The sequence below is a fragment of the Deltaproteobacteria bacterium genome (assembly GCA_016177765.1).
Lineage (GTDB): Bacteria > UBA10199 > UBA10199 > JACPAL01 > JACOUP01 > JACOUP01.
Map to the genome: position 1 here is coordinate 57672 of JACOUP010000001.1, position 89374 is coordinate 147045.

General features: G+C 53.1%; 84 protein-coding genes and 7 tRNA genes (1 of these 91 running past the window's edge). 25 read left to right on the top strand and 66 right to left on the bottom strand.

Translation table 11 applies throughout. The features are described 5' to 3' along the window. From HYS22_00255 to HYS22_00275, 5 genes are all read left to right on the top strand, one after another. Window positions 1-416 carry the 3' end of a dihydroorotase gene (locus HYS22_00255; protein ID MBI1908594.1) on the top strand. 862 nt of this gene lie to the left of the window's left edge, so only the last 416 of its 1278 coding nucleotides appear in the window; its start codon lies off the left edge, out of view; the stop codon is at window positions 414-416. Next, window positions 413-1582 (top strand): glutamine-hydrolyzing carbamoyl-phosphate synthase small subunit, encoded by a 1170-nt coding sequence (carA, locus tag HYS22_00260; protein ID MBI1908595.1) that lies wholly within the window; start codon window positions 413-415, stop codon window positions 1580-1582. Before HYS22_00255 ends, carA begins: the two co-directional genes overlap by 4 nt. Beyond that, complete coding sequence (gene carB / locus HYS22_00265) at window positions 1575-4895, top strand: carbamoyl-phosphate synthase large subunit (protein MBI1908596.1); 3321 nt, start codon at window positions 1575-1577, stop codon at window positions 4893-4895. The genes carA and carB overlap by 8 nt, the downstream gene beginning before the upstream one ends. 30 nt (window positions 4896-4925) lie before the next feature. Continuing rightward, entirely contained in the window at window positions 4926-5078 is a 153-nt protein-coding gene (locus tag HYS22_00270; protein ID MBI1908597.1) for a hypothetical protein, read from the top strand. Between the two features lie 115 nt (window positions 5079-5193). Further along, on the top strand, window positions 5194-5763 hold the full coding sequence (locus HYS22_00275) for an MEDS domain-containing protein (GenBank protein MBI1908598.1): 570 nt from the start codon (window positions 5194-5196) through the stop codon (window positions 5761-5763). Between the two features lie 31 nt (window positions 5764-5794). Here HYS22_00275 and speA read toward each other — a convergent pair whose 3' ends face one another. The 7 genes from speA to HYS22_00310 form a co-directional block, all read right to left on the bottom strand. Then, complete coding sequence (speA, locus tag HYS22_00280) at window positions 5795-7822, bottom strand: biosynthetic arginine decarboxylase (GenBank protein ID MBI1908599.1); 2028 nt, start codon at window positions 7820-7822, stop codon at window positions 5795-5797. 69 nt (window positions 7823-7891) lie between these two features. After that, window positions 7892-9094, bottom strand: coding sequence for a hypothetical protein (locus tag HYS22_00285; GenBank protein MBI1908600.1), 1203 nt, complete (start codon window positions 9092-9094; stop codon window positions 7892-7894). A 201-nt stretch (window positions 9095-9295) separates the two neighbouring features. Then, window positions 9296-9369, bottom strand: a tRNA-Met gene (locus tag HYS22_00290). A gap of 17 nt (window positions 9370-9386) precedes the next feature. Beyond that, a complete protein-coding gene (gene scpB / locus HYS22_00295) occupies window positions 9387-10145 on the bottom strand; it encodes an SMC-Scp complex subunit ScpB (protein ID MBI1908601.1) in 759 nt (252 codons plus the stop codon). A gap of 5 nt (window positions 10146-10150) precedes the next feature. Further along, window positions 10151-10876 (bottom strand): segregation/condensation protein A, encoded by a 726-nt coding sequence (locus HYS22_00300; GenBank protein ID MBI1908602.1) that lies wholly within the window; start codon window positions 10874-10876, stop codon window positions 10151-10153. Further along, window positions 10873-11883: a tryptophan--tRNA ligase gene (trpS, locus tag HYS22_00305; GenBank protein MBI1908603.1), complete on the bottom strand. Its 1011-nt coding sequence runs from the start codon at window positions 11881-11883 to the stop codon at window positions 10873-10875. The genes HYS22_00300 and trpS overlap by 4 nt, the downstream gene beginning before the upstream one ends. Further along, window positions 11880-12512 (bottom strand): site-2 protease family protein, encoded by a 633-nt coding sequence (locus HYS22_00310; GenBank protein ID MBI1908604.1) that lies wholly within the window; start codon window positions 12510-12512, stop codon window positions 11880-11882. Before HYS22_00310 ends, trpS begins: the two co-directional genes overlap by 4 nt. Window positions 12513-12792: 280 nt before the next feature. On the opposite strand from HYS22_00310, the gene HYS22_00315 reads away from it, so the two are divergent. After that, window positions 12793-15378 (top strand): hypothetical protein, encoded by a 2586-nt coding sequence (locus HYS22_00315; GenBank protein MBI1908605.1) that lies wholly within the window; start codon window positions 12793-12795, stop codon window positions 15376-15378. On the opposite strand, the gene HYS22_00320 is transcribed toward HYS22_00315, so the two are convergent. Both HYS22_00320 and xerD read right to left on the bottom strand, forming a co-directional pair. After that, the gene (locus HYS22_00320) at window positions 15370-16305 is read right to left on the bottom strand and encodes a thrombospondin type 3 repeat-containing protein (GenBank protein ID MBI1908606.1); all 936 of its coding nucleotides are present in this window, start codon (window positions 16303-16305) and stop codon (window positions 15370-15372) included. The two genes, HYS22_00315 and HYS22_00320, sit on opposite strands and share 9 nt — an antisense overlap. Window positions 16306-16353: 48 nt before the next feature. Further along, window positions 16354-17277, bottom strand: coding sequence for a site-specific tyrosine recombinase XerD (gene xerD, locus HYS22_00325; protein ID MBI1908607.1), 924 nt, complete (start codon window positions 17275-17277; stop codon window positions 16354-16356). Between the two features lie 56 nt (window positions 17278-17333). On the opposite strand from xerD, the gene trmB reads away from it, so the two are divergent. Beyond that, window positions 17334-17897: a tRNA (guanosine(46)-N7)-methyltransferase TrmB gene (gene trmB / locus HYS22_00330; GenBank protein ID MBI1908608.1), complete on the top strand. Its 564-nt coding sequence runs from the start codon at window positions 17334-17336 to the stop codon at window positions 17895-17897. 9 nt (window positions 17898-17906) lie between these two features. Further along, window positions 17907-18269: an NADPH-dependent 7-cyano-7-deazaguanine reductase QueF gene (gene queF / locus HYS22_00335; protein MBI1908609.1), complete on the top strand. Its 363-nt coding sequence runs from the start codon at window positions 17907-17909 to the stop codon at window positions 18267-18269. Here the strand turns inward: queF and folE are convergent. Further along, a complete protein-coding gene (folE, locus tag HYS22_00340) occupies window positions 18262-18870 on the bottom strand; it encodes a GTP cyclohydrolase I FolE (GenBank protein ID MBI1908610.1) in 609 nt (202 codons plus the stop codon). The genes queF and folE overlap by 8 nt on opposite strands. Before the next feature lie 9 nt (window positions 18871-18879). After that, entirely contained in the window at window positions 18880-20415 is a 1536-nt protein-coding gene (locus HYS22_00345) for a thioredoxin family protein (protein MBI1908611.1), read from the bottom strand. 64 nt (window positions 20416-20479) lie between these two features. On the opposite strand from HYS22_00345, the gene HYS22_00350 reads away from it, so the two are divergent. Both HYS22_00350 and HYS22_00355 read left to right on the top strand, forming a co-directional pair. Continuing rightward, window positions 20480-21370: a DNA integrity scanning protein DisA nucleotide-binding domain protein gene (locus HYS22_00350; GenBank protein ID MBI1908612.1), complete on the top strand. Its 891-nt coding sequence runs from the start codon at window positions 20480-20482 to the stop codon at window positions 21368-21370. Window positions 21371-21386: 16 nt separating this feature from the next. Next, a complete protein-coding gene (locus HYS22_00355; GenBank protein MBI1908613.1) occupies window positions 21387-21566 on the top strand; it encodes a hypothetical protein in 180 nt (59 codons plus the stop codon). Here the strand turns inward: HYS22_00355 and HYS22_00360 are convergent. The 4 genes from HYS22_00360 to dnaE form a co-directional block, all read right to left on the bottom strand. Next, window positions 21563-22633 (bottom strand): metallophosphoesterase, encoded by a 1071-nt coding sequence (locus HYS22_00360; GenBank protein MBI1908614.1) that lies wholly within the window; start codon window positions 22631-22633, stop codon window positions 21563-21565. The genes HYS22_00355 and HYS22_00360 overlap by 4 nt on opposite strands. Further along, window positions 22623-23207 carry a CDP-alcohol phosphatidyltransferase family protein gene (locus HYS22_00365; protein MBI1908615.1) on the bottom strand — a complete coding sequence of 195 codons (585 nt, stop codon included), beginning with the start codon at window positions 23205-23207 and terminating at the stop codon, window positions 22623-22625. The genes HYS22_00360 and HYS22_00365 overlap by 11 nt, the downstream gene beginning before the upstream one ends. A gap of 183 nt (window positions 23208-23390) precedes the next feature. Next, a complete protein-coding gene (gene hflX, locus HYS22_00370; protein MBI1908616.1) occupies window positions 23391-24635 on the bottom strand; it encodes a GTPase HflX in 1245 nt (414 codons plus the stop codon). Further along, window positions 24616-28083, bottom strand: coding sequence for a DNA polymerase III subunit alpha (gene dnaE / locus HYS22_00375; GenBank protein MBI1908617.1), 3468 nt, complete (start codon window positions 28081-28083; stop codon window positions 24616-24618). Before dnaE ends, hflX begins: the two co-directional genes overlap by 20 nt. 104 nt (window positions 28084-28187) lie before the next feature. Here dnaE and HYS22_00380 point away from each other — a divergent pair, with 104 nt between their 5' ends. Next, on the top strand, window positions 28188-29288 hold the full coding sequence (locus tag HYS22_00380) for a hypothetical protein (protein ID MBI1908618.1): 1101 nt from the start codon (window positions 28188-28190) through the stop codon (window positions 29286-29288). A 112-nt stretch (window positions 29289-29400) separates the two neighbouring features. Further along, entirely contained in the window at window positions 29401-30477 is a 1077-nt protein-coding gene (locus tag HYS22_00385; GenBank protein ID MBI1908619.1) for a hypothetical protein, read from the top strand. 19 nt (window positions 30478-30496) lie between these two features. On the opposite strand, the gene guaA is transcribed toward HYS22_00385, so the two are convergent. From guaA to HYS22_00405, 4 genes are all read right to left on the bottom strand, one after another. Next, window positions 30497-32029 carry a glutamine-hydrolyzing GMP synthase gene (gene guaA, locus HYS22_00390; protein MBI1908620.1) on the bottom strand — a complete coding sequence of 511 codons (1533 nt, stop codon included), beginning with the start codon at window positions 32027-32029 and terminating at the stop codon, window positions 30497-30499. Continuing rightward, a complete protein-coding gene (guaB, locus tag HYS22_00395) occupies window positions 32026-33498 on the bottom strand; it encodes an IMP dehydrogenase (protein ID MBI1908621.1) in 1473 nt (490 codons plus the stop codon). The genes guaA and guaB overlap by 4 nt, the downstream gene beginning before the upstream one ends. Before the next feature lie 61 nt (window positions 33499-33559). After that, window positions 33560-34807: a PQQ-binding-like beta-propeller repeat protein gene (locus tag HYS22_00400; GenBank protein ID MBI1908622.1), complete on the bottom strand. Its 1248-nt coding sequence runs from the start codon at window positions 34805-34807 to the stop codon at window positions 33560-33562. Next, entirely contained in the window at window positions 34786-35262 is a 477-nt protein-coding gene (locus HYS22_00405; protein MBI1908623.1) for a hypothetical protein, read from the bottom strand. Before HYS22_00405 ends, HYS22_00400 begins: the two co-directional genes overlap by 22 nt. A gap of 102 nt (window positions 35263-35364) precedes the next feature. Here HYS22_00405 and HYS22_00410 point away from each other — a divergent pair, with 102 nt between their 5' ends. After that, window positions 35365-36126, top strand: a complete 762-nt coding sequence (locus HYS22_00410) for an alpha/beta fold hydrolase (protein ID MBI1908624.1) — start codon at window positions 35365-35367, stop codon at window positions 36124-36126. 27 nt (window positions 36127-36153) lie between these two features. Here HYS22_00410 and der read toward each other — a convergent pair whose 3' ends face one another. The 4 genes from der to meaB all read right to left on the bottom strand — a co-directional run bounded on the left by der (window position 36154) and on the right by meaB (window position 40083). Continuing rightward, window positions 36154-37476 carry a ribosome biogenesis GTPase Der gene (der, locus tag HYS22_00415; protein MBI1908625.1) on the bottom strand — a complete coding sequence of 441 codons (1323 nt, stop codon included), beginning with the start codon at window positions 37474-37476 and terminating at the stop codon, window positions 36154-36156. Window positions 37477-37488: 12 nt separating this feature from the next. Continuing rightward, window positions 37489-37560: transfer RNA gene (locus HYS22_00420), tRNA-Met, on the bottom strand. Between the two features lie 37 nt (window positions 37561-37597). Beyond that, a complete protein-coding gene (locus HYS22_00425; GenBank protein MBI1908626.1) occupies window positions 37598-39145 on the bottom strand; it encodes an aldehyde dehydrogenase family protein in 1548 nt (515 codons plus the stop codon). After that, a complete protein-coding gene (meaB, locus tag HYS22_00430; GenBank protein ID MBI1908627.1) occupies window positions 39142-40083 on the bottom strand; it encodes a methylmalonyl Co-A mutase-associated GTPase MeaB in 942 nt (313 codons plus the stop codon). The genes HYS22_00425 and meaB overlap by 4 nt, the downstream gene beginning before the upstream one ends. 57 nt (window positions 40084-40140) lie before the next feature. On the opposite strand from meaB, the gene HYS22_00435 reads away from it, so the two are divergent. The 3 genes from HYS22_00435 (at window position 40141) to HYS22_00445 (ending at window position 42800) form a co-directional block, all read left to right on the top strand. Further along, window positions 40141-40800, top strand: coding sequence for a hypothetical protein (locus HYS22_00435; protein MBI1908628.1), 660 nt, complete (start codon window positions 40141-40143; stop codon window positions 40798-40800). A gap of 174 nt (window positions 40801-40974) precedes the next feature. After that, window positions 40975-42120 (top strand): hypothetical protein, encoded by a 1146-nt coding sequence (locus HYS22_00440; protein MBI1908629.1) that lies wholly within the window; start codon window positions 40975-40977, stop codon window positions 42118-42120. Window positions 42121-42191: 71 nt separating this feature from the next. Next, complete coding sequence (locus HYS22_00445) at window positions 42192-42800, top strand: hypothetical protein (protein ID MBI1908630.1); 609 nt, start codon at window positions 42192-42194, stop codon at window positions 42798-42800. Here HYS22_00445 and HYS22_00450 read toward each other — a convergent pair. From HYS22_00450 to HYS22_00495, 10 genes are all read right to left on the bottom strand, one after another. Then, complete coding sequence (locus HYS22_00450; protein ID MBI1908631.1) at window positions 42750-43118, bottom strand: bZIP transcription factor; 369 nt, start codon at window positions 43116-43118, stop codon at window positions 42750-42752. The genes HYS22_00445 and HYS22_00450 overlap by 51 nt on opposite strands. Beyond that, complete coding sequence (locus tag HYS22_00455; protein MBI1908632.1) at window positions 43115-43615, bottom strand: HIT domain-containing protein; 501 nt, start codon at window positions 43613-43615, stop codon at window positions 43115-43117. The genes HYS22_00450 and HYS22_00455 overlap by 4 nt, the downstream gene beginning before the upstream one ends. Before the next feature lie 5 nt (window positions 43616-43620). Continuing rightward, the gene (locus HYS22_00460) at window positions 43621-43917 is read right to left on the bottom strand and encodes an integration host factor subunit beta (GenBank protein MBI1908633.1); all 297 of its coding nucleotides are present in this window, start codon (window positions 43915-43917) and stop codon (window positions 43621-43623) included. A 21-nt stretch (window positions 43918-43938) separates the two neighbouring features. Beyond that, window positions 43939-44823 (bottom strand): signal peptide peptidase SppA, encoded by an 885-nt coding sequence (gene sppA / locus HYS22_00465; GenBank protein ID MBI1908634.1) that lies wholly within the window; start codon window positions 44821-44823, stop codon window positions 43939-43941. A 14-nt stretch (window positions 44824-44837) separates the two neighbouring features. Beyond that, on the bottom strand, window positions 44838-46496 hold the full coding sequence (locus tag HYS22_00470; GenBank protein ID MBI1908635.1) for a 30S ribosomal protein S1: 1659 nt from the start codon (window positions 46494-46496) through the stop codon (window positions 44838-44840). A gap of 107 nt (window positions 46497-46603) precedes the next feature. Beyond that, window positions 46604-47938: a 3-phosphoshikimate 1-carboxyvinyltransferase gene (aroA, locus tag HYS22_00475; protein MBI1908636.1), complete on the bottom strand. Its 1335-nt coding sequence runs from the start codon at window positions 47936-47938 to the stop codon at window positions 46604-46606. Further along, window positions 47935-48942: a prephenate dehydrogenase/arogenate dehydrogenase family protein gene (locus HYS22_00480; GenBank protein MBI1908637.1), complete on the bottom strand. Its 1008-nt coding sequence runs from the start codon at window positions 48940-48942 to the stop codon at window positions 47935-47937. Before HYS22_00480 ends, aroA begins: the two co-directional genes overlap by 4 nt. 19 nt (window positions 48943-48961) lie before the next feature. Beyond that, a complete protein-coding gene (pheA, locus tag HYS22_00485) occupies window positions 48962-50062 on the bottom strand; it encodes a prephenate dehydratase (GenBank protein MBI1908638.1) in 1101 nt (366 codons plus the stop codon). A gap of 81 nt (window positions 50063-50143) precedes the next feature. After that, on the bottom strand, window positions 50144-50809 hold the full coding sequence (locus tag HYS22_00490) for a DedA family protein (GenBank protein MBI1908639.1): 666 nt from the start codon (window positions 50807-50809) through the stop codon (window positions 50144-50146). A gap of 19 nt (window positions 50810-50828) precedes the next feature. After that, window positions 50829-50900 (bottom strand) — tRNA-Gly (locus tag HYS22_00495). Window positions 50901-51085: 185 nt separating this feature from the next. Between HYS22_00495 and HYS22_00500 the strand changes: the two genes are divergently transcribed. The 4 genes from HYS22_00500 (at window position 51086) to HYS22_00515 (ending at window position 53062) form a co-directional block, all read left to right on the top strand. After that, window positions 51086-51571, top strand: coding sequence for a nucleoside deaminase (locus HYS22_00500; GenBank protein ID MBI1908640.1), 486 nt, complete (start codon window positions 51086-51088; stop codon window positions 51569-51571). Between the two features lie 57 nt (window positions 51572-51628). Then, window positions 51629-51700 (top strand) — tRNA-Arg (locus HYS22_00505). Window positions 51701-51829: 129 nt separating this feature from the next. Continuing rightward, window positions 51830-51904, top strand: a tRNA-Arg gene (locus tag HYS22_00510). An 84-nt stretch (window positions 51905-51988) separates the two neighbouring features. Next, a complete protein-coding gene (locus HYS22_00515) occupies window positions 51989-53062 on the top strand; it encodes a hypothetical protein (GenBank protein MBI1908641.1) in 1074 nt (357 codons plus the stop codon). A 40-nt stretch (window positions 53063-53102) separates the two neighbouring features. Here HYS22_00515 and HYS22_00520 read toward each other — a convergent pair whose 3' ends face one another. From HYS22_00520 to HYS22_00600, 17 genes are all read right to left on the bottom strand, one after another. Continuing rightward, window positions 53103-53627, bottom strand: a complete 525-nt coding sequence (locus HYS22_00520) for an adenine phosphoribosyltransferase (GenBank protein MBI1908642.1) — start codon at window positions 53625-53627, stop codon at window positions 53103-53105. A 131-nt stretch (window positions 53628-53758) separates the two neighbouring features. Next, complete coding sequence (locus HYS22_00525; GenBank protein ID MBI1908643.1) at window positions 53759-54379, bottom strand: peptidoglycan DD-metalloendopeptidase family protein; 621 nt, start codon at window positions 54377-54379, stop codon at window positions 53759-53761. Window positions 54380-54422: 43 nt separating this feature from the next. Continuing rightward, window positions 54423-55064, bottom strand: a complete 642-nt coding sequence (locus HYS22_00530) for a protein-L-isoaspartate(D-aspartate) O-methyltransferase (protein MBI1908644.1) — start codon at window positions 55062-55064, stop codon at window positions 54423-54425. Between the two features lie 5 nt (window positions 55065-55069). Beyond that, window positions 55070-55828 carry a 5'/3'-nucleotidase SurE gene (surE, locus tag HYS22_00535; GenBank protein MBI1908645.1) on the bottom strand — a complete coding sequence of 253 codons (759 nt, stop codon included), beginning with the start codon at window positions 55826-55828 and terminating at the stop codon, window positions 55070-55072. A 3-nt stretch (window positions 55829-55831) separates the two neighbouring features. Next, window positions 55832-55905, bottom strand: a tRNA-Pro gene (locus HYS22_00540). An 86-nt stretch (window positions 55906-55991) separates the two neighbouring features. Further along, on the bottom strand, window positions 55992-56342 hold the full coding sequence (locus HYS22_00545) for a MerR family transcriptional regulator (GenBank protein MBI1908646.1): 351 nt from the start codon (window positions 56340-56342) through the stop codon (window positions 55992-55994). Between the two features lie 18 nt (window positions 56343-56360). Then, window positions 56361-56642: an integration host factor subunit alpha gene (locus tag HYS22_00550; GenBank protein ID MBI1908647.1), complete on the bottom strand. Its 282-nt coding sequence runs from the start codon at window positions 56640-56642 to the stop codon at window positions 56361-56363. A 38-nt stretch (window positions 56643-56680) separates the two neighbouring features. Next, a complete protein-coding gene (locus HYS22_00555; protein MBI1908648.1) occupies window positions 56681-58756 on the bottom strand; it encodes a phenylalanine--tRNA ligase subunit beta in 2076 nt (691 codons plus the stop codon). Then, on the bottom strand, window positions 58756-59868 hold the full coding sequence (pheS, locus tag HYS22_00560) for a phenylalanine--tRNA ligase subunit alpha (protein MBI1908649.1): 1113 nt from the start codon (window positions 59866-59868) through the stop codon (window positions 58756-58758). The genes HYS22_00555 and pheS overlap by 1 nt, the downstream gene beginning before the upstream one ends. Then, complete coding sequence (gene rplT / locus HYS22_00565) at window positions 59869-60219, bottom strand: 50S ribosomal protein L20 (protein MBI1908650.1); 351 nt, start codon at window positions 60217-60219, stop codon at window positions 59869-59871. A 14-nt stretch (window positions 60220-60233) separates the two neighbouring features. Continuing rightward, window positions 60234-60431, bottom strand: coding sequence for a 50S ribosomal protein L35 (gene rpmI / locus HYS22_00570; GenBank protein MBI1908651.1), 198 nt, complete (start codon window positions 60429-60431; stop codon window positions 60234-60236). Between the two features lie 13 nt (window positions 60432-60444). Beyond that, window positions 60445-60957: a translation initiation factor IF-3 gene (locus HYS22_00575; GenBank protein MBI1908652.1), complete on the bottom strand. Its 513-nt coding sequence runs from the start codon at window positions 60955-60957 to the stop codon at window positions 60445-60447. 24 nt (window positions 60958-60981) lie between these two features. Next, window positions 60982-62727 carry a threonine--tRNA ligase gene (gene thrS / locus HYS22_00580; protein MBI1908653.1) on the bottom strand — a complete coding sequence of 582 codons (1746 nt, stop codon included), beginning with the start codon at window positions 62725-62727 and terminating at the stop codon, window positions 60982-60984. Window position 62728: 1 nt separating this feature from the next. Next, window positions 62729-62802: transfer RNA gene (locus tag HYS22_00585), tRNA-Val, on the bottom strand. A 105-nt stretch (window positions 62803-62907) separates the two neighbouring features. Beyond that, on the bottom strand, window positions 62908-64161 hold the full coding sequence (locus tag HYS22_00590; protein MBI1908654.1) for a glutamyl-tRNA reductase: 1254 nt from the start codon (window positions 64159-64161) through the stop codon (window positions 62908-62910). Further along, window positions 64161-64964, bottom strand: coding sequence for a cytochrome c biogenesis protein CcsA (gene ccsA, locus HYS22_00595; protein MBI1908655.1), 804 nt, complete (start codon window positions 64962-64964; stop codon window positions 64161-64163). Before ccsA ends, HYS22_00590 begins: the two co-directional genes overlap by 1 nt. 1 nt (window position 64965) lies before the next feature. After that, on the bottom strand, window positions 64966-65718 hold the full coding sequence (locus tag HYS22_00600; protein ID MBI1908656.1) for a bifunctional precorrin-2 dehydrogenase/sirohydrochlorin ferrochelatase: 753 nt from the start codon (window positions 65716-65718) through the stop codon (window positions 64966-64968). Here HYS22_00600 and trxA point away from each other — a divergent pair. Next, window positions 65712-66044: a thioredoxin gene (gene trxA / locus HYS22_00605; protein ID MBI1908657.1), complete on the top strand. Its 333-nt coding sequence runs from the start codon at window positions 65712-65714 to the stop codon at window positions 66042-66044. The two genes, HYS22_00600 and trxA, sit on opposite strands and share 7 nt — an antisense overlap. A gap of 4 nt (window positions 66045-66048) precedes the next feature. Here the strand turns inward: trxA and HYS22_00610 are convergent, their stop codons facing one another. The 8 genes from HYS22_00610 to HYS22_00645 all read right to left on the bottom strand — a co-directional run bounded on the left by HYS22_00610 (window position 66049) and on the right by HYS22_00645 (window position 73902). Then, on the bottom strand, window positions 66049-67776 hold the full coding sequence (locus tag HYS22_00610) for a hypothetical protein (GenBank protein ID MBI1908658.1): 1728 nt from the start codon (window positions 67774-67776) through the stop codon (window positions 66049-66051). A gap of 41 nt (window positions 67777-67817) precedes the next feature. Beyond that, window positions 67818-68090 (bottom strand): type II toxin-antitoxin system RelE/ParE family toxin, encoded by a 273-nt coding sequence (locus HYS22_00615; protein ID MBI1908659.1) that lies wholly within the window; start codon window positions 68088-68090, stop codon window positions 67818-67820. Then, window positions 68087-68356, bottom strand: a complete 270-nt coding sequence (locus HYS22_00620) for a type II toxin-antitoxin system Phd/YefM family antitoxin (GenBank protein ID MBI1908660.1) — start codon at window positions 68354-68356, stop codon at window positions 68087-68089. Before HYS22_00620 ends, HYS22_00615 begins: the two co-directional genes overlap by 4 nt. A gap of 61 nt (window positions 68357-68417) precedes the next feature. After that, a complete protein-coding gene (gene rodA / locus HYS22_00625; GenBank protein MBI1908661.1) occupies window positions 68418-69530 on the bottom strand; it encodes a rod shape-determining protein RodA in 1113 nt (370 codons plus the stop codon). Next, window positions 69527-71440 (bottom strand): penicillin-binding protein 2, encoded by a 1914-nt coding sequence (mrdA, locus tag HYS22_00630; GenBank protein MBI1908662.1) that lies wholly within the window; start codon window positions 71438-71440, stop codon window positions 69527-69529. The genes rodA and mrdA overlap by 4 nt, the downstream gene beginning before the upstream one ends. Continuing rightward, on the bottom strand, window positions 71441-71953 hold the full coding sequence (gene mreD, locus HYS22_00635) for a rod shape-determining protein MreD (protein ID MBI1908663.1): 513 nt from the start codon (window positions 71951-71953) through the stop codon (window positions 71441-71443). Continuing rightward, entirely contained in the window at window positions 71950-72852 is a 903-nt protein-coding gene (gene mreC / locus HYS22_00640) for a rod shape-determining protein MreC (protein MBI1908664.1), read from the bottom strand. The genes mreD and mreC overlap by 4 nt, the downstream gene beginning before the upstream one ends. A 15-nt stretch (window positions 72853-72867) precedes the next feature. Beyond that, on the bottom strand, window positions 72868-73902 hold the full coding sequence (locus HYS22_00645; protein ID MBI1908665.1) for a rod shape-determining protein: 1035 nt from the start codon (window positions 73900-73902) through the stop codon (window positions 72868-72870). A 101-nt stretch (window positions 73903-74003) separates the two neighbouring features. Between HYS22_00645 and HYS22_00650 the strand changes: the two genes are divergently transcribed. The 3 genes from HYS22_00650 (at window position 74004) to HYS22_00660 (ending at window position 77221) form a co-directional block, all read left to right on the top strand. Beyond that, on the top strand, window positions 74004-75014 hold the full coding sequence (locus HYS22_00650) for a SurA N-terminal domain-containing protein (GenBank protein MBI1908666.1): 1011 nt from the start codon (window positions 74004-74006) through the stop codon (window positions 75012-75014). A 3-nt stretch (window positions 75015-75017) separates the two neighbouring features. Further along, entirely contained in the window at window positions 75018-76454 is a 1437-nt protein-coding gene (locus tag HYS22_00655; GenBank protein ID MBI1908667.1) for an HD domain-containing protein, read from the top strand. A 62-nt stretch (window positions 76455-76516) separates the two neighbouring features. Further along, complete coding sequence (locus HYS22_00660; protein ID MBI1908668.1) at window positions 76517-77221, top strand: dephospho-CoA kinase; 705 nt, start codon at window positions 76517-76519, stop codon at window positions 77219-77221. Here HYS22_00660 and pnp read toward each other — a convergent pair. The 7 genes from pnp to nusA form a co-directional block, all read right to left on the bottom strand. Then, window positions 77218-79422 (bottom strand): polyribonucleotide nucleotidyltransferase, encoded by a 2205-nt coding sequence (gene pnp, locus HYS22_00665; protein ID MBI1908669.1) that lies wholly within the window; start codon window positions 79420-79422, stop codon window positions 77218-77220. The genes HYS22_00660 and pnp overlap by 4 nt on opposite strands. 70 nt (window positions 79423-79492) lie before the next feature. Then, window positions 79493-79762 carry a 30S ribosomal protein S15 gene (gene rpsO / locus HYS22_00670; protein ID MBI1908670.1) on the bottom strand — a complete coding sequence of 90 codons (270 nt, stop codon included), beginning with the start codon at window positions 79760-79762 and terminating at the stop codon, window positions 79493-79495. Continuing rightward, window positions 79759-80472, bottom strand: a complete 714-nt coding sequence (truB, locus tag HYS22_00675) for a tRNA pseudouridine(55) synthase TruB (protein MBI1908671.1) — start codon at window positions 80470-80472, stop codon at window positions 79759-79761. Before truB ends, rpsO begins: the two co-directional genes overlap by 4 nt. A 4-nt stretch (window positions 80473-80476) precedes the next feature. Further along, window positions 80477-81442 (bottom strand): bifunctional oligoribonuclease/PAP phosphatase NrnA, encoded by a 966-nt coding sequence (locus HYS22_00680; protein MBI1908672.1) that lies wholly within the window; start codon window positions 81440-81442, stop codon window positions 80477-80479. Next, window positions 81432-81776, bottom strand: a complete 345-nt coding sequence (locus HYS22_00685; protein MBI1908673.1) for a ribosome-binding factor A — start codon at window positions 81774-81776, stop codon at window positions 81432-81434. The genes HYS22_00680 and HYS22_00685 overlap by 11 nt, the downstream gene beginning before the upstream one ends. Before the next feature lie 14 nt (window positions 81777-81790). Beyond that, window positions 81791-84067 carry a translation initiation factor IF-2 gene (infB, locus tag HYS22_00690; GenBank protein MBI1908674.1) on the bottom strand — a complete coding sequence of 759 codons (2277 nt, stop codon included), beginning with the start codon at window positions 84065-84067 and terminating at the stop codon, window positions 81791-81793. 8 nt (window positions 84068-84075) lie between these two features. Next, window positions 84076-85467 carry a transcription termination/antitermination protein NusA gene (gene nusA, locus HYS22_00695; GenBank protein ID MBI1908675.1) on the bottom strand — a complete coding sequence of 464 codons (1392 nt, stop codon included), beginning with the start codon at window positions 85465-85467 and terminating at the stop codon, window positions 84076-84078. Window positions 85468-85700: 233 nt separating this feature from the next. Between nusA and HYS22_00700 the strand changes: the two genes are divergently transcribed. Next, entirely contained in the window at window positions 85701-87836 is a 2136-nt protein-coding gene (locus HYS22_00700) for a hypothetical protein (GenBank protein ID MBI1908676.1), read from the top strand. A 122-nt stretch (window positions 87837-87958) separates the two neighbouring features. Here HYS22_00700 and HYS22_00705 read toward each other — a convergent pair. Further along, window positions 87959-89374, bottom strand: a 1416-nt coding sequence (locus HYS22_00705; GenBank protein ID MBI1908677.1) for a LamG domain-containing protein, incomplete at its 5' end; no start/stop codon positions are given.

The window sequence follows — 89374 nt, forward strand, 5'->3', positions numbered from 1 at the left end:
TGAAAGCCCTGAAAGAGGGTTTTCAAAAGAACCTGATCCAGGCGATCGCGACCGATCACGCCCCTCATGCCTCGTTTGAAAAGGAGGTGGAATTTCACCTGGCGACGAACGGCCTGGTCGGCCTGGAAACGGCCTTTTCCCTTTCACTCAAACTGGTTGAGGAAAAATTAGTGAGTCTGCCCGAACTGATCCACCTCCTTTCGACAGGGCCGGCCGGTATCCTTGGGCTCCAGAAAAAAGGGACACTCAAGGTCGGGGCCGATGCCGACATTGTGATCTTTGATCCAAAGGCCTCGGTCACGGTAGATGTCAACCGATTCCACTCCAGATCGAAAAACTCCCCCTTTCATGGATGGCGTCTGAGGGGAAAAATTCAAAAGACAATCGTCGCCGGTAAGGTGGTCTACGAGGCATGACCCGGGCGGTCCTGATCCTCGAAGATGGCACCCTCTTTGAGGGGCGCTCCTTTGGGGCGGAGGGCGATTCGCCCATGGGGGAATCGACGGGAGAGGTGGTCTTCAACACCAGCATGACCGGCTATCAGGAGATCCTCCACGATCCTTCCTACCGATGTCAGATCGTAACAATGACCTATCCGGAAATCGGTAATTACGGGGTTAATCCGGAAGATATCGAATCGAGCCAGGTTCATGTTGCCGGCTTCGTGGTCAAAGAGTATCACCCTTACCCCAGTAATTTCCGGTCCCAAAAATCGTTGGGGGATTATCTCAAAGAGCATAACATTATTGGTCTTGAAGGGATCGATACCCGCGCCTTGACAAAACAGTTGCGGGACAAGGGGTCACAGATGGGGATCCTCTCCACAAAATTGAAGGGGGCGGGTGATAAAAAGATCCTCTTGAAAAAGTTGAGACAGGCTCCAGGGATGATCGGCCGGAACCTGGTTGGTGAGGTGACCTGTCGGAAACCGTACCATTGGACCGAAGGGATCTGGAAGTTGGGGGCAGGGTATGAAAATCCCCCTTTGGCAAAGGGGGGTAAGGGGGGATTTAAGGTAATTGCTTACGACCTCGGCATCAAGTACAACATTCTCCGTAATCTCGTAAATGCCGGCTGTGATGTCACGGTTGTCCCTTCAAAGACCACTGCCCAAGAGGTGTTGAAATACAAACCGGACGGGGTTTTCCTTTCGAACGGCCCCGGCGATCCGGCCGCGGTCACAGACGTAATTGAAAATACCCGTCGGCTGATCGGCAAGGTCCCGATCTTTGGCATCTGTCTTGGTCATCAAATCCTTGCCCTCGCCCTCGGCGGAAAGACCTACAAACTGAAATTCGGGCACCGGGGAGGAAATCAGCCGGTGATTGACCTGGGAACCAGAAAGGTTGAAATCACGACACAGAACCACGGCTTTGCGGTGGATGAAAAATCTCTGAAGGGGAAGGGTGATTCACCCGAGGCCGATGTTTCGCATCTCAACCTCAATGACAAGACGGTCGAGGGGTTAAGGCACCGAAAACAGCCCATTTTCTCCGTACAGTACCATCCAGAATCATCACCCGGACCGCATGATAGCCACTATTTATTTAACCGATTTGTGGAGATGATGAAAAATGCCTAGACGCACCGATCTAAAAAAAATCATGCTGATCGGTTCAGGTCCTATCGTGATTGGTCAGGCCTGCGAATTTGACTACTCCGGGACGCAGGGCTGCAAAGCGCTTAAAGAAGAAGGGTATCGGGTCATCCTGGTCAATTCCAATCCAGCGACGATCATGACCGATCCCGATTTTGCGGACAAGACCTATATTGAACCGGTCGTCCCTGAAATAGTCGCCAAAATTATCGCCAAGGAGCGGCCGAACGCCCTGCTCCCAACCCTTGGCGGCCAGACGGCGCTTAATGTTGCCGTTTCCCTCGCTGAGGGCGGCGTTTTAGAAAAATACCACGTGGAATTAATCGGCGCCAAACTCCCCTCGATCAAAAAGGCGGAAGACCGAGCCCTCTTCAAACAGGCGATGCAGAAGATCGGACTGGAGGTCCCTCAAAGCGATACCGTTACCGGTCTGGAGACCGGAAGGGCACTTTTGAAAAAATTGGGTCTCCCGATCATTATCCGTCCTTCATTCACCCTCGGTGGGACGGGGGGAAACATCGCCACTACCGAAAAAGAATTTGAAGAACAGCTCCATTGGGCGCTCTCCACAAGCCCGATCCACCAGGTACTCCTCGAGGAATCGGTCCTCGGCTGGAAGGAGTTTGAACTGGAGGTAATGCGCGATCTCAAGGATAATGTGGTCATCGTTTGTTCCATCGAAAATTTTGACCCAATGGGGATCCATACCGGAGATTCCATCACCGTCGCACCGGCCCAGACCCTGACCGACAAGGAATATCAGATCATGAGGAATGCGGCGATCGCGATCATCCGGGAGATCGGGGTCGATACCGGCGGTTCCAACATCCAGTTTGCGATCCAGCCCAAAACGGGGCGGATGGTGGTGGTGGAAATGAATCCCCGCGTCTCTCGAAGTTCGGCCCTCGCCTCCAAGGCGACCGGGTTTCCGATCGCCAAGATCGCGACAAAACTGGCGGTGGGCTATACCTTGGACGAGATTCGGAACGATATCACCCAATACACCCCCGCCTCCTTTGAACCAACCATCGATTACGTCGTCACCAAGATCCCGCGCTTCACCTTTGAAAAGTTCCCCGAGGCGGATGATACCCTCACCACACAGATGAAGGCGGTGGGGGAGGTAATGGCGATCGGACGGACCTTTAAGGAGTCGCTCCAGAAGGCGATCCGTTCGTTGGAGACTGACAGATATGGATTTGAAAGCCTCTCCCCCTCACCCCAACCCTCTCCCACAAGGGGAGAGGGAGTTAAAAATTTGGTTCCCCCTCCCTTGATGGGAGGGGATAAAGGGGAGGGTGAAATAAAAACGCTCCTCATGGAAAAACTTCGTAAACCAACGGCCGATCGTCTCTGGCTGATCGGGGATGCCTTCCGGCAACGGTTCAGTGTGGAACAGATCCATGAAATCACCAAGATTGATCCGTGGTTTCTCTACCAAATCCGGGAGATTATTCAGGAGGAGACCCGGCTCAAAACAGGCTCTTTCCTTAAAGACAGATTGGTGATGAGACGGGCCAAGGAGATTGGCTTCTCCGATCGGCGTCTTTCTAATCTTACGAACCTTCCCGAACAGAAAATCCGTCAGATCCGGAAGAAGATGAAGATTGAACCGGTCTATAAGACCGTCGACACCTGTGCGGCGGAGTTCAAGGCCTACACCCCCTACCTCTATTCCACCTACGACGCCGAAGATGAATCGAACGTCACCAAGAAGAAGAAGATCGTCATCCTCGGCGGAGGACCGAACCGGATAGGGCAGGGGATCGAGTTTGACTACTGTTGTGTCCATGCGAGCTTCGCCCTGAAGGAAGAGGGTCTCGAAACAATCATGGTCAACTGTAACCCGGAGACCGTTTCGACCGATTACGACACCTCCGATCGCCTCTACTTTGAACCACTCACCTACGAAGATGTTTTGAATATTATAGAAAAAGAAAAACCGAAAGGGGTTATCGTCCAGTTTGGGGGGCAAACACCCCTGAAACTGGCCTTGTCCCTCGCCAAGGCGGGGGTCCCGATCATCGGGACCTCTCCTGAGAATATCGACAGGGCCGAAGACAGAGGGCTTTTTTCGCAAATGCTCCGCAAATTGAAACTCAGGCAACCGGAGAACGGCACGGCCCATTCCTCGGAGGCGGCGGAAGTGATCGCCAACAGGATCGGTTACCCGGTTGTGGTCCGCCCCTCGTACGTCCTGGGGGGGAGGGCCATGAGGATTGTTTACGACGCCGAAACCCTCCGCCATTACATGAAAAGTGCGGTGACCGCCTCTTCGGAACGGCCGATCCTGATTGACAAATTCTTGGAGGCGGCCATTGAAGTGGATGTTGACTGCATTGCCGACGGCCGTCAGGTGATTATCGCCGGCATCATGGAACATATTGAAGAGGCGGGGATCCACTCCGGGGACAGCGCCGCCTGCCTTCCGCCCTATTCTCTCAAACCGGAACTGGTGGAAGAGATCAGGAGACAAACCGGCCTGATGGCAAAAGAGCTCTCCGTGGTCGGACTGATGAATGTCCAGTTTGCCGTTCAGGGAGAAATGATTTATGTCCTGGAAGTGAACCCGAGGGCCTCACGAACCATCCCGTTCGTCTCCAAGGCAACCGGCATCCCGTTTGCCAAACTGGCGGCCAAGGTGATGGCCGGGAAGGGAAACCTGAAACAGTTGGGGTTCATCAAGGAAGTGATACCGGCCCATCTCTCCATCAAGGAGTCGGTCTTCCCTTTTAACAAGTTTCCCGGAGTAGACACCCTCTTGGGCCCGGAGATGAAATCGACCGGCGAGGTGATGGGAATCAACCATTCTTTTGGGGCCGCCTTCGCCAAGTCCCAGCTCGCCGCCTTTAATGCCTTGCCAGCCAAGGGGAAGGTTTTCCTGAGTATCCGAAATTCGGATAAAGGGGAATCGATCCTTCAAACCGCCAGAACTTTTCACAAACTCAACTTTGCAATCACAGCAACCCGCGGAACGGCCAAATTCCTCAAAACCAACGGCATCCCCTCCGCAACCATGAACAAGGTGAAAGAAGGAAGCCCGCACATCGTGGATGCCCTCAAAGGGGGAGAAATAGCGATGGTCATCAATACCGTCGAAGGGAGGGAATCGGCCGAGGATTCCTATTCCATCCGGAGGACGACACTTCTCTGCAACATCCCGTATTTCACAACCACCTCAGCCGCGCACGCCGCCTCCGAGGCGATCCGCGAGCTGAAGAAAACAGGATTGGATGTCCGGTCCTTGCAGGAATATCATTTAAAAAAGAAGTTGAATTCAAAAGAGATTCATAGTTAGACTCAGGGCCTCAAACACAAGGAGGGGGAAATGGGCGAAAAAGGATATTGCGTCAAATGCAAGGCGAAGCGGGATATGGGGGATGCCAAGAAGGTGACGATGAAAAATAAGAGGCAGGCCCTCAAGGGGAAATGCACCAAATGCGGCACCGGGATGTACAAAATTCTCGGCCTCAAGAAGTAAGAATTTAACTTCTTAGAAGTTCATCAATCGGATTAAATAACTTCTATAAGTCATTTAGATTTAGTATTAATTTTTAGTTTGCGGCTTAGCCTTATCTTCAGTATAATGGCGAGGCTTGACACCGCCATCCCGCCACGAATCATTGGATCGCCTGAGCTGGGGGGCTCATCTCTGCCAGTTCTACCACGGTTCTTCTGACTGGCTGGATCTCTTGACCCGTTTTTTTCTGAACGGTTTAAACCAAAACCAGTTTTGTCTCTGGATCCTGCCACCGGTCATCAAACGTCGGGACTTTGACGAGATGATCAATAAAACCAGGGTCTTTAAAGAAGCGTTCACTTCAGGGCAGATGGAAGTAGCGACAGCGACTCGTTGGTATTCCCTCAAGACAGGGTTTGATCCCCACAAGGCCTCTCAACGGCTCCACCTCAAGTATCAGGAATCACTCAAGAGGGGGTTTGAAGGGATACGGGTGGCAGGGGGACCCCATCATATCAAGGAGAAGATGGTTTGGAAACGGTTCGCCGATTACGAAAAGAGGGTCCATCAGGAGATAGGGTCCCGCAAGATCATCGCCCTCTGCACCCACTCCTTCACAGAATGCCCGTTGGGCACCATGAACTCCCTCATTCAGTCCCACGACCGGACCCTCATCCAAAGGAGCGGGCAGTGGGAAGTCCTCTGACATAACGTCGTATAATATATATTATGTAATGTTAGCTATTAGGAGGAAGGAGGTCACGGTCTGACAGATAGGTATAATCCGACAATGCCTTCCGGTAGTCATCCAGGAGCTTCATCCCGAGTGTCGGCTTGATCCGATCCTCCTTAATAGCGGTATCCACCACCCTCTTGAAGTTCCGGATCAGATCATTCGGGTCATACTGGGTACTCTGAAGGACCTGTTCAATGGTAGAACCCCGGATCACCTCTTCCAGGTAAAACCCGGATTCCTCGTCCGGATCCAGAAAGACATGGACCTCATTGGTCCGGCCAAAAAGGTTGTGTTCGTCCCCCATGATATCCTGATAGGCCCCGGAGAGAAAAATCCCCAGGTAATAGGGATCCTTGCCGATCGGATGGAGCGGCAGGAACTCCCGGACATCCTTGAGGTCGATAAACTCATCGATTTTCCCTTCGGAGTCGCAGGTAATATCCACCAGCGTCGCCCGATTGGAGGGCTCCTCATTCAATCGGTGGATCGGGATTATGGGAAAAAGCTGACCGATCGCCCAGTTATCCAGTAAGGACTGAAAGATGGAAAAATTGCAGACATACTGGTCCGACAGGCTGTTTTCCAACTCCAAAATCTCTTCCGGAATATGCCCGTTGGCCCGGAACTTGTTCACAATCTGTTCGGCAATCTGCCAGTAGAGATTTTCCACCTTCGCCTTGACCACCAGATCGAGCAGGCCGACATCAAAGAGACGGATCGACTCCTCCTTGATCTGTTGCAAGGCATGGTAGACCTCCAGCAGGTTCTTTTTATGGGGAATCTTTCTCCTCAGTGACAAGATGTCCCGGATGATCTTGTGTTCCTTGTCCGAATCGCTAACCTTCATCAGTTTTGATTCGTGACTCTTCTCCACATTGGCAAATGCCTCAACCACCAGCACGCTGTGATGGGCCACGGTAGACCGGCCGCTCTCCGAAACAATCACCGGTGGAGGAACCTTCTCATCCTCGCAGATATCCTTGATGTTATAAACGATGGTACTCGCATATTCATCCAGCGAGTAGTTCATGGAGGAATGAAAAGAGGTCCCGCTCCCGTCGTAGTCGATCGCCAGCCCCCCTCCCACATCCAGGTATTCCAGTTTTGCGCCGAGTTGAATGAACTTGGCATAGTACCGGGTCGCCTCACGGGTCGCCTGCTTGATGTTCATGATATCCGGTACCTGAGAGCCGATATGGAAATGGATCATCTGGAGACAATGCTCCAGCTTGTTTTCCTGCAGATACTCCCAGGCCTCCAGCGCCTCCGAGGCGGTCAGCCCGAATTTGGCGTCGTCTCCGCTGGAGTCAGCCCATTTTCCGGACCCCTTGCTGGAAAGCCGGACCCGGATGCCGATGGTTGGCTCGATCTCCATCTGTTGGCTGATCTGGATGATCCGCTCCACCTCATCCACCTTCTCCACCACCAGAATGATCCTCCGTCCCACCTTCTGCCCGAGCAAGGCCAGACGGATAAAGGCGTTATCCTTATAACCGTTGCAGATAATCAGGCTCTCCGGATTGTCATTGAGGGCCAGACCGGCCACCAGTTCCGGCTTGCTCCCCACCTCAAGCCCATGGGAAAACTCCCTGCCGGCATCCAGTATCTCATCCACAACCTCTCTTAACTGATTAACTTTTATAGGAAATACCCCTTTAAAATGGCCCTTGTATTCGTGTTCCTCGATCGCATTCTTAAAAGCCAGATTGATCGATCGAACCCTGTGCCGGATGATATCCTGAAACCGGATCTGAAGCGGAAACCCAAGCCCCATCTCCTTGGCCTCCTGAATGACCGCCATCAAGGAGAGACTCGCCCCCTCCTGGGGCAACGGGGAACAGATCACCTCCCCTTTTTCATTGACTGAGAAATAACCGGAACCCCAGCTGTTGATGTTATAGACCCGGAGGGAGTCGGCCACCGTCCAGACTTTTTCCGGCTTTGCCGAAGAATCGTTTTTTGTCGTGCCGTTTTCGACGTTGTTCGCAGAATGACGGGCAGGAACTTCCTTCAAAATCGGCTGTGCCATGGAACTTGAAAAACCATCTAGAACTTTTTTGGCCAGCCGTCAAACAATTTCGATCTTTAGAGGAGAATTTTATTTGGCCACAAGCATCATGTCTGTTGAATAGTCGGCAGAGGTGATGTTTGGCGCCCCCGACGCAAAGGTATTTCCTGATGGAGCCGGATCGGTTGATATTTTTTTGCACTTGAGTTGCGTCGTCTGGTTGAGCACCGTTAATTGGGGCATGCTGAACTCCGCCGCATAAGTAGTCCACTTGTTATCGGTTGGGACTGCCCAACCTAAAACACCATTAGAATCCAGCCCCAAGTACCCACCCAAGGTATTATCATTGGGGGGGCCGTTGATGGCACCAGAGACTCCAATAGGGCTACAACTGTCAGGGGTGCCATTGAGTCCCAAAACGAGAAATGTGGGGGTGGTCGCTGATGAAAAATAGGTGCTAACCGATGTGATCCCTGTCGCCCCTGCCGTACTGCTATTATAACTAAGGGCTGTACCAATCTTGGGGGCGACATAAAAACCGAGGCTGGCTGGGGCCGTGACGGAAGCGGTCATGTCGGGGCGAAATGGGTCGCTCGAGCCGGAAGAGCCGAGACCGACAGTGCCACCACTGACATTCACACGGAAGAACTGAAGACCGCTGATGACAATACTCAACGTCACTGTATCCCCTTTCGCAATCGTGAGAGGCGATGCCAAGTAACTGGTGTTTCCAAACGTGCTGCCAGAGCTGGTGGTTGTCACCGTCAAATTTTGAGCTCCTCCGGATGGAGACGCACCGGTTGTTATACCAGACGATGTGGTATAAAATCCGTTGGTAGAGTCACTGATCAAAATTTGGTAAGTCGCATCGAAATACAGAATAATCGATGCGTAAGTTCCCGGGTCTACCGTAAAGGGACAATCGACAAGTTTCGCCAGACCAACCTGGCTTCTGTCATACGTGATGGTGCAGGTCGTATTTGAAAGAGCACCCGAGTTGGAGCCAGAACTTGTGACTAAACCGATTGAGGTGAGCGTGAGGATCATTTTGTCCGGTGAAAGGAGCCAGTTTCCATCGCTCGGAGTCACCGCCGCCTGGCCCAGAGTGACACCTGTTAAAGCTCCGGCCGAACCAGTAGCAGGTGTAGCGCCATTTAAGAAACTGGCAGTGCCACTGATTGTATCTACACTATCATCACTACTGCTACTACTCGATCCACATCCGCCTGATGTAAAAAATAAAACGGCTAAAAACAGGCCGCTGACCCCCAGCAATCCGATTTTGCCCTTCATGCTTCCTCCTTTTTTGTAGCGGGGGTGGGATTTGTTTCTCCCCCGTCGCTTCGCTCCTCCTCCGAAACCCGGCCGTCCTTGCTGTCGTTCTCCGCCTCAGGCGGATCACTTCTCGTCCGCTGGCGGCGCTTCGGATCGGCTTCAAATCCCACTCACACCCATAAAATAGCAAAGGCCCCAATGGGGCCTTTGCTATTTTTGTAGCGGGGGTGGGATTTGAACCCACGACCTCGAGGTTATGAGCCTCGCGAGCTACCGGGCTGCTCCACCCCGCAGTTTAGGTTCGCGAGGTTTAAGGGTTCCCCTCCGCTTTGTCAAGGGGTGTTCCACCCGAGGGCGTTCCACCCGCCGGCTCCAACCCCTTCTCTACCTCCTTCAACTCCTGCAAACCTTTCTCCAAGAGATCAAGCGCCTCCCTCTCCTCGTCACCAAGATCGGCGAGCCGAAGCGCCATTTCAGCCGTATCTTCAAACAACCCCTCCCCCTTTTCCTCCCTTTCCTCCGCCGCGGCGGCATTTTCTGCGGCGGCCTTCTCCTCAAAATCCTTCAGTGACGGCATGTCGGAGAGGTCCCTCAAACCAAAGAGGGCCAGAAATTCCGGTGTTGTGGCGTAAATCAAAGGACGCCCCGGTTCATCCTTCTTCCCGACCACACGGATGAAACGACGCTCCAAGAGCCCCTTCAACACCGCCCCGGAATCGACCCCACGGATATGCTCCACCTCCGGGCGGGTCACCGGCTGGCGATAGGCGATGATCGCCAAGCTCTCCAGCGCTGGTGAAGAAAGCCTCGGCGGCCGTCTCTGCTCCAGCTTCTGGACCCATGCGGCAAATTCGGGCTTCGTCCGAAGCTGATACCCCCCCGAAATCTCTTCGAGCCCAAACCCCCTCCCCTGTTCTTCATATTCCTTCTTCAGGGAGTCCAGGACCTCATGGATGACCCCGCCGGAGATCTCCTCATCAAAGACCGCCTGGATCTCTTTAGCCGTCAGCGGTCTGCCGGAGGCAAACAAGAGGGATTCAATAACCTTCTTCAGCTCTGTATGTTCCATAGATTTTAAGCCTCCATTAACTGCGAGTGGATCCAAATTTCGCCATAGGCACTTTTCTGGGCAACGCGGATCATCTTTAGCTTTGCCATCTCCAAGATCGCCAGAAATGTCACGACAAGGGTTTCCCGTGTCTTGGCCTCGTTAAAAAAAGCCCTCCACTCGATCTCTTTCTTCCCTTTCAGTTGATCGACCAGCTCCACCATCCGTTCCGAAACCGAGAGCCGATCCACCTTCACCTCATGCATCCTGTCCTTGGGGAGACGGTTCCAGACCCTCTGAAAGGCGGAGAGCAACGCTGAGAGATCAACCTCGAGCTCCTCCTCATCCTCAGTCCCAGCCTGAAACCGTTCGGTCGGGTGCCCAAAAACTTCGCGGTCCAGGAGCGGTTTCTTCTCAAGCCACTGGGAGGCCCTTTTATATTTTTCGTATTCAATCAGCCGCTGGACAAGATCGGCGCGCGGGTCCGGTCCCTCATCCTCCTCCTCCGAGGCCTCCGGAGGCAAGAGCATTCTGGACTTGATGTAAGCCAGTTCGGAGGCGGTATAGATAAACTCACCGGCCAGATCGACATTCAACTCTTCCGCCCTGGAGAGGTATTCGAGATACCGGTCCAGAATGAAGGCGATCGGGATATCATGGATATCGATGTCACTCTTGCGGATCAGGTGGAGCAGGAGGTCCAGCGGCCCTTCAAAACGATCGACTTCAATGGTGTAGTTCTCCATCTTCATACCTTCATCGCCTTTCGGACCTTCTCCATCGTATTCTGGGCAAGGGCCCTCGCCTTCTTGGCCCCCTCATCGACCATTTCATCCAGACGGCTCCCCTGTTTCAAGACTTCTTCCCTTTTTCTGCGTATCGGGTCCAGAAATTGATTGATCGTGGCCACCATCCTCTTTTTATCCTCCACGCAACCGATCTTGGCCTGACGACATTCGGCATCCACCTTCTCCACAACATCCTTGGGGGAGTGGAGTTTGTGATAATCAAAGATAAGGCAGATATCCGGGTTCCCGGGATCTTCACGCCTCATCCGGGCCGGGTCGGTAACCGCCGACATTACCTTTTTTTCAATCGTCCCGGCATCATCAGAAAGGTAGAGACAATTGTCATAACTCTTGCTCATCTTCCGCCGATCCATCCCCAACAGTTTGGGGGCCTCTGTCAGAAGCGGTTTCGGTTCGACAAAAGTTTCACCATAAAGATGATTGAACCGCCGGACGACCTCGCGGGCCAGTTCGATATGGGGGACCTGATCGATCCCGACCGGGACCTTGCCCGCGTTATAAAGAATAATATCGGCCGTCTGCAGGAGCGGATAACCCAAAAAGCCGTAGGTCGAGAGGTCTTTCGTGGTCAGCTCCTGTTGCATCTCCTTGTAGGAAGGGACCCTTTCCAGCCAGGGAACAGGGGTTATCATCGAGAGCAACAGATGAAGTTCGGCATGCTCCTTGACATCCGACTGGACAAAAATTGTCGCCTTCTTCGGGTCCAAACCAACCGCCAGCCAGTCGGCCAGGATTTCCCGCCGGGATTGTCTCAATCCCTCGGGGGAGCTGTATTCCGTGGTCAATCCGTGCCAGTCGGCGATAAAAAAGAGACAGTCGTACTGGTCTTGCAGTTTCAGCCAGTTTTTCAGGACGCCATGGTAGTGACCCAGGTGGAGTCTCCCTGTTGGGCGCATCCCTGAGACGATTCTTTCTTTGGGTGTAACACCCTTGGGTGTAACACCCTTCATGAGAGTAGAACCCCTGCCAAGAGTTGAACTGGTATCATCAGAAATCGCAGCACCCCCAGATAAAAGGCGGCAATCAGGATCAGAAACCCATAACGCCCGATCTTATGGTAGGTTTCAAGATATTTTTCAGGCAGGATCCCCTCAAGGACTCCGCCGCCATCCAATGGGTGCAAAGGGATCAGATTAAAGAAACAGAGCATCAGATTCAGATAAACTCCCACCTGCAACATTTCGCCGATAATCAGAAACGACTTGCCGGGTGAAGGGATTTGTAAAAGAAGTTGAAAAAAACCGGCAAAGAGAAAAGCGAGAAGGAGGTTGGATAAGGGGCCAGCCGCCGCCACACGAAGATGCCCTTTTCTCCCTCCCCTCAAATTCCGTGGGTCGACCGGCACCGGTTTGGCCCACCCGAAGGGGATCAGCCCCGGGACCAGAAACATCATGAGGGGAAAAAGGATCGTCCCGACCAGATCGATGTGGGCCAAGGGGTTGAGCGTGAGCCGCCCCATCAGCCTGGCAGTATTGTCCCCCAGTTTGTTGGCCATAAAGGCGTGGGAACTTTCGTGAAACGAGAGTGAAAAGAGAAAAACGGGGAGAAAAACGATAAAAAGCCTGATTTTTTCCGTCATTTCGGGGCAATATAACGGTGCCCCTGCCGCTTGTCAAACCGGATTAATGTGTCAAAACTCCGACGCTTGAGTCTCTCAAAATGAGAAAAACCGGTCTGTCACAGGGGGACAGCCAGACGGCCAGGAATTGCCTGAGGTCTTAGACTTCTTTGTAATTCAACAAGTTATACGCGTACCTGGCACGAATCAGGGATTTCTTTCCAATGGCACACCACTTGCTTGTATAATAGGGGGAGGTGGTCACTCGCAACTTAAGGGATCTACGGGAACGAAAATAACCATGGTGACAAAAAATAGAACCCCCCTGATTTTGGCCTTTTGCCTCTCCCTCTTTCTCCTCTCCTGTTCGGATGACAAGAAGGAGGAAGGAACGCCGGGACCGAAACCGGTTGTCCCTGGTGTTGTCGTCCCTTCCCCTCCCGGCGGTGAAGGAGATGATGATTTGTCTCCGGGAGGCGGTGGTGGTGGAACAATCCCCCCTCCCCCTGTTGAGGATTGCGAAATTGAGGGGGATGAAAACGGCAACGGTCTTGCCGATTGCGCCGATCCGGCCTGTACTGCAAACATTGTCTGCCAGAACCCTGGTGACGAACCGGGTGACGGTGGTGAAGGGGATGGGGGTGATGGAGATGATGGGATCGCCGGGGATGGACCCGCTGTCCCAGGACTTGGCAGTTTTGCCAACAGTTTCGCAAGCCAGTTTCAAAATATCGCCAATCAGTTTGCCAGCATCTTTGGAGTGGGCCAACCGGGTGGTGGAGCTGGGGGTGGTGGAACCCCGGCACCGCATGATTGCGATGCCCCCTTAAGTTTAGGAACCGAGTTTGAGATTGTTAACGGTGAGGCAAGCGCCATCACCCAGGGGGGAGCCAACTCCTCTGTCGCCGCTTCCCCCCCCCTCTCGATCATCATCTGGCCCCTTCTGGACGGGGAGAGGATCGCCAGGGCAGACTCACAATACCAATATCAATGGAGTCAGAACGGCGCCGTCGTCAGCACGATGAGGGCCCCCGGTTTTAGTTACACCGACAGCCATGTCGGCCATTTTGTTTACAATCTGCAAATAACCGACACCGCCTGCGGTAACAGGATCGCCACGGACACCCCAACTGTCGACATCTATGGAGTGGGTGGTGCGGCAGGACAAGGGGGGGCTGGCGGAGGAGGAATCCCCCCCCCTGGAGAGGCGGCGGTGTGTGACGTCCTGAACGGTGTTGACCTGAGGGCCGAGGTTACCAGCGGGACGCCACTGGATCCCGATCCCGGATACACTGTCGGCTCGGGATCGATCAGAGTCCGGTTCGACGCCTACGTGAAAAAGAACGGCTCTTCCAATTGGACCCTCAACCAGGGGAATTTCAACTACGTCTGGAGGAGAGCCGGCAGGACTATTCAAAACAACCCTGCGGCTCAATACGAGAGTCTGTTTTCCGATCCGGGAACCTATGAGATCGAGGTGACCGTTTCTGATCGATGTGCCCGACCAACAACAAAGTGGATGCGACGTTTTGTCATCGTCCGGGAGCCACAGACCGGGGCCGGTGGTGGGACAGGATCCGGAAGCAGTCGTGGTTCTTCCCAGGAAACCGGGGAGACACTCGACTTCGGCGGCGGCCCTGTTGATGAATTTGCCGGGGCCACCGGCGGAGATATCGCTGTTGCGGTCAAGATCCGCAACTCCATCGTCTCTTACAAAATTTACCAGACGGTCCCTCAAAGTTTCCGTGACGGTTGGACCCGCTTAAGCGAACTCCACGAGCACTTAGGGGGGTGTGGTCGCGGAGAAGACCTGAAGCTCACCTCCCCTTCCGTGGCGATAACCCCGAATGGCCAGAGGATCCTCATTGCGCTCCATAAAAAATGCCTTAAAAATAATGAGGTCAAATCCCAAAATGTCGTCCACCAGGAGATCTGGTACAAAGATGGCCAATTTAGGGAGCGTTATGACACCGATCGGGGGATCACGATGGATCAGACCGGCCAAAAATGGTCCCCCAAGGCGATCTGTCTTGCCTCCGGAGACTGCGCCATCGGTTACGTTCGTTACAAGGACGAGGGGAGGCTCCCGGCATGGGAGGAACAGTCCATCTTCGGAGACACCAGGAGAGCCGGTTCCTATTTCAAGCATCTGACGACAAAAAAGGTTTACTACAAGATCTTCCCGAAAGAGGGAGATGCCCGAGGTCCCTTCAGGGTTAATGCGAGCCAAGACTCCATCCCCGGTGAATGGAGACAAAACATTATTGCGAGGGACCGGGAAACCCAGCTGACAGCCGTCTCCTGTGGCAACGACTTCTGCTTTAGCTTCATCCGGGAGCGGAGAGGTGAAGCAAACGACGTTCTCAGTCAGTCTGAATGGTTCCTCCGGATGGGAACGAATGGCGAGAGACGAAAGGACACAATTGAACATGATGTTTTAGAGGCCCCCGATGCGATGTTTGAATTGAAATTCACAAGCGGCGACAATCTGGTAAAGGTTTACAGGATCCCACCGTCCCAAGAAAGGTCGTTTGACGGGTCGTTAGTCGTCACACAGGTCACCTTGAATAATACAGAAAGGTTCAGGTATGATATGCCAAGTGGCACGGAGTGGTTGGCTCACGACCGTTTCTTTTTCAGTGTCAATGGCCAATTATACGAGATTCAGGAAACAGGGAGTTTCAGTGTAACCGTTTCCCGCGTCACCTGGAATGGAAACTTACTCGTCGAATCCCCCTTGGAATCCTTTGTCACTAATTGGGGGAGTCGCCAGAACAACTCTTTTTCCTACATGAACACCACTCCTGATAACAGCACCGGGCACTATTTCATCCTTTGGCGGGGGACAGACGGAGACCTGCACGGGGTTATCAGAGACCTACCATAATTCCTCAGGGGCCAAACTACACCCTCCCCCACCGCCGCCAACCTGGTCAATACTGCTTCCGGAACCTGAGGGGTCCTCAACAACACCACCGCCGTTAGGGGTCTCCCCCGCACCACTCCCCTCTTCCGGGCCCTTCGAGGAGGTCGTTGAGGCCGACCCACAGACCCCATCCCCATCCTTGTCATTGTCAGGATCCAGGACACAGGCGTCGCAGGCATCCCCGATCCCATCCTGATCGGAATCTTTCTGATCGGCATTGGCCACAGCCCGGCAATTGTCCAGATTCCCGCAGACCCCGTCCCCCTCCTGATCATTCTCTGGGTCGGAGGGACAACTGTCGCAGGAATTCCCCTGGCCGTCACTATCCAGATCGGCCTGATCGGCATTGGCCAAATTCAGGCAGTTGTCGCCGCCGTCACAAACGCCATCCCCATCCGAATCATTGAGGGCATCCACGGGACAAACGTCACAGTCATTACCAAAGGTATCACCATCGTCATTGGCCTGATCCGCGTTGGCATTTGTCGGGCAGTTGTCAACGTCCCCACAGACCCCATCCCCATCGGCGTCGTTGGCCGCATCATTCGGGCAGTCGTCACACTCATCCCCGATACCATCGCCATCCGTATCGGTCTGATCGTCGTTCCAGTCGTCATCACAATTGTCACAGGCGTCTCCCAGATCATCCGTATCGTTATTCGCCTGATCCTGATTGGAAACAGTCACACAATTATCACAGAGATCGCCGCGGCTATCGGCATCGGAGTTGGCCTGATCCGGATTGGCTTCACTGGGACAGTTATCGACGTTGTTGGCAAAGCCATCCCCATCAGTATCCGGGGGAGGGGCAAACGCCTTTGGCAAAAAGAGAAACTGAAGGGAAAAAAAGACGACAACCGCTGGCTTTAGGCAGTTCTGTTTCAACAAGTTAACAACCTTTTACACTAAACCGGCTGATCTGACAAGATTAATCCATTACGCCCGTGGGTGAAACTTTTTGTAGAGATCCTTGAGGTGCTTCATGCTGACATGGGTGTAGATCTCCGTTGTGGCGATATCGGCATGGCCGAGCAAGGTCTGGACCGCCCGGAGATCGGCCCCCCTTTCCAGCAGATGGGTCGCAAACGAGTGGCGGAGGGTGTGTGGTGAAACTTTTTTGTGGATCGAACTGACCAGGGCATACCTTCTCAAAGACTGCCAAACCGCCTGACGGGTCAAACCTGTTCCCCTTTTTGAAAGAAAAATGTACGGGGACGTAGGGGCGGTTCGCGAACCGCCCTTACACTTAGCCCACCCGGTACGAACCTGTTCCAAGTAGAGCCGAACCGAATCCAGTGCCTTCCGTCCCACCGGGACAAGCCTCTCTTTATTCCCTTTTCCCAAAACAATGAGATACCCTTTTTCAAAATTGATGTCGGTCATTTTCAGGTGGACCAGTTCGGAGATCCGGAGACCGCAGGCGTAGAGGAGTTCCAGCAAGGCCCGGTCCCGGATCCCCTCCTTTTTCTGATCGGGAGGGAGGGCCAGCAATTCCTCCATTTCCGGATAAGAGAGGAGGTTCGGCAGGCGGCGGCCAATTTTGGGGAAGAGGATCGACTCGGCCGGATTTTTCTTTAAAAATTTTTCGGCGATACAATAATCAAAAAACTGACGGAGGCTAACCAGCTTTCTTGCCAAAGAACGGGACTTGATCCCCTTTCTGGAAAGCCCAAGGAGGTATTCGGTCAGTTTTTTTTCCCCAACGGCCACGATGGAGCCAATTTTTTTGGCCTTGGGTGAATCACCCTGGAGGAAGGAAAAGAAATGGACAAGGTCACTGGAGTAGGAGGAAACAGTATTCCAAGAGAGCCCTTTTTCGACCCGGAGATGATTGAGATAACCGTCGAGAAGAGTATCCATAGGGCTCGGGTGAATCACCCTTGAAATTGGGTTCATCCTACTCTAAGTTCTCTGCCATGTCTATGGTTTCGACCGAACCGATTTTTGAGTTTTACCCAAGCCAGGAATTCCGTAATCACTCCTCCCTTCTTCTGGAGATCGGCCCGGGCCGGGGGGATTTTTTGTTTCACCTCTCTCAAGAAAACCCAAACCAGCCGATTGTGGCGATTGAGTACAAACGAAAGCGGTTTGAAAAATTGATCGAAAGGACACGGAAAAAAGAACGGGGCAACATCTCTCTGATCCTCGGGGATGCCAGGGAGGCCTTGCCCCTTTTCTTTCACGAAGAGCAGTTGGAGAAAATCTTTATCTTCCATCCGGATCCCTGGCCGAAGAGGCGCCATGCCAAACACCGGTTGATCCAGCCGGACTTTTTAAAAATTCTGGCGGGAAAGATGAAAAAAGGGGGGCTCCTCACCATCCAGACCGATGACGCCCCTTATGCCGCCTGGATCGAATCCTCCCTGAAAACGATTGACTGTTGGGTTTCCTCAGAAGCCCCACAAAGATCGGTCAGGACCCTTTATGAGGAAAAGATGCAAGGGAAACTGATCTTTACATTTACATTAAAGAAATGTTAGGGGGCACGGGTGTCCACTAAACCTTCCAAAGAATTGGAAACCTTCCCAAACCCAAAACCGGATCGGGACTATGAGATCTTTTTCGATTGCCCGGAATTCACCAGCCTTTGCCCCAAAACCGGTCAGCCTGATTTTGCAACAATCCGGATCCGCTATATCCCGGACAAACTCTGCATCGAAATGAAATCCCTCAAGCTCTACCTCTGGTCCTTTCGGAATGAAGGGCATTTCTACGAGAAGGCCACGAACCGGATCCTCGATGATCTCGTCCAGGCCTGCCAGCCGCGCTGGATGGAGGTGATTGGAGATTTCAATGTTCGGGGTGGAATGAAGGGGATTGTCACGGCGACGTTCGGAAAAAAACCTACCTGATCAAATTCATAAATTCCTGCCGGGTTTCCTGTCTCTTTCGAAAGGCGCCGAGCATGGCGGAGGTCACCACTACCGATCCCCTCTTCTGGACCCCTCGCATCTGCATGCAGAGGTGCTCCGCTTCAATAACAACAGCCACCCCCATCGGGTCCAGGACCTCTTGCAAGGTATCGGCAATCTGATTGGTCATTCGTTCCTGGACCTGAAGACGTCGGGCAAACATATCGACCAGCCGGGCGAGTTTGCTAATCCCCAGGATTTTTTTACTGGGGATATAGGCGATGTGGCATTTTCCAAAAAAGGGAAGGAGGTGATGCTCACACAGACTGTAGAGGGCGATATCCTTCATCGTCACCATCTCTTCGTGGTCTTCGGTAAAGAGGGCCCCGTTGATGATCTCTTCCAGATTCTCGTGATACCCTTTTGTCAAAAACTGGAGGGCCTTGGCAACCCGTTTTGGGGTTTTGAGGAGCCCTTCCCTCTCCGGATTCTCGCCCAAAAGGGAGAGGATCCGGTCGACAGAACCCTCCAACTCCTTTTGCCGATCTGGATGAAGCCTGTCGTAGGATAGCTCGATAATCTTGTTTTTCTTCTGAGGCATGGTAAAGATCTACCGTATCTGATGGATTTCGTCAACGATTCTTAAAAACTTCTTCGGGTCGAACTGCTCGCCGACGAGGCTCTTCCCTTTCAGCCAATTCCCCTGAGAGTCAAAGAAAAGGAGTGTTGGCCAGCCGACAACTTGATAGCGTGAGGTCTGCTCACGACATTGTGGGGTTTCCTGGGTGCAATCGATCTTGACGAGGACAAAAGATTTCAGCGCTTCACGAACCTCCGGATCGGCAAAGAGTGTCCTGTCCATCTGGAGGCAAGGAAGGCACCAGGTCGCCCAAAAATCGAGGAGGAGCGGCCTTTCCTCCCTTTTGGCTTGTGCGAAACCGGCCTTGGCATCGAGAACCCAGGGGAGACCGGTCTCGTGGAGTTGGGATGTTGATTTGTTCCACTGATGAAAAACGACCGAACCATAGTAGAAGGCGGGGATCAGGAGAACGAGGCCAAGAATTTTTTTGACCCAGTTTCCAAACGGACCCCACGAAAAGAGACGAACCGTCCCGAAGAAGGTCCCAACCACCAGAAACGGAAAGCCCATCCCGAGACCGAAGGCGAGCAGGAGGAGGAACCCGATGACGAGATCCCGGGTCTGCGTCACATAAAGAAGGAGTGACCCGATGACAGGTCCGACACAAGGGGCGGCCAGAAACCCGAGCGTCGCGCCAGCCAGGAGTGAACCGAAGATCCCCTCCCCTCCCGTCTTGGCCAGACGGTTGCGCAGGAAGAGAGGCATCTGGATTTCAAAGAGGCCCAACATCGAAAGGGCCATCAGGAAAAAGAGAAGGGTAAAAATTAGGAGGATCCAGACATTCTGAAAAAGAAACCCGAGACCCTGGCCGAGACTCGCCGCCAGGACCCCGAGCAGGGCATAGACAACCGCCATGCCGAAAACCAGGGCGAGGCTCAAGCGAAAATTACGGCGGAGCCTCTTTTCTTTTCGGATCCCGATGAAGGCGAGCGTGATCGGAATGAGCGGCAGGACGCAGGGGGTAAAATCGGTTACCACGCCGCCAAGGAAGGCCAACCCTCCCGCCAAGATTTTCTTTTCTTTGACAAGGGCTTCAAAATCACCTTCAAAAAAACCTTTTTTGACAAAACCGTCCCCCCTAAAATGAAGCAGAAACAGCTTCTCCTGTTGCCGGAAGCAAAAGGAGCCGGAACAACCTTGATACCTCAAGAGTCCTTTGACTTCTTCTCCGGGCTTCACCCGTTTGATAACTGCCGGAACGGTGACACCCCCTTCGTAGATCTCCAGTTCCTTGCCTGAGAATTTGTCGTGCTTGAAAACTGCCGCCGGAAATTGAAGCCGGACCAGTTGAACAGGCGAGTCTTCGGGAAATAAAATCTCTATTTTATCTTTGTAAAGGAAGTGTCCCGGTGGAACATTAAAGACGATCAGGAAAGAGGCTTCCCCAACCGCCGAAAACTCCTGGTTCGTCTGCTGGACCTCCCAGCCAAACGGGTCATCCAGCGAGAACAAGGGAAGAGTGAAAAGAAAAAACAGCAGAGCGGCAAATAACTGTAACCGTTTCATCAGATTCATGGTACAATAGACCCCAAGTTCTTGACAAGAGATTTGAATTAGGTAGCCCTTACCCATGAAATCAACGAATAAGGTCATGCTGGAAAATGCCTGTCGGGTTGCCAAATCGGCGAGGGCCAAGGCGGTCTTTGTCCTTGTCGATGCCCTCGATCATATCGTTTTGGATGTCGAGGCTCCCAAAGGGTGTCCTTTCATTCCGGTCACGCGCCGTGGCCCGGATGAAATCCGTGAAAGTTTTCCGGAAGAGTTGAGAGGAATGCTGGACCGAACCATCCATATCCCAAAAATTGACATGACACGGATGGGAACAATCAAGATCGGCGTCATGCTCGCCCTCTCCAAACGTCTGATCAAACTGGGGGACAAGATTGTCTTTCTCACCGGCTCGACTGAAATGGCCACCCTGGACAGTATCCTCATCATCGACACGGCCCGGGAGACCGAGATCCTCACAACACAGGCGATCGGCGGGATTGCCGACAATGTCAAATCGGAGGTCTTTCAGGAGGCGTTGAATCTCTCCATCGAACTGGCCAGCCGGGGACGTGAAGGGAAACCGATCGGCACCATCTTCGTCCTCGGGGATGAGGACAAGGTCATGCAACTCTCAAAACAGATGATCATCAACCCCTTCAAGGGGTATACCGAGGAGGAAAGAAATATCCTCAACCCGACCCTCAAGGAAACACTCCGAGAGTTCTCAGCCATCGACGGGGCCTTCGTCATCTCTGGCGACGGTCTGGTGTTGACCGCTGGTCGTTACCTGAGCACCGCCGGTGACAACGAAAGCCTGCCGCAGGGTCTCGGCGCCCGCCATATCGCCGCCGCAGGAATAACAGCCTTGACAAGGGCGATCACGATTGCCATATCAGAGTCCACCGGTGATGTCCGGATCTTCAAGGATGGCAAGATCTTGATGGAGATTGAGAAACCGGTTCGAGTGTAAATTCAAGGAGAGTCCAATGACCAAGGAACCCGGCAAAGAAGAAAAATATTTTGACATCCGTACCGTCGAAAAAAACTTGAAGAGGGGTCTGGTCACCAAGCAGGAGCTCGACAAATTCGTCAAGGGACTGGATGACTCCAAGGATCATTGTGCCGAGATTCAGGTCTTCGAAGAAACCAAAGATAATAATACCTAGTAGTAAACCTCTTCGGTAATTTGGTGGGCCCCCTTCCACTCCTTGAGAAAGGGGCGCGGTTTTTCCCCTTCCCACTCGACATAGGCATAGGTCAAGCGAACGGTCCGTCCCAAAAAGGGGGGGTCCAGATTCACCTTCTCATTCCACAAACCGGTATTGATATAAACCTTGTCCGCGAGGAATTGTCTGAAAACATACTGGTGCGTGTGACCACAGATCACGACATGGCAATCCTTTCGGGTCAGCAGGATCTTCTTGGCCTGCCGGTCCAGCTCCGGGGCCATCGCCATCTCCTTGAGGATTTTTAGGGTCTGTAAAAAAGGGGACCGACGGGAGGGATCCTTGGTAAACCGAAAAGTAATAAAATAGTGAAGGATCCGAATGATCGACTTGATCGCAAAACGGGTGTCATGCACGAGGGCCCAGCGGATATAATGCTCCGTGGGATAGACCTTGTCAAAATAGGGACGTTCCTTTTTCACCCGGCTCAAGTAATGAATCACGAAAAGAGAGCCCCACGGCAGGTTGACGATTGGCTCCGGGAGATTCTGCCTCAGAAAAAGATGTTTTGCGTCAAAGGCGCTGTCGGCAAAAAAGCGGTGCCCGTGTTCAATATGAACCCCCCCTTCAAAGTAGGGCTCCAGCCGGACCTCGACATTATCGGCAAGATTTTGTTTTAAAAAGGCCGCCACAGCGGGCCAGAGGAGGCCCGGGTCATGATTCCCAAGCATAAAAAGGACACGATGCCCGGGGGTTCGTGTAAAACTCCTCATCTCCCCGAAGAGTTCCGGATGCCCTTTGAAAATCTGCTCCATCCTCCAAACAGCTGATTTCTCGGAAATCATGTCGGGATTGACAATCGACATGTCCAGATTCAGGTGGTTAAAAAAGTCCCCGTTACAGACCAGTTCGACCTCCGCCTTTTCAAATTCTCCGGTCCGGTAATATTTCATGAATTCGACAAACTGCTTGTCATAAAAGAAATCTTCAAGATGGTTAAAACTCCCGTCCGGCAGGAGTTTCCCTTTCCCGATATGAAAGTCACTTACCACAAGTCTAATTTTCATAAGACCCCGTCCTCAAAATTCTAAGGCCGATCTGATAATACTGAAGCCCGGTCACCAGGGTAAAGAAAAATGCCCCCCCCAGCATGACCGGAAATCCTTTTATAAAAAACCCGAGATGTTCCGTACTGTTGTTTTCAAGAAAAGAGAGTCCGCGAGGGGCGAGGGCGAAGACGAGGGCAAAGATCTGGAAAAATGTCGCCATCTTGGAAAGAAAGGTCGGTTTGTAAACGAGCTTGATTCGTTTTGCCTTAAAAATAATGAGGCCAATCACGATCATCAGGTCGCGCAAGAAAACGACCAGGGCGAGCCAAAAAGGGATGAGGCGGAGGATCGCCAGCGTGATAAAGGCCGAGGCCATCAGGATTTTATCCGCCATCGGGTCCAGAAAGGCCCCCAGATTTGACTTCTGTTTGAAAATCCTGGCAATGGAACCATCCACCATATCGGTCACTGCCGCGATGCAGAAAAGGATAAACGCCTCTTTCCAGAACCCTCGTGCCGCCGCCACAACAAAAAAGGGACAGAGAAAAATCCTGACAAAACATAAGATATTGGGGACCGTAAAACGAGCCATGGGGTCGTGATGATAACGGGGTTCGCCCATTTGTCAATCGGGAAGAGGCCCAACGAATGAATTCGTGGGCTAGTTTAAAATAATTCCTCCGGAATTCCGGAAGGAATTGTCATTGGGTTAGCCGCCGAATTTATTCGGTCGGCCAATGGGAATGGACATCCTGAGCTAAGTCGAAGGATAAGATTAATCACGATAGAGTGCCAACTGTTTGAACTGTTTCTCCCCGACCGCCGCCTTGACACGAATCCCTGCCTTGAGATGTTTAACCGACAAGATCCTCCCGTTCTTATAAAGAAGCGCCAGCAGACGACCGGCTGAATGGGGAAAGAAAAATGAGGTGGTCGTCATCCCCTCGGAAAGACGGTCTTCAATCACTTTTAATAAACGATCCAGTCCCGTTCCCTGTTCTGCCGAGACAGCCACCCCTTCCTGAGGGGGTTCTCTCTCCGAAACAAGATCAATCTTGTTATAAACCGTCAGGAGCGGCTTTTTGGAAAGCCGAAAATCCTCCAGAACCTCCTCCACTGTTCCCTGCTGCCCCTCCCAGACAGGACTGGAAAAATCAACGACATGGAGGAGAAGATCCGCCACGGCCGCCTCCTCAAAGGTGGCGCGGAACGACAGGATTAGTTCATGGGGGAGATTCCGGATGAAACCGACGGTATCGGAGAGGAGTACCTGTCGGCCGGAGGGGAGTTTGAGGCGTCGGACGGTCGGGTCCAGCGTGGCAAATAGTTTATCTTCCACAAAAACTCCCGCCTGGGTGAGCCGGTTCATCAAGGTCGATTTCCCGGCATTGGTGTACCCCACCAGGGCGACAAGGGGGATCGGCACCTTTTCCCTCTTCCCTCGGTGGATCCCGCGATGCCCCCGGATTTTTTTTAATTCAAGGGATAAACGATGGATCTTTTCACGGGCGCGGCGGCGATCGATCTCCAGCTTCGTTTCACCCGGCCCCCGGGTCCCGATACCACCAGCCAGACGGGAAAGCGTGATCCCCTTCCCCACCAGCCTCGGAAGGAGGTAGGAAAGTTGTGCCATCTCGACCTGAATCTTCCCTTCCTTCGTCCGGGCCCGCCGGGCAAAGATGTCCAGGATCAGACCGGTCCTGTCGATCACCTTTCTCCCCCAGGCCTCTTCGAGATTCCGATTTTGCGTCGGGTTCAACTCCTGGTCAAAGATCACCAAATCAACCCGGTGTTCCTCAAAAACCGGCTTCAACCCCTCCACCCTTCCCTCCCCAATCAGCGTCGCCGGGCTCGGCTGCCGAAGCTCAAAAGAAAGTTTGTCGATAACAGAGGCCCCGGCACTCCGGGCCAGATGGGCCAGCTCCTCGAGCGAGCCTAACGCCTCCCCTTTCCGATGGCGATTGACATAAGTTCCGATGAGAAAGGCCTTCTCGGCAGGATTACTGAAGGCAGGCAACATCACCTCCAAAGAGGGAATTGACACTTTTCAGGAGTTCGTCGGAGGGCTCCACATAAAGATCTTCGGGAAGAGAAAGGATTGTCTCCCCGGAAGCGGGGTGAATCAGATGAACATACAAAGGACAGCGCCCCCTGAACCGGGCCAGGAGTTTTTTCAGATTTTCCAATTGTTCGCGTCCTGTCGCCGGCGAGGCGAGACGAATATGAACAGCACGGGAACCGGAATTGGCAACAAGGGGGACAACGTCACGGGCGAGTATCTTGATCTCCTCCTCGCCCAGATCCAGTTCCCCTGTGGCGATCAACGGTTGTTCCGATTTGAGGAGCGTGATTGTCTTCCGATAAAGTTCAGGGAAGACGATCAGTGTCGCATTCCCGGTTAAATCCTCCAGCGTCACAAAGGCCATCCGGTCCCCCCCCTTGGTCGTGATCTCCCGGAGTGACGTCACCACCCCACCGACCTTGGCCTCAGTCCCATCCGGTCTGTCAGCAAGACGACTGATCTCAAAGGTTCCCTTTCGACGAAGAAGTTCTTCATGTTCTTTGAGAGGGTGTCCGGTAATGTAAAACCCGAGCGACTCCTTCTCAAAGGTCAGTTTCTCCCGCGTCGGCCACTCCGGACGGGAAGGGGGGGCCTCATTCTCCCCTCCTCCAGTCACCGGGCCAAAGAGACTTTCCTGCCCTGTTGCCTTTTCCTTCTGGATCTTTGCCGCCTTTTCCAAAAAGAGGGGCAACGCCTCAAAACAGGAGGCGCGGGTCACCCCCATGGAATCAAAAGCGCCGCACTTGATCAGGCTCTCCAGCACCCGGCGATTGATTTTTCTTAAATCGACGGTCGTGATGAAATGAAAAAAGGAACGGAAGCCTGGTTCAGGCAAGCGCCCTTCTTTTTTACGCGTTTCAATCAGGGACTCAATCGCGGCGGTCCCGACATTTTTCACGGCGGCCAGTCCAAAACGGATCTCCGCCGGACCGACCACGGAAAAACCGGTGTAACTCTCATTGACATCCGGCGGCAGGACGGAGAGCCCGTGAGCCCTGGCATCCGCGATGAGAAGCATCACCTTGTCACTGTTCCCCATTTCATGGGTCAGGAGGGCCGCCATATATTCCACCGGAAAGTGGGCCTTGAGATAAGCGGTCTGGTAGGCGATCAGGGCATAAGCGGCGGAATGACTCTTGTTAAAACCATACTCCGCAAACTTGGCCATCAGGTCAAAAATCTTTTCCGCTTTTTTCGGCGGGATCCTGTTTTCATGCGCCCCCTTCAAAAAACGGTCCCTCTGCTCCGCCATAACCTCCGGGTTTTTCTTCCCCATCGCCCTTCGCAGAAGGTCCGCCTCCCCCAGAGAAAAGTTGGCGAGCTTCGAGGCGATCTTCATCACCTGTTCCTGATAAACGATGACCCCATAGGTGTCTCTTAAGACCTCCTCAAGTTCGGCGAGTTCGTAACGGACCTGAACCTTGCCATGCTTTCTATTGATAAAATCCTCGACCATACCACTGCCAAGCGGTCCCGGACGGTACAGGGCCACCACCGCAATCAGATCGGGAAAGACCGTCGGCTTGAGTTTGGCGAGGAGATCCCTCATCCCGCTGGACTCCAGCTGGAACACCCCCCAGGTATCCCCCTTCGAAAGCATCGCGTAAACCTCCGGGTCATCCAGGGGGAGATCTCCGACATCCAGATCGAGCCCGCGCGTCCGTTTGATGATTTTTCTCGTCTCGTCAATAACCGTTAAAGTTTTCAGGCCAAGAAAGTCAAACTTGATCAAGCCGATCTTTTCGATCGCCTTCATGTCAAACTGGGTGACAATTTCATCATGCTGCCCTTTGTACAGCGGCATGAAGTTGACGAGCGGCTGGTCGGAGATCACAACCCCCGCGGCGTGCGTTGAGGCATGACGGGTTAGTCCTTCCAGGGAATGGGCCGTCGCAAGAAGCCGTCCGATGGTCGGATTCTTTTGACCAACCTCCGCCAGGCGGGGCTCGCTCCGAATCGCCTCATCGAGGGTAATATTCAAGGTGTTCGGCACCAGCTTCGCAATCTTGTCGACGTCGCCGTACGGGATCTCCATCACCCTCCCGACATCGCGGATCACCGCCTTGGCCTTCATCTTTCCAAAGGTGATAATCTGCGAGACGTTGCCGTACTTCTGCTGGACGTAGCGGATCACCTCATCCCGTCCGTAGATGCAAAAGTCGATATCCATATCCGGCATGGTAACCCGTTCCGGATTCAGGAACCGCTCAAAGAGGAGGTCATAAGGAATCGGGTCAATGTCGGTAATCTTGAGGCAATACGCCACGAGACTTCCAGCGGCTGAGCCCCGACCAGGGCCGACCGGGATCTTCTTCTCCTTGGCGTAATTGATGAAATCGGCAACAATCAGGAAGTAGCCGGCAAATCCCATGTCCTTGATCATCTTCAGTTCCTGATGGACCCTTTCCAGCCTTTGGGCCTTTGACGGCTCTCTCTCTTCAGGCTTGAGCTGGGCCTCACTCTTCCGCCACCGTTCTTCAAACCCCTCGAGTGTTTTTTCCTCCAGAAACTGGTCTAAGGTTTTTTCTTTGGGTGGTTCAAACTTGGGGAAATAATAGGTCTTGAAGTCAAAATCGAAGTTGCATCGTTTGGCCACTTCGACGGTGTTTTGAAGCGCCTCCGGGTGATCGGGAAAATAGCTCCGAACCTCTTCGGCCGATTTAAAATAAAACTCATCCGAGCCAAACCGCATCCTCCCTTCATCCTTTAAGGTGGTGCCGGTCTGGATACAAAGGAGCGCCTCGTGGGCCCCGGCATCCTCTTTTTTGAGATAATGACAATCCCCTGTCGCGACCACAGGGATGGAAAGTCTTTTTGCCAGATCAAAGACCGCCTCGTTCACAATCTTTTGGTTCGGCAGGGAATGGGCCTGAACCTCCAGATAAAACCGGTCCCCAAAAAGGGTGAGGTACTCTTGGGCGATCCTCTCCGCCTCTTCTTTTCGTCCCGCCAGAAGAACCCTGGCGATCTCTCCGGAGAGACAACCGGAGGTGGCAATGAGACCGGCATTTTTTTCACGAAGCAGTTCCTTGTCAATCCGCGGTTTGTAGTAAAACCCCTCGAGGTAGCCGGCGGTGATCAGCTGGCAGAGGTTCCGGTACCCTTCCCTGTTTGTCGCCAGAAGGATCAGATGGTTATACGGCTCATGTTCTTTCCTGAACTCCTTGGTGAACCGGCTCCCTTTCGATTCGACATAGACCTCGCACCCGATGATCGGCTTGATCCCGGCTGATTCCATCTTCTGATAAAACTCCACCGCACCGAAGAGATTGCCATGGTCGGTCATCGCCACCGCCGGCATCTTGTACTCCTTGGCCTTCCTGGCCAATGCCTCTACGGTAATCGCGCCGTCCAGCAGACTGTATTGGGTGTGTAAATGCAGGTGAACAAAATCGGAGTGGTGCATCAGTTGTTGCTTCTAATCCGGCCTCAACCCTTTGGCAAGTGCGAATGAAAAACAAGCCCTAATTAGTTAGCAACCTTCTAGGGCCTCAATCGATATTGGGCGTGATGAGCGTTCCTACTCTTCGCGCCTCTTATAATCATCCTTTTTTTCAATCCCCTCCCTCTTTTGTCACACAGGGTGGCCCTCCACTGCTTACCCAGGCCGACCGGCTCGACACCAAATATTCCCCGGCAAACGGGGCTGACCATTACTCTTTTCATGCCTTGCTCAAAGGAAGCCTCGCCCAGCAAGTCCCCGATCCTAAGCGCCAGGAACAAGCATTGGAAGCACCAGAAACATGGGAACAGACCTCGGAATATGCCTCAGAAGCATTGCATGATCGAAATCCATGGTTAGCGTGGAGGATTATCTTCATGAGTTCTCAGTCCGATTCAGTAAAAAGCGCGTGGAGGCAACAGATTCAATGTTCCTTGGTCTGCAATGGTGAAGTGGAAGAAGCGCGGCAAATGGCACCAAAATCTAGCAATGGCGAGCGTATCGAGGTTAGCCTAGCCCAGTGTGAAGAGCAATTCGGCACATGCGAAACTGCAAGAGATAATTTGTCAAAATCTTTAGTCATTGATGACATGAGAGATGTTAATATTCTTATTAACAAAGGAGACTATCAAGGTGCTCTCGCCTTGGCGGACCTTTATGGTCGTCCGCAATATCGGTTGGCAGAAATTAAACATCTGTTAATTGTTCAGGGCCAACATGAACGCAAACAACAGGCAGAATCAAATAGGGCGCGGGAAGAACAAAGTAGACAAGCGGCCTTGAAAAGAAAACAGGACGCTCGAGCACAAGAAGCAGAAAGAAAGAGAGCGGAAAGAGAAGAAAGAGCGAGGGCGGCAGAGGAGGCACGAGAAAAAGCAATCAAGGCGGATGGTGAACGGAAAGAGGCTTTTATCCGTTCTCTGGCATCTCTGGGATCTCCCAATTTTGAAGAGGCCGAGCGGCTGAGAAAAACCGGTGGTTGGTCACAAGAAGTTATCCGATCATTGGTAAACAGGGCCCTTGAAAAAACAACCACCTTCCCAATAGACAACTGTGACAAGGCTAAATTGATTCGCAATGAATACAAATGGGTGGGAGGTCTCTGCACCCCTGAAAGGACCTCAATAACCGACAAAGGGGATGGCTCTTGTAAGCTAGACTGTCCCTAGACCTACTCCCACTCGATCTTATTCCTTTGTGTGAATCACCTTTCTCTATTATCGAATTCTTATTGCAAGCAAAATTGAAAAAGGTTAGGGCGTTAAACAAAGGGGGTCTTATATGAGAAGCTTTTACCGCAAAGGGGTAGTGTTGGTTTTCCTTGTCCCATGGCTGATCGGTTGCGGCGGAGGGGCGAGTGATAGCGGAACCGGAACGAGGGGCGACGTTTCCGGAGACCTCCTCGGCAGCGGCAACGGAACCGCCTCCCTTTTCGTCAAGGGCAGTGCGCTAAAAAGTCCCTCCATCAGCAAAAAGATCTCGTCGGAGAAAAGAACCGTCAGCTACCAGGGTGGGACCGTCACCACTTTTGACGTGACCATCAAGAATCTGGTTTTAAAGAACGATAATGGCTCCACCGTTTCCATCGCCGTCAATTCAGCCATAAATCTGGCTGACCCCGATTACGATGGTGCCATTAATTTTCTGGCCTCGCAGTCGGTGGCAACGGGGAATTACAGCGGTGTGAATGTAGAGTTGGGGACCGTAACCTTCGTGGCAAGCGGAATCTCACCCGACCCCACAACGACCATTGAGGGGAATTCCAACAAGACCATTTCGGTGGATACCAGTTTCAGCATCAAGGAGGATGGAGAGCTGGCGATCCCCCTCGTGTTGGACCTGGAAACGATATTATCCAGTGGATTTGGAATGGCCATGGATACCCCCTTTGCTATTCGCGTGTCGGTCCTCCCCCTGTCTGGAGGTAATTCGATCTGGACAACGGGGGATATGATCGGATTCGCGGACGATTCGGGGCATCTGTACGCCATCACCGACACAGGAATGGGAACCCCGGTTGGGACCTACACCGCAACCTCGAGTGCGGGGGGGACGTATGTTTTCACGGCCGGGACCTACATCGGGATCAAGGGAAACTATGAAATCACCCAGGGAGGCACCTTTTCGGGAGACGCCAACGGTTTCTTTTCACTGAATGGAGATTTTAGCGGTGGCTACTGGGTGGAGAGTAATGGTCTCTATGGGACCTTCGCCCTGACCAACGGCTGGATACCAGACGGAACGGGGACCTTTGAGGCCTATGATAGTTCCGTTCAAGGGACGATAACACTCAACTCCGAGGCCACCGGCGGTTCCTGGACCGGCACGGATAGCAACGGTACATTCACGTTGGAGTAATCAAAACCTAAAAGTAAAATCACTCCCACTCAATGGTAGCCGGAGGTTTGGAGGAGATATCGTAGACGACCCGGTTGACGCCGCGGACCTCGTTGATCACACGGCTCGAAATCCTTTCCATCAAATCATAAGGAAGCTTGACCCAGTTGGCGGTCATCCCGTCCTGGCTCTCCACCACCCGAAGGGCGATCACATTTTCATAGGTCCGGGCATCCCCCATTACCCCAACCGTCTTGACCGGGAGTAAAACACCAAATGACTGCCAGACCTTGGTATAGAAACCAGCTTTTTTGATTTCAGAGAGAATAATATCGTCCGCCTCACGGAGAATCTCCAGGCGTTCCTTCGTGACTTCGCCAAGGATCCGAACGGCAAGCCCCGGCCCCGGAAACGGTTGCCTTTGAATAATCTCCTCCGGCACCCCGATCAGACGACCAATCTCCCTCACCTCATCCTTAAAGAGTTCCCGAAACGGTTCCACCAGCTTGAGGTGCATTTTCCGAGGAAGACCACCGACATTATGATGACTCTTGATCGTCGCCGACGGCCCTTTAAAGGAAACCGACTCGATCACGTCCGGATACAACGTCCCCTGAGCCAAAAATTGGACCCCCGGAATTTTTTTCGCCTCTTCTTCAAAGACCGTAATAAACTCCCTCCCGATCCTTTTTCTCTTCTCCTCAGGGTCAATAACCCCTGCCAAAGATTTTAAAAACCTGTCTGATGAATCAACTAATTTTAGATGAATAGCCAAGTTTTTCTGGAACATTCCTAAAACACGTTCTCCCTCGTTTTTTCTCAACACCCCGTTATCAATAAAGAAGGCGTCCAGCTGGTCACCAACCGCTTTGTGAAGGAGGGCCGCCATCACCGATGAATCAACACCACCAGAGACGGCGCAAAGGAGACGTGCCGAACCGATAGTTTCCCTAAGTTCCTTCACCTTCTGATCGACAAACGACCCGATCGACCAATCCTGCCTGAGACCGGCAACGCGGATGAAATTTTGAAGGATTTTTCTCCCCTCGGGGGTATGAACCACCTCCGGGTGAAACTGAAGGCCAAAGATTTTCTTTTTTGGATTTCCAATGGCCGCAATCAGGGCATTGCCACTCTTGGCAAAAATCTGAAACCCCACAGGGGGCTGAACCACATGATCCCCATGGCTCATCCAGACATCCAGTTCTGAACCAAGTTTTACAAAGATCTCTTCTGTCCGAATAACATTGATCTTGGCCGGTCCGTACTCCCTCACCTTTCCGGGCTCCACCTTTCCACCCTCTTCGCGCGCCAACCATTGCATCCCATAACAAATACCAAGAATCGGAAGATCAAGTTTCAGAATTCCTCGATCAGCCAAAGGGGCCTCTTTGTCGTAAACAGAGGCCGGCCCGCCAGAGAGGATCAGCGCCCCTGCCCTAAATTCCTTGATCTTGGCAAGAGGGGCGTTACAGGGAAGGATCTCGCAGAAAACCTTTAGCTCCCGGATCCGGCGCGCAATCAGTTGTGTGTATTGGGAACCAAAATCTAAAATCAGAATACGGGAGGTCATTTCTCTAACCGGTAATTCGGCGCTTCCTTTGTGATCGTCACGTCATGCACATGACTTTCCTTCAACCCGGCGGCTGTAATCTGCACGAACTTTCCCTTCGTCTGTAATTCTTCAATCGTCGGCGCCCCGACATACCCCATCCCGGCCCGGAGTCCCCCCACCAATTGGTGGGCCGAATCAGCCACCGGCCCGCGATAAGGGACCATCCCCTCGATCCCTTCCGGAACCAGTTTGGAGGAGTCTTCGACCCCTTCCTGAAAATAACGATCCTTGGACCCTTTCCGCATCGCCCCCAGAGAGCCCATCCCCCGATAGATTTTATACGAACGCCCCTGATAAAGGATCGTTTCTCCCGGGGCTTCGTCTGTCCCGGCCAAGAGGCTTCCGATCATCACCGCATCCGCCCCGGCCGCCAACGCCTTCGTGATGTCCCCGGAATATTTGATCCCTCCATCGGCAATAATAGAAACCGTTGACTTTTTGACCGCCGCCGCACAGGCGAGGATAGCGGTAATCTGGGGGACCCCGACCCCGGAGACAATCCGGGTCGTGCAGATCGAACCGGGCCCGACCCCAACCTTGATTCCATCAACCCCGGCCTTCACCAGAGAAGCGGCCCCCTCTTCCGTCGCCACATTCCCGACAATCAGATCCTGATCCGGAAACTTTTTGCGGAACGCCTTGACCGTTTCCAGAACCGAACGGGTATGCCCGTGGGCTGTATCAATAACAATGAGGTCAGCCCCGGCTGTGATGAGGACCTCGGCCCTCTCCAAGGAGGCATCCCCCACCCCAATAGCAGCGCCAACCCGAAGCCGACCCTGCTCATCCTTGCAGGAATCGGGGTACTTCGTCGCCTTTTCAATATCCTTGATCGTAATCAATCCCTTGAGGTTGTTCTTGGCGTCCACAACCGGCAGTTTTTCGATCCTTCTTTTTTGCAGGATCTCTTTCGCCTTCTCCAGATCAATCCCTTCCTTGGCGGTGACTACCTCTTTGGTCATCACCTCTTCAATCTTGAGGTTCAGATTTTTGAGGAACCGCAAATCCCGGTGGGTCAGGATCCCGACCAACCCTCCCTCCTCGGTGATCGGGACGCCGGAGATATTATTTTCTTGCATCACCTTGACGGCATCCCTCACCTTCTGGTCGGGCGAAAGGGTAATCGGCTTGAGGATCATCCCGGATTCCGACTTTTTGACCCTTTCAATCTCAAGGGCCTGTTCGGGAATGGTCATGTTGCGATGAATGATCCCGATCCCGCCACAACGGGCCATGGCGATCGCCATCCGGGCATCGGTCACAGAATCCATCGCCGCGGAAATGAGGGGGATACGAAGAAGAATCCGGCTTGTCAGTCGCGTGGAGGTATCTACATCCTTGGGCAGGACTTCACTCTCTCCGGGCAGGAGGAGGACATCATCAAAGGTGAGGCCTTGGGGAAACTTTTGGGTGGGGTACCCTTCCATGGACGGTCTTTATACTACCGCAGAAATCCTGTCAAGTAGGGGCGGGGTAACCCCGCCCCTACTAGTAGACTATCTTCAAGGCGTAGAACCGCCCACCATTGGAGAGATAATAGACAATATCCCCGGCAACAACCGGGTCGCTAAAAACCCCTTTTTTGGCAAACCGGCCCGCCTTGATATCCCCATTGGCGGTATTGACAAAGTAGACCTGTTTTTCCGTCGAGGCGACAATGACTGTCGATTGTGAAACCACCGGCGCCGAGAGCGCCCCCTCCCCCACCTGTTTTTCCCAGACCTTCACCCCTGTTGCCTTGTTCAAGGCATAAAGAGTGCCGTTGGAACCGGAAACGAAAATCGTCTCCCCTTGAACGGCAAAGGAGACCCCGCTCCCGATCTGTTGTTGCCAAAGAATTTTGGGTGGCACACCCTTAGGCTCAGCCGATTTCTTCGCCGTTTTTTTGCCGGCAAGGTCAAGGCAGATCAATTCTCCCTGAAAACTGGCGGCGTAGAGACGCCCCTCATCGATCAGAGGCACCATGTCGACGTCAAAGAACGGCCCTTCGCCAGTTGCCAGATTCTTTTCCCAGAGGGGCAGGCCATCGTTTTCCCTGTAAGCAGCCAGGAGACCATCGGCAAAACCGATATAAATAACCCCATCATGGATCAAGGGGCCACTATGGTTCCGTATCGTGAATCCCTTTCTCAGGTTCAAAGGATGAGAAGCCTCCCAGATTTTTTCCCCGGATTGACGGGAAAGGGCAAACAGTTTTCCTTCCAGCGTTGAAAAATAGACCAGATCCCCCGACACGGCTGGAGCCGCCAGGATTTCAGAACCGGTCTGGTCAAAGCGCCAAAGTTCTTTGCCATCTTTGATCGTCAACGCATAAAGAACCCCCTTGGTATCGCCAAAGTAGACGACATCATCGTCAAAGACCGGTATGGAATGGATTGGCCCGGAGGCCTTAAAACGCCAGAGCTTGTGGCCACTCTTCTGCCTCAGGGCGTAAAAGAAACCGTTGTCGGAACCGACAAAGAGGCGATCCTTGTAGATTCGGGGGGAGGCAAATTCCTTTCTCTTGTACCGGAAGAGCTTTCCCTTCTTGATCTTGCTGACCCATTTGGCCTTGAAGGGAATTTTATAATAAGGCCCTGTCCCCTTTTTGATGACCTTGACCGCGAAAACGGGCGAAGAAAAAGAGAAGAGCAAAACAAGAAACAGCCGCAGAGCGGCGTTGAGGGGGAGGCTCCATCGGGCTCTGCCCGTGGAGGGGGCGACGTGAGCCCCTTCTAAAGCCCGGCGCGTAACCATAGCTCTTTTTGACGGGCTGTTTCCTTGAGGCCCGACGATTTTCCTTCTTTAGCAATTTTAGAGTAAAGCTGAATCGCCTCGGCCCTTTTCGTGGAGATTTCGTAACATTCCGCCAGATACAACCGGCTTAAGTCGCGGAGGGGATTGTCTTTTTCCTGGACGGCTAGTTGAAAAATGCGGATCGCCTCATCCCATTTCCGCTCCGTCATCGCCTGAGTCCCTTGGGCATGCCATTGGGAGACCTGTTCCAGCAGATGGGCCATTCTCTCCCTTTGATGGTGCTGCCAGAGAAAAAACCCGCTGAGGACAAGGAGGGTCACAACGACCGTTACAGAGAGGATAGCCAGGGACTGTCGGCGCCGGGTGTGTATCCACAAAAGGAGTCTTTCACCAGGAAGGGAGGCCCTGATCTCCTTGATGAACGGCTTTCTCGGGAATCTTTTGTAGAGCGGCATTGAGGCGGGATTATCGTAAAAAACCGAGTTGTGTCAATAAGATATTCCCCTTCGTTCCTTGACACAATAAGTCATCTTGGGTTACTGTGAGACACGGGAATCATGCCGATCTCTAGATTAAAAAAACTATACCATCAGACGAAACGGGATCTCCTCAATACCGCCACCTATGTCCGGATGACCTTGGAGGGAAACAAGGTCCAGAAACTAACCGACTTTGCCAGTTGCCAACACCCCGTTCTTCTCCTCTACGGTTTTGGCGCCACACGAAGGACTGTCAGTATTCTGGAACGCCGTCTCCGTCGCGATGGCTTCTGCGTCTTTTCCTTCAACCTTGGCGGGATTTTCAAGACGTTCAACACCCGGTGCATCGAGGAGGGCGCCGAGTTCATCCAACAAAAGGTCGAACGACTTTGTCAACGGTTCAACTTAAGCAAGATCAGCATTATCGGCCATTCTCAAGGGGGACTCATCGGGCGTTACTATGTCAAACGGTTGGGGGGGGCCAAGAGGGTCCGCTCCCTGATCACACTGGCGGCCCCTCATAACGGCAACCACTGGGCGATCCTTGGTTTGGCAACGCCGCTTGCGCTAATTTCCAAGAGTCTCCGCCAGATGGTGCCGATGTCCCCATTTATCCGAAAATTAAAACAGGGTCCTTTTCCAAAAAACGTCCGTTTTACATCCATCTATTCCAGGGGTGATCGTGTCTGTTATTACAAGAGCGCCATGCTGGAGATCCGGCCCGAAGACAAGAATCTGAAGAACATCGACATCCCGGGCCTCTCCCATTCCGATTTTGTGATCCGGCGGTCCGTTTACAATGTGATCAAACGGGAGTTGGTCGAAGGAGAAAAAGAGTAGGGGCAAGGTTACCTCGCCCCTACAAGATCAATTTCCTTTGCGAAATAAAATTCTTAAAGGTCCCCTCTCCAACCCCAATCCTTTTCTGAATTGTGAAAGAAGGTACCGCTCCATAGAAAAATGGACCGCCTCCGGATGATTGAGATAAACAATCAGTGTCGGCGGGTACTGACCCACCTGTCTCGCCCCCAGATAGATCGGCGGGTATCCCCGGTACAAAGGGGGCGGGTGTTTCTCCAGGGCCTGAAAAAGAATTTCACCCAGCGTTTCCTTCTCCCAGTTCCTCCCCAGTTCTCCGTAAAGACCATCGATCTCCTCCCAGATCTTGGGGATCCCAAAGCCGCTTTTGGCCGAGACAAAAAGGACCGGCGAAAAGGGGACAAACTTGAAAGCAGTCCTAATTTTTTCAACGTAGGGCTCTTTATTCCCCCGTTCCCGGATGGAGAGGTCCCACTTGTTGACCAGCACGATGATTCCTCGGCCGTTCTCCGCGGCGAATCCGGCAATAGAGGCTTCCTGCCGGGAAAGACCGGCACCAGCATCAAGGACCAGAAGGCATAGATCAGCACGGCGGATCGCCTTTTCGGCGAGGATGATGCAGGTTCTCTCCAAAAACGAATCGGACTTTCCCTTCTTCCGGATGCCAGCGGTATCCAGGAGGAGGTATTTCTTGCCATGGAGGGTCACGAGACTATCGATCACATCCCGTGTCGTCCCAGGCAGTTCATCAACAACCGCCCTTGGAAAACCGGTGAGGCGATTCAGAAGAGACGACTTGCCGACGTTGGGACGGCCGATCAAGGCTATCTTGATATCCGCCTTTTCGTCCCCTGAACCACTAGAAGCACCCCTGCTGGCGGTGGGAAGATTTTTAACGACAACATCGAGGAGATCCCCAATCCTCGCCCCATGTTCGGCCGAAACAGGGTAGAGATCCCGGCCGAGGCCATAAAATTCTGCGATTTTTTCTTCGTGCGAAGGGACGTCAATCTTGTTTACGACAATCAGAAAATTTTTGCGGGAACGGCGGAGGCGTTCGGCGATCGTCCGGTCAAAGGGGGTCAGGCCGGTTTGGGCATCGACAATAAAGAGAACTACTGAGGCCTCTTCGATGGCGAGCAGGATCTGTTCCTCTATCTTCGTTTCTACAGAATCCCCCTTCCCTGCGGGGAAACCACCCGTATCGACACAGAGAAATTCCCTTCCCTCCCAGAAGGCGGTGGCATAGTGACGATCCCTCGTCACCCCCGGGATATCAAAGGTGATCGCCTTTCTCTTGCCGATGATCCGGTTGAAGAGGGTCGATTTGCCAACATTGGGGCGGCCGACAAGGGCGACGATTGGTTTCATATAAATAAAATGTGGCAGCGGCAGGATTCGAACCTGCGACACGACGGGTATGAACCGTCTGCTCTACCACTGAGCTACGCTGCCTTTGCAAATTGTTACAGAACCTAATCCTGAATGACAATCAAACATTTTTAATCCGAAACATCGCCCCGATCAACCGTACCAACGCCCCCGCCCGGCGGATGAGTCCCGGCACAAAAAAGAGATCGGCCAGCGCCTTGAGCACCTTGATCCTCGACTCGTTGTAGGAGTACCACCAGAGGTCCTTCATTCCGGCGATCCGGTTGATATGGATATGGCGCGGTTCGACCAGTTCCAGAAATCCCTGCCTCCCATGGGTTCGGCCGATCCCCGATTCCTTCGGCCCTCCCCATGGGGTTTGCGGGACGGCATAGGTATAGACGTTCTCATTGACCGTCACCGTCCCCGCCTCAATTTTTTGGGCGATCTCGGTCCCCTTCCGGATATTCTTCGTCCAAACGGAGGCGGTCAGCCCAAAACGGGAATCGTTGGCGAGTCGGATCGCCTCTTCTTCCGTTTTGAAGGTCATGATCGGTAAAACAGGCCCGAATGTCTCCTCCTGCATCACCTCCATCCGGTGATGGACGTTGGTCAAGATCGTCGGTGTATAAAAGTAACCGTTCCTGCCGGTAACTCTGTTCCCACCAACCAAGACCTTCGCCCCTTCTCTCTTGGCCGATTCGACCTGTTGCTCCACGTTTTTTAGTTGGGATTCATTGGTCAACGGCCCGACATCGGTATTTGGATCGATCCCTTCACCGATCCGGAGTTGCCGCGTCTTCTGAACGCATTTTTGAATAAACGATTCGGCGATCGATTCGTGGAGATACAACCTTTCAACGGAGGCACAGACCTGACCGCAGTTGGTAAAGGCCCCCCAGACCGCCGCGCTGGAGGCGGTTTCCAGGTCGGCATCCGGCAGGACCACCATCGGGTCCTTGCCCCCCAGTTCTAGAACCACCGGTGTCAGTGTCTTTGAGGCCATCTCCATCACCTTCCGGCCAACCCCCACACTCCCGGTAAAAATGATTTTCTGGACGCCGGCCTGGACAAGGGCGGCGCCGGTCTGGGAGTCCCCGGTCACCACGGTCAGAACCCCTTTTGGCAAGCCGACCGCATCAAAGATCTCCTGGATCTTGAGCCCGATCAGAGAGGTGATCCCGGCCGGTTTTAACACCACCGTATTGCCGGCCGCGAGGGCCATGATCGTTTGGCCGCACGGGATGGAAAACGGAAAATTCCAGGGGGCGATGATGCCAACGACCCCCAGCGGGGCAAATTCGATAAAACTTTGTCTCCCCATAAAGTTCCATTTCCCCAGCCAGACCTTCTCGCGCCTCAAGATTTTTTCCGCATTCCTGGCAAAATAGGTGGCAAGATCCATCACCGGAACGATATCCGCAGAAATTGATTCAGCCAGAGGCTTGCCGTTTTCTTTTGTAATCACCGCGGCAATCTCATCCCTATGGGTCCCTATATAATCGCGGGCCGCGAGGAGCTGTTTTCCCCTCTCCTTAAAGGAAAGTTTCGACCAGAAGGCAAACGCCTCACGGGCCTTGGCCACCGTCCCCCGGACCTCTTCCGGTGTCGTCACCGGGACCTCTCCCAACGATTCTAACGTCGCCGGATTGCGACAGAGGATCTTCATAGATTGATCTTGGCGAGGATCTTCGCCACCAACTCGTAAGGGTTCTCCCATACTCCCTCCTTGTTCATCCTCCGTTGCAGGCGGGGACGCAGTTCATCCAGAAGGATCTCCCTCGCCTCCTCCTGAAAAAGGGCCTTTCTCTTTTTTCCCTTTTCCGGACCCGACCGGCTCTTTTCATGTCTTCGAATCTCCTGGAGAAGTTCTCCGATCCCGATCTCTTTGGTCGCCTGAACCAGCAAGACAGGAGGTTTCCAGGGTGTGCCACCCGAGGGGGCTTCGCCTCTTTTCTTTGTTTCCTCACCAAGTTGCAACATCGCCATTAGTTCTGCCTGGATCTGGCCCGCCCCATCCCGGTCTGCCTTGTTGACGACAAAAATATCCGCTATTTCTAAAATTCCCGCCTTCATTGTCTGGATCGTATCCCCCGATTCCGGAGTCAAAACAACCAGTGTTGTGTCGGCCACCTCCATAATATCCAGTTCCGTCTGCCCGACACCGACCGTCTCCACAATCACGATATCCATTCCGAAGGCGTCGTAGAGTTTAACTACCTCACGGGTTGCGCGTGAGAGGCCGCCGCGGCTCCCGCGGCTTCCGAGACTCCGGATAAAGACTGCCTCATCGGTCGCATGGTCCTGCATCCGGATCCGGTCCCCCAAAACCGCCCCGCCGGAAAAGGGGCTGGAGGGGTCGATCGCGACGATCCCGATCTTTTTCCCTTCTGCCCGGAGGTTCTTTGTCAGTTTATCAACGAGCGTGCTCTTTCCGGAACCTGGTGGTCCGGTCACCCCGATGGTGGTGGCCTGGCCACAATGCTTTTGGATCTCTGCCATCAGGGCCAAATGACCGTTCGATCGGTTCTCGACCAGGGTGATCACCCGTGCCAGCGCCGCCTTGTCACCGGAGAGCATTTTTTTGATCAGTTCCCGCGAGGACATGGCGACTTTTTCTATAATCTCCTTGCCGGACCAACGCAAATCAATTTAAATACCCCCATGTATCAAACTCTCCTCGATTCCATCTCCCAGATTCCTGGTATCCGGATCATCAAACGTGGCTGGCGTCTCCCGATTTTGATCATTCCTCCGGAACAGCTCACCATCATCCCCCCCCTTTTTTTACGCCTTGTCTCTCTCTTCATCGATAGCCAAGGGTCACTCCATTACGAACTGAACAGCCCCGGTTATGCCCGTTTCCCCTGGGGTTTCGAGTTTTGGCGGGTCCTGTTTAACCCCAAGCGGCATTTTCTGAAACTTCCGGAAAAGATGATCCAGACCAGTTTTCTGAAATCGGAGAAAAATCTGATCGGCGGGGTCCATTTTACCTTTGATCCGAAAACAAGGGGGATTGAGGTCCAGAACATTGGGGTCCTCTCGCGAAAGGATTTTGCAAAAAGGTGCCAGGCACCGGAGGAAATAGGGTGGTTCACCCAAAGGGACAAGGCGTTTGCCACACTGCATCAGGAGTTTGACCGATTTTCCCATCACGTCGGGGCCCGGTCGGCCATCTGCTCCACCTTGACCATCCCCGCCGAAAAACTGGCCCGGTTTGGCTGGAAAAAGATCAAACTCCTCAGTTTTACCCAGAAACTTCGTTATGGGTGGTCGTCATTCCCGATTCAGGGGCAAGACCATTACCTAAAAAACTTTATATAAATCAGTATGTTATACTCGTGCCTGGCACCAGCCCTCCCTTTTGTGCCAGGCACGATTGTAAGTAGCTGAAATGGCTGTATTTTTGAAACCAACCCCCCACCGCAACTCGGCTGGTCTCCCCTCCCGATAATAGGGGTGTAAAACGAACCTAAAAAAGGGGGATTTATGGGTGGCATGAAACCTTTACAGATTGTCCTGACGGTCGTCGCGGTTGTGGTGGCGATCGTCGCGGTTGTCTTGTGGATCCTCTGTCCTCCGGCCGGGGCTGGGGCCTCAGCTGGGGCGATGGCGACCGCTGATGCCGCCGCCGGTACTGCAGCTGTGGCACCAGCGGCCGGGGCCGGGGCCGCGGCGCCAGCAGCTGGAGCGGCGATAGTGCCAGCCGCGACTGTCCCTGCAGTTCCAGCGGCGACAGCCGGTGCCGCCGGGGGAACGGCCATGGTACCAGGGACCGCAGTAGCCGTTGCTCCAGGGGCCGCCCCATTAGCGGCTGGTGGTGGTGCTGCTGTCGTTGAAGGGGCCGCCGTTGCAACTCCCGCTGCCACCTCATTAGCCGCTCCAGCAGCAGCTCCTGCTACTACTACATTAGCGGCCGCTCCGGCAGCTCCTGCTGCGGTACCAGCCGCCGCCCCAGCTGTAACGACAACTGAAGTTGCTGCTAAAGGAACCGTTGCCACAGTCACCGTAGAAAAAGGGGGTGCCGGAACCGCTATTGCTAGTGGTACCAGCGGCGGCGGTTCAGGGGCTGTTGCCCCAGGTGGTACTGCCGCTACCAGTAGTGTAAACGGTGGTGGCGAACTGGCGGCCGCCTCAGCACCGGTACCTCCAGGGGGGGCACCAGTTCCAGCCACGGCCCCAACTCCTGCCGGGGTACCTGCCTCGGCACCGGCGCCAACCGGTCCCGCTTCGGCCACAGGCCCCACAGCCCCTGGCGGAACACCAACTGCGTCGGCAACTCCTCCTTCAGGGACACCCGCTCCCGGCACCGCGCCGGCAGGGAGTGCCCCAACGACCGGACCAGGCGCCCCTTATGACAAGGCCCTCAATCCGGGCGGGTACAAAACGGCTTATGGGTACTATGCAAACGGCCCCTCCCAGCTTGGGACATCAACACGGTACACCTTGCAGGGGGTTGGTGCGTGGGGAGGACTGGTCAGTTCTGGCGGGAATGCCGCCACGGCGCTACAGGGGAGTGAACAGGCCCAGCAACAGGAAGCAGACGCAAGGGCGGACGGCAAGGTTAAGGATGGTCCTGCCTACGACAGCTTCGCCGTCTCTGACAGGCGTGTCAGTGGTGCCGGCGGGCGCGGCTACGTGTAAATAAAACGAACCTTGGAAGGCCCCTTTTCTGTAGAGGAAAGGGGCCTTTTCTTATATAATCGAATCGCTCTATGGCGAATCCCCTTCACGAAATCTGGCAAAAGGTCGAACCGAAGGTCAAAAAGGGGAATAAAGATTACATTCAATACCTGGAACAGGACCTGATTTTTCTCTACCGCTCGCAGTTTGCCGATAACCGGAAATGCACGCTGGATGAATGGAAAAAGGGCTTCCGCGACAGCCTCCAAAAAGATGGAACCTATCTCGTTTCTTATGAGCAGTTTTTGGCCAAGGCGCGTTACTACAATGAAAAGATGCCGACCTCCCCTCCCTTTGATCCCGACTCGATCAAAGAAGGCCCTTGGAAGGAATCCGACCTGGATCAACTTTTTCAGCGGAAAATAAAACCGGAGACCCTCTACACCGACGAGGAATGGGCCGCCATCAAAGAAAAACTAAGGAAGATGTTTCCCCAAAAAGAGGGGTGGCTCCTGATGAACCCCCTCTTCAAGAAGGAATTGAAATATATCCTGGAGACCTACCCCTCCGTGATGCGCCAACGGGCGATCAACATCCAAAAAGAAAAGCTATCGGGCGGAAAAAGCAGTTTTACCCTGGGAACCGACCCGTCAAAGGGAATCGTTCAAAGATTTCGGAAATTCCTTCGCTTCGGAAGCTGACCCTATACTCTCGTCCCGCAAAGCCTCCACCTCTTTTTCCAAATCCTTAATCCTCTTTCGATGGGCCCGTGTCGCGAGCGACCGGTAAAAGGAAGGAAGGGCCTGGATGAGGGAGAGGGAGACAATCCCCAGACAAAAAGCGGCAATCATCACAAAACCGGCCGGCAGGGGTACCGACCGGAGGGCGATCAGCCCCGGGATGCTGAATTTAAAGACCATCGGGTAATTGAAGGTTTCGCTGTCCAGATTGCAGTAGAGAAAATTAAGTGTGGTAAAGACAACCAGCGAGAGGACCAGGGCGAACAGGAATTTTCTCATCGTCGTCCCCTCCACTCTCTGGCCAAAAGATCGTAACTCTCTTTAATATGCTGGGGCATCTGTTTCGTGGAGGCCAAGACCGGCATGAAATTGGTATCCGCCTCCCAGCGCGGAACGATGTGAAAATGAATATGGTCGGCAATCCCGGCCCCTGCCAGTCTTCCCTGGTTGATGCCAATATTGAAACCGTCAGGATGAAGGGTCTTCTTCAACCGGACCACCGCCTCCTGGATCGTCTGCGTTACTTCCAGCATTTCATCGTTCCGCAGACCGGTTATTTCCGACAGATGCCGCCGGGGAACGACCATGAGATGACCATTATTATAAGGGTACTTGTTCAGGACGACAAAACAGGAGTTCTTGCGGGCCAAGACCAGATTCTTTTTATCCTTTTTTTCACGAACCATCCGGCAAAAGACACAACCCTTGGGTGAATCACCCCTGGGTTTCTTGCCCAGGATGAACTCCATCCTCCATGGGGCCCAGAGAACTTTCATCGGATTTAACCCTTGGGGGAACCACCCTTGTTGAGCCGCTCCTTCAGTTCCTTTCCCGCCTTGAAGAAGGGGACCTTGCGGAGATCGATGGAGACCTTGGCGCCGGATTTTGGATTTCTCCCAACCCTTGGTTCACGGACCCGGATCTCGAAGGTGCCGAACCCACGAATCTCGATCCGGTCGCCGCCGGAGAGGGCCTCGGTCATCCGGTCAAAGATGGTGTCAATGATCGTATCGACGTCCCTGTGGGACAGATGAGAGAGCTTCTTGTCGAGACTGTTAACGAGATCGCTTTTGTTCATACCCAGCTCCTTTTTAATTTTCTACCATTGGTAAACAGGTAAAACTCCTCCAGCCGAGGCCTGCAACAAAGAGCGGTTCAAGACCTGACGGAGTCCGGAGGAAGCGTCACCCAAGAGATAGTCCAGCAGGCCTTCTTTCTCTTTCGGAACGGTCACCACCTTGGGTTCCCCCTTGATTCCGGCAAGCTCCCCCGCCTTTTTGTAAGCCGCCTCCAAAGAGCCGAGTTGATCAACCAGTTTTTTCCTCAAAGCCTCCCTGCCGGTAAAGACGCGCCCATCCGCAATCGCCTCCACCTCTTCCGCAGAGAGTCCCCGCCCCGCCGCCACCGCCTCCTTGAACTGGGCATGCATATCTTTTAAAATAGCCTCCAACATCCCTTTTTCCTCCGGGGTCATCGGACGGATCGGCGACCCGATGTCTTTATAGGTCCCACTCTTCAGGGTCTCCCTCTTCAGGCGAACCCACTTGAGGATATCCTCCACATTCAGGTATTCCAGACGAACTCCGATACTGCCGGTGATCGTTCCGGGATTGGCCACAATCCAGTCGGCAGGGGCCGCGAGATAATAGCCACCGGAGGCGGCTACTGTTCCCATAGAGATGACAACCTTTTTCGATTTTTCCCGGAGACGGGAGACGGCATCGTGGATCTCCTGGGAAGCGGCGACTGTCCCTCCGGGGGAATTGACCCGGATCACAACCGCCTTCAGGTCATCACGGTCGTAAACCTTGGCAAACTGCTTGAGGATCGGTTGCGCTTCATAAAGGGGGCCTTCGATTTCAATGAGCGCCAGATCCCCTCCGAGGGGGATAGAAGGACTCCCAAACAAGGCAAAAACGGCCATCCCCAAGACCACAAAGGCCGCCCCCCCCAACAACAGAAACCAGAGCCAGAATTTCTTCATCAAGAGTGACCCACTCAAGCCTTTTTCCCTTTTACCTTTTTCTTAGCCTCCTCCTTGGACGAACCAGCCCCCTTGCAGTGAAGGCCGAGTGTGATCTTGTGTTCTCTCTCGTCAAGGGAGTGGACAACAACATCCAGTTTTTCTTTTAACTTAAAATGTTCTTCCGGGTTGGCCTGTTTCTCCTCAGGAAAGTCGGTTTTGGCAATGAATCCTTCAACGCCTTCCTGTAATTCCACAATAACCCCTTTTTCCCCGACAGAAACAAGGGTCCCCTTGACCTTTTCTCCGACCGCATATTCCTTCTGGACTTGCGGCCAAATATCCTCCGTCAACTGCTTCACCCCCAGGGAGAATCTCTCATTATCCTTGTCAATATTGAGGACCACAACCTCGAGCGTATCCCCCTTTTTGTAAAGCTCCTGGGGATGCCGCCAAGGCTTGACCCAGGAGAGGTCCGAAATATGGACCAGACCATCAATCTCCTCGGAAAGACCGATAAAGAAACCAAAGTCGGTGGTGTTTTTGACCTCCCCCTTGAACTTTGTCCCGATCGGGTATTTCTCCGCCAGTGTCTCCCAGGGATTGGGCAACACCTGTTTCATCCCGAGCGAGATCCGCCGGCCGGCCGGGTCCAGATCCAGGATGACCGCCTCCACGAGATCCCCCAAGGAAAGAATCTTGGAAGGCTGTCTCACCTTCTTGTTCCAACTCATCTCAGAGACATGAACCAACCCTTCGACCCCTCTCTCCAGTTCAAGAAAGGCGCCGTAATCCGTAAGATTGACCACCTTCCCCTTGATCTTGCCTCCCTCCACGTACCTCTTCTCAACCCCTTCCCAGGGGTCCGGAAGAAGTTGTTTGAGCCCCAGGGAAACCTTGCCGCTTTCCGGATCCACCTTGAGGATCTTCACCTTGATCTCGCTCCCGATCTTGCAAACCTCGGAAGGATGACCGATCCGCCCCCAGGTCATGTCGGTGATATGCAAGAGCCCATCGACGCCACCCAGATCGACGAAGACCCCGTAATCGGTGATATTCTTGACATGACCGGCAACAACCTCCCCCTCACGAACATTCTGGAGAGATTCTTCACGATAGGCCCCCCGGTCCTGTTCGAGGAGGGCGCGACGGGAGACAATGATGTTCCCCTTCCGTTTGTTCAGTTTCAGAATCTTGAATTTGAATTTTTTGCCGACCAGGCGGTCCAACTGAGTGACCGGGCGGATATCAATCTGGGAGCCGGGCAGAAACGCCTTCACACCAACATCGACAGAGAGCCCCCCTTTGACCTTGCAGAGAACCGTCCCTTCCACAACCCCCTCCTTTTCGGAGATCTCAACAAGATTGTCCCAGACCTTCAGCGCATCCGCTTTGGTTTTGGAAAGAACGGCAAGCCCTGTCTCTTCATCAATCATCTCAAAGTAGACATCTACCGTATCCCCTTCCTTTAAAGCCACTTCACCACGGGCGCCGGCAAATTCACTCAAAGGAACCGTCCCTTCACACTTGTAACTGAAATCAATAACGGCATAATCGGGGGTCATCTTGATCACCGTGCCGGTGACAATGTCCCCCTCCTGGGCCAGTTCCCGTTTGAGACTGTTTTCAAAGAGCTCCGCAAAATTTTCCTTGGGGGAATCACCCTTACTTTCGAGGGAGTTGTCTGATGTCATGGTTGGTAGGGTCTAATATCAACGGGAGGCATTGTCAAAGGTTTTTCTTGGTTTTTCATAGGGTTATTTAACAAGGGAGATGGTGAGGCAGGTCGAACCATACCCCTCTAGTCCCCAATTTCCCTGACCGAACCGGTCAGCCTTCTCAGGAGGGGGACAAATGTGGGGAATGAAGTCCCGATACAATCGGTATCCTGCACCCGCATGATCCCCTCCCCCAACAATCCGGCAATGGTCAGTGACATGGCGATTCGGTGATCCCCGTAGCTCTTGACCGGTCTCCCCTTGAAACGACGTTCCCCCCTGATTTTGAGTCCGTCGACAAGTTCTTTCAGGGCGCCGCCAGCCTTCGGGTGAATCACCCTTGAGAATTCGGTGGCCATCGCCTTGATCCGGTCCGTCTCCTTCACCCTCAATTCGGCCGCATCCTGAATGATTGTTTCCCCTTTCGCCATCAGGGCCGCAAGGGCGAGGATCGGAATCTCGTCGATCAACCGGGGGATCAGGGCCCCCCTGATCGCTGTCCCTTTAAGGACTGAGGGGAAAACCTTCAGATCAGCCATCGGCTCACCCGCCACAATCTTCTGTTTCTCCAACTGGATCCTCCCCCCCATGATTTTAATCACATCCAGAAAACCGGTACGGGTCGGGTTAATCCCGACGCCGCGGATCGTCAGACTCTTTGTCTTGAACGATTGAAGGAGGGAGGCCACGACAAAAAATGCCGCCGAGGAGAGATCCCCTGGCACCAAAACCCGGATCCCCTTTAATTTCTGCCCCGCCACGAGTGTTGTTTTTTTTCCCTCTTTCTTCAAAGAGAGTCCGAAGGCGGAGAGCATTCTTTCGGTATGGTCACGGCTAGGCGTCGGTTCGATCACCGTTGTCGGCCCTGTCGCACAAAGGCCGGCGAGCAGAATGGCGGACTTGAGTTGGGCCGAGGCAACCGGCAGGGTGTAAGAGATCCCCTTTAAAGGAGATCCCTTGATTCGGATCAGCCGCAAATCATTTTTCTTTTCTTCAACGATCCTGGCCCCCATCCTTTGAAGAGGTTCAATAACCCTTCCCATCGGCCGCGCATTCAGAGAGGCATCCCCCGTCAGGACCGATTGAAAAGGTTGGCCGGAGAGCAACCCGGTCATCAAACGAAGGGTTGTCCCTGAATTGCCGCAATAAAGAATCTTTTTGGGGGCCCTCAATCCGCGAAGCCCAACCCCCTTGACCCGCCATTGTCCCGGTCTCTGTCTTGTAATCGTCACCCCGAGTTCTTTGAGGATCTCCACTGTTTTCATGACATCGTCCGCCTCCAAAAGCCCGGTAATTTGCGTGATCCCTTCGGCAATCGCGCCAAAGATGAGGGCCCGGTGGGAGATCGATTTATCTCCGGGAACCGTAACAACCCCGGCCATTGGTTTTCTAAGAGGCGAAATAATGAGTGACTTCATGAGAGTTTCTCTTTCAACTTTTTAACGGAGGCAAAGGTACGCTCTAGCTCCTTCCCTTCTCTTCGAAGAATTTTCTTCTTGAGGAGGGTCAACTGTTTTTGAAAGGCCTCTACGGCCTGGACAATGTTTTCACTGTTTTCCACCGAGATATCCCGCCACATCTGCGGGGAGCTGGCAGTCACCCGGGTGGCGTCACGAAGAGATCCTTGGGTGGCGCACCCTTGGGTGGAACACCCTTGGGTGGCACACCCTTCCAGCCATTGACGGACCTCACTAACACCGCCGATTGATTGCGTCACCACCGGCAACAGACTGTAGGCGATCATATGGGGCAGATGGCTCGTGAAGGAAAGGATCCGGTCGTGTTTCTTTGGATTCATCGGTTGAACCGTGGCCCCGAGACGACGCCAGAGTTTTTCGATGCGATGGAGAACGGCACGGGCTGTTCCTGGGAGTGGCATCAGAAGACACCGCCTTCCTTTAAAGAGCTTTGGGTCGGCCCCACCAATCCCGACCTTCTCCGTCCCGGCAATCGGGTGGGCCCCAACGTAAAAACTCCTTTTCGGCAGCCCCTTGGCCGCCGCCCGGACGATTGTCTCTTTTGTACTCCCGACATCCATGAAGATCAGCCCCTTTTTGCAGGAAATTTTGTTTTTCACCTTCCGCAGATTTTTAAAAAAGAGGCGGATTTCGGAGACGGGGATGGCGAGAATAATGAGATTGGAAGGTGGGTCCTGGCTCCGGGTCGCCCTGTCCCTCGTGCTCAGGCACTGCCATAAGGTTGAGGGTGTTACACCCAAGCCTTCGCTTTCGGCCCAGGACTCCCCATCGCCACCCACCTTCGCATCAATCATCCCCAATCTTTTTGCAATCCTCAATGTCTTGGCATCCCGATCAAGCCCAATGACCTGACGGGCGACCCGATTCTTCTTCAAGGCCCAGGCGATCGATCCGCCAATCTGACCGAGCCCGACCACAACCACTTTATTAAAAAGAAAATTCATAAAATATATTTTCCCTGGATTATGAACTCTTGGGATACGAACCAAGAACTTTTAAGAAGTGACATTTCAACTCCAGGGCCCGGATCGCCTTTTGAATCTTTGTTTCCTTCTGATGTCCCTCGATATCCAGAAAGAAGATATACTCCCATTTTCCGAGCGGCAACCGTCCGCTTTTCAAACGAGCCAAGGGACGGGATTCAATCTTGGTCAGGTTGATGCCGGCACGGGAAAACGGCTCCAGCATTTTGTAGAGGATGCCGGGCTCGTCCTTGACAGAAAAAAGAAGCGATGTTTTATCGTGCCCGGAGGGAGACATCACCTTCCGCCCGATCACCAGAAAGCGCGTAAAATTATTGGGGTGATCCTCGATAGAGCGTTTGAGGATTTTAAGATTGTAAAGTTCCGCGGCATATTCGCTCGCGATAGCGGCGCTTCCTTTTTCTTCAGCCGCCCTTTGAGCCGCCGCGGCGGTGCTTTCCACTTCCCGAATCATGGCATCGGGACAATTCTCCTCCAACCACTCCCGGCACTGACCGACCGCCTGGGGATGAGAATAAATCCTGCGAATTTCTCCCGAACGGAGACTGGCCCTGGCCATTAGATGATGGGAAATCGGCAAGGTAATCTCGGCAGAAATTTTGAGGGTTGCACTCAAAAACTGGTCAAGCGTCTGGCCGACAACCCCCTCTGTGGAATTTTCAATCCCCACGACGCCAAATTCGGCTCTTGAATGCTCAACCTCCTCAAAAACCTTGGCAATGGAGCCTTGGGGCACCAACTCGGCGGACCGTCCAAAATGCCGGAGCGCCGCCACGTGCGTGAATGTCGCCGCCGGACCCAGGTAGGCCACCTTCATCGGGGCTTGCATCGCCAGGGAAGCGGAAAAAATCTCCTTAAAGACGACGGGAACGGCATGATTCGGAAAAGGCCCCTTGTTTAAACTCTTGAGTCTCTCCAAAATCTTTTTTTCCCGGTTGGGGGAATAGAACTCGTCGCTGGTTTCCTTCTTGAAGGAACCTATTTTTTGAACAATCCGGGCCCGGTCGTTGAGGAGTGAAAGGATCTTTTGATCGATCCGGTCAATCGCCCGGCGCAGTCGAGTCAGTTTCTCTTTGGACATGAAAGGGTAAGCTAAAGGAAAACCCTTGAAAAATCAACAGGTCTTTTGGCTACCCCCCAGGGTGTGTCACCCAAGGGTGATTCACCCAAGGGAGGATTTGAGGAGCCGGATAACGAGTGGGAGGCAGGAAACGAAGATGATCCCGACCACGACAAATTCAAAGTTCCGTTGGATGACAGGGATGTTGCCAAAATAATACCCCCCCAACAAAAAGGAAAGGACCCAAAACAGCCCGCCCGTGACATTGAAGGTGGCAAACCGGCGGTATTCCATTTTCCCAACCCCGGCCACAAAGGGGGCAAAGGTCCGGATGATTGGTAAAAACCGGGCCAGAATAATCGTCTTGCCACCATGTTTTTCGTAAAAAAGCTGTGTCGCCATAAGGTGCTTTCTGTTCAACCAGCGGCTTGGGCGAATCGCCCTTTCCCTCTGAAAAACCCGCGTCCCGATACGGGACCCCACCGTATAGTTGACAGTGTCCCCCAGGATGGCGGCACTGACAAGGACAACGGCAAGAAGGAAAAGATTGAGGGGAGAGTGGTCAAGGGCGGCCAGGGCGCCGACGGCAAAAAGGAGGGAATCCCCCGGAAGGAACGGCGTCACCACCAGACCGGTCTCACAAAAGACAATGAGGAAGAGCAAGAGGTAGATCCAGGGGCCAAAAAAGGCGACCCCTTCATTCAGATAAAGGTCCAGATGCCAGAAAAAGCCGACGGCACTCGCCAGGAATTCCCAGAAGGCTTCCATAATCGGAGCGTCTAAAATAAGCGGGAGACGGGATTTGAACCCGCGACTTTCACGTTGGCAACGTGACGCTCTACCCCTGAGCTACTCCCGCATGTTGAGCAGAGGCTGCTTCATGCAGACTCTGTGATTACAAGCGGGGGTCCTGCTTTTCGCTTTGTAGGACTCCCGCATGCTGAGCAGAGGTTGCGAGAAATAAAATTACAATACCCCTCTTGTCAATTCCATTCTGTCGGTTTAGAAATCGGATTAAGGTTTTGAAACAGGTTTTTGACGATAATGACACCCACTCAAAACAATCAGCGTCTGGCCTTGACCGTCCAACTCGCCATCAAAAACGCGCGGCGAGGGGGTGGCCCCTTTGCCGCCATTGTCACCACTGACAAGGGAAAGATCGTAGCGATCGGCGTCAATCAGGTGATGATGAAAAAAGACCCGACCGCCCACGCAGAAATTGTCGCTATCCGCCAAGCCTGCCGGAAGTTGAACACTCATCATCTGAAAGGGTATCGGCTCTACACCAGCAGTGCCCCCTGTATCCTCTGCTTTGGGGCGATTTATTGGTCCGGACTGAAGAAAATTTATGCCGCTTCGTCCAAGAAAAGGGCGGAAAATTTTGGATTTGATGAAGGGCCCGTCAGCCCCTCCCTCTGGAAGGCCGCCTTGAGAGAGAAAAGGATCCGTTACACCCTCAAAATACCTCCCGGCATCGATCCCGCTAAACCATTCCTGGTCTATAAAAAGGCTGGTGGGAAAGTTTACTAGATTTACCCTCTTTTATTGACTTTTTCCACAAGGAATATAAGTTAACCCCGTTTGCCGGCCCCTGTAGCTCAATGGACAGAGCAGTGCACTCCTAAGGCAAAGATGGCAGTTCGATTCTGCCCGGGGGCATTAGACATCGCAAAAGGTCCATCTACTTCGTTGGTCCCCTCGGCGGCTCCTCGACGTACCTTCCAGTACGCCTGCGTCGCGTCTCGGGAACCTGCCTCGTATCTGAGGCCTTTTGCGATGTCTGAGCAAGCCCCCTTAGCTCAATGGACAGAGTGCGAGCCTCCGAAGCTCGAAATGCCGGTTCGATTCCGGCAGGGGGCACCATGATTTTAAAAATCCTAGACACACAACCAGCAACGTGGCATGCCTCAGTGGACATTGTGTTATGGACTAAATTAGGGAGGGAGTATGAAAATTTATTCCAAAAAATTCGTTTGGCTAGCGTTGTTATCAAGTGCCACACTCTATAATTCCTGCGGAGGAAACGGAACGACTGCCTCAACTGGCATTAGTTTTAAGACAGCCGCGAACTTCAGCGCCTCGGCATCGGCATCGCTATCCAAGTTTCTGGCAAAAGTGGCAACCACGACCAAAACATGCGCCGAACTGAAAACGGAGCTGGGTGCGGCGATCACACAGGACGATCCTTCCCTTGCAGACGGTCTCGATTGCGATGGCGACCTTGGAGTCGTTGCCCACGTCACTCCCACCAAATATTCGCTGGCATTTAAGAAAGTGGTATTAAAAGCTCAAACCGGCGGGACGGATATAAATCTGATAGCCGACACCGGCACACTTGCAAAGTCGGAGGTGGTGGAATTTACATCCACCGATTCATCTAAAAGCGTTATCACGATCGCACCGGGAGATCTAACAGCCGGCACATACACCGAAATCGAGGCCGAGTTATATTATTTTCAGATGACGTTTCCGGTGGCTGGCGTTACGCAAAATGTTCGCATCTATATGAGTGACGACGACTTTGCCGCAGAGGCGGCGGACCGGATAGGCTTGGGAGGGCATCATCAGGGGGATGTCACGCTTGTTGGCGATGACGGAGTAGAAGAAGGCTGGATTGACTACACATGGACAACAGCAAACCTCATGAAGACGCGGCCGACTGTCATGGGTGGCGCGGCCACTTCTGATCCGGAAACCACTCATGACAGAGGATTTTTTGGAGACAATTCTTTCTGGAACACCGCAACGTTGACGCAAGGGGCAAATCAAGATATTTATATTGCCACATATGACTTTGATACCGGTAAGGAATTGGTCATACCCGATCCCACGACGATAACCAATCTCACAACTGTCACTGTGACATTTTCCACGGCAGATACGTTCTTTTATGAAGATTTCGCTCCGTTCGGCAGTAACGCGAGCTTTCCCGGTTTCTATCCTGACACCGGAGGCGAGGCCACCGCCGCGGGCGAAGCATGGGCGCCATTGGCACCAACCGCCACTGTCACGTACAACTAATCTTCCAGTGTCTTATTGTGTATGACACAATAAAGAAATTTCAGTACCGTATCAGGGAAAAGATCTCCCGCCTTTTTAGTTTTTCACGGCCTTTCAGAAACCCCAGTTCGATCACAAAGGCGGATTCCACAACCGTCCCGCCACATTTTTCAATGAGCTGGCAGGTCGCGCTGGCCGTCCCGCCGGTGGCGAGGACGTCATCGACTACCAGCACCCGGCTCCCCTTGGAGACCGCATCCCGGTGCATCTCGATTTTATCCGTTCCGTACTCCAGGGCATACTCGACACTTTCCGTCTTGAAGGGAAGTTTTCCCTTCTTCCGGACCGGGACAAAGCCGGCATCAATCCGATAGGCCAAGGCGGCAGCAAAGATAAAACCACGCGATTCAATCCCGACACAGTAATCGATCTGTCGGGTGGCATACCGCTTGGCCAAGGTGTCGATCACCTGCTGAAAGGCGGTCACATCCGCCAAAAGCGGCGTGATATCCTTAAAAACGATTCCTGGTTTGGGAAAGTCCGGAACATCGCGGATTTTGGATTTGAGGTCGATCGGTGTCGTCATTTTCTTTCTCCTTATAGTATTTCAACTTTTTATTCGTACTATAGTGCGGATAAAAAGTTAGAAATACTTATAGTTTTTAACTCAAATATTACTAACCAAAAGTTAAAATACTATAAATTAAAAAACCTCTATTACAGCTTGGGCAAAAAGAAAAGGGGATTTCTGGCCACCCTCCCTTTACGGACTTCAAAGTGTAGATGCGGGCCGGTCGCCCTCCCGGTCGCCCCCACCTTGCCGATCACCTGCCCTTTCTTGACCCTTTTCCCCTTTTTCACCAAATACTGGGAAAGGTGGGCATACGCAGTAAAAAAACCGTCCTTATGTTTGACCAGGATCAGATGGCCATACCCTCGGAGCCGCTGACTATAGACCACCTGCCCCGCAGAGGCGGCATGGATAGGGGTCCCGTGGGGGGAGGCGATATCGATCCCATCATGACGGGTCCCGTTCCTCATCCCAAACCGGCTGGTCAGCCGGCCATGAATCGGCCAGGCAAAACGGCCCCGATCAAACACGATCTTTTCTTCGGCAACCCCCTTGGCAAGCGGTTTGACCGTTTTTGTTTTTCTGGCCCTCGTCGGGATAAAAACGCGGTCCCCCGGTTTGAGATCCTTGGAATCCTCAATATCGTTAATTTCCGCCAGTTCCTGAACGGTGACCCCATAAGTGCGAGCCAGGGAGGTCAGAGAATCACCCGATTGCATCCGGTAGTATAACCCTGTCCGGACATAAACCTTGGCACACCCGGCCATACCCAGGCACAAGAGTCCTGCAAAGACCGCCAATAAAACCGACCTAAGGCGGGAATCCATGCTGGCCGATAAGTTTGACAAACCGACACCTCCCGAGTGACCGTTGTTGAACACCCTCCTTTGTCTTTTCAAGCAAAGAAAGTTCCTGACTCTCTTCATTGCCAAGCGGGATGATCAACCGCCCCCGGAAGGCGAGTTGTTCCACGAGAGATTGCGGAATCTGGGGAGAAGCGGCCGTGACCAGGATGCCGTCAAAGGGGGCCTCGTCGGCCCACCCCTCCGAACCATCCCCCCCGCGAAGGGTAATGTTCTGGTACCCCATTCGGTGGAGGAGTTGGCGTGCCTTGTTGGAGAGAGGTGTAATCCTCTCCATGGAGTAAACTTTCCCGGCCAGGGCCGCCAGAATCGCCGTTTGGTACCCACAACCGGTCCCGATCTCCAGAACCTTCTCGTCCCCTTTCAGAGCGAGGCTCTCCGTCATCAGCCCAACAATGTACGGCTGCGAAATAGTTTGGTGATGGCCGATATTGAGCGGGTGATCGTTGTAGGCCTGGGGGATGAGCGCCTCCTGGACAAATTCGTGCCGAGGGATCGTCCCCATAATTTCCAGCACCCGTGGGTCGCGAATTCCCCTGGCGATCAACTGCTCCTCAACCATCTTGCGGCGGGCAACATGGTAGGCGATCTTTGTCAAAACCTGAGGCCCCTTAGTTCTTCAAAGAGTGGATAATGAGTCATATCCACCTGCAGGGGAGTGATGGAGATATGGCCGGCCTGAATCGCATTGCAGTCAGACCCTGGAATGTTAACAAAACTTTTCTCGTTGCCGCCGATCCAGTAGTATTTTTTACCGCGCGGATCGATTTTTTCAAAGATAATCTCGCCGTAGTTTCTTTTCCCGAGCTTGGTGATCCGGGCCGCGGAGGCCGAGGGGCGATTGGGAACATTCACGTTGAGCATGATCCCCCGTGGTAGATGATAACGGGTGAGTCTCCGGGCGAGCTTGAGGGCAAAACGGGAGGCGGTCCTAAAATAATTTTTCTTTTCACCCAAGGTGACCAGCGAGAAAGCGGCAGACGGAATCCCCAGTAGGGCCCCTTCCATGGCGGCTGAAACGGTTCCGGAATAATGGACATCATCCCCGAGATTGGCCCCACAGTTAATTCCGGAAATAATGAGATCCGGTTTCTTGGGTGAACCGCCCTTCCCTTTGAGAATCTCATGAACCCCCAGAGTCACACAATCGGTGGGCGTCCCGTTGATGGCATAAAGATCCCTGGCCATCCTCACCACACGCAAGGGCCGATGCAATGTGATTGAATGACTGGAGGCACTCTGTTCACCATCCGGCGCCGCAATCACCACACGCGCCACGGACGAGAGTTCCTTCGCCAGGACCTTGAGTCCTTCGGCATGGATGCCGTCATCATTGGAGAGAAGGATCAGCAAATGTCGGGACGGCGGGATTTGAACCCGCGACCACACGCACCCCAAGCGTGTGCGCTACCAGGCTGCGCTACGTCCCGAAATGAAACGATTTTTCTTTTGGGAAAAGTCGTTTCATTTCGAGGATCCCCGAAGCTTTAGCGTAGGGGGCCCCGTACCACAAATATTACCTCAAAATCTTTGCCAGCTCTTCCAATTCGCTCCGGACCTTCTCAAGGGTCTTTTTGCTAACCCCATCCGCAAAATCGATGTGCATCTGGGGCTGTTTAGCCAGCTCACGAATCCTCCTCCTCGCCCCCTCGATGGTAAACCCTTCATCGTAAAGAAGACGACGGATCGTTGAAACCGTCTCCACATCCTTCTTGCGGTAAAGCCGCTGGCCGGCCCGTGATTTGATCGGCTCAATCTCCTTGAACTCCGTCTCCCAGTAACGGAGAACATACGGTTCAAGACTGAAGATCTTGGCCACTTCTCCAATCTTGAAGTAGAGCTTGTCCGGAATCTTTACCTGTCGCATAGTTTTTCCTCTCCCCGGTTATGACTTGTGGTTCAATGCTGATTTCAACACCTGGCTCGGCCGGAAGGTCAGAACTCTCCTGGCTGAAATCTCAATCTCCTCACCGGTCTGCGGATTTCGTCCGACCCGAGGCCTCTTCTGCCGGACGACAAAATTGCCGAAGCCGGAAATCTTGATTTTTTCCCCTTTCTCCAAGGTTTCCTTGATCGTATCGAATACCATTTCGACAATCTCAGCCGACTCTTTTTTCGAAAAGCCGATCTTGGAATAGATCGACTCGATGATTTCAGCCTTGGTCATAGTCCCCTCCTTGGGCGAATCGCCCTTTTGTTTAGCAGTTAACGAATCTCCGCACCCAATTTGTTTCTGGCCCGATCGATCACCTGTTGATGAAACCGGTTTACCTCTTCATCCGTCAACGTTCGGTCTTTGGCCAAATACCGCACCCGGTAGGCCAGAGACTTTTTCCCCTCAGGAACGGGTGATTCACCCATCCCCTTCCCCTGATACAGATCAAAAAGGGTAACCTCTTCCAGGGGACAGGCGGTTGTCTCCAGGGCCTTTTGAATCTCCAGTGCCGGGAGGGTCCGATCCACCAGAAGACAGATATCCCTTTCAACCCAGGGGAAGCGGGAAACCTCCTGAAACAGCCTCCTTGCAGGAATTGCGGCCACCAGAGGGTCAAGATCAAATTCAAAAAGATACGGCTCAAACCGTATCCCCATCTCAGCAATCGTCAAAGGATGGAGGGCCCCCAAAAAACCGATCGTTTGATCCTTTAACCTCAAGTCGGCAGATTTTCCGGGATGGAGAAAAGATTGAGTCCCCTGTTCATAGGAAACATCGGGCGCCCCGATGGTTTTCAGGAGCGACTCGACAACCCCTTTGAGTTCTCTGAAATCGACCCTTTGTTTTTCTCCCTCAATCTCGACAGGCATCCGCGGACCGGAAAGAATCCCCGCCACCCGTCTGGTCTCCACCACTTTTTCCCCCTCTTGAGAAAAAACCTTCTGGCACTCAAAGAGTCGAAGCTCACTATTTTGGTGGCTCTGGTTGTACACCAAGGCCTCTACAATTTGAGGGGTTAGCATCGGGCGAAGGAGCGAGTCTTCCTGGCTGATCGGATTGGCAATAGAAACCGCCTTTGCCGGAAGCCCCGGATTAAACCGCCGAAGGAGGAGAGGAGAGACAAAACTGAAAGAAACCGCCTCTGAGAATCCAAGGTTTTTGAGTAATTGACGGATTTCCTTTTCAGCAGGCCGCACGGAGAGAAGATTTCTCTTCTGAGGTTTTAAGACCGGAAGCGTTGTCGGGATTTTTTCATAGCCATGAAAACGGGCCAGTTCTTCAATGAGATCGGTATCCTCGGTCAGATCCGAACGGTAGGAAGGGACTTGGAAAGTAGGGGCGCGATTAATCACGCCCTTACAAACTAAACCGAGAGCGGACAGTGATTGCCTGATAGAGGCTGGTTTCAAGTCGGTCCCCAAATAACGATTCACCCTTTCCGGCGTCAGGGAAATAACACGAGATCGCCTTTTCTGATTTTTGACCTCCCCGGCACCCGCAAGAACCCCCCCTCCCCCGATCGCACCAATCAGCTGGACAACACGAGTCAGGGCAAGCGGGATCCCTTCAAAATCAACCCCTCTTTCAAACCGAGTGGAGGAATCGCTGATCAAACCCAACCGACGGCTGGCCCGACGGACAGTGGAAGGATTAAAAAAGGCGCTTTCCAGGACAATCGTTGTCGTCGCCTCGGTCACGGAAGATTCCTGACCTCCCATCACCCCGGCGATCGCCATCGCCCCTTCCTTGTCCGCAATGACAAGATCCTCGCCAAAGAGTTCTCTCGTCTGGTTGTCCAGTGTGAGGATCGCTTCACCGCCAACAGCATGCCTCACAATAATAGTCTGCCCACGGATCTTATGATAGTCAAAGGCATGCAGGGGTTGACCCCTTTCCATTAAAACATAGTTGGTGGCATCGACAACATTGTTGATCGACCGTATCCCGACCAGGGCCAATCGATCCTTGAGCCAGGAAGGACTCGGGGCTATCCGCACCTTTTCGAGAACGGCATAGGCATACCGCGGACAATCTTTCTTGGCGAGAACACGGAGTTGTAAGGGCAGACCCATGTGTCTGCCCTGACAAGAAGGGCGGCCACGCGGGACCGCCCCTACCCTCTTCAGCGGGACCCCGGTTACCGCCGCAACTTCACGCGCAATCCCCAAAATAGAGAGGCAGTCCCCCCGATTGGGGGTGATCGCTATTTCAAGAATCGTCTCTTCACCGATTTTCTCCAGAGATTCAATTTCAAAACCGGTAGCGGTCAATCTTTCCGACACCTGTGCCGGATTCCAGCGCAGTGAAGGGACAAATTCTTTGAGCCAGCTATAGGGTATTTTCATTAAAACTGCCTCAAAAAGCGGATATCGTTTTCAAAAAAGAGCCGGATATCATTGATCCCCAGTTTCAACATCGCCATCCGCTCAATCCCCATCCCGAAGGCGAAACCACTGATCTTCTTCAGGTCATACCCCACCCTGCGAAATACGGCGGGAGAGACCATCCCGCAACCCATCACCTCCAACCACCCACTTTTCTTGCAAACCTTACAGGTACGGGCGGACCTCTGTCCGCCTCTACAAAAAATACAGCCGATATCCACCTCCGCTGAGGGTTCCGTGAAGGGGAAATAGCTAGGCCGGAATCTCAGCCGGACCGAACGGCCAAAAAATTCATTCAGAAAAAGTGTGAGGATCCCTTTGAGATCCGAAAAACGGACCCCTTGATCGACCAACAGACCCTCAACCTGGTGAAACATCGGCGTGTGGGAGGCATCCGAATCCCGGCGATAGACCGCCCCCGGCGCAATCATCTGGATCGGCGGTTTTTGCCTTTCCATCACATGGATCTGCACCGGAGAGGTGTGGGTTCGGAGTAAGTAGGGTGATCCGTGATCACCCTCTCCCTTTGTCCCTCTCCCCTCGAGGGAGAGGGTGGCCGAAGGCCGGGTGAGGGGGGCCCCTACATAGAAGGTATCTTGCATATCCCGCGCCGGATGATCGGCAGGGATATTCAGCGCCTCAAAATTGTAATAATCACTCTCCACCTCCGGTCCTTCATGCACCTGAAAACCGATCCCGACAAAGATCTCCTCCACCTCTTCCATCACCTGACGCACGGGATGGAGATGACCCCTGGGCAGTCCCCTGCCGGGCAAGGTAATATCGGCCCGTTCCCCTTCTGTTTTACGATCAAGGAGCTGTCCCTTGAGCTGATCGAGGAGACGACGACACTCTTCCTCAATTTTCCCCTTGAGACTGTTGGCCATCTGTCCCACCTTCGGACGCTCTTCATTGGTCATCTCCCCCATCCGTCTGAGAATGGAGGAAAGATGCCCCTTCTTGCCAAGGTAATTCGCCTTGACCTGGAGGATCTCGTTCGGATGGCGCAAGGAAACAATCTCCTCCGCAAATCTTTTCCCAAGATCCTCAATCTCTGTAATCAGAGAACTCATTTAAGCGGCCTTCGCTATTTCTACCACCCTGGCAAATCCTGCCGGGTCGCCAATCGCCAGATCCGAAAGCATCTTCCGATCAAGAGCAACATTGGCTTTTTTAAGCCTTCCCATCAATTGCGAGTAGGAAAAACCGTGCTCGCGAGCCGCCGCCCCGATTCGGGTGATCCAGAGACTCCGGAAATCCCGCTTACGGACCTTGCGGTCACGCGTGGCATAGGCCAAGGCCCTTTTGACCTTTTCGGAAGCGGTCCGGATCAATCTCCCCTGACCTCCCCGAAAGCCCTTGGCCCTTTTGAGGATCTTGTTCCGACGCCGTCTTGCCTTAAAACCCCTTTTTGCTCGTGCCATAGTTCTCTCCTTTTTTAACCGTACGGTAACAACTGCCTGATCGCCCTGACATCACTCTTGGCCACAAGCGCCCCCTGCTTGAGATGCCGTTTTCTCCCCTTCCTCTTGGAAGTGAGGATATGCCTCAAGAAGGCTTTTTTCCTTTTGATCTTGCCGCTCTTGGTGAAGCGAAATCTTTTCTTCGCCCCCTTATTTGTTTTTAGTTTCGGCATTGCTTCTCCTTTTTTATACGTGACCCCCCGGGGCTAAAATCATGATTAAGGCCCGCCCATCCATTTTGGGAGGGACTTCAATCTTGGCCTCCGGCCCTATCTCGGTCATAATCCTTTGCATCAGAACACGCCCATGGGAGGTGTAGGTAATCTCCCGTCCCTTGAAAACAACGGTCACCTTCGCCTTATTCCCTTCCTTCAGGAAACGCTTGATGTGGCGCATCTTGAACTGGAAATCATGCTCGTCCGTTACCGGCCGCATCTTGACTTCCTTCAAATGAACAACCACCTGATGCTTCTTGGCCTCCTGTTCCTTTTTTTTCAAACGGTACTTGAATTTTCCATAATCAATAATTTTACAGACCGGGGGAACGGCACTTGGAGAAATTTCCACCAAATCCAGTCCCTGGTCCGTCGCCAACCGGAGCGCCTCAGGGACACCCAAAACCCCAATCAGTTTTCCATCTTCATCCACAACACGAACTTCTTTTGCTCGAATACGTTGGTTGATTCTTAACTCTCGGATATAATCACCTCCTTGGTTTCAAGGTTATCTTTTTTCAAAAACTTGCCCATTCACTCTCTTGGCAAAATCTTCAATGGTCATACTCCCCAAATCCCCATCTTTCTTGCTACGAACACTGACCATCCCCTTTTCCGCCTCCTTGCCACCGATGATCAGCATGTAAGGAACCTTCTGCACCTCCGCCTCGCGGATCTTTCCCCCCAGTTTCTCGTTGCGAAAATCGGTTTCGACACGAAGCCCGGCCTCCCTCAACGCCGCCAATACTTTTTCGGCATACGGCACCTGGCCGTCGGTGATCGTGATCAGTACCGCCTGAACCGGCGCCAGCCAGAGGGGAAAGGCTCCGGCATAATGTTCAATCAGGACACCAAAAAACCGTTCCAGCGACCCCAAAAGGGCCCGATGGACCATGATCGGACGCTCGCGCGCGCCAGTTGGTGAAACGAACTCCATGGCGAAGCGCTCCGGGAGATTAAAATCAACTTGAATCGTCGAACATTGCCAGGCCCGTCCCAAGACATCCTTGATCTTGATATCAATCTTCGGGCCGTAAAAGACCCCCTCTCCCGGATCAACCTCAAACTTTATCCCCTTTTTAGTCAGCGCCTCGCGGAGCGCCCCCTCGGCATGGGCCCAGTTCTCCTCCGACCCGACATGTTTTTCCGGACGGGTGGAAAGGTAGATATCAAATTCCTTGAAACCGAAAGAGCCAAGGATGAACAGGGTAAAATCTAAAACCTTGCCGACCTCTTGGGCCAATTGATCGGGACGGCAAAAAAGATGGGCATCATCCTGCGTGAAACCACGGACACGGAGCAGGCCATGAAGGACACCCGATCGTTCATACCGATAGACGGTCCCCAATTCTGCCCAACGGAACGGGAGTTCCCGGTAACTCCGCAGTTTCCGTTTGTAAATCTGGATATGAAACGGGCAGTTCATCGGCTTGAGCTGATAATCGGCCCCCTCCACCTCCATCGGCGCGTACATATAATCCTTGTAGAAATCGAGGTGGCCGGAGGTTTTCCACAAATCCCGGCGTGCGAGATGGGGTGTAAAGACAATCTCGTAACCATTCTTCAGGTGTTCCTCCCGCCAGAAGTCTTCGATGACCTTGCGGATCCGTGCCCCCTTCGGGTGCCAGAGGATTAAGCCCGGCCCCTCTTCCTCCATCGTGCTGAAGAGATCCAGTTCACGCCCCAATTTTCGGTGATCCCTCGCCTCGGCTTCTTTCAGGCGATGGAGGTATCCTTCCAGATCTTTTTGGCTCAAAAAAGCGGTGCCGTAAATCCTTTGGAGCTGTTCCCTCTTTTCATCGCCCCGCCAATAAGCTCCAGCAACTGAGAGAAGTTTGAATGCCTTGATATCTCCTGTTCGTCCAACATGCGGTCCCTTGCAAAGGTCAATCCAGGGGCCATGCTGGTACAGGGTGATCTTCTCCGCCTCGTTGATCCCTTCAATAATCTCCACCTTGTACCGTTCCCCCAATTTTTTAAAAAACTCGGTCGCTTCCTTCCGTGAAACCTCTTTGCGCTCGAAGGGGAGATTCGCCTTGATGATCCGCCCCATCTCCTCTTCGATCTTTTCCAGGTCGGTCGCCGTAAACGGCTTTGAGGCATCAAAATCGTAGAAAAACCCTTCGTCAATCACCGGACCGATCGTCACCTTCGTCCCCGGAAAAAGCCTCTGCACCGCATCCGCCATGATATGGGCACACGAATGTCTTAATCTCTCCAGCGGATCGTTCTCATGTCCAACTCTACAAACCATGTGGGCGCGACAGGGTTCGAACCTGTGACCCCTTCCATGTCAAGGAAGTACTCTGACCAACTGAGCTACGCGCCCTAACATCTAACTCATTGAAACGCCTAGCAATATTAATAAGCCCTGTCAATAAATAAAGGAGAATTTGGTGAACAGTTAAAGTAGAGATTTAAGGAAGGCTGTTTTTTAGTTGTTCCCAAGCTTAAACAATTTCTTCACGACCTCCGCGGAGAACGATATCTCCTGCTCTTCCTCCTTGAGGCCGGTGATCGGTTCATGCAGGATCTTGCTGACAATCGCCCGGGTGCAGGATTCCAGCGCCTCTTTGGCCTCAGGACCAAGATTGGAAAACGAGGCGAGCGTCTTTTGAATTTCAGCCTCACGGATCGCCTCTATTTTTTTGGAAAGCTCTTTGATCGTCGGGGCAACATCCCTCGTCTGAAGATATTTCTCAAAGGCGGCAACCTCATTCTCAATAATCTCCTCCCCCTTTTTGGCCTCCTTCGCCCTTTCGGCCAACCCCTCTTCCACAACCCCTTTCAAATCATCCATGTCATAGAGATAGACGTTCGGGATCTTATTCACCCCCGGATCAATATTTCGCGGCACCGCAATATCAATCAGAAAGAGCGGACTGTTCTGCCGTTCGGCCATGGCGAGGGCCACTATTTTAGAATCAAGAAAGGGGGAAGAAACCGAGGTGGAGGTCATGATGATATCAAAAAGAGAGAGATTTTGACACAGAGATTCAAACGGGAGGGTCGCGGCATGAAACCGTTCGGCCAATGCCTTTGCCTTTTCCTCCGTTCGATTGCTGATTGTCAGATGACAGACCTTTCTCGCCAGAAAATGTTCCGCCGCCAGTTCCGCCATCTCTCCGGCCCCGACGAGCAGGATCTTTTTTTCCCGCAGAGAACCGAAGATTTTTTCCGCGAGGTTCACCGCCGCATAACTGACCGAAACCGGGTGCAGGGAGATCTCCGTTTCATTCCTCACCCTTTTGGCCGTCCGGAGGGCGCTATGAGTGAGCTTGTTCACGAAGGGACCCGTCGCGTGCACGGAAGTCGCCTGACTGTAGGCCTCCTTCACCTGTCCTGTAATCTGCGGCTCCCCAACGACCATTGAATCGAGACTGGAGGTCACACGAAAAAAATGCCGGATCGCCTCCTCATCCCTCTTCCGGTAAAGCACTTTTTCCGGGTTGGGAAGAGACGACCTTTCATGAAAAAACTTGAAAGCCAGCTGTTCAGCGCAATGCGGATCCGAAGAAACGAGATAAAGCTCGACCCGGTTGCAGGTGGACAGCAAAAACGCCTCAGTTAACTCCTGGTTTTTCAAGAGTGCCGAAAGGATCTGGCCGATCTCTTCGGGAGGGATCGCAAATTTCTCCCTTAGTTCCAGAGAGGCGGTCTTATGGGAGAGTCCAACAACCAAAAACATCAGTTCACCCCATGCTTGAAGCCGAGAAAGGTCAGCGCAATCACCGCGACACCCAACAAGGAAAGAAAAAGTGCGCGACGTCCCCGCCAGCGGGAACGGCTGTGAAGATTTAAGAAAGCCAGATAGACGATCCAGGCGATCCAGGCCCCCCACTGTTTTTGGTCCCCCATAAAAAAAGAACCGAGGACCTCCCTGGGTGAATCACCCTTGGAGAGTCCAAAGCCGGCGAGGATCCCCAACGTGAGGAGTCCGAAACCGATCGCCGAGGTCCGGCTATGCATCTGGTCCAAGGCCTCCAGCGAAGGGAGACGAAGATACGGCGCCTTTTGATTTTTAAGCCTCGCCTGCTGAAGGACAAAGGCGGTCGCCATGCCGAGGCCGAGAAGAAAGAGGGAAAAGGCCAAAAACATGGCTATGAGGTGGGCCAACGCCCAGGGGCTCTTCAAGACAGTGGCGCTGAAACGGTACGCCTCCTGATCCAAAAGGGAGATCAGGTAGAAAAGGAGCGCCGTCGGGATAAAAAGCGGCCCGGCCGCCTCCAACCGGAGTTTTCGTGAAAAAACAAGGAAGAAAAGCAAGATCACCCAGGAAACAAAATGGAGGGAGTAATTGGCGGAGACAAAAAACGGGTACTGGTTGCGGAACAGGTAATAAAAAAGAAGCAGCGTGTGGAGCAAGAAGCCGATGGCGAGTATTCGGTAGGCGACGCGGTTAAAATTTTTCTTAAAGATATACTGAAAAAGATAAACCAGGGTCGCCCCCAGATAAAAGGTCATCACGCCAAGGATGCAGGACAGATGCATGTTATTCCCCTAATTGAATTCCCAAACGCTCCAACGAATACCCTTCTCCAAACAACCGCCCCAACAACTGATCAATCTTGTCTTTCTCCCCTGCTCGAATCCAACCCAACACCGGGGAATGGACAAACTCCTTAAAGAGCCCCTCCGACCGGTCCCCCCACTGATTCTGCACCGGCCTTCTCAAGGCGGACATGATCTTGGTCATGGTTTCATACTCAGGTCCATACTGATTTTCGAGCGCCTCTCTCACTTTTTTGGCAAGCGCGGGCGAACCCCCTCCGGTGGAAACGGTGATCATGAATTCCCCCCTCTGCAAACGGGAGACAAAGGTGAAATCGCAAAGGTCTGGGTGATCGACAATATTCAAAAGAACCCTTTTTTCTTGGGCCTCTTTTCTTATCTTTTGATGGATCTCCTGGTCATCGGTGACCACCACCGCGAGAAAAACCGATTCGAGACAACCGGGCTGATACGCCTCAAGCCTCCTTAACTTCGCCCCTGCCTTAAGAAACCCCTGCCCCTTTTTTTCGGCCACTTGACCACTGCCGATCACCAGAACCGGTTTTCCCTGAAGATCGAGGTTGATCGGAAAGTAGCGCATCGGGTTGGTATAAAGAACTCCTTGATTTTTGACAAGGGGCGGGTTATTGCGGCGGGTGGCGAGGGTCGGGCGCCCGGCCGAGCGGAACGGGTGAGCACGGCTGGGCGGAACCCAAGACAGGACCCGCCGCCACGAGGAGATCGTTGATGTCATCCCCCAAAATCAAGACCGCGACCGACCAAAATTTTGAAAAGGAGGTTTTGCAGGGCCAGCGCCCGGCGCTCGTTGATTTTTGGGCGGTCTGGTGCGCCCCTTGCCGGGCCTTGGCCCCGATCGTTGATGAAATCGCCGATCAGTACGATGGCAAGGTGGATGTTTATAAATGCAACGTCGATGAAAACCCGGAAACCCCGGGTCGTTATGGAGTACGAGGGATTCCGACCATTATTCTCTTTAAGGGAGGACAGGCGGTCGATCAGGTGGTTGGCGCCGTCCCCAAGGCACAGCTTGAAGAATTGATCAAACGGGTGGTGGTGTAGGGGATTACTTCTTCTTTTCCAACGTCTCCGGATCAAGCCCCAGGGTCCGGACGACAAAATCTCTGATTACTTCACCCGTCGGCCTGCCTCTGTCTGTCTTTAAGCTATCCCGCAACAACTCGTTATAGAGACTGTCGATCCCATCTACCTTCTTACCATCGACGAAAATGTTGATCACCGGCACCTGACCGTTAACAACGTACCGTTCCATCGTTTCCAAGACAAATTGTTCGTCCCCTTTTTTCTCCTCGTCCATCTCGTAACTGTAGAAAACAACCCCTTTTCCCCTGAATTGCTCCGCAACGACATCAAAGGGTATGGCCATGAGTTGACAGGGGGCGCACCAGGAGGCCCCGTAATCAACAACGACGGGTCCCTTCGATTTGAGGACCTTTTCTTCATATTCGGCACGCGTATGGATCACACCGGCATATTGAAAACCGCCATACGCCTTAAAAATAGCCAAATCAGCATACCGAAACTTTTTAACAAATGCAGATTCGAACTGAGGGTCAACAGACCCCACCTTTTTGAGCGTGGAGACGACGTCCCCCTCCATGGCATACAACAAGGGCCTCAGTTGCTCCCACGAGAGATCCTTCCTCAGGGCTACAAGGATTTGAACAGCCCTTTCAGGATCAACACGGCTGATCTCCCGTAAGAGAAACTCATCCAATGTTATCATAATGAGATTGTGACTCCACCGGGCGGTGGCACGAATAAAAGCTGTCTGAGTTTCCAAGTCTGCCCCGATAAGGGCCTGCCACGCAGAGCTACTGATCACCGGCCCTTTAAAATGATTCACTGTGATCTGAAAATCCAAAAAATGGGGGACACGGATGGCTGACTCGATCGCCTTGAAATCGACAGTCACCGGGGCCTCCGAAGAGGCCCGGGCGAGCGTTAATCGGGGAACAACATTTTCAAACGCTTTTATTCGCTCGCGGGACGGTTGGAGATCTTCCCCCTTGATCCCCTCCCCCCTTTTCTCCGTTCCTTTATTACCCTTACTACCCCATTCCCCCTTGCCGGCGGCAAACTGAAAAACCTGACGGAAACCAGCCGTCACAAACTCGGTATCTTCGCTGCGAAGACCAAAAAGTTGGCCCACCACCCAACCCCCGTCGGACGGATCCCCATTATCATCAAAGACCAGTTCAATCTCTGTCTGGACCCGGCCATTTTCTCCGGTTTCTACGGTCACAAGAGAATTCTTCTCGTCAAAATGGAGTCCCCTTTTTTCCATTGCGGCAAAGATCGGGGCCTCTAACGGGTCCTCTTTGATCCGTTTCCATTGCTCCGGCGTGAGCCAAAAGGAGAGATCCGATTTCTTGGTCAACAGAGAGAGACCGGCCTGGCGTTCCTCGATTTTTCGAATTGAATCCAGACGAATCCCGCAACTCCCCCCTTTTCCCCGCAGACACTTTTCCTCTTCCGTCTTTAACCGTTGAAGGATCTTCGGATCGATACGCCAAGGGCCAGAGGCCGCTTCGTGCAGAAATCGGTTAAGGCCGATCAGCCCACCCGTCTCCCACTGATCCAGGATCCGTTTGCCGATCTGGTTCCACTCAGCCACAGTCAGTTGATTGTCACTCTTCGCGGCCACAAGAAGGGCGTCATCAATCTCCGTGGCATTCTTCTCTTGCGGATCTTGCGGATCAGTGGCCGGTTCGGCAGGAGTCGCCCCCACAAAAAGAGAGGGTATTGTAAAGGATATCGCAGGGGAGGCCATGACCCTCTCCTTATCGGTCTAAAAAGAGAATGGTTTCGGGGTTATTTTTTGATAAGATCCTGATAAATGACCCTGCGAGGGCCCAAAGTCAGGATATCGATCCGCCATTTCGATTCATCCATCTTGTAAATAATTCGGTAATTACGAACCCTCAGAGAGCGAAGGCCGATAAACTCCCTCTGCAGTGGTTTTCCCAAATAAGGATCATCCTGCAATTCCTCCAAGGCCAAACGAACCTCCTGTTTGAGCAACGGGTGCAGATGACGAATCCTGGTTTTGGCTTCCCCAGTATAACGAAGGGCAAAAGATCTCAATCGCGGAAGACTTCTTTATGAGAATAAACCTTCCCCTGGCGGTTCTCCCGAAGGGCACGATTCAGGGAACGAAGGAGTGGAACATCACCTAAGATTTCCAAAGATTCCATAAGACCCTCATATTCTTCGGTAGTCATCAGCACCCCCGTTGCCCTCCCATCCGTCGTAATAGCCACCACCCCGCCTCGCCTTTTCAAATGCTTAAGAAGCCCCGTGAGTTCTCGCTTGACCTGAGTCACCGGAAGTATTTTATCAGGGTGAATCATAAAGTATCCTTTAAAGGTACGTTTAAAATACACTATTTGAAATGAACTGTCCAGTCTTAAATTAAAACATGAACCGGCGCATGGAGATGTTCAAGAGAAGGCCGATCCCGATCAGGATGGTGATGACCGAAGAGCCCCCATAGGACAAGAGCGGGAGGGTAACGCCGGTCAAGGGGATCAGGCCCAAGACCCCTCCCAAATTGACCGCCACCTGCCAAAAAAGGAGTGCCGCAATCCCAAAACCAAGACAGATCCCAAAACGCTCCTTCGCCTTCGAAGCGATGTTCAAGGCATAAAGGATAATACTGGCATAAAGAACAAGCATCACCAGAGAACCGAAAAAACCCCATTCCTCGGCCAAGACCGGAAAGATGAAGTCGGTGTGCTTCTCCGGGAGGTAGAGAAGCTTGTTGTGCATCCCCTTGAGATACCCCTTTCCGAAAATCTGACCGGAGCCGACCGTCACCTTCGATTGGATCAGATGGTACCCCTCCCCTTTTGGGTCAGCGGCCGGTTTGAGAAAGGTCAAAATCCTGGATTTCTGGTGCGGGGTCAAAAACCGGGCATAACTGATCCCGGCACCGACAAGCCCGATGATGACCAGAATCGCAATCGTCCTTCTCTTCACCCCGGCAAAACCGATGAACGAAGAGAAGATGAGAATAAAAAAGAGGCTGGAACCAAGATCCTTTTCCAGGAGGATCAGGACAAAGGGACAGGCAAAAAGCAGGAAAGGGATCCCGAGACTGCCAATGTTGTGCCCCTCCGGTTTGGCGGTTCCCGAAAAAAACTTCGAAAGGGCCAGGATCAGGCCAATCTTGGCAAACTCGGAGGGCTGAAAACTGAAAGAGCCCAACACAAGCCAACTCTTATTGCCGGCAACGGTTTTTCCAAACGGGATCACCAGTAAAAGCAGGATAATCGTTACGGCATAGATGAAATAGGCCACCCTCTCAAAAATGCGATAGTCCGCAAGGAGCAGTAAAAAGAGGAGGAGAAACCCGATCCCCATCCAGAGGGATTGGGAAAGGAACAGGGGGGGCCACCCTTTTCGACCGATTTCAAAGGTGGCGCTGTAAAGATTCAAAAGGCCGATGAGGGAAAGGGCAGTCGTACACCAGAAAAGTGGCCAGTGAAAGTGAACCTTAAATCTTTTATCGAATTGCGGAATCATGGGTTTTTAGCCGGCTGACTTTCAGCCGCCTCCCTTTCTTTCTTCAAGGCAAAAAATTTTCGAATCACAACACCGGCGATCGGGGCGGCCGCGGAGGCGCCGTGCCCACCATGTTCTACAAGGACCGAAACGGCAATCTCCGGATTTTCCGTCGGGGAATAGGCCACAAACCAGGCATGATCCCCGGTATTCACCCCCTGAATCTTCCCCTGAAGATCATCGCTCACTACCTGGGCCGTTCCGGTCTTCCCGGCAATCGGAATTCCCTTGAAAGCAAGAGAATGCGCCGTTCCCCGGGAATCAGCCACCACCCCGGCGAGCGCCTCCCGAACAATCCTCAAGGTCTCCGGTTTGAGCGGGAACGGCTTCCCGGCAGAAGGTTCCCCTTCCCCCACAGGCAAAAATTGACGCCCCTCCCGGGTCTCGAAATGATGCAGGAGCTGCGGAAAAATTCTTCTGCCGCCATTCCCAACCTGGGCTGCCACCAGGGCGTTCTGCAGGGGGGAGACAAGATCATACCCCTGACCAATCGCGATGGAGAGATTCTCGGCCGGCTGCCACGGCTCTTTCTTGACCTCCAATTTCCATTTGGACGTGGGAACCAGCCCTTTTTTCTCCCCTTCCATATCGATCCCCGTCGGCTGGCCCAACCCCAGCATCCTGGCATATTTGGCGATCTTGTCGACACCCAAGCGGATCCCCATCGTATAAAAGAAGACGTCGCAGGACTGGACAATCGCATCATGAATAGCCATCGCCCCGTGACCGCCGGAGCGCCAGCACCGGAACGACCGATTGCCGAATGGGAGCTGACCATGACAGGCAACCTTTTCCTCCGGGGAAATGACTCCCTCTTCCAAGGCGGCAATCGCCGTCACAATTTTGTAGGTGGAACCGGGGGGATAGGCCGATTGGAAGGTGCGATTTAAAAACCTCTTGCGGGGATCATTCAACAACTCGTTCCAGGCCTCGTGACTGAGCGTCGTCGCCAGAATGTTCGGATCATAAGAAGGTTTTGAAACCAAAACCAGCACCTCGCCATTCTGTGGATTCAGGGCGACAACCGCGCCTGTCCTTGAACCCAGTCCCTCTTCAGCAACCTTTTGCAAATCCAGATCCAGGGTCAAAACAAGATCACTGCCCTGCTTGGCCGCTTCATTGACAAGCAGAGAATTAAGCTCTTCGGCAACCACCTCACGCCCGACCGCATCTACGATCCTCTGTTCATACCCATCCTTTCCCCGAAGGTAGGGTTCCCAAACCTTTTCCAGACCGCTGGCCCCGATAAAATCCCCCGCCCTGTACCCCTCCCCCCCCTTTTTCTGATTGTGAAAACGCACAAGATCTTCCGGTGAGACTTGACCGACATGCCCCAAGACCACACCAGCGAGCTCGTGCCAGGGGTAATCGCGGACCGGGTAGGCAAAAACCTCAACCCCCCTCAAATCATACGGGTCCTCTTCAGAAACCTCAGCCACCCGGTAGGTCCTGATCCGATTCACCTCCTCCGGAGAGGCATCTCTCTTGAAAACAAAAGGGAAAAAAGGGGCGGAAAGACGGGCCTGGCGCCAGCGACCTTCGCTCCAATCCGGAGGGATCTTGGCTAAAGCAAAAAGACCCTGACCCATCTTTTCCGGCGACCTGACATATTGCGGGACAACAACGATATCAAAGGCGGGACGGCTGTTAGTCAGAACCCTCCTGAAACGATCGTAGATAATCCCGCGGGTTGCGGGAATCTTGATCTCCTTGACCGTGTTTTCCTGCGAAAAGGAGCGCAGGTAGGAACCTTTGACAATCTGGAGGTAACCCAACCGAACCAGAATCAGCAAAAAAAAGACCGCAACCGCCCCCATGGCATAAGGGAACCGATCCTGAAAATCATGAACCCCTTCTTGAGAAAAGTCCATTTATAATCTTCCCAAATCCTTTTCGTCCCCCATCGAAACAAAAACTTTCTTGAAGGTGATAAAAATAAGCGACCCCACAAGGGCGTTCCAGAGGGCATCCGGAACCCCATTCCAGAAGAGAAAAGGCAAGACCCTCTCCCCCTCGGCAACACCGCTGAACAGGAGATAGAAAATCCCTTTCTTGAGAATCGCCAGGAAGAAGAGCCAAAGCGAGACCGCCCCCACTGATTCGGGAACAACAATATGCGGCAAGATCAACCGTATCAGAAGGAAAAGGCTGAGAGTGACCAGTGTTATCATCCCCAAAAACGGGGAACCGAGGAGATCGGCACAAAGCCCAAGCAGGATAACACTCCAGCCCCCCTCGTTAAACGGTCCGAAAAAACCAAGATAGATGGCTATCAGGAAAATAACATCGGTCCTGAGGACTCGGGGCGGCAGGGAGGTCAAAAACGAACCCTGGATCACCAGCGAGAAAAAACCGATCAAAAAAAAGAGGAGAACTCTTTTCATGAGTCACCCTTGGGTGACACACCATTGTGTGACTCACCCTTGGGTGAATCACCCTTGAAGTGAAGAATCACAAAGACCTCTTCCAATTTTAGAAAATCAACTTCGGGGATGATATCGGCCGTCTGAAAAAGGTTCACCTTATCCACCCTGAGGCGAGTTACCCGACCGATTGGAATCCCTTTGGGAAAGATCGCATCCAGTCCGGAGGTCACCAGCAAATCCCCCTCCTCAATGTCCGCATTCTGTCGGAAATACTCCAGGCTCCCCAAGGCGTAGCCTCTGTTCAACTTCGCCTTGGTAACATGTCCGGTCACCAGACCCTGGACGCGGCTTCGCTGGTCGGCGGCGTCAATAGCGCTCGTCGGGTCCGTCATCAAAAGGACCTGCGACGAATCAGAGGTCACGCGAAAGACCTGGCCCACCAGCCCTTGGGGGGTAATAACCGGTTGCCGCCGCTTAAGTCCATCCGCCTCTCCCCGATCGATGGTCACCAGATGAAAGGGGAGCAGTGGGTTGAAAGAAATGACATGGGCCGCCATCAGCCTCCAGGGAACCTGCTCCCTGAAACCAAGAAGGGTTCTCATTCTCTCATTCTCCCTATCCAACTCCTCAAGGATCAGGAGTTTCTGACCCACCTGGCCTAGCCTGGTTTTCAGATTTATGTTTTCCTCCCAGACCCCTTGAAGCCAGAAATAATGTTCGAAGGTTTGAACACTTTTTGTCCTGACAAAATGAAACCCTTTTTGAAACGGGTTGAGGGTCATGAAAATCGGCCGGAGATAAAAAGGATCCTGATGGAATCTCTCAAACCTTTTGCCCTGTGAGAGAAAGACAAGAAGAATATAAAAAATAACCGGGATCAGAAGAAAACGGCGGATTTTTGCTAGAAATGAGGCCATCGGGCAGGGCTGCCCCTACGTTATGGTAATTCCCTTGAGGACATCCAGTTGATCCAACGCTTGTCCGCAACCGAGAACAACGGAGGTCAGCGGATCTTCAGCGATCATCACCGGAAGTCCGGTCTCCTCACGGAGCAGGACATCCAGATTTCGCAAAAGGGCCCCTCCCCCGGCAAGAACGATCCCCTTGTCCACAATATCGGAGGCCAATTCGGGAGGGGTCCGCTCCAAGGCCATCTTGACCCCTTCCACAATGGCATTAATCGGCTCGCTGATCGCCTCACGAACCTCTTCCGAGTTGAGCTCCAAAACTTTGGGAACGCCGACCACCAGGTCACGCCCCTTGATCTCCATCGTCCGAACTTCCTTTTCGGGATAGGCGGTACCGATCTGGATCTTGATCTGCTCGGCGGTTCTCTCCCCGATCAGCATGTTATATTTCCTTTTGACATAATGGATAATTGCCTCATCCATCTTGTCCCCGGCGACCCGGATGGAACGGCTGAAAACGATCCCGGCCAGTGAAATGACGGCGACTTCCGTCGTCCCACCGCCGATATCAACAATCATGTTTCCTGTCGGTTCGGTAATCGGTAAACCGGCGCCGATAGCGGCCGCCATCGGTTCTTCAATCAGGTAAACTTCCCTCGCACCAGCCGACTCTGAAGACTCGCGAACCGCCCTCTTCTCCACCTCAGTGATCCCAAAGGGGACACCGACAATAATTCTGGGCCGGATCAGTGTCTTCCGACTGTGCGCCTTGCGGATAAAGTAACGGAGCATCGCCTCGGTCACTTCGAAATCGGCAATGACCCCATCTTTGATCGGTCGGATCGCCTCAATGCTCCCCGGCGTCCGTCCCAACATCTCTTTGGCCTCTTTGCCAACGGCCAGCACCTTTTTGATGCCACGGTTGTCGCGCTGAACCGCAACCACCGAGGGTTCGGAACAGACAATCCCCTTCCCTTTCACATAGACAAGGATATTGGCGGTGCCGAGATCAATGGCCAGATCATTGGAAAAAAGACCGATCAACTGATCAAAAATCATGGTGGGGCGATCTACCATCAAAGCTCCCAAAATATCAAGGGGAATTGGGGTAACAAAATTGTTGCCTTTTGGCCCCTCCTTCGCGTAGCATCCGGCCCCTCATGTTAGCTACTTTGCGCCGGCATGCCTCTTCCTGGTTGATCAAGGTCGCCTTTGGCCTGATCATCCTTTCGTTCCTGTTTTTCTTTGGCTACACCAGCCTTACAAAAAACTCCGGCTCCTCCGGCGTGGGGGATGCGGTAGCACTGGTCAATGATGAACCGATCTTCCGGGCCCAGTTTGAGGCGCTCTTTGAGGCCCAGAGAGAGCGTTTCAATAAAGCCTCCTCCGACGACAAAAATGCCGGGGAATTCCCCAAGGAGCTGGAGTCACTCCTGAAAAAGAGTCTCTTGAACGACATGATCCGCCAGAAACTCCTGTCCCAGTTGGCCAAGAACCTGAATCTCACCGTTTCGGAGAAAGAGGTTGCCGAAGAGATCACCAAAATGCCGGTCCTTGTGAGAGACGGCCGTTTCGACGAAATTTTTTACAAGGAGGTCTTCCGCCCCTACTACCAGAGAAAATACGGGGCCGACTTTGAAAAAGAGTTGACCGATGAGATCTACCGCAAGAAATTGCAGGAGAAACTGGATCAAGAGAGCCGGGTCACGGAGGGAGAGGTCAAAACAGCCTATGATTTTGAGAATACCCGATTTTCATTCCAAAAAATCCAGACCCAGGAGAGGGAAACGGCCGATCTCCTCCTGAGGCAATGGCAGGTCGGAGGGAATCTGGATCCGATCCTGAAGGAGAAAAAGTTGAAAATAGAAGAGATCCCGGTAACCCCTTTCGCGCGTCTGACCCAGGCCCTTCCCCCTTTTTTGCCGGAAGAAAAAATGGCTGAGGTGGCCGCCCTCACCCCGGCCGCCCCCTTTGTCAGGGAGCCTTTGGGGGATGAGGAAAACGGTTGGTTTGTTTTCAAGCTCAGGAAAAAAGAGACCCCTTCCCCAAAAGATTTTGAGGCCAAGAAGGAATCTCTGAAAAAAAACCTCATGGAAAGAAGAAGCCAGGACCTGCTCAATCTCCTCCTCTCTGAATTCGAGGAAAAGGCCCAAATCAAGCCTCTGATCTAGACCATGTCCCAGCCGGCGGCAAAGATAGTACCACTTCCCTCCTTCTTCGATGAACTAGTCCGGAAGGGGGCCAAGGTCTACGAAGTCGGTGGAACGGTTCGCGATGCATTGCTCGGTCGTCTCGTCAAGGGTGGTTCACCCGAGGGTGATTCACCCTTGGGTGGTTCACCCAAAGACAAGGACCTTCTCGTCACCCGCCTGCCGATGGCCGAGCTCACCTCTCTTTTGCAAAGACACGGAAGCGTGATCACCGTCGGCCGCTCCTTTGGCGTCCTCAAGTTTACGCCGAGGGGAACGGACGAATGCTATGATCTGGCCCTCCCCCGCAAAGAGGTTTCCACAGGACAGGGACATCGTGATTTTCTGGTCGATTTTGACCCGAACCTGCCGGTGGAAAAAGATTTGGAAAGACGCGACTTCACGATTAACGCGATGGCCTGCGATCTCCAGACCGGACAGAGGATTGATCCTTTCGGTGGTCAGAAGGATCTGGAAGAAAAAAAACTGAGAATAGTCGCCCCCCGGGCCTTTGAAGAAGACCCCCTCCGTTTGCTCCGGGGGATCCAGTTTGCCGCCCGGTTCCACCTGGAGCTGACGCCTGAAACAGAAAAAGCGATGACCCAAGCGGCCCCGCTCATCAGGACTGTTTCCGCCGAAAGGATCGTGGAAGAGGTCCGCAAACTGTTCCTCGCCGAAAAGCCCTCCCTGGGTTTCAAGCTGATGCTCCAGGTGGGCCTCCTGAAAGAGGTTTTTCCGGAATTGCAGGAATGCGTCGGTGTGGAGCAGGGGAACAAGTTTCGCAATGATGACGTCTTCGAACACACCCTGCGGGTTTTGGATGCCTCCCGCAAGGACAATGCCATCCCGACAAGCGGCGACCTGGAACTGATGTTTTCCGCCCTCTTTCATGACATCGGCAAACCAAGGACCAAGCGTTATATCCCTGAAAAGGAGCGGATCGCCTTTTATGGCCACCAGACGGTCGGCCGCAAGATGGCCCAGAAATGGATGCAACGGATGAAGATTTCCATCCTGGGAGTTGATCCCGGCCGGATCGCGAGCCTCGTTGAAAACCATATGTTCCAGACCAAATCCTACTTTACCGATCGCTCCATCCGCCGCTTCATCAGCAAGGTCGGGGCGGATCTCATCTTCAAACTGGTCGATCTGAGACTCGCCGATAACCGCGGCGGCAAATACCCGGAAGGGATCAAGGGAGTCCTCAAACTGAGAAAGAGGATCGCCGATGAGGTCAGCAAAAAACCACCCCTCGGCCCCAGGGATTTGGCCATTACCGGCCATGATATCATCTCCCTCGGCATCCCTGAAGGACCCCAAATCGGCAACATTCAGAAGGCACTCGTAGAAATTGTCTTGGACAACCCTGAAAAAAACAGCAAAGAGCAGCTGATCGAGATTATCCAGACACAACTTTTATGAAAAAGAAGAGAAATCGAAAACAGTTTACACGGGAGGATTTTGTCAACACCGTTTGGAAGACGATGGAAAAACAGGCGTGTGAAAATCCAGAGATTGCGGATCTCCACAAAAGACTTTCCAAGGATCTCGGCCTCCCCCTCACCCCAACCCTCTCCCCAAAGGGAGAGGGAAATAAGGACAAGAAGCAACTGTTGATAGGGTTGACCGGCGGGATCGCCAGCGGCAAGTCCACCATCACCGGTTACCTCAAAAGGAAAAAGATCCCGGTGATTGATGCCGACCTGCTCGCCCATGCCGTCATCAAGAAGGGAAAAGAGGCTTATCGAAAAACCCTTGCTGTCTTCGGTGAGGGGATCCTTCAAAAAAACGGGGAAATTGATCGGAAAAAGCTGGGGGGCATGATTTTTGGCGACCCCGCCAAGAAAAGGATCCTGGAGGCGATCACCCACCCTGAAATCTTTAAATCCCTTCAAGGAGAGATCCAAAAAAAGAGAAAGTCAAAAATGGTCGTGATCGATGCGGCACTTCTTTTTGAATCTGGTCTGAACCGGGAGATGGCCAAAAACATCGTTGTCACTATTAACCCCACCGTACAACTCAAGCGGCTGATGAAGCGGGATAAAATGGGAGAAACCGAGGCCTGGCAGAGGATTTTATCCCAACTCTCCAGTCTGGAGAAGGCCAGACAGGCCGATTTTGTAATTGATAATTCCGGAACACTTAAAGAAACCTACCGACAGGTCGAAAAAATTATCGAAAATTTTTAGTGCCTTCCGCGCTGGGGCCTGTCACCAAAACCGCCGCGCCGGCCATCACCACGCCCGCGATCTCCAAAGCTGCGTCGGGGACGCTCTTCCCTTTCGGGCGGAGGGGTCCAACCTTCGGGAGGCTGTCTGGTCTGACGCAGAGAAAGGGCGACCTTGCCGCTCGGCTCGATACGGATCACTTTTACATCAACAGTATCCCCCTCCTTGACAACATCGGTCACACTGTTCACCCGCTTGTAGTCCAGTTCCGAAATATGGCAGAGACCATCGGTATTTGGCAGGATGTTCACAAAGGCACCGAAGTCGGCGATCTTCACCACCTTGCCATTATAGATTTTCCCCAGTTCCGCCACCGCGGTACAGGCGCGGACCTTCTCCACCGCCTTTTCCATCGCTTGACCGTCACTGGAAAAAATCTTGACGGCCCCATCATCCTCAACCTCAATCTGGGCACCCGTTTCCTCAATGATGCCGCGGATATTCTTTCCTCCCGGACCAATCAGCGCACCAATCATTTCCTTGTCAATCATCACCGTGGTAATGCGGGGGGCATAGGGTGAGAGATCCGGTCTTGGCGCCGAAAGGGCCTCCATCATCTTGCCCAAAATAAAAAGCCTCCCCTGTCGGGCCTGTTCGAGTGCCTTGGTCAGGAGTTTCTCATCCAGTCCTGCGATCTTGATATCCATCTGCAGGGCGGTCACCCCGTTTTTTGTCCCGGTTACCTTGAAATCCATGTCACCCAGATGATCCTCATCCCCGAGGATATCGGAGAGGATTGCCACCTCGTCCCCTTCCTTCACCAGCCCCATCGCAATACCGGCCACCGGTTCCTTGATCGGGACACCAGCATCCATGAGTGACAAGGCCCCCCCGCAAACCGTTGCCATGGAGGAGGAACCGTTGGATTCAAGAATTTCCGAGACGATCCGAATCGTGTAAGGGAATTTCGCCTCTTCCGGGATCATCCCTCTCAAGGCCCGTTCCGCAAGCGCTCCGTGACCAATTTCACGCCGTCCCGGGCTTCGGAGAGGCTTGGTCTCCCCCACGGAGAAAGGAGGGAAATTGTAATGGAGCATGAACTTCTTGGTCCACTCCCCCTTGAGGGCATCGATGATCTGCTCGTCATCACCGGAACCAAGCGTTGTCGTCACGAGGGCCTGCGTCTCCCCCCGCGTAAAAAGGGCCGATCCATGCGCCCGCGGCAGGATCCCTGTCTCACAAGTGATTGAACGGATCTCGTCGTACGCCCGGCCGTCAATCCTCTTCTTTGTTTTCAAAACGGTCCCCCGGAGGATTTCGTATTCCAGATCCTCCAGCGCCTTCGCCACCAGGGGAGGCTTGGTCTCTTTTTCTTCTTCAGTGACCAGGGCGGCAAGGGTCTCTTCCTTCACCTTGCCGAGGGTCTCGTTCCTCTTCTGTTTCTCCCCGATGGCAAACGCCGCACGAAGCGAGGCTGAGGCCTTCTGATGGACCTGCTTGACAAGATCCGCATCCACTTCTGGTGGAGTCACCACTAACTTGGTCTTTGAAAATTGCTTCGCTAATTCTTCCTGAATATCGAGGAGCGGCTGAATGGCACGATGACCAAACATGATCGCCCCAATCACTTCGGCCTCTGGGAGTTCTGCGGCCCACCCCTCCACCATGACGATCGCCTTCCGGCTCCCGACAACAATCAGGTCAATGGTACTCTTCTCCATCTGTTCCGGATTTGGGTTCACCACAAACTGCCCCTCGGATTGCCCGATACGGACACCGGCAATCGGCCCTAGAAATGGGGCTTCCGAGAGCATCAGGGCGGTCGAGGCCCCGGTAATGGCCAGAATATCCGACTCATTTTCTTGATCGGCCGAAAGCACCGTCGCAATCACCTGTGTTTCGTGACAATACCCCTCGGGAAAGAGCGGCCGGACCGGCCTGTCAATGAACCGGCTGGTCAGCGTTGCGAGCTCAGAAGGCCGGCCTTCCCTTTTGAAGAACCCGCCCGGGATCTTGCCGGCGGCAAACGTCTTCTCGATGTAATCCACCGTCAACGGGAGAAAATCGGCCCCCAGCTTCGGCTCCCCCTTTACACAAGCGGTCACCAAGACAATGGTATCACCACACCGGACCGTAACAGAGCCACCCGCCTGTTTGGCGAGTTTCCCGGTTTCAATAACGACTGTTTTGCCCCCAACGGAGGCGGAGAGTTGTTTGGACATTTTATTTTGACGGGGTTGACTCCAGCGAGGGAGAGTTAATTCGTCGGAACGAAAGCGAGGCGAGCCCTCTTTATTTCCGCAAACCGAGTTCCGCCGTCACCTTTCTATAGCGATCTACGCTTTTTGTCCTGAGATAGTTAATAAGACGCCTTCTTTGCCCAACAAGCTTCAAAAGACCCCTTCTTGATTGGTGATCTTTAATATAACTCTTAAAGTGTTCTGTGAGGTTATTAATCCGCTGGGTCAACAAGGCAATCTGCACTTCTGGCGAACCGGTATCCCCCTTGTGGGTCGCAAACTTGCCAATCACCTGCTTCTTCTGTTCATTCAATTGTGTCATCGGGGGGAACCGTAGCAAAAGAAAAATCGGTTGTAAAGGGGTGTTTCACCCGATGGGCGTTTCACCCGGTGGGTGTTCAATTGTTCCAGAGTAACCGCATCCTTTAGGGTAAACGGTCCCACCCGGAGGCGGCGGAGGGCAACAACCGTCCCACAGGTCCCTAAGGCCTTGGCGATATCCGGCAACAGGGAGCGAATGTAGGTCCCCTTCGAGCATTTTACGAAAAAAGTCAGGTCGTTCCCTTCAAGAGACTCCAGTTTCAATTCAGAAACCTTAACCACCCTCTTTATCACGGGGGTCTCTATCCCCTTCCGGGCCCACTCGTGTAAAGGACGCCCCTTGTATTTGACGGCACTATACCGCGGGGTTTCCTGTTCAATCTCTCCCCGAAATTGATCCAACACAGATTCAATGTCGGTTTGAAACAGTATTTCCGGAGGGGAAAAATTCTTCATAACCTTTCCGGTAATATCCCCCGTCTCCGTCTCCAAACCCAATCTCAAAACGCCCCGGTACTCCTTCTCCCCTTCCGTAATCTCCGAAACCCTTTTTGTCGCCGTCCCCAGACAAAGGGGCAACACCCCCGTGGCAAACGGATCGAGCGTCCCGGCATGCCCCACTTTTTTGAGGGAAAGAAGATGACGGATCTTCGCGACCACGTCATGCGAAGTCCAACCCGACGGTTTATCAATGATTAAGAACCCATTCATGATGTTATATTTTTTTGAGTGCTTCCTGAACGGCACCAAGAATTTTCGACTTCACCTCGGCAAGAGAACCAGGCACGGTGCATCCGGAGGCCCGGATATGACCACCCCCCTCAAACCGGGCCGCAATGGAGGCAACATCAACAAAATCCTTGGAGCGGAGGCTCACCTTGTACGTTTGGGGTGAATCCTCCCTGAACTGGATCGCCACCTCTACCGTTCGAATCGACCGAAGGAAGTTGATGAACCCGTCAATATCATCAAGCGCCGCCCCGGTCTCCTTCAACAGGGCCTGACTCACCGTAGCCCAAGCAATCCGTCCATCCGGCGAAAATTCCATAGTCTGAAGGACCTTGCCCAAGGCATGATAACGGGCTACGCTGTAGCTTTCATAAACATTTTTGGCGATGAACCAGGGCTCAGCCCCCAACCGGACCAGTTCAGAGGCGGTCCTCAAAACCTTGTGATTGGTATTCGAATAGCAGAAATTCCCGGTGTCGGTAATCAGGGTGCAGTAGATCGGAATAGCAATCTCTGGCGTGATGGAAACCTTCAGTTTCTTCAGGAGACGATAGACCAGTTCCCCCGTCGAGGGGGCTTTGGGATCGATAAGATTGATGTCGCCGCTCTTTCCACTCTTGATGTGGTGATCCACCACGATGAACCTCCGGATACCGTGACTCTTTTCATAAAATTCCCCGGCCCTTTTTCTTTCCGCGCAATCGACCAGGAAACCGGCATCAAACGGTTCGTCAAGGGTCAGCTCCTTGGAGACAGCCCCGCTCCCGGGGAGAAAGGCGAGGTTTTTGGGAACCCCGTCCCGGCTGTAAATCTTGACCTTTTTGCCAAGAGCCGCAAGGCCTGCTCCCAAAGCGAGCATCGAGCCCAACGCGTCCCCGTCAGGATTCAGATGAGAGGTCACAATAAAGGACTGGCCCTGCCTGATGGCGGTAATGACTTTTTTAAAACTCATGGATTTTCGAGAATAGCTTTTCCGTCTTCTCCCTCAGATCATCGGTTTCATCATAAAAAAACTCGATCTCCGGCACAAAGCGAAGCGACACCCTGCCGGCAAGCACCTTTCTCAAGGAGGAACGCACCTCGGAGAGCCCCAGCTCCACTTCTTCCTTGTCCGCGGCGTCCCGGACAACATAATAAAGCCGGAGAATCCTCAAGTCTTTAGTCAGGCGGGCCTGGGTGATTGTCATCCCTTCCAGACGATCATCCTCCCATTCGGTCAGAAAAAAGAGCATTGTCTCTTGCTTCAGAAGATCCGCCAGACGTTCTGTCCTGTGGGGTGTCGGCATGGTTTGCAAGGCCCCTACAATACCGCGGCGACCTTCTCCATCACAACCGCTTCGATGACGTCGCCAACCTTGATGTCATTATAGTTTTCAATACCGATGCCACACTCCAACCCTTGCGTTACCTCACGGGCGTCATCCTTGAACCGCTTGAGAGAACCGATCTTCCCCTTGGTGATCACCTGTCCGTCTCTCAAAAGGCGAACCTCGGCATTGCGCGAAATCTTGCCATCCACCACGGAACAGCCGGCAATGGTCCCCACCTTGGAGACGGTAAAGGTTTGTCGAACCTCGGCCCGACCGAGGTAGATCTCCTTGAAAGTCGGGGCGAGAAGCCCAGCCATCGCCTTCTTCACATCCTCAACCACCTCATAAATAATGGAGTAGGTCTTGATCTCAATCGCCTCATTTTCAGCCATCTCTCTCGCCATGTTATCCGGACGGACACCAAATCCGATGATAACCGCCTTGGAGGCCTGGGCCAGCGAGACATCCGATTCGGTGATCCCGCCGACCGCACTGTGAATGACCGTCAGCCTCACCTTGTCGGTGGAAAGTTTTGTCACCGCTTCTTTCAGGGCCTCCGCAGAACCCTGAACATCCGACTTGATGATCACCTTCAGTTCCGCTGAGCCGCTCTTCTCCACCTCACCGAAGAGGTCCTCAAGGCTCGCCCGGGCGACCGGTGTCATCTTGAGTTCCCGATCTTTCATCTGGCGATGGCTGGCAATTTCACGGGCATGATCTTCGGAAGTAAGACTGTGGAATGTGTCTCCCGCCCTTGGAACATCGCTCAGCCCCAAAACCTTCACCGGAACCGAGGGACCAGCCTCCTGAATATTCTGCCCCAGGTGATTGATCAGGGCACGGACCTTGCCATAGGTAAACCCGGCAACTAGCGGGTCACCCACCTTCAAGGTCCCTTCCTGAACCAAAACGGTCGCCACAGGACCACGACCTTTGTCCAGGAGGGCTTCCACGATGGAACCCTTCGCCAACTGTTGGGGGTCCGCCTTCAATTCCAAAACCTCCGCTTGCAAGAGGATCATCTCCAGAAGTTGATCGATCCCGGTCCCCTTCTTTGCCGAAACACTAACATAAATGGTATCCCCCCCCCAATCTTCAGGGACAAGAGCCTGTTCCATCAGACCCCGGCGAACTTTGTCCAGATTCGCCTCCGGCTTGTCGATTTTGTTAACCGCGACAAGGATAGGAACATTGGCCGCCTTAGCATGGTTGATCGCTTCTACCGTCTGAGGCATTACCCCGTCATCAGCGGCAACGACCAGGACAACAATGTCGGTCACCTTGGCACCGCGGGCCCTCATCGAGGTAAAGGCCTCATGACCGGGCGTGTCCAGAAACGTAACAAGACCTTTGGGCGTTTGAACCTGATAAGCCCCGATATGTTGAGTAATCCCACCAGCCTCCCCTTCCGCCACTTGAGTTTTTCGGATGGAATCCAGAAGAGTCGTTTTGCCATGATCGACATGCCCCATCACAGTCACCACCGGCGGCCTGGGAATCTTGTTCAGCGAGGCCTCTTCGGTCGTTTGCAGGAGTGATTCCTCCGCAAAGGCGACGTTTTCCACATCATAACCGTAATCATGCGCCACCAGGAGGGCGGTTTCATGATCAATGACCTGGTTTGCCGTTGTCATGACGCCAAGGTCCATCAGTTTTCGGATCAGGTCTCCCAGTTTGATGCTCATCCTTTTGGCCAGTTCACTGACGGTGACATTCCCCTCGACACGGATGACCCGCTTGGTCGCTCTGGGGGTGGTGATTTCTGTTTTTTTAAAACTCTTTCTGGCTAAAATCTTTTTCTTTTTGGAACTGCGCGTTGGTTGAAAGACCCGTTCTAATTTTTCCGGTTCAATTTTGGCATCCAACGTCTCTGTAGGGGCAACAATCTCCGGATCGGCCACAAGGGCCAGCTTTTTTAAGCCCCCGGATCTTTCGATCATCTCCATATCCAGTTCGGCCTTGGTTTTCTTCCGGGCTACTTTCTTGATCTTGGCTTTCTCTTCGACGAGGGCTGGTCCAACCAACGGTTTGAGTAAGGGAGAGGCCCCTTTCTGCCCCTCTTTGGCTGGCGATGAAACCGCCTCCGCCTTGGAAGGCTCGGGTGAATCACCCTTGGGTGAACCACCCTTGGCAGAAGTCTCTTTGTCCGGAGCGACAGTTTTTGTCTCCGCAGGCGGGGGAGCCGCCGGCACCTCGACCACCGTCACCCGGCGCCGGATGACGGTCGATTTGACCCGCTTTTCGTTGAGAACTTCTTTTGTTTCCATTTTTCCTTTTAAACTTTCTCCTCTCCCTCCTGACTTGTCAAGGGAGCTGTCCCTTCACCGGCCTCAGGCAAAGGGGCCGCCTCTGCCGGAGCCGGTGTTACCGGAACCGGTATTACCGGAACCGGGGCTGGCTCTTCTTCCTCCTCAACAATCAACCCCTGTTTTTTCTTTTCAACATATTCTTTGGCTGCCTTCTGGATCTCTTCAAGCCGATTTTTTGAAAAACCGGGGATTCGTTCCAACTCTTCAAAAGTTGAGTTCGCAATCTGCTCCGGTGTCCGAAACGCCTGCGAATAGAGGATCGTCGAAACCCCCTCATCCACACCCAACCCCTTGACCAGAATTCTCTTGGCCCGCTTGGCCATCTCATCCAACTTAGTCTCGCTGTAGATATCAATATTCCAGCCGACCAACTCGGCCGCCAGCCGGACATTTTGTCCCTTTTTGCCGATCGCGAGCGACAGTTGATCATCCGGCACAACCACCTCCATGCAACGATCCTTTTCCCGGACAATCACCCGGCTCACCTCGGCAGGGGCAATCGCATTACAGACGAACTTTGCCGAGTCCGGATCCCAGGAAACGATGTCGATCTTTTCGCCCCGGAGCTCCTGGACCACACTCTGAACCCGGGATCCCTTCATCCCAACACAGGCCCCGACCGGATCGACGTCATGGTCCTTGGAATAAACCGCGATCTTGGAACGGGCCCCCGGTTCCCTCGCCGCCTTTTTGATCTCAACAATCTTCTCGGCAATCTCAGGGACCTCCATCTCAAAAAGTTTCATCAAGAGGCCGTTAGATCGACGGGAAAGGATCACCTGCGGGCCGCGTGAAGAGCGGTCGATCGCTAGAAAATAGACCTGGATTCTGTCATTCGGCTTGAAATTTTCGCTCCGCACCTGTTCCTTGACCGGAACAATCGCCTCGGTCCGGCCAAGGTCAACGATCAGATTCCCCTTCTCCACCCGGCGGACAATGCCGGTGATCAATTCACCGACACGATCCTTGTATTCATTATAGACAATGTCCCGTTCCGCATCCCGAATTTTCTGAATGATCACCTGTTTGGCCGTCTGCGCGGCAATGCGGCCCAGAAACTTGTTGTCCAGTTTTTCACCGATGGAATCCCCAACTTGGGCCTCCGGATCGAGTTTATGCGCCTCTCCCATGGTGATCTCAGTCAATTCGTTTTTGACCTCTTCGACAACCGTCCGGAACTGGAAGATCTCAACCTCTGCCGTTTCCTCATTATAACGGGCCTCTATTTCCCGAACCTGCCCGTACTTCTTCCGGGCCGCCGTCAGCATCGCCGACTCGATCGCCTCGATCAGGGTTGCCTTGGGGATCCCCTTGTCCTTGGAAACCTGCTCCATCACCTTCGTCAGATCTTGAAACATCTTAAGATTCCTCCTTACAAAATAAAAAAGTGGGCCATCCTTTGCCCACTTCTGGTTACCAAACCAAAAATGTGGGGGGACTATAGCTCTTTTAAGGAGGTTGGCAAGTGGAAATTTCTAAAAAATTTCTACCATTTCCCCCTCCCGCCAAACGGCCGGTGGGCAGGCCCGCCTTGCGTCGAGGCAGGCGCTTTTTGATAGAAATCCAGGATAATTTGGGTTAATTGGGGGGGATGATGGTTCGGTCATTATCCCCCTCTCCCTCACCCTCTCCCACCAGGGGAGAGGGTAGAAAATTTCCCCTCCCTCGATGGGAGGGGATGAAGGGGAGGGTGATCCTTTTTCTCTTCCTCCTCGCCACCTCCTGCGGTTCTTCATCAGACGTGACGGGGGAGTTGGTCTTGAACGGCGGGGCGACGGAGACGGAGGGGTTGACCGTCACCGCCACGCTGACCGGCTCTTCGGAGAAAGACAACATTACCGCCTATATTCTCTCTGAATCTTCCGAGGTTCCCACTCTGGATTCTTCCTTATGGATCAGTGTCGATCCGGCCAACCCTGTCACGGTGGAGAGTTCTTTTAATCTCTCTCCGGCGGTGGGGAATCATATTATCTATGCCTGGTTGAAGGATGCCCAGGGGAATATCTCGGACGAGATAACCGCTTCGATTACGGTTCAGTCCCCTCCGGGGGGGATTACCGGGGCGATTACCATTAATAGCGGGGCTACCTATACCAGCACCAGAGAGGTCAGTTTGGTGCTTTCGGGGTTGAGTGAGGGGTCAATTACGGGGTATTTGGTCTCGGAGGATAAGAATGCGCCGGGGGTGAATGCGGGGGGGTGGGTGAGTGCGAGTTATTCACCCTCTCCCTCACCCTCTCCCATCAAGGGAGAGGGGATAAAAAAGAATCCTTCTGAATCTCCTCCCCCCTTGTGGGGGAGGATAAAAGGAGAGGGGGTCGCGAGCACCTCCGGCTTCTCCAAGACTCTCTCCTACACCCTCTCGGCTACTGATGGATTAAAAACTGTTTACCTGCACCTCAAGGACTCTGATGGAAGAAGGAGTAGTTCCAGTGCGACCATCACCCTGGATACCACCCCTCCTCAAGGGACACTCTTGATTGATGGTGGGAATAAACTAACGCTGGAGTCTGATGCGGATGTTTCCGAAAGTGTCACGGTAACAGACAATACGGGAATCATTGCGTATCTCTTCTCCACCGATGCTACCCCTCCCTCCGTCTCTTCCAGTTCCTGGGTTGCGGTGACTTCAACCAGTTCACTCACCCAATCCCAGAACACCACCCTTTCTTCTCCGATGAAAGGCAAAAAGACCCTTTATGTCCATCTCAAAGACAAGGCGAACAACATCCAAACCCTCTCGGATGAGATTGAGGTGTTGAGGATTTTGACTTCATCTGCTGGAGACAGTATTGGTCAATACACTTCAATAGTGGTCAACAGCTCAGGGTCTCCATTTATATCTTTGTACAGAGTTAATGCAGGTGATTTACTTTACAGTTATCTCGATAATAATGGCCAACTGAGTGGAAATCCCGTTGACACCACCGGAGATGTCGGCGCCGGCACATCCATCGCTATTGATTCCAACGGCAAGCTCCATATCGCCTATCGGGACACGACCAACAGTACCTTAAAGTATGCCACCAACAAGAGCGGTTCCTGGGTCCCAGAAACAGTTAAGGTCGGTGGCGTTGATGAGGCGGGGGGGGTATTTCCTTCGATTGCTGTTGATGCGAGTGGAACCGTTCATATTAGTCACAATGCCTCAAACCGTATAAAATATGTTACGGGCGCATCAGGAAATTGGAATTCTCAAATAATACTAGATAACGGTGGTCTTTTTGGTCAGTTTAATTCCCTGGCTCTCGATAATAACAACAAGATTCATATCAGTGGGTTCTCTGACGGTCTTTACCACGCCTCAAATAGTTCGGGTTCATGGCAATCGGAATTAGTTTCTTCAAACGCAGGGGGGGGGGGGCTCTTTGTCAGTTCAGTAAACTCTATTTACATTGCCTTTGTGGCCACAGGAGGATCTTTGAAGTTAGCAACAAACAAGGGAACTGGATGGTCAACAGAAATGGTTGATACTACTGTTAATAACGGTTGGAGTAAAGGGCGTGCCGATTCGAAGGGGTTCGTTCATATTGTCTACTACGACTCCACCAACAAAGACCTCAAACACGCCACGAACCTGACCGGTTCTTGGGTGACCATGACCCTGGATTCAACCGGGGATGTCGGGAACTACTGTGACATTGCGATTGATTTGAATGACAGACTACATATCTCTTATTACGATGCGACGAATGGGGATTTGAAGTACGCGACGACAGCCGATTGATGGTTCGACCCTGCTCACCATGTCCTGTCTCCCCCTCTCCTTAGTCCTCTCCCACCAGGGGAGAGGAACCTCACTTTTCCCCTCCCCCTTGATGGGGGAGGGTCAGGGAGAGGGTGAGAAAACTATTGGGGGACACAGGAAAAATCACACGAAAGGCCGGCCGCAAGACAGGTGGTCAGGTAACTATTACAAATGACCGCCGGGCTTAGATTGCTTGGGTTTAGATCATCCTGAACCACCATCACCTCGTCAATAAGCCCGTTAAAGACATTATCATACGATGTGGCAACTCCGGAGCAATCCTCGAACCGGTAATCACACCACCTCCGGGAAGCCCCGATTCTCGCCTCAGCAAGAGTATTCACAGACCCCAGAGTATCATCCTTAAACGTAATCACCCTTTGCGGTTGTCCATCCATATAAAGCCTGATACTGGAGGCTTTCACCAAAACTGAACCGGTATAACTCACCGCCACGTGGTGCCAGTTGGTGTCCGCTATCGTCGCCTCCGTCCCGACCTCGATCATAAGTTGGGTGTTGCTATTCTGCTGTCTCATAATAAAATCTAACGTATCGGGAACCCTGTCATTACCAATATTACCCCCTGAATGAATAGCAAAATAGTAACCTGTACCCGACGGGTATGTCATATCCATCTTGGAAAAAATGGTCTCGTCGGTGGATGAGTCGATGGAATTACGCCTGACCCAGCCCTCAATCATAAAAGAGGAACCATTATCGAATCTTAGATCAGGCGCATCGCTGAGGTTCACGTAGTCGTTCCAATCATCCAACGAAAGGGCTGACCCGTTAATACCGGTTGTCCTGCCAAGTTCATTCACTAACTGCCCATTAATTGTACCGATCGAATCAACAGCAGCCCCCGAGGCCTCATCAAAAGACCACCAAGAGGCAGAACCGGAACCGAGCGTGGAAAAGGTGCGGGTGGCCCGCTGAGGATCGGTGTCATTGGAGATAGCGCAACCGGTTCCGGAGGGACAGATACGGAGGCGGTAACCTCGGCTTGTTGTAATAACAGCTGGGTTTCGTTCTTCTACATAGTACCACGAACCTAAAGAATTTTTCTTAGGCTCGCTAAGAGGTTCCATATTCATGCGATCGAAATTAGCATCTGTAAAAATCCCATTATTATTGTCATCCCTATCAAACCTCACATCATAATTCAAATCCGGATACATCAATTTCCCAACCGGATCTTTTTCACTTCGCCACGCAAAGAGTGCCTTTGTGGGGGGCAGTGGGAGGTTAAGGGTTGGCATCAGAATAATCGGGGATTTGGGGTCGGGACATGTCGTGCCGGTTGGGTCGTTGCGACGACAGTCTCTACGGATTTCGTCTTCCGTCAACGCCTTGTTATAAACCGATACCTCGTCGATCGCCCCCTTGAAAGAATTGGCCCCAACCCTCCGACCGATCTCCGCCATCCCTGGAACGGTATTCCAACCCTTCTCCTCCTCAGAAATCAGCACCCCGTTCCAATAAATCCTGACCATCTTCCCATCGTAGGTGTAACCCAA

Excerpts from the sequence above, each read along its gene's own strand:
- HYS22_00680 (MBI1908672.1), bottom strand. The coding sequence starts at position 81,442 with ATGAGTTTTAAAAAAGTCATTACCGCCATCAGGCAGGGCCAGTCCTTT.
- HYS22_00455 (MBI1908632.1), bottom strand. The coding sequence starts at position 43,615 with ATGAAAGTTCTCTGGGCCCCATGGAGGATGGAGTTCATCCTGGGCAAG.
- rpsO (MBI1908670.1), bottom strand. The coding sequence starts at position 79,762 with ATGACACAATTGAATGAACAGAAGAAGCAGGTGATTGGCAAGTTTGCG.
- folE (MBI1908610.1), bottom strand. The coding sequence starts at position 18,870 with ATGCCTCAGAAGAAAAACAAGATTATCGAGCTATCCTACGACAGGCTT.
- HYS22_00350 (MBI1908612.1), top strand. The coding sequence starts at position 20,480 with ATGAAATCAACGAATAAGGTCATGCTGGAAAATGCCTGTCGGGTTGCC.
- trpS (MBI1908603.1), bottom strand. The coding sequence starts at position 11,883 with ATGAAGGGTGTTACACCCAAGGGTGTTACACCCAAAGAAAGAATCGTC.
- HYS22_00470 (MBI1908635.1), bottom strand. The coding sequence starts at position 46,496 with ATGACATCAGACAACTCCCTCGAAAGTAAGGGTGATTCCCCCAAGGAA.
- der (MBI1908625.1), bottom strand. The coding sequence starts at position 37,476 with ATGAAACCAATCGTCGCCCTTGTCGGCCGCCCCAATGTTGGCAAATCG.
- dnaE (MBI1908617.1), bottom strand. The coding sequence starts at position 28,083 with ATGCACCACTCCGATTTTGTTCACCTGCATTTACACACCCAATACAGT.
- HYS22_00445 (MBI1908630.1), top strand. The coding sequence starts at position 42,192 with ATGGCGAATCCCCTTCACGAAATCTGGCAAAAGGTCGAACCGAAGGTC.
- HYS22_00310 (MBI1908604.1), bottom strand. The coding sequence starts at position 12,512 with ATGACGGAAAAAATCAGGCTTTTTATCGTTTTTCTCCCCGTTTTTCTC.
- xerD (MBI1908607.1), bottom strand. The coding sequence starts at position 17,277 with ATGGATACTCTTCTCGACGGTTATCTCAATCATCTCCGGGTCGAAAAA.
- HYS22_00655 (MBI1908667.1), top strand. The coding sequence starts at position 75,018 with ATGTCCCAGCCGGCGGCAAAGATAGTACCACTTCCCTCCTTCTTCGAT.
- HYS22_00600 (MBI1908656.1), bottom strand. The coding sequence starts at position 65,718 with ATGACATCAACGATCTCCTCGTGGCGGCGGGTCCTGTCTTGGGTTCCG.
- HYS22_00460 (MBI1908633.1), bottom strand. The coding sequence starts at position 43,917 with ATGAACAAAAGCGATCTCGTTAACAGTCTCGACAAGAAGCTCTCTCAT.
- carA (MBI1908595.1), top strand. The coding sequence starts at position 413 with ATGACCCGGGCGGTCCTGATCCTCGAAGATGGCACCCTCTTTGAGGGG.
- HYS22_00360 (MBI1908614.1), bottom strand. The coding sequence starts at position 22,633 with ATGAAAATTAGACTTGTGGTAAGTGACTTTCATATCGGGAAAGGGAAA.
- HYS22_00515 (MBI1908641.1), top strand. The coding sequence starts at position 51,989 with ATGAAAATTTATTCCAAAAAATTCGTTTGGCTAGCGTTGTTATCAAGT.
- mreD (MBI1908663.1), bottom strand. The coding sequence starts at position 71,953 with ATGAAAAGAGTTCTCCTCTTTTTTTTGATCGGTTTTTTCTCGCTGGTG.
- mrdA (MBI1908662.1), bottom strand. The coding sequence starts at position 71,440 with ATGGACTTTTCTCAAGAAGGGGTTCATGATTTTCAGGATCGGTTCCCT.
- HYS22_00590 (MBI1908654.1), bottom strand. The coding sequence starts at position 64,161 with ATGTTTTTGGTTGTTGGACTCTCCCATAAGACCGCCTCTCTGGAACTA.
- HYS22_00520 (MBI1908642.1), bottom strand. The coding sequence starts at position 53,627 with ATGACGACACCGATCGACCTCAAATCCAAAATCCGCGATGTTCCGGAC.
- guaB (MBI1908621.1), bottom strand. The coding sequence starts at position 33,498 with ATGGAAGGGTACCCCACCCAAAAGTTTCCCCAAGGCCTCACCTTTGAT.
- trxA (MBI1908657.1), top strand. The coding sequence starts at position 65,712 with ATGTCATCCCCCAAAATCAAGACCGCGACCGACCAAAATTTTGAAAAG.
- HYS22_00380 (MBI1908618.1), top strand. The coding sequence starts at position 28,188 with ATGAGCGTTCCTACTCTTCGCGCCTCTTATAATCATCCTTTTTTTCAA.
- thrS (MBI1908653.1), bottom strand. The coding sequence starts at position 62,727 with ATGGTTTGTAGAGTTGGACATGAGAACGATCCGCTGGAGAGATTAAGA.
- HYS22_00410 (MBI1908624.1), top strand. The coding sequence starts at position 35,365 with ATGCCGATCTCTAGATTAAAAAAACTATACCATCAGACGAAACGGGAT.
- HYS22_00550 (MBI1908647.1), bottom strand. The coding sequence starts at position 56,642 with ATGACCAAGGCTGAAATCATCGAGTCGATCTATTCCAAGATCGGCTTT.
- HYS22_00405 (MBI1908623.1), bottom strand. The coding sequence starts at position 35,262 with ATGCCGCTCTACAAAAGATTCCCGAGAAAGCCGTTCATCAAGGAGATC.
- HYS22_00525 (MBI1908643.1), bottom strand. The coding sequence starts at position 54,379 with ATGGCCGGGTGTGCCAAGGTTTATGTCCGGACAGGGTTATACTACCGG.
- meaB (MBI1908627.1), bottom strand. The coding sequence starts at position 40,083 with ATGTCCTCGCGGGAACTGATCAAAAAAATGCTCTCCGGTGACAAGGCG.
- pnp (MBI1908669.1), bottom strand. The coding sequence starts at position 79,422 with ATGTCCAAACAACTCTCCGCCTCCGTTGGGGGCAAAACAGTCGTTATT.
- HYS22_00685 (MBI1908673.1), bottom strand. The coding sequence starts at position 81,776 with ATGCCGACACCCCACAGGACAGAACGTCTGGCGGATCTTCTGAAGCAA.
- HYS22_00545 (MBI1908646.1), bottom strand. The coding sequence starts at position 56,342 with ATGCGACAGGTAAAGATTCCGGACAAGCTCTACTTCAAGATTGGAGAA.
- rpmI (MBI1908651.1), bottom strand. The coding sequence starts at position 60,431 with ATGCCGAAACTAAAAACAAATAAGGGGGCGAAGAAAAGATTTCGCTTC.
- ccsA (MBI1908655.1), bottom strand. The coding sequence starts at position 64,964 with ATGCATCTGTCCTGCATCCTTGGCGTGATGACCTTTTATCTGGGGGCG.
- HYS22_00660 (MBI1908668.1), top strand. The coding sequence starts at position 76,517 with ATGGAAAAACAGGCGTGTGAAAATCCAGAGATTGCGGATCTCCACAAA.
- HYS22_00385 (MBI1908619.1), top strand. The coding sequence starts at position 29,401 with ATGAGAAGCTTTTACCGCAAAGGGGTAGTGTTGGTTTTCCTTGTCCCA.
- HYS22_00610 (MBI1908658.1), bottom strand. The coding sequence starts at position 67,776 with ATGGCCTCCCCTGCGATATCCTTTACAATACCCTCTCTTTTTGTGGGG.
- aroA (MBI1908636.1), bottom strand. The coding sequence starts at position 47,938 with ATGAAGTCACTCATTATTTCGCCTCTTAGAAAACCAATGGCCGGGGTT.
- nusA (MBI1908675.1), bottom strand. The coding sequence starts at position 85,467 with ATGTTTCAAGATCTGACGAAGGTGATGGAGCAGGTTTCCAAGGACAAG.
- HYS22_00270 (MBI1908597.1), top strand. The coding sequence starts at position 4,926 with ATGGGCGAAAAAGGATATTGCGTCAAATGCAAGGCGAAGCGGGATATG.
- HYS22_00645 (MBI1908665.1), bottom strand. The coding sequence starts at position 73,902 with ATGATTTTTGATCAGTTGATCGGTCTTTTTTCCAATGATCTGGCCATT.
- mreC (MBI1908664.1), bottom strand. The coding sequence starts at position 72,852 with ATGGCCTCATTTCTAGCAAAAATCCGCCGTTTTCTTCTGATCCCGGTT.
- rodA (MBI1908661.1), bottom strand. The coding sequence starts at position 69,530 with ATGATTCCGCAATTCGATAAAAGATTTAAGGTTCACTTTCACTGGCCA.
- guaA (MBI1908620.1), bottom strand. The coding sequence starts at position 32,029 with ATGACCTCCCGTATTCTGATTTTAGATTTTGGTTCCCAATACACACAA.
- HYS22_00440 (MBI1908629.1), top strand. The coding sequence starts at position 40,975 with ATGAAACCTTTACAGATTGTCCTGACGGTCGTCGCGGTTGTGGTGGCG.
- sppA (MBI1908634.1), bottom strand. The coding sequence starts at position 44,823 with ATGAAGAAATTCTGGCTCTGGTTTCTGTTGTTGGGGGGGGCGGCCTTT.
- hflX (MBI1908616.1), bottom strand. The coding sequence starts at position 24,635 with ATGTTGCCTGCCTTCAGTAATCCTGCCGAGAAGGCCTTTCTCATCGGA.
- HYS22_00480 (MBI1908637.1), bottom strand. The coding sequence starts at position 48,942 with ATGAATTTTCTTTTTAATAAAGTGGTTGTGGTCGGGCTCGGTCAGATT.
- HYS22_00435 (MBI1908628.1), top strand. The coding sequence starts at position 40,141 with ATGTATCAAACTCTCCTCGATTCCATCTCCCAGATTCCTGGTATCCGG.
- HYS22_00285 (MBI1908600.1), bottom strand. The coding sequence starts at position 9,094 with ATGAAGGGCAAAATCGGATTGCTGGGGGTCAGCGGCCTGTTTTTAGCC.
- HYS22_00300 (MBI1908602.1), bottom strand. The coding sequence starts at position 10,876 with ATGAAGATGGAGAACTACACCATTGAAGTCGATCGTTTTGAAGGGCCG.
- HYS22_00650 (MBI1908666.1), top strand. The coding sequence starts at position 74,004 with ATGTTAGCTACTTTGCGCCGGCATGCCTCTTCCTGGTTGATCAAGGTC.
- rplT (MBI1908650.1), bottom strand. The coding sequence starts at position 60,219 with ATGGCACGAGCAAAAAGGGGTTTTAAGGCAAGACGGCGTCGGAACAAG.
- HYS22_00345 (MBI1908611.1), bottom strand. The coding sequence starts at position 20,415 with ATGAAACGGTTACAGTTATTTGCCGCTCTGCTGTTTTTTCTTTTCACT.
- carB (MBI1908596.1), top strand. The coding sequence starts at position 1,575 with ATGCCTAGACGCACCGATCTAAAAAAAATCATGCTGATCGGTTCAGGT.
- trmB (MBI1908608.1), top strand. The coding sequence starts at position 17,334 with ATGTCTATGGTTTCGACCGAACCGATTTTTGAGTTTTACCCAAGCCAG.
- HYS22_00500 (MBI1908640.1), top strand. The coding sequence starts at position 51,086 with ATGACACCCACTCAAAACAATCAGCGTCTGGCCTTGACCGTCCAACTC.
- truB (MBI1908671.1), bottom strand. The coding sequence starts at position 80,472 with ATGAATGGGTTCTTAATCATTGATAAACCGTCGGGTTGGACTTCGCAT.
- HYS22_00700 (MBI1908676.1), top strand. The coding sequence starts at position 85,701 with ATGATGGTTCGGTCATTATCCCCCTCTCCCTCACCCTCTCCCACCAGG.
- pheS (MBI1908649.1), bottom strand. The coding sequence starts at position 59,868 with ATGAGTTCTCTGATTACAGAGATTGAGGATCTTGGGAAAAGATTTGCG.
- HYS22_00355 (MBI1908613.1), top strand. The coding sequence starts at position 21,387 with ATGACCAAGGAACCCGGCAAAGAAGAAAAATATTTTGACATCCGTACC.
- infB (MBI1908674.1), bottom strand. The coding sequence starts at position 84,067 with ATGGAAACAAAAGAAGTTCTCAACGAAAAGCGGGTCAAATCGACCGTC.
- HYS22_00365 (MBI1908615.1), bottom strand. The coding sequence starts at position 23,207 with ATGGCTCGTTTTACGGTCCCCAATATCTTATGTTTTGTCAGGATTTTT.
- HYS22_00450 (MBI1908631.1), bottom strand. The coding sequence starts at position 43,118 with ATGAGAAAATTCCTGTTCGCCCTGGTCCTCTCGCTGGTTGTCTTTACC.
- HYS22_00490 (MBI1908639.1), bottom strand. The coding sequence starts at position 50,809 with ATGGAAGCCTTCTGGGAATTCCTGGCGAGTGCCGTCGGCTTTTTCTGG.
- pheA (MBI1908638.1), bottom strand. The coding sequence starts at position 50,062 with ATGTCCAAAGAGAAACTGACTCGACTGCGCCGGGCGATTGACCGGATC.
- scpB (MBI1908601.1), bottom strand. The coding sequence starts at position 10,145 with ATGGAACATACAGAGCTGAAGAAGGTTATTGAATCCCTCTTGTTTGCC.
- speA (MBI1908599.1), bottom strand. The coding sequence starts at position 7,822 with ATGGCACAGCCGATTTTGAAGGAAGTTCCTGCCCGTCATTCTGCGAAC.
- HYS22_00620 (MBI1908660.1), bottom strand. The coding sequence starts at position 68,356 with ATGATTCACCCTGATAAAATACTTCCGGTGACTCAGGTCAAGCGAGAA.
- HYS22_00425 (MBI1908626.1), bottom strand. The coding sequence starts at position 39,145 with ATGAAGATCCTCTGTCGCAATCCGGCGACGTTAGAATCGTTGGGAGAG.
- HYS22_00315 (MBI1908605.1), top strand. The coding sequence starts at position 12,793 with ATGGTGACAAAAAATAGAACCCCCCTGATTTTGGCCTTTTGCCTCTCC.
- HYS22_00400 (MBI1908622.1), bottom strand. The coding sequence starts at position 34,807 with ATGGTTACGCGCCGGGCTTTAGAAGGGGCTCACGTCGCCCCCTCCACG.
- HYS22_00555 (MBI1908648.1), bottom strand. The coding sequence starts at position 58,756 with ATGAAAATACCCTATAGCTGGCTCAAAGAATTTGTCCCTTCACTGCGC.